This is a genomic window from Paenarthrobacter sp. NPDC090520, assembly GCF_044769205.1.
Taxonomy (GTDB): Bacteria; Actinomycetota; Actinomycetes; order Actinomycetales; family Micrococcaceae; genus Arthrobacter.
Genome location: NZ_JBIVXM010000011.1, coordinates 57,253 through 159,533, shown reverse-complemented (window position 1 = coordinate 159,533; position 102,281 = coordinate 57,253). Strand labels below are relative to the sequence as shown.

The following is a 102,281-nucleotide window of genomic DNA, read 5'->3' as shown; positions in this document are numbered from 1 at the left end:
GAACAACCTCAGAAACCAAACGATTCGAGAACTTCACCACGGCAATCGACACCCTTCAATAATCAGGTGTTGCGATCACCGCATGATTCGAAGCGCTCAAAACAACTGTGGAGTCTCATGACTTAATGGACACTTGTGTCTCATGACTTCGTGGACAGTGTGTCTCAGGACCTCGTAGACACTTCTGGCGGGTTTGCTCTGTTTCATGAGCAAACCCGCCCCGAAGTTGACCGTTCGTCAAGCAGTGGCCATGTGGCCGGCAGATGCCCCTCGGGGTGAGGTCAGCAGGTTCTGCAAGAAGCATGGCGTCTCGCGGTCTTGGTTCTATAAGGTCCGGGCTCAAGCCCAAAGCGCTGGCCCGGTCCAGGCTTTGACGACGAAGCGGCCAGTTCCGTTGACGAGTCCCGCGGCGACGGCTCCGGCGATGGTCGAACTCCTCCTGGCCACCCGGAAGTCGCTGGAATCCGGAGGCTATGACCATGGCCCGTTGTCGGTGATTTCGGCGCTTTCCCGCAAAGGCTTCGTCCCGCACTCAAGAGCGACGGTGGCCAGGATCTTCACCCGCGCCGGTCTCGTCATCCCCGAGCCGCGGAAAAAGCCACACAGCGCTCAGAAACGGTTCGTCTACCCGCAGCCGAACGCATGCTGGCAGATCGACGCAACCGAGTGGCCGCTGGCCAACGGGAAGAAAGTGGCGATCTTTCAACTCATCGATGACCACTCCCGTCTGGCCCTGGCATCCTTGGTCGCGTCCGGGGAAACGAGCGAGGCCGCCATCGCCGTGGTGTCTCTGGCTATCGAACGCCACGGCGTGCCGGAAAAGTTCCTCTCCGACAACGGCGCGGCGCTGAACCCGACCCGCCGCGGACGCACCGGCGCGCTCGTGGAGTACCTCAAGTCCCAAGGCGTCGAACCCATTACCGGTAAACCCGGCAAACCGACCACCCAAGGCAAGAACGAACGCTTCCACTTCACCCTGCACCGCTACCTGCGTAAACAGCCACCACCGGCGACCATGGCCATCCTTCAAACCCAGATCGACACCTTCGACCAGTACTACAACACCGAACGAGAACACCAAGCACTGCCCGGAAAACAGACCCCTCAGGAAGCATGGCTCGCGACCCCGAAAACACCGGCCCCTGCCCGGCCAGACCCAGAGGCGAACAAGCCCGAGCCACCACACAGCAAACAACGCCGGGTCAGGAAGGATGGCCGCGTCAGCGTACTCGGGACAGCATTCAACATGGGCAATGACCTCGCAGGGACCGCCGTGCACATCATCCACGACAACGCCACAATCACGTTCTTCGATGCCCACGGCACCGAAATCATCACGCACCCGGTCCCCGTCCACGGCACCCGCTACATCGGCAACGGCAAACCCTCCGGAGTCGCCGCCGATCCGCGGGGCGCGCGCAGCAAAAGAACAAAATACCCGCCCCGCAAACGCCCGGAGAGCACAACTACAAAAGAAGTGTCCACAGAGTCATGAGACACCAACTGTCCACGAAGTCATGAGACATGAAGTGTCTACGAAGTCCTGAGACATCACAAGCGCTCAAAACAACAACAAGTGCCAGTTAGTTGGGGGCCACCCGCGCGGCCGAGCCCATGCGCTGCTTCGCCGTGTTGCTGCCGGGGCCCACGGGAACGTGCGAGGTTGCCTTGGCCAAGCCGAACAAGGGCATGCCGTTGTACACCACCTCAATCCCGGATGCGGGCACTTGGTACGTCTCGTGCCACACCCCGATGTCCCCGCTGCCCGCGATCTCCTTCATGAACTTCCGCCACGGACCCAGATGCGGCGATTCCCTGTCCGCGGCGAACTTCCGCAAGTGTTCGGGGCTCTCCCAGTAGCTGAGCAGGATGGTGGTCCGGCCAAACCATTGCTCGCTCCCCAGCAGGCCGGCCTCGGGATTCCGGGCCAAGTGCTGCATCATCACGGGCATCGCGGATGCCACCTTTGCAACGCGGCCCGTCTTCCACCAGCGGTTGGCCCGCATTCCAATGAGGAAAACCGTGATGGTGTCGCGGCCGATGTCAGCGGTGAAACGTCCAGGGAAGATCTCCTGTGCCATGTCAGTCCTTCGGTCATTGTTCCTGGTTCCTGGTTTCATAACGGCGTTACGAAACAATGTTATGAAACACTTGGAAGCATGGCAAGACCCATCGTTCACGACCACGCCGTTCGCCAACGGCTACTGGAAGTCACCGCGGAGCTCGTGGACCGCGAAGGCCCCGCCCGGGTGACACTGAGGGACGTCGCGGCAGCCGCGAACACGTCCACGACAGCGATCTACTCCCTCTTCGGCGGGAAAGCGCAACTGTTGACGGCCGCCGTCGACGACGGCTTCCGTTCCTTCGGCGAGTCCCAGCGCGACGCCTCGAAGGACGGCCTCCTTGGCCTTGGCCGCGCCTACCGCACCTGGGCCCTCGCGCATCCGGCCTTATACCGGCTCATGTTCAGCGGCGCCCTGGCCGCTTACATTGACTGCAGCCCGACGCCGGAAGTCGCCTCCGCGTCCATGGCCCCCCTGGTGGAGGCGGTTACCTCCGCGCAGCAAGCGGGCAGGCTTAAAGAGGACCACCCCCAAACGGTGGCGATGGCCATTTGGGGGCAGGTCCATGGGCTGGTGAGCCTGGAACTGGCGCAGATGAACGAACCTGGTACGGACTGGGCGGCCATCTACGAGGCAGCGCTGGAAGGAGTTGCCCGGGCCTGGGCAGCTTAGGACCTCCTAGGCGTACACGCTCTCCAGGAATGCTCCCCAGGCCTTCGCCGTGAGCTCGGAGTCCCCGGAGCCACTGAAATCATGGACCGTCATGCCTACGGGAGCCCCAAAGGCGTTGCGGCCGAAGAAGCGGTACAGGGTGTCATCCGTGCGCAGGCCAAGGAAGTTGTCATTGGCAAAGTCCACCTCGCCCCTCAACTGCCCCACCCCTTCAAGGTCCACGTCGAACGTCGAACCCGCGGCCAATCCCTCCACACCGAGCGCGTTCTTCAACCGCCGGAATCCATCCGCAGCCTGCGAGGAGCCCGGGGCCTGGATGTCGGTAAAGACCACCGGCCGGCCGTCGAAGTGCTCGAGGTACTGGCCCAAGGTGTGCAGGTAGAACTCAGTGTGCTTGCTGGCGCCGTCGTACTGTTCATCCCAGTTGTCGGCGAAGATCCCGCTGTGGACGTAGTGCAGCTTGGCGCGGCCACCGTCCACCGGTTCCAGGACGTGCTCCAGCTGGTTGAACCAGCCGTCAGGCCCATCCATTCGGGTCACGAGGTGTCCCGGGAACTCATCGACGGTCCGGACGGCCGGCCACTGGTCGGTGGGGAACATCCATGCCGGGGTGTCTACCGTAACGGCCTGCCACACCCGCTCGGGAGTTCCGGGAAGCTCGGTATCGGCCACGATTTCGAATTCACGGTTATTTGCCATTGTCCTGGTCCTTTTCTGTGGGAATGTCACTGCCTGCTGGGACTTCAACTGAGGGGTTCTTGAGTGCGGGGTGAAGCACGACGACGAGGCGGTGCTTGCGCCCGCCGCCCGCCGCGGCGGACGGACCGCCGTCGTGGTATTTGTCCACGAGCTGCGTCACCGCAACGCCGAGTTCTTCCGCAAAGGCGGCGCGGTCGGCTGCCGAGCGGAAGGTGATCTCGCCGTCGATCGCGAAACTGGCCAACTTTTTCTTCGCCGCCGCGGCGCCGGAGATCAGCTTCCCCATCTCCTGTACGGTTCGCGAGGCGAGCGAGAGGAGCCAAAAGGCCGAGAACCTGTCCGCAAAGCGCCGCGGATCCGGCGCCACGGAGGCCAGGGCCACCGGCGATATGAGGTAGGAAGCCGCAGTCGCCCGGAGAACGCGCTCCGTGACGTTGCCCTTGCGCCGCTCCTCCACCAACTCCACCAGGCCGTGCTGCTCAAGGGCCTTGAGGTGGTAATTGACCTTCTGGCGCGGCATACCCACCTTGGCGGCGAGCTGCGTGGCCGACGCCGGCTGGGCCAGCTCCTGCAGGATGCGCGTGCGGATCGGGTCCAGCGAAACCTCCGCCGCGGCCGGGTCCTCGATCACTTCGATATCCAACATGCTTCAAGTATGCTTACGGACAACTTTTTTTGTCAAGAATTTTTTTATGTTCGGTAGCCGGAATGTTATGAGGCCCATCCTGCATCCCCACCGCTTCCCCGGCATCGGTATAACGCGCAAAGCGGGCCCCGCAACGGAAGCAACGTAGAATTGTCCGGTGATGCAATCCCCCCTCCCCGTGCGCGACGGCGTCAATGCCACGCGCCTCCGCCTCCCGGACGAGGGACCGTGGGACACAGCGATGGACTACATGATGCATCGCTGGGGACACATCGATCCACAGGGAATCGAGGACCGCTTCGACGCCGGCGAAATAGTTGGCGAAGGCGGCGTGCCGCTCACGCGGACCACCAAGCTGGAGGACCACACCTTCATTTGGTACTACCGCACCCTTCCTCCCGAGACCCGACTGCCCGTGGAAATCACCATCCTCCACCAGGACGAACACATTCTGGTGGTGGACAAACCCCACTTCCTCCCCACGACCCCGGGCGGCACCTACATCCAGGAATCGGCCCTGGTCCGGCTGCGCAACCTCCTGAACCTGCCGGACCTCATTCCCATGCACCGCCTTGACCGCATGACCGCCGGAATCCTCCTGCTCTCCACCAACCCGGAAACGCGCGGTAAGTACCAGGTGCTCTTCGAAAAGCGCCAGGTTCAGAAGGAATACGAGTGCGTGTCCGCGGCGACGCCGGCGCCGGGCTATCCCGCCGTCGAATTTCCCGCCCTGGTCCGGAACCGCATGACCAAGTCCCGCAGCTACCTCCTCGCGGAGGTAGTGGACGGCGAACCGAACGCCGAGACGCGCATCGAACAGACCAGGACGTTCGACGGCGGTGCTGGGCCGCGTGCGCTGTACCGGCTGGAACCCCACACCGGGAAAACCCACCAGCTCCGTGTGCACATGGCCTCACTCGGCCTGGGAATCGTCAACGACGCCTTCTACCCGGACCTCCTGGACAAAGCGCCCGACGATTACTCCAAACCGCTCCAACTCCTGGCCCGCGGCATCCGCTTTGTGGACCCCATCAGCAGGAAACCCGTGGAATACCGGAGCCAGCTCACGCTCAGCGACGCCCACGGCTAGCCGAGCCGGGTCAACGGCCGAACACGGCGCGGAAGACCGCCGTCGTATCCTCCGAAAACAGCACGAACTCCACCAGGTCCAAAGGGCTGCCCTTGGCGGCACCTCCGGTACCCGACACCGAAAAGGCCGAGACGGCGTCGTGCGCCACCTCGGCAACTTCGCGGGCATCCCAACCGTAGATTCCGGCGCTGATCGCGGGAAACGCGACGCTCCGCGCGCCAAGTTCCCCTGCCACCGCCAGGCTTTCGCGGAAGCACGAGGCCAACATTTCGGGGTCGGTTTGTCCGGCATGCCGGTTCGGCCCTACCGTGTGGATCACCCAGCGCGCGGGGAGCCGGAAACCCGGCGTCCCGACGGCGGCACCCACCGGAAGCCCGTCCGGCAGTCGGGTGCGGCGCAACTCCCGGCACGCGTCCAGGAGTTCAGGCCCGGCGGCCCTGTGGATGGCTCCGTCCACCCCTCCCCCACCGAGCAGTGAAGAGTTGGCGGCATTGACGATTGCGTCGACGCCGCGCGTGGTCACGTCCCCGTGCATGATCTCGATCCGCATTCCGCCAGTCTTCCGCCGCCCGGGCGAAGCGGCAAGAGCCAGCGGGTGGGGTGGCAAGTGCGGTATTTTGTGCCAATGGACTTCACTTCCCCGGACACGTGGGGATCAGCCATTTACTTGTGGGTGGTCCCTTTCGTGCTGGGTGATGCCGTTTTTCCGCCGATCCCCTCGGAGATGGTGGTCATCACCGGTGGCGCGTTGGCCGCCGAGGGCCACGTCAATTTCTGGCTGATCCTGCTGCTGGCCGCCTTCGCCTCCTGGTTGGGCGACATGGCCGTGTACCTGCTGTTCAAGCGGCGCGTCAGCCATGTGCTGGATCGGTGGTCGTGGGGCCGCAAGGTGCACCTGGCCATCCACGAAACCATCGCCAAGGCCGGGCGTTCCTCCGCCTATGGCGCAATCATCGGCGCACGATTCGTTCCCGGTGGCAGGCTGGCCACGTCCGCAGCATCAGGCATTGCCAATGTTTCGGTCCGCGGCTTCAGCCTGTGCGCAGGACTCGGCGGCGTGCTGTGGGCCTTGTGGCAGGTGGGCCTCGGATACTTCACCGGGTCCACCACCAAGCTGCCGTTTTGGGCCAGTTCGCTGATCGGTGTGGGCGTGGGCCTGGTGATCGGCGTGGTGGTGGGCGTGATCGTCACCCGGCGCCGCGGTGACCGCTCCCCCGTCGATGAACCGTTCGACGGGGACGCACCGCAAGCTGACCAGCAGTCCTAGATAGGCGACCAGCGCCCGCGGCTCCGGCGGAGCACGTAGAGGCTGCCGGTCAGGGCCACGCGTTCGACGGCGTCACGCATCATGGCAGCCGACGTCCGGGCCTCATGGTTCTCACCTGTGTAGTCCCGCGCATCCACCATGAACCGCAGGCTGATCTGTGGGACGCCACCAACAATATCCAACTGGTTCGACTCCACGTGGTGCCTGGTACCCAGGGCTTCCACGGCGGCAGCCATCACGGACTCCGGAGCATTGCCCGGCTTGAGGCCCGTGATTTTCAGCTTGGTTTGGAACGATGGCATCCCACTAGCCTAGCCGTGGCTTAGCCGGTGTTGCGCAAGCCGGCGGCCACACCATTGACGGTGATGAGCATGGCCCGCTGGAGCCGTTCGTCGATCTCCGCTCCGGAGACGGACTCTTCACGGACGCGGCGAAGAAGTTCCACCTGCAGGTAGCTGATGGGATCCAGGTACTGGTCGCGGATTTCGAGCGAACGCTTGAGCGTTGGCTGGGCATCGAGGAGCTCAAGTTCTCCCGTGAGCCGCTCGACCTCAGCCACCGTGAGCTCGTATTCGTCGCGGATCATATGGAACAGGCGGTGCAGCTCGCTCGGAACCAGCGAGGAAACGTAGTGCCCGGCAATCTCCATGTCCGTCTTGGCCAGCGTCATCTCCACGTTGGAGATCACGGAACGGAAGAAGTGCCAACGGTCCATCATCTCCGTGAGCTGTTCCGTGTTGCCGGCCTCGCGGGCAGCCTTCAAGCCGGAGCCGACGCCGAACCACCCCGGGACGATCTGGCGGGACTGGGTCCAGCCAAAGACCCACGGGATAGCACGCAGGCCGCCCAGTCCCGCACCCGAATCCGGGCGCTTGGACGGGCGCGAACCGATGTTCAGGGAACCGAGCTGCTCCACGGGAGTGGACGCCAGGAAGTAGGCCGGAAGATCCTCATCGTCGATCAAAGCCCGGTAACGGGCGAAGGCGGCGTCGGAGATGGTCTCCATGACGTTCGCGTACCGCTCACGCTCGTCCTCAGAGGTGCGCGGAGTCCGGTGCAAGGCCGAACCCTGCATCACGGCCGCCAGCGAGAGCTCCAGGTTTTCGCGGGCAAGTTCAGGCAGCGAGTACTTGTCCGAGATGACCTCGCCCTGCTCCGTGAACTTGATTTCGCCTTCGAGCACACCGTTGGGCTGGGCCATGATGGCATCGTAGGTAGGTCCGCCACCGCGGCCCACGGAACCGCCGCGGCCATGGAAAAGGCGCACGCGGACACCGTGCTTCGCAGCAACGTCGCGCAGCTTCCGCTGGGTCTTATGGATCTCCCACTGGCTGGTCATCACGCCGGATTCCTTGTTGGAATCGGAGTAGCCGAGCATGATTTCCTGGATGTCCCCACGCAAGCGGACAAGTTCACGGTAGGACGGATCGGACAGCAACTGGTCCACGATCTCGGCCGAGGCGCGGAGCTCTTCGACGGTTTCCAAGAGCGGCGCGAAACCGATCCGGGCGTGCGGCTTGGCACCGAAGAGGTCGATCAATCCGGCTTCGCGGGCCAGGACGGCCGCGGCAAGAACATCGTCAGCGCCGCGCGTCATGGAGATGATGTACGTTTCCACCACGTCCGGACCGTACGTGTTCAAGGCCTGGCGAATGCTGCGGAAGACGTCGTACGTGCCATCAGCGGTGCCGTCGAGCTTGATGGGGTGGCCCGAGAGTGGACGGCGGGATGCCAGCTCGGCGCCCAGGAACTCGAAGCGTTCCTCACGGGTGAGCGATGCGTAGGGCTTTTCGGTGCCCAGCCTGTCAACGAGCTGGCCCACGGCGTCGTGGTGGTAATCCGCGTGCTCACGGATGTCCAAGGTGGCAAGGTGCAGGCCGAAAGCCGCGAGGGCTCGCCTGACGCGTGCCAGCGCACCATCGGCCACCAGGCCGGCAGCGTGGTTACGCAAGGACGATTCGAGCAAGCCGAATTCGGCAAGAAGCTCCGGGGTGGTGGCGTAATCGCGGCCCGGTTCGTGGTGGGTGGACGCCGAAATACGACGACCCGTGTTGATGAGCTTGGCCTTGATGCACGTGAGCTTAAGCCGGTAGGGCTCCTGCCCATTGAGCTCCAGGACCCGCTTGTCCAGGCCCGGAAGCTTCTTCAGGTCCACCTCGATGGAGTCCAGGAGTTCCTGGTCCGCCCCGAACAGCGCCGTGGAGTTGGACAGGACGGAAATCAGCTCATCGATCAGGGCAATGCCAATGCGCACTGCGTTCTGGTTTTGCAGCTGCAGGATTTCCCGGGTCACGGCGGCGGTGACGTTCGGGTTTCCATCGCGGTCGCCACCGATCCAGGATCCAAAACGAAGCGGGGCCGCGGCGGACGGAAGCTTCACGCCATGTTCGCCCAGGAGTTCGGCAAGGTCGGTCAGCATTTCCGGCATGGCGTCCGTGAGGATGCTGTTCAGGTAGTAGATGGCGTTGCGGGCCTCGTCCACCGGGGTGGGCCGCACCTGCCGCAGCTCATCGGTCTGCCACATCTGGTCGATGATTTCGGACAACTGCCGGTCCTGGCGGCGGCGGGCGGACGTGCCCTCCAGCGTCGGCTGGGCCAGGACGTCGGAGAGCTTGCGGATCTTGTCCAGCACCGAACGGCGCGAGGCCTCGGTGGGGTGGGCCGTGAAGATCGGACGGACGTCCAGCTCGTTGACCACGTCCTGGAGCACCTCCGGGCCGGCCTGTCCCGCGATTTCGGAGACGGCCTTGGCGAGCCAGCCGTCCTTCTCCTGGCGGGTACGGAGACCGCGCACGCGGTGCACCTGCTCGGCAGCATTGCTCAGGTGGAAGTAGAACGCGAAGGCACGGACCAGGTCGGTCGCCTGCTCGAGTGGCAGGGAGGCGAGAAGCTCGCGGACCTGGGCTACGACGTCGTGCGCGCTCCACGGACCCGTAGCATCGGCGCCGCCGCGCGCGGCCTCTTTGGATTCCTTGGTGAGAAGCCGGACCTGCTCCACAAGCTGCAGCAAATCCGGTCCGTGCTGCCGTACCAGGGACTCACCCAGCAGGGTGGAAACCCGGCGTACGTCGGCGCGGAGTTCCGCAGCGAGATCGGTGTCTTGAGGGGCAGTGTGAACCATAGATACTTACCTTCGGGATGTGGTTTGGCTCGTACACTGCGCTGGATACTGTGAGCCCTATTACTTATGTTTCCCAAGGGATATTACCCGCAGCGGCTTGGGCTGCGGGAATGTGTCTCAGATTCTGGCATGGTCCGGGCTACACGTCCGGGCTACTCCGCCCAAGCCTCCTTCAAGGCCTCCCAGTGGGCTCCTTCCATGAGGCTTGCGGGCGTCACGGACACGGATTGCGCCCCGCCCCGGGCGGCATCCTTGAGCGCGTTCCGGAACGTGTCGGCCGAAATAATGCCGTCGTTGGCCCACATGCCCAGCGACAGCGACATCCGGGAACCGGCCCTGCGGTTCATGGCGCGCACCAATTCCTCCGTGCTGGGCGCACGCTCATCATTGAGCCCCACGTACTGCCACACATGGAGGCGGTCCACCTGCTTGAGGAGAAGATCGTAGTCATGCCCGCTCTCGGCCCGGTCCCCGGACGCGGACTTCGTGGGACTCCGCACGTCCGTTTCGGCCTTAACGCCGAAGGGCTCGACGGCGGCACTCACTTTCCGGGCGATGTCCGCCATCGCTTCGCTGCGCCACGTCCTGATGTGGGCATCCGCAGTGTCTATGGAGCCGTTGCCCAGCCGGGGCCAGTCCGCTTGGCCGGTGGTGGCTTTGTAGTCCTGCAGGTCATCGGGCCCAAACGTGAAATCGTCGAACATCAACTCCGTCAGGTCCACTGCTGTGGGGTGGTACTTCCGGGCAACCTCGGCGGCCAAGGCAACGAGCCGGGCACCCGCCGCACCGGTCCGCAGGGCAGCAACGCCGGCAAAACTTGTGGACGCCCGGCCATGCACATCGCGGCCTGCCAGTGACGGGTCTTCTTGGAGCGCCCGGCCCAGGAGGACATCGATGGTCAGCACAATGTCCCGTTTTTCTCCGTCAGCCGAAGTCCCCACGGCTTTGATGGCCTCGGCAACGTAATCACGTCCGGTGGCCGACACCTCGCCTGAGAAGGATCCCGGCCGTCCGGCCCACGGAAAGGCTGTCCAGTCCGTGCGACCCACGGAAAGCGAGACCGCCGTGGCATTCACGGAGTCCAGCCGTTTGGCAAGCTCGGGAAGATGCTGTGGATCCTTGGTGACGATGTCCTCGAAGCCAAGGTTGACCATCCGATCGCTGGGTCGGGAACCACCCCCTCCCGGTGACGCCACCATGATCACTGTGGACGCAGTTGCTGTGGCAACCATGATTGCGAAGGACAAGATGACCTGTTTCATGCGAGGGACTCCCTTAAGGATTCACTGTCCAGTGCAGTCACCGAAACCACACCAGTGCGTTGGAGCTTGTTCCACCGGGCCGGGCTGCCGCGCAGCTCCTTGACGATCGCGCTGGCCAAGGCAAGTCCTACGAAAACCGAGTAGAAGGGCCAGAGCGGTACCGTCCAGAGGAACCGGAGATCCCGCCAGGAACCGTTGAGGCCGATGGAAAAGACGATCAAAACGAAGGACACGAACAGGCCCAACCAGCCCAGGATGGCAAGCACTTCCCACGGAATGGGTCCCCTGCCTGCCGCGTAGAGAACTGGCAGGATTCCCAGGATCAACAATTGCAGGATGGGTATCAACACCATGGTGAAAGCGTTGAAAACCAGGAACAGCCCGAACGTCCCGTAGGTTGTTTTGCCCAGCATCCCAAAGTGCAAGCGAAGCGTTTGGAGCAGACCCCGGGACCAACGGACTCTTTGCCGCCACAGCCCTCCCATGGTGGAAGGCGACTCGGCGTAGACCAGCGCCTTGGGCTGGAAGTTCACCCGGTAGCCGGCTTTGTAGACCCGCCAGGTGAGTTCAAGGTCTTCGCCCAGGGTGTCCTCGTGGAAACCGCCCACGCTGCGAACCAGGTCCGCCCTGAACGCACCGATGTTCCCGGAGACAATCGGAAGGCAGTGCATCAGGGAGAGGGCTCGGCGCACCAGCCCGGTGCCGACGTGGCTGAGCACGGCGAGCATCATGGTTTGCACCCTGTTGAGGTTCACGGGCCGGTCATCGCCGCAGACCGCGCCCACCTTCGGATGGTCGAATCCCGCCAGCATGTGGAGCATCGTGTCCGGAGCGAAGATGCCGTCCGCATCAACGAACATCAGGATGTCGCCCTGCGCCGCCTTGATGCCCGTGTTCAGTGCAGCTCCCTTGCCGGCATTCGCGCGCGATATGAACCTGACGCGGTGGTACGCCTCGGCGAGCGCGGCCATGATCTCTGCAGTGGAGTCGGTGGAGCCGTCGTCCACCAGGATGACTTCCAACCGGGAGTAGCGGCTGCTGAGGATCGATTCTACGCAGTTGGTGATGACCACGGCCTCGTTGTAGCCCGGGACGATCACCGAAACCATCGGCTGGGTGCTGAGGACGGAATACTTGTGTTTCACCGGCCGGGGCCGGTGAACGCGGTTGAAGTAGAGCGCCAGCGGAACGTAGATAATCTTGACGGCACCGAACCCAAGGATGATCAGTCCGCCAACCTGAACAAAGGCCAGTGCGAGATCGAGGATGGTCACGCGTTCCTTCCCGACAACTGCTCCTGTGCATGCACTCGAAGCACATTGTCCAGGAGTTCGGGAGCGTGGGCGCTGTTGGCACCGAAGCGGGCGTTGACCTCAAGGACCACCGGGGTACCGTCCGGCATTCGCCTGATGTCGATATCAACGGGACCCTGCAAGCCCAGGGCTTCGACTGCAGACACTGCCAGTGCCGCAACGTCCCGGTCCGCGGAGGCTTCGCTGCGCCGGACCGAAACCGCGTTGCCCACGCGCCCTTCCTTGAGCGCGGTTTTCTCCAGGACCACCACGACGTCTGTCCCGGTGCCCGTCCGATGGAGAACTGGTGCGTATTCCGTCCCAGGAGCAAACCGCTGCACAATGCAGGTGTCGTCCGCCATGGCCCAGGCGTGGGCCGCCCGGGCTCCCCCGTCCATCAACCGCTCCAGGAGCTGTACCCCTCGGCCACCGCGCGAAACCCTCGGCTTGACGACGAGGGGGCCGCCCAGGACATCCATGGCGTGGTGGACAGAATCGAAACTGCTGGGGAGCCCGAAGGGTGGAACGTCAACGCCCGCAGTATGGAGGCACGTCATGGTATGGAATTTGTCGTTCGCGGTTCGGACGGGTGCAGCATCGGCCACCACCACCCGGACACCCGGTGCCAGATCGTCCTTTGCCTCTGAGACCAGCACCAGCTCGTCGCTGACGGTCGGAACAACGACGTGGATGCCGTGTTGGGCGATCAGCCCCCGCAGCTCCCACAGGTAGCCCGGCGCACCAGACCGGGAAACCCTCGCCACCATATCCGCGGAGCGGGTGTCCACCGACTGCATGTCCACGCCGAGGACCCAATGTCCACGGTCCATGAGTTGGCGGGCCAACGAACTGCCCGCGGGACCTCCCACGCCTGTCACCAGGAAACGGACCATCAGAACTCCCCTACGGCTGAGCCAAGCAGACGGACGGGTTCGAACCCTTCCGCGTACGTGGTTTTCACTTGCGACCCGCGGAAGGCGGCCAGGCTGCGCACCCTTTCGGCGCTCATGTAGGGCTTGCCGCGCTGGTCCTTGTGCATGGAAACTGCGTGGATTTTCACGTCCACGTACCCCGCAATGTCCACAAACACACTGGGGTTGAACTGCCGGGTTGCCGACGGGCTTTCGAAGCACAGGATTGACGAGTGGCGCCGCGCGGCGCGCATGGTGGCATTGTGCACGGCCTGGTGGTCCTGGTGGTAGTCGTGACCCGAGTGCGTCATGACCACATCCGGTTGGAACTCCTTGATGAATGCCTCGATCGCATGGACCATCTCCTGGCCGTGCTGGGACAGGTTCGTGTCCCTGAAGTCGTGTACCTGGACTTTGGAGACGCCCATGAACTCGGAACCGGAGGATGCCTCAGACAGGCGCGCTGCACTGTCGCCTCCCCTGCTGCCGGTGCTCATCACCATGGCCCGGACTTCGTGTCCTGCGTCCGCCAACTTGGCGAGCGTGGCGCCGCAGGCCAACTCCAGATCGTCGGGATGGGCTCCGATGGCCAGCACCCGCCTGGGTTGGGCGGCCATGGCGTGATCAATCCGTAGTGTTGGTGCCACCAGGAAGCCGACCACCAAGGCAGCACCGCACAACAGCACCACCACTGCGCACCAGCCCAAATGCTCGGGACTCAGAACACAGCCCAACAGGGCTGCCATCAGCAGCGCTCCCAATGCCGCCGTGATCCACCGCAGCCGATGCGGGGACCTGAACCTGCGAACAAACCAATTCCGGCCGACCGGGACCAAGGCCAAAACCACAGCAAGCGCGCCAAGCGAGCCTGCCACGGCAAACACCGTTGCCTTCATACTTCCCCTAAATAACGTGGATGATGCGTACCAACCCGCGTCCGGGTCTTGCCATGAATGAGTGAATGCAAGGGCCAGTTCATGATGTGGATCGGTTTGTGATCCACGCATCAAAAATTGGTCAGTAGTTATGGACGAAATGCCGTTCCTGGATACCAGTCCCATCGAGGCCGTAGCTCAGCGATTCCGCGCTTCGATGCCGTGATTCGACCGTCAGGTGAAAGTGCAGGTTCCGGCGCTTGGCCGATTCGGTGGAACACACGGCCTTGGACTCGTTCTCCAAGGAGCACTGCCAACCGTCCGGAGCCTCGAGCGACCCGCCAACGATCCTCGCGCCATCCGGCGCCGAGAACACTGCAGTCCCCCGGCCCAGCGGTGCCGTGCCAGAGACAGTGAACTCGATGGTGAAAGGCGTGGTGAAGGGGTTTCCATCCTTTGTGGTCCCCACGGAAGAGGTGACCATTGCCGGCTGGGCGTCACGCTTGGGTGGTGGGTCTGGAGTCCGCGTGGGAGAGGGCGTCACTTCAGGGGCAGATGGCACGGGAGGTTCGACGGCGGGTGCGGTGCTTTGGGGCTCAGGCTCAGCAACCGGTGGCGGCGCTTCCTCTGTAGCCGGAACAACCGGCACGGACGGAATGTCACTTGGACTGGGCGACGGAGCAGGGGTCTCCGGCGGTGGGACTACGGTGGCCTGGCTGGGAACGGCAGCGGTCTGGACGGTCCGTTGTTCGGGAGGAGTCCCTTGGGAAAAGTAGTCAATGACTCCGGCCGCCCCCAACACGAGTCCCGCTGCCGCGGCGGTCATGATGGTTGCGGCCACCGGCTGGGCCAGGAGGGGCGCGACGGCTGCCACCTTGGCGGGAGCCGCGAGGCTTCCAATGATGCCGAGCCCGGAACCGCTGGCTGCCCACGCAGCCACGGGAATCCCCGTGACCAAGGGCAGGAGTACAGCTTTCATGCTCCCCTCCACGTCCCGGAGTTCTGCCACCACGGCCGTGCAACTCGCGCACCCCTCCAGGTGGGTACGGACCTTCCGCGCCGATGGCCCGGAAAGGCCACCCCGGATGAAGCTGCCGAGCTTGGCAACATACTCGGCGCATTCCCGGGTGGGGCCTTCCGACACATGGCATTGCAGGTACTGGCGGCGCAGGCCTTCCCTTGCCCGCAAGGCCAACGCCGAAACGGCGTTGGCCGACAGACCCAGCAAGGGTGCGGCTGCGGCCGGTTTCATGCGTTCAACGTCGAGGTACCACAGCACTGCCTGCCAACGCTCCGGCAGCATGCGGAATGCCTTGGCAACCGTATGGGATTCAAAGGCCTTGACGACGGCGTCGGGCTCGCCCACTGCATGATCCAGGGTGGAGTCGTCGCCGCTTGGGAGCGTCCTGCCCGCCTTGCGGTTCCGATGGTGGGACAGACGGGTGACAGTGGACAGCAGATAGGCGCGGAAGAACGTATCCGGGCCTTTTCCGGCAACGAGGTTCTGCAGCACGGACTGGAAGGCTTCCGCCACGATGTCCTCGGCGTCGCTGGGGTTGTCCACGTTGCGCCGGGCCACGGTAGAGGCGATGGAAATGTGCCGCTCATACAGGCCGTCGAAGGCTGCCGTGTCCCCACCCCGAACCAACGCAATAAGCTGCCCGTCGCTGGCCTCCTCCGGGTGCTGCGTCCTCCGCGCCATTTACGGCGTCCCCACATGCGAATAAATCTTGCCCATACATACGCAGTGAATGGCAGGACAAACTCATGACGCTCGTTTCTACAATCTTTTTAGGAATTAGAGTTGCCCGGCACGTCGTCATGAATGGCGGCATGGCCGCACTCTTCCGGTATGACCTCGTCCCGGACAAAATCGATCGCCGACTGTACGTTCTCGCGGCACCTCCTCTTACGCAGATGGCAGACCACCAGCTACCAGCAGGGATGGCGGTTCAAATCCGACTGGCTGCTGCCCGAAGTCCGTACGGTGGTCACGTCGCTGACAACCCGCTCCACGGTGCCGGCGCCCACGGCAAAGTCGCTGGGCGCTGCCCGGGCGAGGAACGGCGTGGGCATCAGCGAAACCATCACGGACTTCCGCGCCCTGTTCGACGCGGCAGACCAGAACCTCGACGTGGACGCACTCCAGTCACTGGCCGAGGGTTGGGTGGAAGGCGCCGAGGCGCTCCCGCCGATCTCCTGCACGGACGTCTACACCGGCCTCGCCACGCAGGCCCATTTCCAACGCCATCTCCTGGAGCTGGACAACGCAGGTCCCGAGTACTCCCGGCATCATGCGTTGGCCGTCATCGCACTCCCCGAGCCTCCGGACAGCCGAAGCCACGGGTGGACGTTGCTGGTCCAACTGGGCGCCCTGGTGCAGCGCCAGCTCAGCGGGACAGGCGCCATGGCAACCTACCGGAGTTCCGCGATCCACGTGGTGTTCCAGGTGTGCGAAGCCAACCTCGAACGGCTGGCCGCCTGCAAGGCGGCCATGGAAGCCCTGGGAGCCGGTTCCTTGAGTCCTTCGCGGATGCGCCTCTACCCGCTTTCGGAGGATGCCGGAACCTCCGAGCGGTGGCCTGAACTGCATTGACGGGAATCCGTGCAAGGGCGTCACGAAAGCAGGCACCGCGTCACTGATCTTTCGACGGCCCACGGTTTACCAACGAAGGATCCATTTCCCTATGAACAATCAGTTACGTCTCAAGGCGGCTTCCGCGGCCACCGCGCTACTCGCCCTACTGCTTTTGGTGGCGGGCGTGGTCTGGTCCGCCGCCCCCGCCCACGCCGCCGTGATTTCGGATGCCCGCATCACTTTGAGCACGCAGTCCGTGGTGACAAGCCAGTGGGACCAGATGGATATCTCCTGCGAGTGGAGCGTGCCGGACCACTCCAAGCCCGGCGACACCTTCGAACTCCAGCTGCCTCCCCAATTGCGCTGGTTTGGCAGTGCGTCGTTCGATCTGGACAACCCCGACGGCGAGACTGTCGCCAAGGCTGAGGCCAACGATTCCGGACTTGTGGTCTTCACCCTCACCGACTTTGTGAAGTCCCACCCGTTCGGTATCGGCGGCACCTGCTCCTTCACTACCCAGTACTCCGAGGTTCCCGGCGCAGACAGCCACAGCCAGCTTGATTTCGTCATTGGCGATACTGTGCTCCGCGTACCAGTGGACATCACGCCATGCACCAGCAATTGCGCACCAGTCCCCCTCACTCCCGGCAAAGCCATGTGGTGGGCGGATGCCAACCAGACGCGCCTCGAATCGATCATCTACATGCCGCCCATGAAGTCGGACACGAACGACGTAGTAGTGACTGATACGCCTGCCGAAGGCATGGAGATCGATTGCGATGAGATCACGCCCCGCGTCGGCACCGTTCTGAACGCCAACGGCAACATCATCGATCCCATGGATACAGACAAATACCCGGCAGTAGTCGACTGCACGTCCGGGAAGGTAACGGCCACCTGGACGGGATTGCCCAAGGGCGAGCGCGTGGAACTCTTTGTGGTCACCGCAGTGACCGACCCCGGCCTCGACTCCTACGCCAACACCGGAACAGTGACCATCTCCGGCGTTACCACTGACATCGGCGCCGAGACCAAGCGGACTGACGCCAACGGAAACGGCAACGCCACCTCCGGGCCAACGGCAACTCCCACCCCCACACGCACGGTGACACCCAGCCCCACCGTCACACCGACCGTCACGCCCACAGTGACACCCACACCGACTGTGACACCCACAGTGACTCCCACACCCAGCGCCACGGCCACGCCAACCGTGATGCCCACGTCCACGGCCAGCACCACGTCGTCCGCCCCGGTTGTGGTGGTACCGACGGAGACCACTCCCGCAGCAGGTGGCAGTGAAGGCCAGCTCGCCACCACGGGGGCCAACGGTCCGGTGTACATCTTCGTGGCCGCTGCATTCCTCGCTGTGGGTTCGCTGCTGGCTTTCGTTGCAACCAGGTCCGCAGCACGTCGGCGCTCCCACTAGGAACACCGGCTACACGAACTGCGATGCGATGTGCCGTCCCCCTGGCACATCGCATCGCTCTTAAGACGGGCTCGCGCTGGCATGTGTTGGGGGCCAGCGTGAGCCGCTCCACCGCGGGAATGCCTGTCCTTCCCGCATGGTTGACGGGAAGGAACAGCCGCCACAAGCGGAGCCTCGAGAACCAAGGAGAACCATGAGTCCCATCGCTACGGATGCCCAACTTGCCCGCTGGGAGAGGTTCCGCAGCGGACGGAATTCGGCCTTGGCATCGGACCACGGCTGGCTGACCTTGACCTCGTTCCAGTGGCTTGAGGAAGAACCGGCTGCCGTGGAGCTTGCCCCCGGGCTGTGGTCAACGGACGGAAGCAGCGCCGTCCTCACAGCAACCGTGGACGACAGGCTGAGCTTCGTAGCCACTGGCGAACCTGCAGTGGGTACGTTCACCGAAGCCCTCCAGGACGAAGAATCGCTCATGTGGGTGCAGTACGGCGGCCCGGAGGGACACCAAGTGGTGGTGGAACTGGCCGTCCGTGCGGACAAATATGCAATCCGTACCAGGGACAACGGCTCGCCCGTTTACACCGGCTTCACCAGCGTGCCAACGTTCGCCTACGATCCGCAGTGGGTGATCACAGGCACGTTCGAGGCGTATGACCATCCCGTGGACGTGCCCATCGGCACCGCCAACCCTTTGGTGGACGGGCTGCACCGCTCGGTGGGCGAGGTGGTGTTCCATGCTCCGGGTATTTCCCACGAGATCAGGCTCCACGCGGAAGAGGAGAAACTGGGTGCCCTCAACGTGACCTTCCATGATGAGACCAATGGCGAGACTACCGACGAATGGCGGAAGGTGTTCATCCCCAAGCCACGCCCTGACGGATCGGTAGTCATCGACTTCAACCGGGCCATCAATTACCCCAGCGCGTTCACTCCTTACGGGACGTGCCCCATGCCGGTGCGCGGAAACTCGATCGATGTCCGGGTAGAGGCCGGCGAGAAACTCCCTGAAGACCTGTAGCTAGGCGATGGCGGAAACCCCCGTGACAGCCCTGCCCACGATGAGTGAGTTGATCTCGTAGGAACCCTCGTAGGTATAGATCGCCTCGGCGTCGGCGAAGACTTTGGCTATCCCGTAGTCGGTCACGATTCCGTTTCCGCCCAGGATGGACCGGCCCAGGGCCACTGTTTCGCGCATCCGTGCGCTGCAGTAGGCCTTGGCCAGTGCCACTTGGGCCATATCGGCACCACCGTGCCGCATCCCGGCAGCGTCGGTGAAGATGTCCTCCTGCAATTGGGCAATCCGGACCATCATCCCCATGCTGGCCACCGCGTTGCCCAGCATGTCCACCAAGTGCTGCTGGATCAGCTGGAACTTGGCCAGCGGCCTGCCGAATTGGAGGCGTTCCACGGCGTATTGCCGCGCAATATCAAAAGCAGCCAACTGTTGGCCTACCGCTTGCCAGGCCACCATGATCCGTGAGCCGCGCAGGAGGTGGTTGGTGTCCGCAAAGCTGTTGATCCCGGCGAAACGATCGGCCTCGGCCACGTGGACATCGTCGAAAAGAATGTCGGCGTTCTGCACGGTCCGCAACGCCACCTTGTTTTCGATGCGGCTGCGGGTGATCCCCGGCAGGGAGGCATCGACAATGAACCCCCGTACCGCTCCGTCGGCCTGGTCCTTGGCCCACACCAGCATGTAGTCGCAGAACGTCCCGTTCCCGATCCAGCGCTTGGCACCGTTGATCACCCAGTAGTCGCCGCCGTCGGACTGGTCCCTGGCGACGCGCCGCGCCGTTGTTTCCATACCGCCGGCGACGTCTGAGCCGTGGTTCGGCTCGGTGAGTGCGAAGGCTCCGGTGGTGCGGAGGTTGGAGGCGTCATCAAGGTAGCGGTCCTGCTGGGCGTCGCTGCCGAAATCGTAGAGCGATTCGACGAAGAGGTCGTGGTGGACCATGAAGAAAGTGGCGATGGAGGTGTCCACGCGCGTCATTTCGGCGATGACCAAGCCCGCGAACAGGTGCGTGTAGCCGCGCTGGGCGGGTGCGCTGAGCCGGAGTGCTGCCAGCTTGGGCAGGATGTGCTCGGGAAACTCCGCTTTGTCCCACCATTGGCCGGCATACGGGGCGATCTCGGTGGCCAGGAATGCCCTGAGTTCCTTCAGTTTGCGTTGCTCCTGGACGCTGAGGAGCGACTCGAAGTCGAAGAAATCTGCCGCGGGCAAGTCCGTCAAAGTGGCCGTCACTTGAGCCCCATCCGGATGGCACCGTCGAGGCGGATGGTCTCTCCATTGAGCATGGCGTTTTCCACGATATGCGCGGCCAGGTTGGCATACTCTTCGGGCCGGCCCAGGCGCGCGGGGTGCGGTACTTGCTGTCCCAGTGACTCCTGGGCGGCCGGGGGCAGGCCCGCCATCATGGGCGTTTCAAAGATCCCGGGGGCGATGGTGTCCACCCGGATCAGGGAGCGGGCAAATTCGCGGGCGAGCGGAAGCGTCATCGCTGCAACTGCACCTTTGGAGGCGGCATAGGCCGGTTGCCCGATCTGGCCTTCGAATGCTGCCACGGACGCCGTGTTGATGATGACTCCACGTTCCGGCCCGCCGAGTTCCGTGCTGACGGGCTCGTTCTGCACCATCGAAGCGGCGGCGAGCCGGACCACGTTGAAGGTGCCCACCAGGTTGATCTGGATGACCCTGTTGAAGGTTTCAAGGGGCAGCACACCGTCCCGCCCCAGGACCTTGCCCGGCGTCGCGATGCCTGCGCAGTTCACGACGATCCGCAGGACTCCCAGCGCGGCGGCAGCATCGACGGCCGCTTGGACCTGGGCCTCGTCGGTGACGTCCGCCGGGGCGAAAACAGCCTGTTGCCCTGTTGCGCTTTCGTTGAGTCCGGCCGCATAGGCCTCGCCGGCGGACTGAGGCAAATCCACCAACACCACCGACGCCCCGGCATCGAACAGCCGCTTGGCGGTAGCGGCACCCAGCCCTGACGCTCCCCCGGTGACCAGTGCAACTGTGCCCTTGATGTCCATCCATCCTCCTTGATGCAGACGCGATGCAGTCCTTCGACGACCAAAATCCGTTAATGCATGTTAACTGGAATTGTGACCCAGCGCACGTTGGATAGGCCCAAGGCCCGCCGGGACCCTAACGCCAGGCCGGGGCTCCGCCGATAGGCTGGGACCATGCCGAGCAACGCCGAGCCACCTGCCCTTCCGAGCCAGTGGGCGAATCGCGCCGACCACGCTGCCCACTCGGTAACCCGCACTTTCGGCAGGCGCTTGTTCCTCCTCCCGGGCACACACATTGGCGCCATCAAGGTCCCGTGGCAGGCAAGCAGTCTCTTCGGCCCGTGGCACTACTGGTGGCAAGCGCATTACGTGGACTGCCTGGTGGATACCGGCCGCCGGGAACTCGCCACCGGAGCAAAGTTCGACGGCGGTTCTCGCCCCAGCGCCGGACGGCTCGCGTCACGGCTGGTCACTTCCGTCCGGATCAGGAACCGCTTCAGGTTCGTCAACCACTTCTACGACGACATGGCCTGGCTGGCCCTTTCGACGCTCAGGCTGGACCAGTTGGCGGAGGAAACCCGCAAGCCCGGACGCCGCCGCAACGCCTACGTGCGCAGGTCCCTCACCCTGCAATTCAACTCCGCCGCCACGGAAGACCTTGGCGGGGGCACCTTCTGGAGCACGGGGAGGGACTTCAAGAACACCCCCGCCACGGCTCCCATCGCCTTGTATTTCGCCCGTACCGGGCACCGGGATAAGGCCCAGGTCCTGGTGGATTGGCTCAACACCAAGCTGCTCAACCCGGACAACGGCCTCTACATGGATGGGCTGCGGATCCGGAATGGCGGAACCGTGCTGGAAAACGCCATCTACACCTACAACCAGGGCCCGGTCCTGGGAGCACTGCTGGAACTCGGCGGCGACGCGAACATCAACAGGGCAGCGGAACTCGTCGAGGCAACAGCGCGTGGGCTGACCGTGGACGGCACCTCCATCATCCGCGGCCAAGGGACCGGCGATGGCGGCCTGTTCACGGGCATCCTGGTCCGCTACCTGGCTGCGGCCGCCCGCGACAGGCAACTCCCTGAAGGGGCCCGCGCCACGGCAAAGGAGATGGTGCTGGCTACCGCTGAGGCTTTGTGGGCCGGCCGCCACGAGCCCAGTGCCCAAGAGTCAGGGGCCGCAGCCACCGCCGGGGATGACAACGCAGCCCGAACTCAACCAGTGTTCTCCCCCGACCCCCTGCGCCCGGCGGGCGAGACGTATCCGCCGGGTACCGCCGTCGAACTTTCCACCCAATTGCAGGCGTGGATGGCGTTCGAGGCAGCAGCCACCCTGCACCCAACTGAGTAGCATTTGTGCGCGTTTTGAGCCGTCAAAACGCGCACAAATGCGACCTAGTTGGGCGGGGAGGCGGGACTTTTCTTCTGCGGGTACGGGGCTTCGTGCCGGGCCAGCATTTCCACGAAGCCCGCGATCTTCCTTGCCCGGGTTTCGGCGCGCTTGACCGAGTTGGTCCGGTGGATCAGCGCGAAGCGGTTCTGCGATGTCAGGACCTCGAACATCGCCTGGGCCTCCGGAACGGCGGCAATGGCCGCGGCCAGATCCTCCGGCACTTCAATGGTGGCCGGCCCGGCATAAGCTGCCTCCCAGCGTCCATCGGCTTTGGCGGCGTCGACGGCGGCCCATCCGGAGGCGGTCATCCTCCCGGCCTCGTCCAAACGGGCAATGTGCCCCACGTTCCGGGCGGACCAGATGCTCTTGGCGCCGCGCGGGGTCATACGCTGGAAGTAGCTCTCGGCGTCGCGTTTTTTCACCTGCCCGTCAATCCACCCGAAGCAGAGGGCCTCGTCCAGGGCGGCGTCGTAATCGAGTTCGGTGACGTTGCCGCCCTTCTTGTGGAGGACCAGCCACACGCCGCGGCTCTCTGCCGCGTGATCGGACAACCATTCGCGCCATTGGTCCGCGTCTTTGACGATCAGTTCTGCAAGTTCGATGGGCATGGCCCCATTCTGCTGTGAATCCGTGCTTTCGGCATAGGCTTGGGAGCGGAAGCCGCGAATTGCCGGGAACCAGCCCAGGAGGATCCATGCTGCGAGCACGCCCCATCCACTTCACCTCCCGGCCGGAACCGTGGGCCGAACTGCTTGAGGCTCTTGGCCTGGTGGTCACCAAAGCGGACAAGGACTGGTGGGAGTTCGACGCCGGATCGGGCCGCCTCGCGTTGCACAGGGTGGCGCACGAATCCACCCAGCCGGACGATGGCACCACCATGTTCGGCGTTGAGGTGGGCGTGCTGGACGAGTTCGCCCGGCGGACCAGGGACGACGGAACCATCGCGGACGTCACCGAGGCAGCCCACGGGGAAACCGTCCAAGTAACGGCACGGGATGGCTTCACCTTCCTTGCCGACCCGGCCCAACGCGCCGCGGACGGAACCTGGTCAACCTCGGACGAAGCCGACCCGGCACTCGCCGTGGTGGCCACGTGGGTGAGTCCCGACGTCGTGGGTTCCGCCCAGGAGCTGCGCAACATTGGCGCGCGGCCGCGCTCCTCGACCGACGAGTCGGCTACCTTCACTACCAAGAACGGCGGCATCCTGCGGGTGGTGCACGGCGCGGAGCCCGCGTCCGGCGACCTGGCCTTCGAGTACGACGGCGGCCTGGAACCGCTGCTGGACAGGCTCCACGGGGCGGGCATCGACTCAAGGATCGAGGACGATGTGCTGTACGTCGCCAACCCGGACGCGGCTGCCGGCTCCGCGCCGGCGTCGATCGTGGTGACGGGTACCTAGTCCTCCAACGCCCCGTCGCAAAGCCGCCGGACCACCTCGGTGAGCATGGTCAGCCCCGCAACGATGTCCTGGTCCGTGGTGTACTCGTGCTCGTTGTGCGAGATCCCGTCCACGCTGGGCACGAACAGCATCACGGTGGGAACCAGGTCCTTCATGTTGGTGGAGTCGTGACCGGCGAGGGTCATGACTTCCTTGTTGGACAGCCCCAAGTCTGCTGCAACTTTGGCGGCAAGTTCCACGCCCTCGGGCTGGTACGGCGTCACGGCCCAGGAGTGCGAGTGGTGCTGCTCCACGGAGACGTTGGCCGCCTGTTCGATCTCCGCGATGCGTTGGTGCAGCAACGCATCGGCCTCGGCCAGCACGGCTTCGTCGGCGCTGCGCAGGTCAAGGAGCAGGTTCACGCGGGACGGAACCACCACGGGCGAGTTCGGGTAGACGTTGAGCTGGCCGACGGAGGTGTGCAGGACGCCAGGGAAACGGTCGGCGAGTTCACGGGCAGCAACCACCAGCATCGAAGCCCCGAGCAGGGCGTCTTTACGGTCCGCGATCACGGTGGATCCGGTGTGCGCCTGCTCGCCGTGGACCACGAATTCGTACTTGTTGGCGGCCCAGTTGGAGCTCACCAAGCCGATGGTGATGCCCTCGCGTTCCATGCTGCGGCCCTGCTCGATGTGGATCTCGGCGCAGTAGGCAGCCTCCGGCCCTTCATACGAGCCGCGGCAGCCGATCGCATCCAGCGCGTCCCGCACGGTGACCCCTGCGGCATCCTTGGTGTTAAGGGCGTCCTCGAGTTCCAGTTTTCCGGTGTAGACGGAGGAGCCCATCATGGACGGCTTGAAGCGGCTGCCTTCCTCGTTGAACCAATTGACGACGGCGAGGTTGAAAGTGGGTGCCTCGGCGCCGGCTTCCCAGCGGCTCACCAATCGGAACGCAGCGTGGGCGGCAGCGAGGACGCCGTACGCACCGTCGTAACGTCCCGCCGTCGGCTGTGAATCCATGTGCGAGCCGACTACCACGAACGGCGCACCGGGCACGGCTTCGTAGAGGCCCCACTGGTTGCCTGCGTGGTCGAACTTCACGGTGAAGCCGTGCTCCTCGAGGAGGCCGGTGAGCCAGCGGCGCTGTTCGCCGTCGGGGACGGTGGCGGCCTGGCGGTCCACGCCGCCGTTCTCAGTGGCTCCGAAGACGCTCATGGTCCGGAAGTCCTGCACGAAAGCGGTGTCCTGGGCGGTGAAGCTGGCTGTGGTTGTCATGGTCTCCCCTAAAGGCTGTGGTGCGACTGGCCGGCTGGAACGAGCGACGCCGGCGCAGTGTGGAAGTCGGTTGATTGGTAGGTGAAACGGCCTCCGACGGCGGTGGCCAGGACGCGCAGTTGGCTGATGTCGGGTGCGTCCAAAGGAGAGGCCGAGAGGACTGTGAAGTCCGCGAGCTTGCCGGGTGTGAGGGTCCCTTTCACGTCCAGCGATCCCGTGGCCTCGGCGGCTCCGCTCGTGTAGGCCGCCAGGGCCTGCAACGGCGTGAGCCGCTCGGCCGGATTGCCGAAGACCGCGCCGGATTCCGTGCGACGGTCCACGAACGCCTGCATCCCGCGCAGGACGTTCCCATCGGCGACCGGCCTGTCGGAGCTGCCTGCGAGCGTGACTCCGGCTTCGAGGAAGCTCGCTGCCCGGTACGCCCACGGAAGGCGCTCCAGCCCGAGCGAAGCAGTCATGCCATCTCCGCCGTCGCGGAAGAAGCTGGCCTGTGGCGTGACGGCGATGCCCGCTTCGGCGAGCCTGTCCAGCTGCTCCGGCCGGGTCATGGAGGCATGCTCGATCCTGTTGGGCACACACCGTGGGCCGTAGGTGGCCTGGCAATCCGAGAGGATATCCAGGGCCAGGTCGATGGCGCGGTCTCCGATGGCGTGGGCGGCGATGGACCATCCAGCGGCGTAGGCGGATTCGATGCGTTCCCGGAGTTGCGCCGGGTCGGCTTGGAAGTAACCCACATTGCCGCGGTTGTCCTTGTGCCCGTGGCTGCAGAACTCGTGGCTCACGGCAGCCGTCTCACCCAGAAGCGAGCCGTCCAGAAACACCTTCGCCGGCCCGAGTGACAGGAAGCCGCTGCCGAATCCGGTGGAAATCCCCAGGTCCAGTCCGGCGGGAGCCGCACCGGGACTGTCCGAGGTATGTCCATCAAGGGTATGCAGCACATCCAGTACCGGCATCACCTGCGCCCGGGCGTGCAGGCGGCCGTTCCCAGCAGCCCGTTGGTAGGCGGCGAGTTCGGCCGGGCTGTGCCCGATCCAGCCTCCGCCCACCCCGGCTTCGGTGAAACTCGTGATTCCCTCCGAGGCGTAGTACGCCGTAGCCCGCTCCAGCGCCGCCTCGATGTCATCCAGGGAGTAAGGCAGGATCAGTTGCTGGATGAGTTCCTGCGCCGTTTCCTGGACGAGTCCCGTGGGACGTCCCGCCGCGTCGCGGACAATGGCACCGCCGTCGGGGTCGGGGAACGACGGCGAGTGGGCACCTGCCAGCCGCAGCGCGGCCGTGTTGACCACGGCCATGTGCCCGGAGTTGTGGCGCATGAACAGCGGCCGCTCCCCCGTGATGCGATCAAGCTCTTCGATGTCCGGGAAGAGACCGCCGTGCTGGGTCTGGCTGAAGCCGGTAGCGAAGAGCCAGCCCTCGCCTTTGGTTCCACCGCCATCCGTGACTGCGTCCCGCAGCAGCGAATACAGTTCCTCCAGGCCCCGGGCACCGGACACGTCCAGTTCCCCGAGTCCCAGGCCGAACCACGTGGTGTGGCAGTGGGCGTCGATGAAGCCCGGAGTTACCGTCGCGCCGCCGAGGTCCAAAACCTGGGTGGCTTCCACACCGGACAGGTCCTCGTCGAGGCCCACGATGCGGCCCTGCCAGATGCCCAGCGAACTGGCGGTGGGCCGGTCCGGGTCCATGGTGATGATGTCTGCGTTGCGCAGGAGGAGATCGAGTTTCATGGCGTTTTCTAGCGGTGGGACGTGGTGACGGACTTGATGCGCGTGTAGTCCTCGAGCCCGAACACGGACAGGTCCTTGCCGGTACCGGAGTGCTTGAAGCCACCGTGCGGCGCTTCGGCCGGGATGACCTGGTGGCAGTTGATCCAGACAGCACCGAAGTCGAGCTCATTGGAAACGCGCGTCACCACACCGTGGTTCTCGGACCAGACACTGGAGGCCAGGGCGTACTTGGTGCCGTTGGCGAGCTCCAGGGCTTCCTCTTCCGTGGCGAAGGGCTGGACGGTCAGGACGGGACCGAAGATCTCGTCGCACACCACCTCATCGGTCTGGAACACGCCGTCGATCACCGTGGGTTCGAAGAAGTACCCGGTTCCGGTGCGTTTGCCACCGGCCAGGACCTGCGCGTTCGCGGGAAGGCGGGACATGAAGCCCTCCACGCGTTCCAACTGGGCGGCGCTGTTGAGCGGGCCAAGGTCCTCGCCAACACGAAGAGCCGAGGCAGCATCGGCCAAAGCCGCGGCGAACTCCGCATGGATGTCCTGGTGGACCAGCACGCGGGTCACGGCCGTGCAGTCCTGGCCCGCGTTGAAGAAGGCGGCCAGGGCGATCTCGCGTGCGGTCCGCTGGATATCGACGTCGGCAAACACCACCGCGGGTGCCTTGCCGCCGAGCTCCAAATGGACGTCCTTGAGGGTCTTGGACGCTGCGGACATCACCTGGGCACCGGCCCGCGTGGATCCGGTGATGGACACCATTTCCGGAATCTCGTGGTCCACCATGGCAGCCCCGGCTTCGCGGCCGCCGCACACCACGTTGACCACACCGGCCGGGTACACCTGTTGGGCCAGTTCAGCCAGCACCACAGTGGACCACGGGGTGGTGTCGGCAGGCTTGAGGACCAGGGCGTTGCCCGCTGCCAAGGCCGGGCCGATCTTCCAGATGGCCATCATGAACGGGTAGTTCCACGGAGTAATCTGGGCGACCACGCCGATCGGCTCCCGCCGGATGGTCGAAGAGAATCCTTCGACGTACTCGGTCTGTGCCGTGCCCGAAACCACCCGGCAGGCTCCAGCAAAGAAGCGGAGTTGGTCGGCACCGCGGAGAATTTCGAGCTCGCGGGTGAGGGTCGCCGGCTTGCCCGTGCAGGCAACTTCGGCTTCGAGCAACCGGTCAACGTTGGCCTCGATCAGGTCCGCCAGCTGCAACAGCAGCGACTGGCGCGTGCCCGGCGTCGTGCGCTTGTAGCTCTTGAAAGCCGCGGCAGCGGCCTGGAACGCGGCGTCGACCGTGGCGGCGTCGCTGTCCGGAGCGGTACCGATCTGCTCGCCCGTGGTGGGGTCGAAGAACGGGAGAGTTTCCGGCGCGGAGACGGACTCGCCGTTGATGATGTTCTGGAGCTGAATCACGAAAAAGGTCCTGACTCTTAGTTTGACGTCTTGGGCGAACGCGTTGTGGGGTCCTGCGGCAAGTGCAGCAGCGCCGGAAGGCCGGAGTCGACGGCGCGGCGGAACGCGGCTGCGAAGTCTTCCGTGCGGTCCACCCGCTCGCCGTAACCGCCGTAGGAACGGGCCAGCGCGGCGAAGTCCGGGTTGGTCATGTGTGTTCCGGACGGACGGTCCGGGTAGTGCGCTTCCTGGTGCTCACGGATGGTGGCAAAGATGCCGTTGTCCACTACCAGCACGATGAACTGCGCGCCGTAGCCCATGGCTGTGGCGATTTCCTGGCCGTTCATCATGAAGCAGCCATCTCCTGCCACGGAGATAACCTGGCGTCCCGGGTACGCAAGCGACGCTGCCACTGCGGCCGGGATGCCCATGCCCATGGCGCCGTTGCGCGGCGCGGCCAACGAGTTGGCGGTGTTGTGGTCCAGGTAGCGTGCGGGCCACAGGGCGTGGTTCCCGGCACCGAAGGTAAGGACGGCGTCGTCGTCCATCTCTTTCTTGAGGACCTCCATGGCGACGCCCAAGTCGACGCCGATTCCGCCGTCGGGCGTTGGCGTGGAGAACCTCAGTTGTTCGGCGCGGGCGCTGGCGAACCAGCCGTCCTGTGGTTCCACGGCAGCGTCAACGGCGGCGAGGGCACCCGCAAACGCCGTCACGTCCGCGATCACGTGCTGGTCCACCCGGCCGAAGTGGCCCAACAGGTTCGCGTCTGCGTTGACCACAATGGTCTCGGCGCTGAGCCCCCGCTGGTAGCCGTCGGAGAGGACGTCGCCGCGGACGCAGCCTACAAAGACCAGCAGATCGGCGTCGTCCAGGCGCTGGGCGTTCGCGTCGCTGCGACCGTATCCGAGGAAGCCTGCGTAAGCGTCGCTCAGGTGGGGAACGGCGTCGTAGGCACGGAAGTCCGCCACCACCGGGATGTTGTGGCGGCTCGCCCAGGCGGCCAGTTGCTCGCCGGACTCCTGCGTCCAACCTTCGCCGCCGACGACGATGAGCGGCTTGCGTGACTGCTCCAGCTTCTGCTTCAACGCGGCAAGGTCCGCGACGGTCGGCTCCGGGCGGGCGACCGTGCGGGGTTCCACCGGGGCGTCCTCGACGACGTGCACCAGGACGTCCTCCGGAAGGCCGATGACCACGGGTCCAGGACGCCCGCTGAGGGCTGTGAAGATGGCGTCGTCCACCACGCGTGCTGCGGAAGCGGCGTCGTCGAGCGTGACCACCTTCTTGGCGGTGCTGCCGAACCAGGCGTTGATGTCGAACTCCTGGAACGACTCCCGCCCACGGTCTGCGACCGGGATCAGGCCGACGAACAGGATCAGCGGCGTGGCATCCTGGTGGGCCGTGTGGATGGCGATGAACGCGTTTGCTGCGCCCGGACCGCGGGTCACCATGGCCACACCTGGAAGTTCCGTCAGGCGGCCTTCGGCGAGGGCCATGAACCCGGCGCCGCCTTCCTGGCGGGCCACGACGTTCTGGATGGGCGAGCCGTGCAGTCCGTCAAGCACGTCAAGGAAGCTCTCCCCGGGAACGGTGTAAACCCGCTTGATGCCTGCCCGTTCGAGTTGGCCAACAATCAGGTGGCCCGCAGTGGTGGTGCTCAATGCTTCATTCCTTCTTCTTCGATGGAAAGGCGTGGGAGGAACAATCCGGAGAGGGCGGTCAGTGCGGAAACAACCAGCAGGATGATGGCGCCCGGCCAGAAGGAGTTGTTGGTGGCCACCAGGGCCGTGGCGATCAGCGGCACGAAGCCGGAGATGACGCCTGCCGTGTTGGACGTAATGGCGACGCCGGTGTAGCGCACCTTCGTGGCGAAGAGGGCAGTCAGAGCAGTACCGGAGACTGCGTAGGGAATGGAAAGAACCGCGACGCCGATCATCATGCCCAGGACAACCAGGACGGGGTTGCGGCTGTCGATGGCCAGGAACACCGGGACTGCGATGAGGGCTGAGGCAACGCCACCCCAGAGGATGACCTTGCTGGCGCCGAATTTCTCGCCCAGGCGGCCGGCCCAGATGAGCGCGCCGATTTCGAGGGCAGCGGCAAGCAGGGTGCCCAGGAGCAACAACTCGGAGGGCAGCTTGAGGACCTTGGTGCCGTAGAAGACCACAAAGCTGGTGATGAGGTAGAAGCCGCCGATGCCCAGGAGCGCCGAGCACATGCCCACCAGGATCTGCCGCCAACTGTTCTTCAGGACGCCGCGGATGGGCGCATGCTCGGTTTCGCCGGATTCCATGAGGGCTTCGAATTCGGGCGACTCGCTGAGCTTGCTGCGGATCCACAGGGATACGGCCAGCAGCGGGATGGCGGCGATGAAGGGAATACGCCAGCCCCAGGCATCGAAGTTGGTCTGGCCCACCAGGAAGAGCATGCCGAAGAAACCGCCCGAGGACAGGATGGTGCCGATCGGCGAACCCACCTGCGGAAGCGCCGCATAGCGGGCACGCTTCTCCACTGGAGCGTTCTCGACGGCGATGATCACCGCGCCGCTCCACTCACCGCCGACGGCGAGGCCCTGGACGATGCGCAGCGCCACGAGGAGGATGGGGGCGGCCAGGCCGATGGTCATGTAGTTCGGAAGCAGGCCGATAAGTCCGGTGACAATGCCGATCCCGACGATGGTGACCATGAGGATCTTCTTGCGGCCAACCTTGTCGCCCAGGGCGCCAAAGATGAAGCCGCCGATGGGGCGGGCCACGAAGCCAACAGCCAACGTTGCGAAAGAGCCCATTGCTGCGACGAACGGGTCCTGCGAGACGAAGAACTGGGCGTTGAACACCAGGGCCGCAGCCGTGGTGAACAGGAAGAAGTCGTACCATTCCAACGCCGTGCCCACCAGGGCAGCGAGGGCCACCTTCTTGGTGACGCTTTCATCGACGACGCGTGCTGCCGTAGGGCTGACGCCCGTGGCTCCGCTGACGGTGCTTGCCATTGTTGCTCCAAAAGTGCGAAAACGGGACCGGGCGTTGGGGGCCCGGAAGGTGGTGTGGATGCTTGTGAGGGGGTTCACTCCACAGTGACTTATTCCATAGTGCCAGTAGTTTTTCCCAAAATAACTAGCGATACATCACGCAAAAGGGTCGCTAGGATGTGTGAATGCACAATGTTGAAACGTCGGGGCATACCCAGCGCTGGACGGAACTGGTGGATCAGCTGGACGGGCGGCTGGATGAACTGGCCCGCGCGTTTACCGCCAGGGTCCGGGAAATCCCCGAATACGGCGAAAGCCAGGTGACTATCCAGGAGATCACCGAGACTGCCCGCGGAACGTTCCGGCGCCTCATCCGTGGGCTCAAGAACGGCACAACGGACAGCAGCGACGGACTGCTGGACTTCGCCTCCGACCTCGGCTCCAAGCGCGCCCGCGCAGGAATCCCGCCCGAATCACTGACGTCCGCAGTGCGCCTGGACTTCAGCATCCTGTGGGCCGAACTGCTGGAGATTGCCAAGCCGGAGGACGCGATCCTGTTGGCCACCAGGGTGGACCAGGTGTGGCGGGTGGTGGACGAGTTCGCCACCCGGACCCACACGAGCTACCTCACCGAACGCGTGCGCATGGCCCAGGAAGAATCGAGTATCCAGCGTGAGTTCATCGCACGGCTCTTCAACCAGAGCACGCCGTCCCTGGAGACCTCCGCGCAAGTAGCTTCGGCCCTCGGCATCAACCCGGAATCCCGGTTTGCCCTGGTGGCTGCGAGCGGCGATCCCGGGGCACGGCTCCGGGCTGCCGCGTCGCAGTTCGGATCGAACCAGCACTCCCGGCAGCGATTGTTCCTGCACGAGTCGGGCGGAAATACCTACGTGTTCTGGACCCTGCCGCCGCTCCGGTCAAGGGGTCCGGTAAACCGCGGCGAGCTTCACGGACCCGACGCCGAAAGACATCAGCTGCCGCCCGGCGTCGTGGACGTCCCGTGCGGTTACGTCCCGGAGATCCTCGGGTTGCGGGCCCTGCCAGCAGCGGCCCGGACGGCAGAAAGCCTGGCCGCGCTGCTCCGGCCACGCGATGCAGGTCCGCTGTCCGCTGGCTCAGCATGGGCTCGGCTGGCGCAACAGAACCTGCAGGACGCCGGACTGGACCTTGCCGCCGAACTCGAGGACGCCCTGGCCGAATGCAAGGGCGGCGAGCGCGAGCGCCTGTTGGAGACCGTTCGAAACTACCTGACCACAGGGAACGTTACCCTGACCTCGGAGCAGTTGTTCTGCCACCGGAACACCATCCTGAACCGGCTCAACCGCTTCCAGGAATTGACCGGAATCGACCTCGCGGTGCCGGTGAGCGCAGCACGGCTGGTGGTGGCCTGGGCATAGTGCCGCGTGTTGATTCCAGAGGGGCCCGATGTGTGTTTTCACATTTCCGGCGCATTTTTGCTGGGATTTATGCCATTGAAGCTGTGATCGGCAACACAGAATAGTTGTAGCTACCTTGCACCGGACACTCGTCCCCGCACCCCATCCGGAGATTCTGATGGCCCAAACGGTAGATACCGACTCCGCATCCACAGCCAGGCTGGACTTGGCCAAGATGCGCAAGATTGCCCTCGCCAGCGTTATTGGCACCACCGTCGAGTGGTACGACCTTTTCGTTTTCGGAACAGCGTCAGCGCTGGTCTTCAACAAGATCTTCTTCCCCAGCTTCGACCCCATCGTGGGCACCATGCTCGCCTTCGGTACCTTCGCTTCGGCCTACATCGCCCGCATGGTGGGTGCCATCATCTTTGGCCACTTCGGTGACCGGCTTGGCCGCAAGTCGATGCTGCTCGTTTCGCTCCTGACCATGGGCGCTGCGACGTTCGCCATTGGCCTGCTGCCTGACTACCAGAGCATCGGCATCATGGCCCCGCTGCTGCTCCTCCTCCTTCGCGTCATCCAGGGCCTGGCCCTCGGTGGCGAATGGGGTGGCGCGGTGCTCATGACCGTTGAGCACGCTCCCCCGGCCCGCCGAGGTTTCTTCGGGTCCCTGGTCCAGGTTGGCGTTCCCGCAGGCACGTTGATCGCCAACGTTGCCTTCCTGATTGTGGCCTCAAGCATCAGCACGGACGCCCTGCACTCGTGGGGTTGGCGCATCCCGTTCCTGGCCTCCGTCCTTTTGGTGGCCGTCGGGATCTACATCCGCTTGAACATCGAGGAAACCCCGTCTTTCCAGGCCGTCAAGACCGCCGGGGCCAAGGCCAAGATGCCGTTTGCCTCCCTCATGGCCAAGTACTGGAAGCAGGTTGTCCTGGGCGGCGTCGCCACGCTTTCGACCGGCAGTACCTTCACGCTCCTGGTGGCATCGGGAGTCTCGTACGGCAAGAAGGAACTGGGCCACTCCGAAAGCCTCATGCTCTGGGTTGTCCTGGCCGCCTGTGCCCTGTGCTTCGTCCTGATTCCCTTCTTCGGCAAGCTCTCGGACAAGTACGGCCGCAAGCCCATCATCTACGCCGGAGTCGCTGCCGAAGCCGCCCTCGCGTTCCCGATGTTCTGGCTCATGGACACCAAATCGGTGGCGCTGCTGTTCGTGGCCTACCTTGCGATGATGACGGCATTCGCGGCCAACTATGGCCCCATCGCCACCTTCCTGGCAGAGCTGTTCGGCTCCAAGGTCCGCTACTCCGGCCTCTCAGTGGCGTACATGCTCTCCGGGCTCCTGGGCAGCGCCGCCACGCCGTTCATCACCACATGGCTCCTTGGCCTGACCGGCCAGAGCTCTTCGATCGCCTGGTACATCATGGCGGCGGCCATTCTTTCCCTGGCAGCGCTCTTCGTCCTCACCGAGACCCGGCACGGCAACATCGACTCCGTCGAGGAAGCGCCGGCCGAGGCTGCAGCGGAAGCCGTGGCAACCAAATGACCGCAACCACCATCGAGCGCCTGGCCGGCATCCCCGGCCAGGCGCCCGCCGTCGGGCCTTTCTCCCCGGCGGTCATTGCCAACGGATTCGTCTTTACTTCGGGCCAGATCCCGGCGATCACAGGCCTGGACGATCAACCCGGCACGTTCGAGGGGCAGGTCCGCCAGACCATCGAAAACCTCGCCGGCGTCCTGGAAGCCGCCGGGTCCAGCCTGCAGCACGTGGTCAAGGTGAACACCTACCTGACCAGCGAAGAGCAGCTTGAGGAGTACAACCGCGTTTATGTGGAGTACTTTGGCGACGCCAAGCCTGCCCGGACCACGGTGTGTGTGAGCCTCTGGGGCGTGTCCCTCGAGATCGAGTGTGTCGCCGTGGTGGCAGCATGATCACCACACTGCTCCAGGACCTGCAGAAAGTCAGCTATCCCACCATCGGCCACTTCCTTGAGGACGGCTTCGTGGATCCGGCCATCCAGTCCCTGCTGGAGAACGTGAAGGTCGCTGGACCAGCCGTCACCGTCCGGATCGCGGACCACGATGCCATCGCCATGAACCGCGCCCTTCTGGCCCTGCGGCCCGGAGATGTGCTCGTAGTGGACATGCTCGGCGACCACCGCCATGCGCCCGTCGGTGCCGTCACGGCAGCCGCCGCGATCGCCCAGGGTGCCGCCGCCGTCGTGGTGGATGGCATGGCGACGGACGTCCTGGAACTGCGGGAGGCCGGGCTGCCCGTCTTTGCCCGCGGCACCACGTGCCTCACCACCAAACGGCTCCACGGTACGGGCTCGGCGGTGAACGTCCCGGTGCGCTGTGGCGGAGTGGAGGTCAACCCCGGTGATGTGGTGCTTGGGGATGACAACGGGGTGATCGTGCTTTCACCCGAAGCGGCCCGGGGAGTCCTGGATAAGGCGTTGGCATCGGACGAGGCCGAGCCGGACATCCTTGCGCGCCTTGCCTCCGGCCACCCCCTCGAGTCAATCCTTGCGTTGTAATACCGCCGAGAGCGTAACGCCACAGCGCCGGGCAAGGCCTCAACGGAACTTCGGCTGGTGATGGGGTAGAACTTAACCATGAGCGTACGTACACCCGACCCGTATCCAGGCTGGCTTTCCGATGAGGATCTCTTCGAAGCCCGCGGCCGCCTCCCCATGGTCTACGTGGAGGCTGTCCCCGTCCGCTTGGATCCGCTCGGGTACGTCAACGAAGTGGGCACCCTCCTGCAGGGCGACGCCGACGGCAACATGGTGCGCTACCTCGTCTCCGGCCGGGTCCTCTACCGCGAAACCATCCGTGCAGCCCTCCTGCGGCACATGGAAAAGGACCTCGGCCCCCTGGCTTTCCCACAGCTGCCCATCAGCCCGGTGCCGTTCACGGTTGCCGAGTACTTCCCCGCGCCCTCCCAGACCGGATTCACCGACGACCGCCAGCACGCGGTGTCGCTCGTGTTCATCATCCCGGTCACCGGCGAATGCGAACCACGCCAGGACGCGCTGGAACTCACCTGGATGACCCCGCAGGAAGTCCTCAGCGACGGCGTCCAGCAGGAATTCGAAGGCGGCCGCGGGAACCTGGTCCGCCAGGCTTTGGCGTTCTCCGGCATCGTCGCCTAGCGGGTCCTCAGGTTATTGGCGGTCCGCTTTTGTAGACTGGACGGCGGACCGCACGAGAACCAAAGGACTTCCGATGACTCACAGCCCAGCCTCACAGCAATACCGCGAAAAGCAGGCTGGGGACCTGCAAACCGGGGATTTCGTGTACCTTCCCGGGGACGGTCCGGCCGAGGAAATCGCCTCCGTTGAGGTCCAGAACGACGATTACGGCGTTGCCGCGCTGCTGCTGGTCACCACGTACGACGCCGGTACGGTGCGGATCGCTGTCGGGTCCAGTGTTCCTGTGGGAGACGGAGTTCCGCGCGGCTTGGGTGGCGACGCCAGTACGGGCAGCGAGCCGGACTCCAGCACCACAGCGAAAGAGGACGCCGAGCCTCCCGCCGAACCCGCCGTCGTCGTACCTCCCCGCCCGGCGGACCCTCCCGCCTTCACCGGCCCCACCGCCGAAGACCTCGCCCTGATTCCCGAACCGGATGGAACGCCGGAGGCCGTCGTGCGCGCCGCGGTGGCCGACCACAAGGGCAAGAACGGCGTGCAGGTGCTGGCCGAGCGGCTGGCCAAGGGCATCAACACCAAGTCCGGCAGCTGCCTCCGCGACCTGAGCGATCTCGCCTTCGACCTCTGCATCGTGCTGCGCGACCCCGACCATTCCCTTGAAGTCGCGGACCTGCTGAACGTGCTTCCGTTCGACGGGAACCTGGACCGCTGGGCATCGATCGAACGGGCCCTCGCGTTGTCCAGCTTCATTTGCCGCGAAGCCGGCCAGTCGGAGCGGGCCGCCGTCTACGAGAAACTGCTCCGCGCCCCCGAGTCCCAGGAAGAGGACCCGTTCAAGGCACTCGTCAACGCCCGGGTCCGCCAGCGTTCCCTGAACGAGCCCAACCTCTACGACAAGGAAATTTTCCGTGCCATGGACAACGGGAACCGCGACGCCGAGCGTGAGTGGCGGTTCCTGCGGCTCGAAGCGTTGATGTTCCTCCGGGCACATGGCGGCTCCAAGACCATCGCCGAAGACGAACTCGGGCGACGGATCGCGAACGAACTCGAAGCGGTGCGCGCCTAGTCCTCTACCTGCGGAAGTGCAAGGCCTGTTATGGGCACCCAAACGGCGGTAAATTCAGGGCCATGACGAACAATCTGAGCGTTGTGATTAATGCTGACGCGCAGCAAGTTTGGACGATGCTGCGCGAACCGTCGCTGGTGGCCCAATGGCACGGCTGGGAAACCGACGAGCTGACCGACGAAATCAAACAAATCTACTTTGATCCGAGCGTCGTGGAAGGACCGGACCACACCAGCCTGACCGTTCGCGGCGGCGATGAATTCGAGCTCCATCCCGTCTCCGGCGGCACCGAAGTCAAGGTCACGCGCGCCGCGCTGGACCACGACTCCGAGTGGGCCGAATGGGACGAGGACATCACCCAAGGCTGGCTCACTTTCCTGAACCAGCTCCGCTTCACCCTGGAACGCCACCCGCACGGCAAGCGCCGGACGCACTTTGTCTCGGTCTCCGGTGGCGGGTCGGCCATTGAGAAATTGGGGTTGGGCGATCTTCCGCCGGTCGGCGACGAATACTCACTCACACTAACCACCGGCGAGTCGATTTCCGGGAAGGTCTGGTTCAAGAGCCGCCACCAGGTTGGCGTCACCGTGCACGGCTACGCCGGACACGGCGATGGGCTGCTGATCGTCGCCGAACAACTCGCGATTCCGGAGAAAAGGCCCGACGGCGGCGCCATGGTGATTGCCTCCACTTACGATTTGGGGGCCCACACTTTGGCGGACATCCGGTCCTCGTGGGACAAGTGGAAGGACTCAGGCTCCGGGTCCTGATGGTTGCTGCCGGGCCCACCCGGGTCTGCCGGGTAAGTTACCCGCGGTAAAGCTGGCACACTTGGTAACGTGCCAGCTTCCGCATCTTCGCCCTCATCCGTTCCCTCTGCCGTCTCCGATCCTGCGTCCGGTTTCTCCTTCTCGGTGGGCCAGCGACTGACTGAAACGTCGTCGCCGTCGGACGCTTTGGTGGACGCCAACGGCGGCGAATTCCTTGGCAGGACCGGAACCATCAGCACGCCGCACGGAACCATCCAGACGCCCGCGTTCATCGCCGTCGGAACCAAAGCCACCGTCAAAGCCGTGCTGCCCGAGTCGATCGCGGACCTCGGCGCGCAAGCGGTCTTGGCGAACGCGTATCACCTGTACCTGCAGCCCGGACCGGAAATCCTCGACGCCGCGGGAGGCCTCGGCGCGTTCATGAACTGGTCCGGGCCTACTTTCACCGACTCCGGTGGATTCCAGGTGATGAGCCTCGGCTCGGGGTTCAAGAAGGTCATCGACATGAAAAATGTGGATACTTCCGGCCCGGATGACGCCGTGGCACCAGGCAAGGAACGCCTGGCGCACATCGACGACGACGGCGTCTGGTTCAAGTCCCACCTCAACGGAGACAAGCACAGGTTCTCCCCCGAGATTTCCATGCAGGTGCAGCACCAGATCGGCGCGGACATCATGTTTGCCTTCGACGAGCTCACCACGCTGCAGAACTCGCGGGCGTACCAGGAAGAGTCGTTGGAACGCACGCGCTTGTGGGCTCTGCGTTGCCTGGACGAGCATTTCTCCTTGACCGCTTCCCGGACGGGCAAGCCCTACCAGGCGTTGTTCGGCGTGATCCAGGGTGCGCAGTACGAGGACCTGCGACGCAAGGCCTGCCGCGACCTCGGCGCCATGCCCTTCGACGGCTACGGAATTGGCGGGGCGCTGGAGAAGGAGAACCTGGGGACGATCGTGCGCTGGTGCAACGAGGAGCTCCCCGAAGACAAGCCGCGGCACCTGCTGGGGATCTCCGAGCCGGACGACATTTTCACGGCCATTGAGAACGGTGCCGACACCTTCGACTGCGTCTCCCCCACCCGTGTTGCCCGGAACTCCGCCTTCTACACCCCGTATGGCCGGTTCAACCTGTCCGGGGCGAAGTACAAGAAGGACTTCGGGCCGCTGCAGGAAGGCTGCGACTGCTACGCGTGCGCCAACTACTCGCGCGCCTACATCCACCACTTGTTCAAGGCCAAGGAAATGGTTTCGGCGACGCTCATCTCCATCCACAACGAGCGCTTCGTGGTGAAGATGGTGGACGATGCGCGTCTCGCCATCGAGTCCGGGGATTTCTTCGAGTTCAAGGCCGAGACGTTGGGGCAGTACTACTCGTAGCCTTTGGTGGGCGCCGGGTTCGCCGGAAACGTGCTTGGAGGCTGGGAAACCTCCAGCGGCTGGGCACCGTTCCAGCGAACCCGGCGTGGGCTTACGCTGCGACTACTCCGTAGCTCGGCTCGCGCTTCTTGATCCAACCCACCACCAACACCGTAATGGGCACGAAGATGAACTCGACGGCGGTCTTGTAGACGAAGCCCACCAGGACGTAGTTGACGAACGAGCCTGCATCCGAGATGCCGATCACCGAGGCAGCGATGCTGCAGAAGATCAGCGTGTCCACGAATTCGCCCACCACAGAGGAACCCATGAGCCGGGCCCAGAGGGTCTTTTCTCCGGTGCGTTCCTTCATCTTCACGAGGATCCAGGAGTTGATGGTCTGGCCGGCGAGGAAGGCGAGCAGCGAAGCCAGGACGATCTGCGGAACCGGGCCAAGTGCGCCCTCGATGGCTGCTTGCTTGGCGGTTCCGTACTCGTCGTCGAAGCCGGGAAGGATGATGATCACCCAGTAGCAGAGGGACGCGAACACACTCAGCGCAAAGGACGTGATGATGGCTTTGCGGGCAACCTTGAACCCGTAGACCTCACTCATCACGTCGCCCAGGATGTAGGCCAGCGGGAACAGGAAGAACCCGCCGTCGGTGATGATCGGGCCGAGCACCACACCCTTGGAGGCGCCGATGTTGGACAGGATCAGCACCACGGCCATGACCGCCAGCATGATGCCGAAGTAAGGGGATCCGATAGAGGCAAAGCGGGGAGCTGGTTTGCTCAACGTGCTGGAGCCTGAGGGCGAGGGCATGGGTCATCCGTTCGTAGTGGTTCGCGCAGGCGCTCGTTTCGAGGCCGCCCCGCTGTATTAGCACTGTGTTTGGTGGGGCATCCGGCCCGTCACCAGCTACATTCTCCCACCTCCCCAACCCTCTCTCACCAAACCACCCCAACCGCCCAACCCTCTCTCACCAAACCACCCCTCCTCCCCAACCCTCTCTCACCAAACCACCCCAACCACCCAACCCTCTCTCACCCCACCACCGTTCCCGCCCAACCCTCTCTCACCTCCTTTTTGAACACGTTCAGAAGTCGTGGCATACTCATTCTTGAACACGTTCAAAACCTGCTCGGAGGAACCATGGCCGCCAAAAGCGAGCAAACCAGACAACTCGTAGCCGACGTCGCACTGAAGATGTTCCGCGAAATCGGCTTCGAGAAGACCACTATGCGAGCCATCGCCCAGGAAGCCGGCGTCTCGGTGGGCAACGCCTACTACTACTTCTCCTCCAAAGATGAACTGGTTCAGGAGTTGTACCTCCAAGTCCAGAACGAGCACGCTGTCGCAGCGGCGAAAGCCCTCGAAGGCGTCCATGATTTGGCCGGGCGCCTCAAAGCAGTCCTCCACAGCGGCATCGACGTCATGACGCCGTACCACCAGTTCGGTTCCGACTTCATTGCGACGGCGATCCGGCCGACGTCGCCCGTCAATCCGTTCGGCGAGGCGTCCACCGCCGCCCGGGACGCTTCGCTCGCGATCTTCCGCTCCGCCGTCGACGGTTCTTCACCCGCCGTCGCGAAGAAGCTGCGCGCCGACCTCCCGGAACTGCTGTGGCTCGCCCACATGGGGATCGCATTGTTCTGGGTGTACGACCGGTCCGAGAACCAACGCCGCACGCGCAAACTGATTGACGGCGCGGCGCCGCTGGTGGCTCGCGGGCTGTCGCTGGCGAAAATTCCGGGTGTCAGCAAGGTGTTCGACGACGTCCTCGGCTTGGTCCGCAACGTCAGGGAAGACTCATGACACGGACGGTGGTGATCGCTGGGGCTTCGGGGTTCATCGGCAGGTACTTTCGGCGGCGGTTCGTCGAGGAGGGATGGCAGGCGCGGACCATTGGTCGCGATGCTTCGGCTGACGCGCAATGGAACGACGACGGAGGCATGGCCAGGGTGCTGAACGGCGCCGAAGTGCTGGTGAACCTCGCCGGACGGACCGTGAATTGCCGTTACAACGAACGGAACCGCCGGGAAATCCTGGAATCCAGGGTGCTGACGACGCGGTCAATGGGGGTCGCGTTGTCCCGCTGCGACGAACCGCTGCGGACGTGGATCAACGCAAGCACCGGAACCATCTACCGGCATGCGGAGGACCGGCCGCAAACGGAAGAGGCGGGGGAACTCGGCAGCGGATTCTCGGTTTCCGTAGCCCGTGCGTGGGAGGACGAACTGGCCGCGGCTGTCGTGCCGGCCACCCGGAAGGTGCCGCTTCGGATCGCCATTGTCTTGGGTGGGACCGGTGGCGTGATGGGACCCTTCCGGAACCTGGCTCGCGTGGGCTTGGGCGGACATATGGGTCCGGGCACACAAAAGTTCAGTTGGATCCATGTGGAGGACTTGTTCCGGGCGGTGTTGTTCATCCACGACCGGCCCGAGCTTACTGGTCCCGTCAACGCAGCGTCGCCCTACCCTGTGGAGAACCGCGAACTGATGTCGTTGGTTCGACGAAGCCTCGGTGTGCCGTTCGGGCTTCCGACGCCGAAGTGGTTGTTGGAGCTGGGCGCGGTGATGATCCGCACGGAGACGGAGCTCGTCTTGAAGAGCCGCTGGGTGGAGCCACGCAGGTTGCTTGACGCAGGGTTTGCCTTTGGACACCCGTCCTTGGCGGGCGCCCTCAACGAGATCGCGGCGGCAAAGTCATGAACGACTGGGACGACGACGAGATAGCTTTGGCCGAGCCGCGGCCAACACAGTACGACTCTCGGGAGCGCGTAATTTTGACCGGCAAGGGGCTCGCGGTCGGTGTCCTGGTTGCCTATGTGGTCTTCAGCTTACTGCTGACCACGCAGGCTCCGGGTTGGGCATTGATCTTCTTTATCTACGCGGCCATCCCCTCAGCATTCATCGGCAGCGGGGTAGGAGCCGTCCTGGGATGGGCGCTTCGTCGCGTGGGCAACCAGTGGTTTCACGTTGCAGCGTTCTTCGCTGCCGGCGCTTTGATCTGTGTACCCTTCGGCGGCTTCTCAAGCTGGGGCGCAACCCTATTCAGCCTATCCATTGCTTTGGCGGCGGGTATGGGCCGGTTATCGGTGTGGAAGCTGGTCAAACTCAACCCCCAACCCTCTCTCACCTAACCGCCCTTTCCACCCAACCCTCTCTCACCGAATGACCCCTTCTCCTAAGCCCTCTCTCACCGTGCTTCATCGACGCGCATCCGCCTGCTCACGGGATTGCCAACGTAACGCGGCACTGCCTGCATGTACTCGGCGTAAGTAGGACCGAACTCCTCGAGGAGCACCTTTTCCTCCCACAAAGCCCCGAGGTGTTCCACGAGGATCCCAGCAGGTAACGTCGCAAGGGCCCAGGAGGAACCTCGGAAAATCGCCACGCCCGCATGGATCAGCCACCATCCCAGGTACATGGGATGCCGGCTCGCCGCGTAAGGACCACTGGTCACCAACTCCTCGGGACGTCCTAAAACGAAGTTGCCCTTTGTGTGGCGACGGCGTTCTGCAACGGCCCACGCGGTAACTCCCACTCCTGCGGCAACCACGATCACCCCGGCAATCCTGCGCATGCCCCGCATGGGTGCGACGCGTGTCGGATAAAGCCGACCGAGCACGACATCCAACACCAACCCGACCACCTGTCCAGGTGGCAAAGGGACGCTGGCTGCCTCCCGTTTCAGGACGAGTGCTGCCCTCCGAGCGATGGTCATGGCATGAACCATATTCCTGGCTTTCCAGGAATGCCATGGCGAGTGCCCGAAGCGAGAGAGCGACCGCCCACACCAGCCAATCGGTGAGAGAGCGTCCGCCCCAAAGGGCGATTCCGTGAGAGAGCGTCGGGGGGACCACAGCCTTAAGGGCGTCGGGCGCCCAAGCTGCGTGCCGCCGTCGTGCGTCGCCAAACGCGACCCTGAAACCTAAGGAAGTGTTAGGAAATCACCTCCTGCGTTGGCTGTGCCGTGCATCACCCATAGTTTGGAATACGTCCTCTTCACCCCCAAGAGGGCCTTTCTTAGTCGACGAAGAGCCATGCGCAAGGACGCCATGAGCACGAGCTTCATGGACAGAACGAACTCATGAAAGACACGGCTGCCGCGTGCGCAGCCGGCCAGGAAGGTTCATTGATGAGCACCCAACAAGCTGCGCCCCTCAGCGAGGCGGCCCAAACCCGCAAGGCCGTGGGCAACATCCTCAAGGGCTCCGCGGGCAATCTCGTGGAGTGGTTCGACGTGTACGTCTACACGGCGTTTGCGGCGTATTTCCAGTCGCACTTTTTCAATTCCTCGGACGATCTCCAGGCGGGCCTCGAAGCGATGGCGGTCTTCTCGACGTCGTTCCTTATGCGACCCATCGGCAGCTGGTTCTTCGGCCGCTACGCAGATCGTAAGGGCCGCAAGGCCGCGCTGACGCTGAGCGTGACCATGATGTCCGCGGGCTCTTTTGCCATCGCCATCCTGCCGACACAGGACGTGATCGGCCTGTGGGCAATGATTCTGCTGGTCTTTGTCCGCGTGGTCCAAGGCTTCTCCGTGGGCGGTGAGTACGGGACAAGCGCCACGTACATGTCGGAGGCTGCAACGGCGAAACGGCGTGGCTTCTTCTCGAGCTTCCAGTACGTGACGCTGGTGGGCGGACAGATGCTGGCCCTCCTGGTGCTCGTGATCCTGCAGAACACCATGACCAAGGAAGCCCTGACTGAGTGGGGTTGGCGAATTCCATTCGCCGTAGGTGGTGTCGCTGCGCTCGTGGTGCTCTGGCTTCGCCGGTCCATGGAAGAAACGATTTCCGCAGATCAGCTCCGCGCAGCCCATGTCAAGGTTGCGGGCGAGGCACAGCCGGGAACCATGAAGCTCCTGTTCACCAAGCACTGGAAGCCGCTGCTGATCTGCATTGGCATCACGCTCGGCGGCACGGTGGCGTTCTACACGTACACCAACTTCATCCTGAAGTTCATGAACGATACGTCCGGCATCCCCAAGACCGACACCTCCGTCATCAACTTCTGGGCGCTGTTCATCTTCATGCTCCTGCAGCCGGTCTACGGCATGATTTCGGACAAGATCGGCCGCAAGCCGCTGCTCGTGTGGTTCGGCGTGACGGGCGTGCTCTTCACGTGGCCACTGCTCTCCATGCTTGCCGGCACCAAGGATCCGTTGATGGCCTTCCTGCTCATGATGGGCGGACTGTTGATGGTCGGCGGTTACACCTCGATCAACGCCCTGGTGAAGGCCGAGCTCTTCCCGGCGTCCACCCGCGCACTTGGCGTTGGGCTGGGTTACGCGATCGCCAACTCCCTGTTCGGCGGCACGGTTCCGCTGATCGGCGCTGCGCTGCAGAAGGCCGGCCAGGAGAATCTCTTCTTCACCTACGTCACTGCCGCAATCTTCATCTCCCTGCTGGTGTACGTCTTCGCGCTGAGGAACAAGAAGGCGACGCACCTGGACACGGAACAGGGCCACGCGTGGGATGGTCGCGGGGACAAGAAGGACCTCGTGGACGCCTAAAGCCCCCCCGTTGTGAGGCCCGCTCTGCGCCCTTTGTTTGTTGGGAAGGGCGCAGAGCGGGCCTGGCAACGTTAAGTGGCGCGGGTGGGTGATAGAGGGTTTCGATAAAGACGCCAAAGGGTGATAGAGGGTTTCGATAAAGACGCCAAAAGGTGAGAGAGCGTTGCCCAAAAGACGCTTAAAGGTGAGAGAGCGTTGGGGATGTACGACGGCGGCTGCCGGGGTTGGGTGCCTTGCGTGCCCGTCGGAGGGGCGGGCGTGCCCGTCGGAGGGGCGGACGCTCCGGGAAAGGAGTAACCTCCAAGACGGACCAATCGCCGCAACAAGGAGAACACCCACCGTGCACGTGCTCATTGTCGAGGACGACGACGCCATGGCCTCGGCCCTCGGTGCCGCGGTTGCTTCGGCAGGACACAAGCCCACCCGGGTATCCCGCGGCGAGGACGCGCTGCTCGATCATCGCAACCACGAGGTGATCCTCCTGGACCTGGGCCTCCCGGACCTGGACGGCTTGGACGTCCTGCGCAAGCTCCGCCAGGTCACCCACGCCCCCATCCTCATCCTCACGGCGAGGGACGATGAGCGGAGCGTGGTCCTGGGCCTGCGGTCCGGAGCCGACGATTACCTGGTCAAGCCCGTGAAGCTCGTCGAACTGCTCGCGAGGATCGAAGCGGTCACACGGCGCACCAACCGTTCCGGCCCCAGCGCTCCACAGCAGATCGTGGTTGGGCCCCTCGCCGTAGACCTCGACCGCAGGGTAGCCGCCGTCGAGAACCGCGAACTGTCGCTGACCGCCACGGAATTCGACCTCCTCGCCCTGCTGGCAAAAAACGCAGGATCCGTGGTCACGCGCGAGCAGATCCTCGACGCCCTCTGGGGTGACGCATTCCTTGCGCACTCCCGCTCGCTCGACGTCCATCTGACCGGGCTCAGGGCCAAGCTCAAAATCCCGGGCTTCATCATCAACGTCCGAGGCGTGGGCTATCGCGTGGAGCAGGAATGAAAGTCCGCGTCCTGGGCATCCTGAGTGTGATCGCCGTGCTCATTGTGGTGACAGTGTCCAGCGTGATCCTGAGCTCGGCCGGCCGCGAACTCACACAAGAGGTCCAGATCAACCGCGTGGCCGCCCTGAACCGCTTCGCCCAGCTGGCCAACGACGCCTCCGCTGACAATGACACCACCCAACTCCAGCGCGAAATGGACCGGTACTCCGAGCTCTACGGTGAAGGAATCCTGATCCGGCTGCAGGAACGAACGCTGCGGTCCGGGAACCTCGATGAGGACCGGCCGGACGTGAAAGAGGCCATCAGCCGGGCCAGCCTCAACCTCAGCGACACCACAGTCAGCACGGTCCGTCCCTTCGAGACCGGAACGGAAACCATTTCGCGGTCCTTCGGCACGGCCAGCCAGGTTCTCGGCGAAACCGTCCTGGAAGTCGACCCCAGCGCTGCCAGGGCGAAACTACGGGAGCGGTGGTTCGTCGTCGGGCTTGCGGCGCTGGCGATGTTCGCAGTGCTGCTGATGGCGGCGGCGCGGGTCACCGGCTGGGTGCTGCGGCCGGTGCACAGGCTCAGCAAGGCGGTCCACGAACTCGAAGAAACGGGGAAAACCAGCCAACTCCCCGAGGCCGGTCCGCCGGAACTGCGCGAGCTCAGCCGCTCGTTCACTGCAATGGCCAACACGGTCAGCGCGAGCATGGCCTCGCAGCGCCAACTGATCGCCGATACTTCCCACCAACTGCGCAACCCGGTGGGTGCCCTGCGGTTGCGGATCGACCTGCTGCAACTCGAACTGCATAACACACCCGGGGAGGCCGCCGCGGCGGGAGTCGTTGCGGAATTGGACCGCGTGGAACATATGCTCGACGGCGTGCTGAAGCTGGCTGCGGCGGAACACCGCGCCGCCGCTGGGGCTGCTGGAACAGCGCAGGAGCCGGAGCACCGACGGCAAAGCGTGATTGACCCCATACCCGTGCTCCAAGGCGAAGTGGAACGTGCCGAACCCGCGGCGAAACGGGCAGGCTGCACCGTCACCCTGGCACAGCCGGGTGAGCCACTGGCCATCCGTTGCGACCCGGAAGAGCTGGGCCAAATGGTGGGCGAACTCCTGGCCAACGCCATCAAGTACGCTCCCGGCGGCCGCATCGCCGTCTCGGCCCGGCCCACCCAAGGAGGCGTCGCCGTCGTCATTTCCGACGACGGTCCAGGCCTCAGCGCCGAACAGCGCGACGCTTCCACAAAGCGGTTCTGGCGGGCGCCGCAGCACAGCAACATTCCCGGGAACGGCTTGGGCATGACCATTGTGGAACGCCTGGCCGAGGCCAACGACGGCATGCTGTTCCTGGATGCCCGGGAGCCGCGAGGACTGGCCGCGCGGCTGGAATTCACAGGCGGACCCGATGCGTGAACTGATGCCGCGGCGGGCCGTGCTGCGGGCCGGGCTGATAATCGGCGCTGGCGGGCTCTTGTTGCCCGCGGCCGCCTGCACTCCGGAGCCGAAGCCTCAGCAGCTGACCGTTGCCGGCGGCGAGTCGGGGGGCTTCTACCTCGAGTTCGCCACCCTGTTGGCCGGGCTGCTGCAACGCGAGGGCATCGCCGGGACCGCGACACCCGTGGTCACCGGAGGAAGCCTGGACAACGTCAGGCGGGTGCTGTCCGGAGAGGCGACACTCGCCGTCGCCTTGGCTGATACCGCGGTGGTCGAAGCTGCTGCCCACGAGCGGGGCGACGGCTTGGTGGCTCTCGGAAAGGTGTACGAAAACTACGTCCACTGCATCGTCCGGGAAGACAGCGGAATCCGATCATTTTCCGAGCTGGGCGGCAGGACCGCAGCCGTAGGTGAGGTTGGCTCGGGGACCACCCTCACCGCCGCAAGGATCATTGCCGCTGCCGGGCTGGGGTCGGAACAGGCTCCGGACAGCGCCCTGAAGCAAGTAAACCTTGGCCTGAACCAAGCCCTCGCGGCGCTGCAGGACGGTTCAATCGACGTGATGATCCAATCCGGGGGCGTACCCACGGCACCGGTCGTGGCTGCCGCCAAGGAAACCGAACTGCGGCTGCTGGACCTCTCCGGCATCATCCCGGCCACCAGGGCGCAGTCCGGCTTCTTCTACGACCGCGTACTGATCCCCGCCAACAGCTACGGCCAGGCCCCCGCGGTCTGGACCGTAGGGGTGGCCAACCTCCTGCTTTGCCGGCGCGACCTGCCTGATGCACTGGCGACGGGCACGGTCGAACTGCTCGTGGAGCATGCCCGGGACCTGGTACCCGCCTCCAGTGCCGGTGTCCAGTTCCTCAGCCCGGAGACGCTCATCAACACGGCCGGCGTTCCCCTGCACCCTGCTGCGGCGGCTGCGTACCAGGCGCTGCACGGCTAATTGCATGGCTGGCGGGTCTGCGAGCGAACGGGGCACCGCCAGGAAACTGGCAAAATGGAAACCATGACTTCAGCCGTTTCCCCTGCCATTGCACTGACCATCGCCGGCTCGGAAGCGACCGGCGGCGCCGGTGCGCAAGCCGACCTCAAGACCTTCCAGGAACTGGGAGTCTTCGGCATCGTCAACCTCACCTGCATCGTTTCGTTCGATCCCAAGGACCAGTGGAACCACCGCTTTGTGCCGGTGGACCAGCAGGTCATCGCGGACCAACTGGAAGCCACGACGGCGGCCTATGGCGCCGCTTCCGGCGCACCTTCGGTTCTGGACACCGTGAAGATCGGGATGCTCGGGAGCCCCGCGACGATCAGCACGGTTGAGAAGGCGCTGTCCGACGGCTCCTTTGCCAACGTCGTGCTGGACCCGGTTCTGATCTGCAAGGGCCAAGAGCCGGGCCACGCACTGGATACCGACCAGGCGCTGAAATCCCAGATCCTTCCCCTCGCCACGTTCGTCACGCCGAACCACTTCGAAGCCGAGTCCCTGTCCGGGCTCGCCATCACGGACGAAGAATCCCTCAAGGCCGCCGCCATCCGCATCCACGAGCTCAGCGGCGCAGCAGTCCTGGCCAAGGGCGGGGTGCGGCTGGAAGGTGCTGACGCCGTCGACGTTTTCTACGACGGCGAGACCCTGGAAGTCCTCCGTGCGCCAAAGGTAGGCGAGGTTGCCGTGTCCGGTGCCGGTTGCTCGCTTGCTGCAGCCGTGACTGCCGAACTGGCCAAGGGTGCGTCGCCGCTGGAGGCAGCACGCACGGCCAAGGCGTTCGTCACTGCGGGTATCCGGAACCGCGTAGCGTCGGGGGCGCCGTTCGATGCGCTGTGGCAGGGTGGGGCGCGCTGAGCTAGCGCGAAACCTTGCCCATCAACGAAGCAATGGGGCGCAGGAACAGCGGCCGGGCCAGGAACCACGCCGCGGCCGTAAACACGATCGACGCTGCGAAGATACCGAAGCCCCACCAGCTGACGTCGTTGTTCGAGGCGTACATGTGGTTCAGGTTGTTCAGCGCGCCCGTTGCCAGGACCAGCGTCACGTGGACGATCACGAACGCCACGAAGTAGATCATCACGGGGAAGTGGATCTTGCGGGCGAGCTCGATCGGGTAGACCTTGTTGACCGCAGCCTTCTTGGGCCACGCACCTGACATGCGCAGACCGGTGATGATGGCCAGCGGGGAGGCAATGAAGACCGTGATGAAGTAGGTCAGCAGCTGCAACGAGTTGTAGTTGTTCCAGCCGTTTTCCACAGGCCAGTTCAGCGACGCGTACTGCAGTCCTGCCGAGACGGCGTTCGGGAACACGTCCCAGCTGGTGGGCACGATGCGCAGCCATTGGCCGGTCGCGAAGAGCAGCACGATGAAGATGATGCCGTTGAGCACCCACAACGCATCCAGCGTCAGGTGGAACCACAGGTCCAGGCTGATCTTGGACGGCGGGTTCTTGGTCTTGATGAAGCCTTTGTTGTTACGGGTCCAGTACGCCGGTGGACGAGTGGTGGTCCGCACCTGCCACCCTGAGCGGATGATCAGGACCAGGAAGAACATGTTGAGGAAATGCTGCCAGCCGAGCCACGCCGGGAAGCCGGTGGGGGTGCCCTCGGGGATGGCGGAGTGTCCAGGGTAGTCCACCAGGAACTGCTTGACGGGATCCAGGGTGCGCAGCCAGATGGCGACGAGCACCAGGATCAGTGCGACGACCAGAGCCCCTGCGGTAACGACGACGGGTTTGAACCACCTGTTCGACGTGATCCCGGACGACTTGCTTGAAACGGACATTTGGCCGCGTTCCTCTCTGGCTTGTTGGCGTGCGACCAGTTGGCGCTCTCTCATAGCGATTCAACCAGTTGCTGCCCGACGGTGAAAACGGCACCCGGGTTTTGGGGCGTTCGGCGTCAAAAATCGCAGCATTTGGTGACATACTGCAATACATATTTCTAGAACAGACTTCCAGAATTATTTCCTGTAGCTTGGGGCTGGGTCAAGGATTCTGTGGCATTGCCGGGAGGTTCCAGTGGGCCACGTTCCAGAATTCAGCCCAACGACACACCGACGCTGCACCAAGGGGACCGATGGTTCGTAAAACGTCCGACGCCGCCGTCCATTCCGGTTCCTGGCAATGGTCGCGCACTGCCGGAACGCGGCGGAACCTCCTTGATGCCGCTGCTGCGGTCTTCTCCGAGCAGGGCTTCACTGACGCCGGCATCTCGGACATTGTTGCGCGCTCCGGCTCCAGCGTTGGCAGCCTGTATCACCACTTCGGCGGCAAGACTGAGCTCTTCCTGGCTTTGTGGGACGACTACCGGAATGAACACGAGCGGCTCGTCGCTGCTGCAGTGGCCAAGGCCCGGAGGTCCGGCGAAAGCGACCCCCTCGCGCTGTTCAACGTCGGCAGCCGCAGTTATTTCGACTACACCTGGGAACACCGGGCGTTGGAACGCGTCTTCATCGAGGGCGACACTCCCCCGGGCTTCGAGGTCCTTCGACGCGAACGCGGCCGCGAATGGGTGCGGCAAAACTCGGTCCTCCTCGGAACCAGCGAGGACACCTTGGGACGGCTTACCGTCGCGGTGATCACGGACATCATCACCGTTGCGGGCCAGGAGGTCGCCTTGAGTGCCACCAAACGGGAAGCGGACGACGTCGTCAACGCTGCGGCGATCCTGGTAGCGCGGCTGGCTGGTTAGTAGGCCTGCACCAAGGTCGCGGGAAACCGCCGAAGGCCCCCGGAAACTTTCAGCGTCACCGCGCGGTTGCCGCGAACTCGCCCGTGCCCCAGTCTCCGAGCTGCCCTCACCGTGGATCCGCAACCCACCCTGTGAACAACGGCAACCCCGTCTCCGAGTGAACGATCTGATAGTGGAACGGGTGATCCAGGATGATTTCGCGCTCGGAAGCCGTGCCAGCAGAATCCGTTGCGTTGATCTGGGTGACCGCAGCCGCCACCGTCCCCTTTTCGGCGACCTTGATGTTTGCAGCCTGGGCCGCTTGGGTGAGCCTCATCCCGCCCTGGATGGCGTCGAAATCGCTCTCCGTCGCCAGCATCTCCTTGAGCCCCAGGGATGCAAACACCCTCCGCAGGTCGAAGGTGGTCTTGTGGTCCCACTTCGGGAGCGCGATGGTGACCACGTCCGATGGAGCCTCAGCCAACGATTTCTCAACACCGGCAAGCACCTCCGCCGAAACCGCAGCCGGAGAATCCGAACCCGGCGTACCGGCGTCGGGCAGTACCAGGCGCATCACGAAACCTTCAGCGTACGGCAGGTCCACGGCCTTCCAGCCAGCAGCCTCTGCGTACTTCATGCTGACCGTTTCACCCATGGTGGGCACGTTCACCACCTCGCCGCCGGCCTTGGTGAAGGGCCGGTCATAGGTGTCGTTCGCGCTGAACGGGGTTTGCCACGCGGCCGCGAAGTACAGCGCATTGACCAGGCTGAACGTGTTCTTGGGGTCATATCCGGCGGGAGCCTCCTTGATCCGCCCGCCGGTGTTGTCGCTGACCCAGCGGTCAATTGCAGGCTTCGTCGCAGCCTCGTCCTGAAACGACACCGGGTACACGCCCGTTCCGTAGTGCCGTCCGAGGGTCGCCAGGAAATCCTGCCCGGTGGGAGTCGAGCGCTCCACGAACAGCCCGTTCGCAGCGTGCATCACAGGCTTCCGCGGAGGGTTGCCCTCGTCAACCGAGCCGGGATCGCCGTCGTACTTTTCCAGCGAGGTGAGCAGCGCGTTCATGGCCTCGTCGCGGCCCTCGGCAGGCAGGCCGAGAACCGCGTCCATCTCCGCCGCCGTCGCCCCCGAGGTCCCCGCCCGCAGCATGCCCAGCGCGATGAGCAAGCTGGCCGGCGAGACCACCACATTGCCGTTCGTTGCGTCGCCTCCATCGGTCAGGAGCGCGTCCCCGAGCTTCCGCGCGGAAACGTTCAGGGCCTCCAGTTGCGCGTCGTAGTCCCCCGCTTGCACCGAAAGCCGGCTCACGCCGTCGGCCTTCAACAGCACGACGGCGGGTGGCTGGGGCGCGCAGGCAGCCAGGGCTACCAGCGCGCCCACCAAAGATACTGAAGCAAACCTCAGCAAGGTCCGGGCCATGACACTTCCCCCCTGTGAAACGGTGATGGCTTCATGGTGCCCCGGAAGCAGTCCAAATTCACGCGAAGTGAGAGAGCGATGCCCGAATGTTGCCGGAAGGTGATAGAGGGATCGCGAAAAGAGGCCGGAAGGTGATAGAGCGTTGGATTCCTGGGGTGGGCTCAGCGCCCCGAGTGGGCCTCGAGGAAGGAGTACACCTCGGTCTCGTCCACACCGGGGAACGCACCCGGCGGCATGGCCGCCAGCAGGTGCGAGTGGGCGCGGGCCGAGGGCCAGGCATTGCCGGCCCACTCGTTCGCCAGGGCCGCCGGCGGCCGCTTGCAGCAGTTCGGATCCGGGCAGGTGGAGGTTGCGCGGGCAGTCGTCTCGCGTCCCCGGAACCATTTCACGTGCTGGTACGGCACCCCGATGCTGAGCGAGAACTCGCCCGCTGCGGATCGCTCCGTGCGGGCCGTGCACCAGTACGTACCGGAGGGAGTATCCGTGTACTGGCTGTAGGCGCTGAACTTGTCCGGGACGTCGAACACGGCCCGGGAGGTCCACGCTTTGCACGACGGTTGCCCCTCGATGGCGCCGGTGTGGTCCTGGGGGAAGGCGACGCCGTCGTTCTCGTAGGCCTTGTAGATGATGCCGGACTGATGGGTCTTCTGGAAGTGAGTGGTAATGCCCAGATGCTGCGTCGCGAGGTTGGTGAAGCGGTGGGCGGCTGTTTCATAGGACACGGCAAACGCATCCCGGATGTCTTCCACGGCGATTTCCTTGGCCGTCTTGGCTTTCTGAAGGAAGTCCACGGTTGCCTGCTCGGGCAACAGGAGCGCGGCCGCGAAGTAGTTGGTGGCCACCCGCTGCGCCAGGAAATCACCGTAGTTACGTGGCGTTCCGTGACCCAGGACGTAGTGCCCCAGAGCCTGCAGCAGCACCGAACGGGGGTCGTGGTCCTGCCGCTGGTTCTGCGTGAGGTAAATTCTGCGGTTCTTCAAATCCGTCACAGACCGGGTGGAGTGCGGCAAATCGCCCACGTGGTGCAGCGAGAAACCGAGGTTCTCGGCGATGTCCGCGATGACGTGCTGGCTCAGCGGACCCGACGTGTAGCCCACCCCTTTGAGGACCTTCTGCGCCTCAGCCTCGTACTCGGGGAAATAGTTACCGCGCTCGCGCATCATGGCACGCAACTCGCCGTTCGCGCGGCGGGCTTCTTCCGGCGTCGCGACTTGCTCGTTAAGTTTGCGTTCGAGCTCCTGCAGCAGCCCCACTTGCGACTCCAGTACGTCGAGTGGAAGCCGCGAGCTGATGCGGATTTTGGGCAGGTTCAGCGACTCGTAGAGCGGCCCGCGCTGGTACCGTTCCAGCTCGATTTCGAGCGCCGCGCGACGACTCGGCGGCTCTGCTCCGAGCAGCTGGTCGATACTCACGTTGAGCGAGGCCGCGAGCTGTTGGAGCAGGCCCAGTTTGGGTTCGCGTTTGCCGTTTTCGATCAGGCTTAGCTGGCTGGGTGCGGTCCCGACGGCGGCGCTCAAGTCATCGAGCGTCAGGCCGGCTTGCTTGCGCAAATGGCGCACGCGGCGGCCAAGGCTGATCACGTCCAGTTCGGGGTTTACGGGGGACGACGACGGCGGCGCGACGTCGCGGCTCCAACTCACAGGCGACATTTCTTGAGAATACGCGAAGAACTGCATTTCTTTCCATGGTTTTCCTCTAGAAAGCCTCTTGAAACTGCAGAAAAGTAGTTCTCACGAAAAAGAAATACAGACCCCGGTAGCCGGCCGACGTTGCAACGACGCAGCCGAGGCCGGCCCGGGAACCACCAAGGAGACATGCAATGACCGCATCGTTTGAACCAGAGTTGACCGCAGAAGAGCAGGCCGCAGCGCTGGAACTTGAATGGTCCGCCAACCCGCGCTGGGAGGGCGTCACCCGCGATTACTCGGCTGCCGACGTCGTTCGCCTCCGTGGTCGCGTCTCCGAAGAGCACACCCTGGCCCGCAGTGGTTCGGAGAAGCTCTGGAAGCAGCTCACCGAGGAAGCACCCACCGGCGGCTACACCAACGCCCTCGGTGCACTGACCGGCAACCAGGCCGTGCAGCAGGTCAAGGCTGGCCTCCGTGCCATCTACCTCTCCGGTTGGCAGGTTGCCGCCGACGCCAACCTGTCGGGCCACACCTACCCGGACCAGTCGCTGTACCCGGCCAACTCGGTCCCGCAGGTTGTCCGCCGCATCAACAACGCGTTGCTCCGCGCCGACCAGATCGAGTACGCCGAGGGCATCAAGTCCGTTGAGGACTGGCTGGTTCCGATTGTTGCCGACGCCGAAGCCGGTTTCGGTGGCCCGCTGAACGCCTACGAACTCATGAAATCCATGATCACCGCCGGCGCCTCGGGCGTGCACTGGGAAGACCAGCTCGCCTCGGAGAAGAAGTGCGGCCACCTCGGCGGCAAGGTCCTGATCCCCACCCAGCAGCACATCCGGACCCTCAACGCAGCCCGTCTGGCAGCCGACGTCGCCGGTACCCCCACCGTCGTCATTGCCCGCACCGACGCCGAAGCCGCAACGCTGATCACCTCGGACGTTGACGAGCGCGACCAGGAATTCATCACCGGCGAACGCACTGCTGAAGGCTTCTACAAGGTCCGCAACGGCATTGAACCCTGCATCGCCCGCGCCAAGGCCTACGCCCCCTACTCGGACCTGATCTGGATGGAAACGGGCACCCCGGACCTGGAACTGGCCCGCAAGTTCGCCGAATCGGTCAAGGCCGAGTTCCCGGACCAGATGCTTTCGTACAACTGCTCGCCGTCGTTCAACTGGCGCAAGCACCTGGACGACGCCACCATCGCCAAGTTCCAGCGCGAACTCGGTGCCATGGGCTTCACATTCCAGTTCATCACCCTGGCCGGCTTCCACGCCCTGAACTACTCGATGTTCGACCTCGCCCACGGCTACGCCCGCGAAGGCATGAGCGCCTACGTCGAACTCCAGGAGAAGGAATTCGCCTCCGAGTCCCGCGGCTACACCGCCACCAAGCACCAACGCGAAGTCGGCACCGGCTACTTCGACGACATCGCCACAGCGCTCAACCCGAACGCTTCCACCCTCGCACTGGTCGGATCGACCGAAGAGGGCCAGTTCCACTAACCACCACCCGCCCAAAGGTGAGCTGTTCGCTTCGCTCACCAAAGGCACGACGGCGGCACTCGCCCCAGTGGCGGAGCGTTCGGAACTGTCGGGTCGGGTGATCCGGAAGCGTGCGTAAAAGGGGCCCTGTCCCGGACGCCGGCCGAGCCCCGCGAGGCCACGCGGCCGGGATGGGGAATAGCACGCGGAGGATTTCCCATTCCGGCCCCAACCCACCCAGGCAAGTGCCGCCGTCGAACATTTTCTTAGGAGTCTCGAAATGAACAGCTTCACCGACAACTTCACTATTAATGGCATCACGTTGACCGCGCAGCCCCTTTCGCGGCAGAACGAGGTCCTCACTCCCGACGCCCTTGAGTTCGTCGGCAAGCTGCACCGGGCCGTTGCCGATCGCCGGCAGGAGCTGATGCAGGCGCGGCATACTCGGCGCAACGCGATCTCGAGTGGTCAGGACCCGCGGTTCCTGCCGCAGACCGAGGGCATCCGCAACGATCCGTCGTGGCGGGTGGCTCCCCCGGCTCCGGGCCTGGAGGACCGTCGCGTGGAGATCACGGGACCGGTGGACAAGAAGATGACCATCAACGCCCTGAACTCCGGCGCGAAGGTGTGGCTCGCGGACATGGAGGATTCCTCCACTCCGACGTGGCGTAACGTCATCCAAGGCCAGCTGAACCTCACCGATGCCCTGGAGCGCCGGATCGACTTCACCTCCCCCGAGGGCAAGGAGTACAAGCTCAGGCCCGCCGAGGAACTGCCCACCATCGTGGTCCGTCCCCGCGGCTGGCACCTGCCGGAGAAGCACCTGCTGATCGACGGCAAGCCGATCGCCGGCGGCATCGTGGACTTCGGGCTCTACTTCTTCCACAACGCCCGGCGCCTGCTGGCCCAGGGCAAGGGTCCCTACTTCTACCTGCCCAAGATCGAGAACCACCTCGAAGCACGCCTCTGGAACGACATCTTCATCCTGGCCCAGGACCTGCTCGGCATCCCGCAGGGCACCATCCGCGCCACGGTGCTGATCGAAACCATCACGGCCGCCTTCGAAATGGAAGAGATCCTCTACGAACTGCGCGACCACGCGTCCGGATTGAACGCCGGCCGCTGGGACTACATCTTCTCCCTGATCAAGAACTTCCGCATCCGTGGCCCACGCTTCGTCCTCCCGGACCGCGGCCAGGTGACCATGACCCAGCCGTTCATGCGGGCTTACACCGAACAGCTGGTCCGGGCCTGCCACCGCCGCGGGGCCATGGCCATCGGAGGCATGGCAGCAGCAGTGCCCAACCGCAAGGACGAGGCAGCCAACACGGCATCCTTCGAGAAGGTCCGCGCCGACAAGACCCGCGAAGCCAACGACGGTTTCGACGGTTCCTGGGTGGCCCACCCGGACCTGGTGCCCGTGGCCCGCGAAGTCTTCGACGCAGTACTGGGCGACAAGCCGAACCAGCTCACCAAAACCCGCGAGGACGTCACCCCGGACGACCGCGCCCTGATCGACCTTTCCACCACCGAGGGAACCATCACAGAGTCCGGCATCCGCCTGAACATCGAGGTAGGCATCCGCTACATCGAGTCCTGGCTCCGGGGCAACGGGGCCGTGGCCATCCACAATCTCATGGAAGACGCCGCCACCGCGGAGATCTCCCGCTCCCAGCTCTGGCAGTGGATCCACGCCCACGCCATCACCGAGCACGGCGACATCATCTCCCGTGAATGGGTCCAGGACATGCTGGACGAGGAATTCGCCCGGCTGGAACGCTTCGACGGAGACCGCTTCGCAGACGCCCGCAGCATCTTCGAAGAAGTCACCCTCACCGAAGAATTCCCCACCTTCCTGACCATCCCGGCCTACGCCCGCTTCCTCACCGAAGCCAAGGAAGAAGCCACGCAAGAAGAATTGGTCGCCGCCTAGCGAACGGCCATACCGAAGCCCCGACGCTGGGCTGCCTGCACTCTTCGCAACAAGTGACCCCGATGGTCGGGGAGGCAGCCCAGCACCGGGGCTTTTCCGCACCCAAGTAAGTCGCAGTTAAGCGCGTTTAGAGCCGTCTAAACGCGCTTAACTGCGACCCAGTTGGGTACGCACGACGGCGGGGCTCGCCTTGTGTGGGCGGCTCACCTTGCGGGCGGCTCACCTTGCGGGCGGCTCAGGATTGGCGGGAGACCCAGCGCACGGACAGCGTGGTGCAGATACAGAACGTGAGCACCGAGCCCAGGATCACCAGCAAGGGAACGGTCCAGCCGCCGGACACGCTGTGGACGTAGCCAACAATCGTCGGAGCCAAGGCAGCAAAGCAGTAGCCCACCCCCTGGACGACGGCGGACATCTTTCCCGCCGCTGCCTGGGAATGGGCGAACTTGATGACGGCGATGAAGATGACCGTGATGCCGCCGCCCTGGGCAATCCCACCCAGCGAGGACCACAGCCACCACAGGCCGGGCGCGAACAACAAGCCAACGGGAACGGTCAACCACAGCACGCTCAAGGTGACCGCCACCGTCGTCGTACTCGAGAAGCGGGCCAGCAGTGGCACGCCCAAGCCGCCGACAATCGCGAAGATCTGGAACAGCGACGATCCCGCACCTGCTTCGGCGGTGCCCATGGCGAGCTCGTCGGAAAGGAAGCTCGGCAGCCAGGCTGTGACGCCGTAGTAGGAGAACGCCTGGCCCGCAAAGCCCAGCGTGAGCCCGGCAACGAGCCAGCCAACTCCGCGCGTCGGACCGGAAGCAGACGCAGCCACGGGCGGTACCGGCGAAGGAACCAGGGCCCGTCGCACGCCAACGGTAGGCAGCCAGAAAACGATCGCCGCCAAGGCCAGCAACGCACTCGCCGCGAGGGAGAGCCGCCAGCCTACGAGGTCGGCGAGCGGCGCAGTCACCACGGATGTCAGGAACGAGCCGATATTTAACGCAGCCGTGTACACGCCCATCGCGGTGGCTTGCCGGCGCGGAGCGAAGTCTCTGCGGATGATCAACGGCACCGCAATGTTGCCGATCGTGATGGCCACGCCGATGAGCACCGTGCCCACCATGACAGGAACGCCGCCACCGCTGGAACGGATCACCACGCCTGCCAGGACGCCCAGCAGGGTGAGCATGATGGCGAATTCCGCCCCGAAGCGGCGCCCGGCCATGGACGCGAGCGGCGACGCCAGGGAGAAACAGAGCACCGGAATGCCGGTCAGCAGGCCGAGCTCAACGGGAGAGAACCCGAGATCCTGCCGCAGGGAATCCACCACGGGAGCAACGGCGACGAACGGCCCACGCATGTTGAGGGCAATGAGGCCTATGCAAGCGAGGATCAGCCAACCGCGCGGGACTTTGGCAAGGAACTGACTCACGGAACGGGCCGAACGGTGACGGGCCGGGACATGACAGGAAGCGTTTTCATCACTTTCATTGCTATCACGCTTGCAGCCACCAAGGCGCCGGAAGTCGTTCCTAACCGGTGGCTTGGAGCGTGGCTTCGATCACGGCGGGCGACAGCACGTGCTGGGTGACCATTTGGCTTGCGCCGAGGATGGCCGCCCGGTCGCCTGCCATGGAGATGCCGATCCGCAAGTGCGTGGTGGCCAATGGCAGCGAGCGGCGGTAAACCACCTCGCGGATACCGGCCACCAGGTGCTCGCCGGCCTCCCCCACGCTGCCGCCAATGACGATCATGGAGGGGTTAAGCAGGTTGACCACGGTGGCCAGGACATCGCCGACGTCCCTGCCGGCCTGGCGGAGCGCCTGGATCGCCTGCAGGTTTCCCTCCGCCACGAGTCGCAGCACATCAGCGCCGGAAACGGCTTCCAGCCCTTGGGCCGCCAACTGTCGTGCGACGGCGGGACCTGAGGCAAGCGCTTCGAGGCACCCGTGGTTGCCACACCGGCAGAGGACATCGTCGCCCCGCGGCACGCGGACGTGGCCGAGGTCGCCGGCCGTACCGTTGGCGCCGCGCTGCAGGTCACCGCTGCTGATGATGCCCGCGCCGATGCCGGTGGCCACTTTGATGAACAGGAAGTTCTCGTGCTCGGGCCAATAGGCGGTGCGTTCGCCGAGCGCCATGATGTTCACGTCGTTGTCTACCAACACCGGAACGGGCAGTGAGCGCTGAACGTAAGGAACGACGTCGAAGCCGTCCCAACCGGGCATGATCGGCGGCTTGACCGGGCGTCCGGTGTCGTGTTCCACGGGACCTGGCAGGCCGATGCCCATGCCTGCGAGGTCGCCGACGTCGCGTCCGGCTTCGGTCAGCAGTTCCTTGCCCGCCGCGATGACCCTGCCGAGGACAACTTCCGGCCCGTCGGCGACTTCCTGCTTGAGGCGCCGTTCGGCGAGGACTTTTCCGCCGAGGTCCGTGACGGCGACGATCACGTGGGTGGCTCCGACGTCGACTGCGAGCACTACGCGCGCGGCCGGGTTGAAGGCAAAGCGCGACGGCGGCCTGCCGCCGCTGGAGCTTGCCTCACCGGCGGGTCCAACGAGTCCGGAGCTGATGAGCGCGTCAATGCGCGAGGCGACGGTGGAACGTGCGAGGCCCGTAGTCAGCGCGAGTTCGGCGCGGGTCCTGGCCTGTCCGTCGCGGAGTAGTTGGAAGAGATCTCCAGCACGCGAAAGACTGCCGGCGTCCTGCGCCGAGGCGTCTTTACCAGCGTCATTTCCGGGTGCTGAGGTCATGGAAACAGTGAAGCACGGATGGTTATGCGTGTCACGCACCAAAAGATTGTCGGGAATATTTCAACTTTTGCTTGACGCTCGGCAAAAGTCCCCATAGGTTGTGAGCAGCACCACATCACAACTAACGATGTCCGGTATCGCCGGCGTCGATCTACCGTTCTGATTCTGCTTACGAAGAGGTAACTGAACTTGTCCAGCCACACAGACGCTGCCCGAACACTCGGAGTCGGCATCCTCGGCGCCGGCCCCGTCACCCAGGCAATCCACCTGCCCTCCCTCGCCCGCCTCGGCGATCTCCTGACCGTCCGCCACATCATGGACGTGGACCCCGCAGTTGCGGAATCCGTTGCCGCCCGGGTGGGCGCTACCCACAGCACCAGCATCGACGCCCTCCTGGGCGACCCCGCAGTAGACATCGTTGCCATCTGCAGCCCGCACCAGTTCCACGCGGAGCAGGTCATCGCGGCATGCCGTGCCGGCAAGAAGGCCGTGCTGTGCGAGAAGCCGTTCGCCTGGAACGCCGAGGAGGCAGCGCAGATCTCGGCCGTCAGCGAAGAAACCGGCGTGCCGATCATCGTCGGCGCCATGCACACCTTCGATCCCGGCTGGTTGGCCGCGGAAGCCAACTGGGGTGACCTTCCCGAAACTGCGCATACCATCCGCTCCTCGATCGTTCTCCCGCCGAATGCCCGCTTCGAGGACTTCGCCACGGAGATCATCACCCGTCCTGCCGGTGGAACCCCGGACTACAAGGACGTCGAGGTCATCAAGGGCATGCTCCGGGGCGGCATCATGGGCCTGGCCATCCACGACCTCCCGCTGGTCCGCCGCTTCACCCCCGACTTCGCCGAGGTCGAGGTCCTCCAAGCACGGCATGTCCGCCCGTTCGGTTACGTCATCTCCCTGCGCACACCAACCCGGACCATCGAGTTGCGCGCAGCCATGAACAACACCTGGAAGCCGGAGTGGAGCTTTGAGGCTTTCTCCGACGAGGAGGCTGTCCGCATCGATTTCACCCCGTCCTACGTGCAGGCAGGGTCCGCAGTGACCACGTTCAGTCGCCGCGACGAGACAACAGTCCACGGCCCGTTCGACCACAACGGCTACGAAGGCGAATGGCGCGAACTGGCAGCCATCGCTACGGGAACCAAGCAACCGCCGTCGGCCCAAACCTTGATCGATGACCTCACGTTCGCCTTGGACATCGCCGAAGCCACGGTTGCCGCCGTGGACGCGGACCACCGTGCCCAGCAGGCCGTCCGCGAAGGAGCCCACGCATGAGCAAGCACTACTCGGTCCATACCACTCCGGAGGCACAGGAAGCCGGGGCAGTGGCCTTGGCCGTAGCCTCCCTGCCGGAAACGTTTGCCCCCGCCTCCACCACGGCCGATGTCCACGTCATCAACGGCCGCCCCGGCTGGACGGACCAGGCTATCGAAGCAATCGACGCCGGCGCCCGCGGCATCATCATCGTCAATCCGGTGACCGAAAGCGTCGAAGATCTCCAGGACGCAGCGGAAGCCAACGGCACCGCGATCGTCCTGGACCAGCGCTGGGCCTCCAGCCCCGCCGCGGCCGGAGCCGAGGATGCCGTCCGCACCATGGCCGGCCGCGCCGCCGTCCTTGACAGCGTCGCCACCGCCCCGGCGGGCAGTGACGCAGGTGGGCTGCTCGCGGACCATCTTGCCGCCGTCGTGCGTTTGACCGGGCCGCTGGAGAACCTCCGGCTCGTCAACCGGGGGACGCACGGTTACACCGTGTCCGCGCAGCTCGCCAACGGGGCGCCCGCGGCGCTGCAAGGCATCGTCTCCAGCGCCCGTCCCGCAGGCGTCCACCTCAGCCTGTTGACCGACGACGGCGGCGCCAGCGTTGCGCTTCCGGAACCGTTGGCAGCGTGGCCGGCAACGGTCAAAGTCACCGGACCGCAGGGCGAACTGCTCCTGCCGACGCTTTACGAATCCGCCCACCGCGCCACGTGGCGCCGGCTCAAGGACCACCTCGACACCGGCACTGCTCCCACCGATCTGCATCGCTTCGCGGCGCTGACGGAATCCTTGTCCACCCTCTCCTAGTTCGCAACCCTTTTCACAAGAAGCAGTACCAGTCATTCACAGCATTTGCCCTTCTCAACGTTGAGCTGGCCCGGCCACCAGGAAAGTGGACCGGTCCCGAAAGGAATCATCATGAATGTTCAGCCCGCAGCCAACAAAGCCTTTTCCCGCCGCGGTTTCCTCGGCCTGACGGCGGCAGCCGCGTCGGTTCCGCTCCTGGCCGCCTGTGGTGGCGGCTCGGCCTCGCAGGGCGGAGGCGGTGCCGGCGGCAGCATCAAGTTCTGGGACATGCCGTGGGCCACGCCGGCTTACAACGACGCCGCCAAGAAGATTGCCGAAGGTTTCTCCGGGGCCAACAGCAAGGCCACGTACCAGATCATCCAGTGGAACAACTTCTACCAGACGTTCTCCTCGGCCATCGCTTCCAAGACCGGCCCGGCCGTTTCCACCGGTGGTGGCTTCCAGGCGTTCCAGTTCGAGGAGCAGGGACAGATCGCCTACGCGGACAAGGTCATCGACAAGCTGAAGTCCAACGGCATGTTCGACGACTTCCTGCCCGGTGTGGTGGAACCCTTCAAGACGTCCAAGGGCTACGTCGCCGTCCCGTGGCAGCTGGACATCCGTCCGCTCTGGTACCGCAAGTCACTCTTCGACAAGGCCGGCGTCGCGGTCCCGACTGACTGGGCTTCCCTGCTCGAGGCGGGCAAGAAGATGAAGTCTCTCGGCGCCGTCGGCTTCGCCACCGGTTCCGGTGCGGGCAACAACATCGGCAACCACTTGATGATCATGATGATGATCAACAACGGCGGCGGCGTGTTCACCAAGGACGGCCAGCTGGACGTCATGAATGACCGCAACGTTGAAGCCATCGAGTTCATGCTCGAACTCGTTTCCAACGGCGTCATCGACCCAGCAGCCGTCAGCTACACCTCGGACAACCTGAATGCCCAGTGGAAAGACGGCAAGGCGGCCTACGGCATGCTGACCCTCGGTGTTCCCGAGCGCGTGGGCGATACCTCCGGCGACCTCGTCGTAGCAAGCCCCATCGCCGGCCCGCACGGGGACAAGGCCGCGCTGATCTTCCCGAACAACATCATGATGTACACCAACACCCCGTCCCAGGAGGCCTCGGAAGAGTTCGTGGTCTACTACCTGGGCAAGCTCAAGGAACTGTGGCAGCAGAAGCTCATGAACGCCCTGCCCGTGTTCAAGTCCATCACCGAACTCCCCGAATTCACGGCCGACGCCAACAACGTCAAGATCGTCAAGGAATACGTCCCGATCGCCAAGACTTTCGCTTCGCAGGGCACCACGCTCAGCGCCGACCTCGCAGCCCTGGACGGCGGCCAGGCACTGAACCAGTTCACCCAGACCGTCCTCACCGGCAAGACCGACGCCAAGTCCGCGCTGACGGCCTTTGAAACGGGCCTCAAGTCCGTCCTGAAGAAGTAGGCGCCCGCACCATGTCCTCCACTACAGCGCAGTCCGGCCTGGCCCGGGCCCGCAAGGGGCTTGCCCCCGGCGGGCCCGGGGGCGGGTCCCTGAACCTGAACCGGAAGAGCAAGCTCTCCGCACAGGCCTCCAGGACGTTCTTCTGGCTCCTGCTCCCCTCGGTGATCCTGCTGGTCCTGATCCACGGCTACCCGCTGTTCCAGGCAGGCGTCCAGGCCACCCACGACGGCAACCTGATCCAGACCGGCGACTTCGTCGGAATCCAGAACTTCCAGCAGGTCCTGTCCTCCCCGGCGTTCTGGAAGGCCGCCCAGTTCACGCTCCTGTTCACCATTGTTGGAGTGTTCGGGTCCTGGGCCGTGGGCCTTGGCCTGGCATTGCTGCTCCGCACCAAGATCCCCGCCGGCGGCACCTTCAAAGTGCTGCTGCTCCTGCCCTGGGTGGTCCCGATCGTGGTGTCCTCCACCGCCTGGAACTGGCTGGTTGCCACCCCGGACAGCCTGATCCCCTCGATTTTCCGTGGCCTCGGCCTGGGCACCCCGCTGTTCCTGGCCGACCCCACCCTCGCAGCGGTCACGGTGATGATCTTCAAGGTCTGGGTTTCCTTCCCCTTCATGATGATGATGACTTCAGCGGCCCTGGCCTCGGTGGATGACACCGTCTACGAAGCAGCGAGCATGGACGGCGCCTCCCGCTTCCAGCAATTCACCCAGATCACCCTCCCGCTGATCGCCCGCTCCACTTACATTTCCTGGATCTTGATGACGATCTTCTGCGTCAACGATTTCCCCACCATCTACCTGCTCACCGGCGGCGGCCCTGTTGACGCCACCACCTCCCTGGTGGTCCTGGCCTACCGCACCGTCTTCCAGGACTTCGCCACCGGCCCCGGCGTCGCTATCGCCTTCCTCATGACCATCACCCTGGTAGTCGTCTCGGTCATCCTGTACCGCCAGATCCGAAAGTCGAGCGTCGAATAATGAGCGCAGTACTCCACGCCCACCCCGAGTCCGGCCCCGCCCTGGGCATCGCGGAACCAGGCAAAGCCCGCCGCGTCCTGTCCGAAGCCGGCATGCGCGGACGCTGGTGGCGGTTTGCCCTGATCCTGGTCATCACCGCGATCGTCCTGGTGCCGATCATGGTCACCATCATCCTGGCCCTCACCCCGGCCCCGAACAGCACCGCCACCGGCCTCACCCTCGAGAACATCACCGGGGTCTTCTCCAAGACCCTCGCCGGGATCTGGCTCCAAAACAGCCTCATCACCACCCTGGCCACCGTCGTGGTCTCCGTCGCCGTCGCTGCACCGGCTGGGTACGTGCTCTCCCGCGGCCGCTCCAAGGCAGTCTCCGGCTACTCGCTGCTGCTGTTCGTCATGCAGTCCCTGCCCATCATCACCTCGGTGGTGCCGCTGTTCATCCTCTTCGCCGCTATGGGCCTGGTGGACAACCTCATGGGCCTGACCATCATCTACGTCGGCTCCACCATGACCGTGGCCACCTGGATGATGGCCGCCTACTTCGACTCCATCCCGATCAGCCTCGAAGAAGCCTCCTGGATCGACGGGTGCTCCGTTTTCGGTTCCTTCACCAAAGTGGTGTTGCGCAACTCGCTCCCGGGCATCCTGTCCACGGCGATCTTCGCCTTCCTGCTGGCCTGGAACGACTACCTGGTAGCGATCGTGTTCCTGCGCTCCAACGAAATCTTCACCCTCCCCATGGGTGTCCAGTCCTTCTTCCAGCAAAACCTCACCGACTGGTCCGGAGTCATGGCCCTCGCCGTGATCATGATGCTCCCGCCGATCATCGTCTTTGCCGCCCTGAACAAATACTTCAGCGTCGGCGGAATCGGCGGATCCCTCGCCGGACGCTAGGTCCCTCCCGCTCACTGCACCCGAAGCGTAACGTCAAGAAAAACCCACTCCCTGTAAAGGAATCCCATGTCTTACTCACTCCAGCTGTACACCCTCCGCAACGCGATCGCCGAGGACCTGCCTGGAACCATCAAGAAGGTCGCCGAGATCGGTTTCACGCAGGTTGAGCCGTACAACTTCGTGGCCACGGCTTCCGAGCTCGGCACGGCGTTGAAGGAGAACGGACTCACGGCCCCTTCCGGCCACGCGCCGCTGCTGTCCCAGGACCAGGATGAGATCTTCGCTGCAGCCAAGGAACTGGGCATCAGCACGGTGATCGATCCCTATCTCCCGGCCGAGCACTGGCAGAACGTCGAGGACATCCAGGCCACCGCGGCCAAGCTCAATGCAGCCGCGAAGAAGGGCGCCGAATACGGCATCCGGGTGGGCTACCACAACCACGCCTGGGAGCTCGAGTCCACCATCGAGGGCACCACGGCGCTGGAGTACTTCGAATCCCTCCTGGACCCGGAACTGGTCCTGGAAGTGGACACCTACTGGGCAGCCGTGGGCGGTCAGGATCCCGTGGAATTGCTGGCCCGCCTGGGTGACCGCGTGAAGTTCATCCACATCAAGGACGGCCCGGCCACCACGGACATCAAGGCCCAGCAACCCGCCGGCCAAGGCACCATCCCGGTCCTGGACGTCATCGCCGCAGCCAAGTCCTTGGAAGTGGGAGTCGTGGAATTCGATGACTACTCCGGCGACATTTTCCAGGGCATCACCGAATCCCTGAACTACCTCAACACGGCAAAGGAAGGTGCCCAGGCATGAGCTTCGCACCGTCCACTCGCAAGGGCCCCGTTGGCGTCGCCGTCATCGGCGCGGGCAACATCTCCAAGCAATACCTGGACAACCTCACCACGTTCCCGGACCTGAAAGTCCACGTGATCGCGGACCTCTTCGTCGAGGCCGCCGAGGCCCGGGCCAAGGAATACGGGATTGCCGAGTTCGGTGCCCCCGAGCTGGCACTGAACCATCCCGACGTCGAAATCATCGTGAACCTGACCATCCCGGCCGCGCATGTTGAGGTGGCCACGGCCGCAGTGAACGCGGGCAAGCACGTCTGGACCGAGAAGCCGTTCTCGCTGGACCGCGAATCCGGGCTCGGCCTGCTCAAGGCCGCCGACGCCGCGGGCATCCGCCTGGGCACCGCCCCGGATACGTTCCTGGGCGCCGGCCTGCAGACCGCCCGCCGGATCATCGAACGCGGGGACATCGGCACCCCACTGACGGGCATGACCACCTTCCAGACCCCCGGCCCGGAATCCTGGCACCCGAACCCGTCGTTCCTGTTCGCCCAGGGCGCGGGCCCGCTGTTCGACATGGGCCCGTACTACCTCACGGCCCTGATCCAGACCTTCGGCTCGGTCCGGAAGGTGGCCGCCGTCGGCTCCGCCGCGAAGAAGACCCGAATCGTTGGTTCCGGTCCCAAGGCAGGCGAGGAATTCGCCGTCGAGGTCCCAACCCATGTCTCCGCGATGGCGCAGTTCGAAGGCGGGCAGTCCAGCCACAGCGTGTTCTCCTTCGAGTCCCCGCGCCTGCGGATGGGCTTCGTGGAAATCACCGGCTCCGAAGCGACCCTGTCGCTGCCTGACCCGAACTACTTCGACGGCGACCTCAAGCTCTGGCGTCCCGGCGCGGACGAACCGGAGATCATCCCCGCAACCGGTCCGGCCCAGGGCCGCGGCCTCGGTGTGCTGGACATGGCCCGTGCCCTGCGTTCCGGTTCAGCGCACCGCGCCACGGGCGATCTGGCCTACCACGTGCTGGACACCATGGTCTCGATCTCCGAGTCCGTCGAGTCCGGCTCGTTCGTGGACGTCACCAGCAACGCACCCGCTTCGGCAGCCGTCCCTGAGGACTGGGCACCGGAAACCGCTACCCTCTAAATCCGCAGCAACCAGCGAGGAACAAGAACATGACCACCCCCGCCCACTCGTCCCTGCCTTCCGACCGTCCACTCGGCGTGGCCGCCATCGGCTACGCCTTCATGGGGAAGGCCCACTCGAACGCGTGGCGGAATGTGGCCAGTTTCTTCGATGTCCCGGCCTTCGAGCAGAAAGTGCTCGTGGGCCGGGACGCCACCCAGGTCGCGGAAGCCGCAGCAAAGTACGGCTGGACCGAATCCGCCACCGATTGGCGCGACGTGATCCACCGGGACGACATCGACATCATCGATATCTGCGCCCCCGGTTGGATGCACGCCGAAATCGCCATCGCCGCCCTCGAAGCAGGCAAACACGTCCTGGTCGAAAAACCCCTCGCCAACACCCTGGCCGAAGCCGAACTCATGACGGCCGCCGCAGCCAAGGCCCGCGCCCGCGGCGTGCAGTCCATGATCGGGTTCAACTACCGCCGCGTCCCCGCCCTCGCCCTCGCCAAGGAACTCATCGCCGAAGGCCGACTCGGCACCATCCGCCACATCCGCGCCGCCTACCTCCAGGACTGGCTCTCCGACGCCGGGTCCCCCATGACCTGGCGCCTCCGCAAGGAAACCGCCGGCTCCGGAGCCCTGGGCGACATCGCCTCCCACGCCATCGACCAGATCCTCTACCTCCTCGGCGACGCCGTCACCGAAGTCACCGGCCGCCTGCACACCTTCGTGGACCAGCGCCCCGGCCCCGACGGCCCCGAAGACGTCACGGTCGACGACGCCGCCTGGGCCACACTCACCCTCACCTCCGGAGCCATCGCCTCCGTGGAAGTCTCCCGCGTCGCCACCGGACAAAAGAACTCCCTGAAACTGGAAATCTACGGCGACAAAGGCACCATCCTCTTCGACCTCGAATCGTTGAATGAACTCGGCTTCCTGGACGCCACCCTTCCCGTCCGGGAGCAGGGCTTCCGGAGGATCCTCGTCAACGAACCCGAACACCCCTACCTCGAAGCCTGGTGGCCGCAGGGTCACGTCATTGGCTGGGAACACACCTTCACCCACCAGGTCCGCGACTTCCTGCTGGCCATCCGCGACGGAAGCCAGCCGTCGCCGTCGTTCGAAGACGGGCTCCAAATCCAGCGCGTCCTGGCCGCCGTCGAAGAGTCCGCCGCCGCCAAAAGCTCACTGATCCAGCTGTCCAACACCACCGAAGGAGCCTGACCATGCCCCGCCCGTACACCCTGTTCACCGGCCAGTGGGCCGACCTCCCCCTCGAGGAAGTCGCCAAGCTTGCCTCGGGCTGGGGCTACGACGGCCTGGAAATCGCCGTCTCCGGAGACCACCTCGACGCCTGGCGCTGGGACGAACCCGGCTACGTCGACTCCAAACTCGAACTCCTGGACAAGTACAACCTCAAAGTCTGGGCCATCTCCAACCACCTCAAAGGCCAAGCCGTCTGCGATGCCCCCATCGACTTCCGCCACGAAGCCATCGTCGGCTCCAAAGTCTGGGGCGACGGGGAACCCGAAGGCGTCCGGCAACGCGCCGCCGAGGAAATGAAACACACCGCCCGCCTCGCCAAGGCTTTGGGCGTGGACACTGTGGTCGGGTTCACCGGCTCCTCCATCTGGCAATACGTGGCCATGTTCCCGCCCGTCCCCGAAAAAGTCATCGACGCCGGCTACCAGGACTTCGCCGACCGCTGGAACCCCATCCTGGACGTCTTCGACGAAAACGGCATCCGCTTCGCCCACGAAGTCCACCCGTCCGAAATCGCCTACGACTACTGGACCACCGTCCGCACCCTCGAAGCGATCGGCCACCGTGAAGCGTTCGGCCTGAACTGGGACCCCTCCCACATGATGTGGCAAGGCATCGACCCCGTCTCCTTCATCTGGGACTTCAAAGACCGGATCTACCACGTGGACTGCAAAGACACCAAGGTCCGCCAAACCGGCCGGAACACCGTCCTCGGCTCCCACCTGGCCTGGGGCGACCCCCGCCGCGGCTGGGACTTCGTCTCCGCCGGCCGCGGCGACGTCCCCTGGGAAGCCTCCTTCCGCGCCCTCACCGCGATCGGCTACAACGGCCCCATCAGCATCGAATGGGAAGACGCCGGCATGGACCGCCTCCACGGCGCCCCCGAAGCCCTCAAAGCCCTCAAAAACTTCGACTTCCCCGCCTCCCAAACCTCCTTCGACGCCGCCTTCAGCCAGGACTAGGCCCGTGGCGGAAACGGTAAAGAACGACGACGGCGACGGTTTCGACCCGCTGTTCGACGGCACCTCCTTGGCCGGTTGGTACTCCGTACCTCGCGTGTACGGTACGGAGTACCCCGGCGGGCCCCTCCTCCTGGAGCGTTTCGAAGCCCTGGGCCTGACCCCGCCGGTAGAGCCGGAGAAGCACCCCGCCCACTGGTTCGTGCAGGACGGCGTGCTGATCGGCGAACAGGACTCCCCCGGCAGCGGCTACGGTGGCTACCTGGTCAGCGAGCAGGCCTTCGGCGATTTCGAACTGGTGCTGGAAATGCGCCCGGACTGGCCTGCCGACACCGGGGTGATGCTTCGCCGCCGTCCGGATTCCTGGGAAGGCTTCCAGGTGCTGGTGGACCACCGGCCCTCCGGCGGCATCGGCGGTTTCTTCGGCAACGGGCTGGCAAGTTTCTCGGCGGTACCTTTCGCCGTGGACGTCGCCCTCGATGAGGACGGCCGCCCCACGCGACTGATTGCCGATGACCCAGCGACGTCGGTGGAGCCAGTCACGGAAGAGAAGCGTGCCCGCCTGAGCTACGCGGCCGACGTCGAGGATTTCCTCAACGCCTGGCGCTGGGACGACTGGAACGAGCTGCGCATCCGCTGCGTGGGTGCCCTGCCGGTCATCACTACCTGGGTCAATGGCGTGAAGATCGCCGAGCTGGACACGGCCACGCTCGATTCACCCAATTACAACGCGGCCGACGTCCTCGAAACACTCGGCAACCGGGGCCACATTGCGCTGGAAGTGCACGACAACGACTCGATGTTCGGCGAAGCCCGCTGGGGCAAGGGCGCGCAATGCCGCTGGCGGAACATCCGGATCAAGGAACTCGCCGGCGACGGCGGGAAGGACACTGAGTGAACCGCACCCTCCAACCCGGCCAGCGGAGCGAAGTCTGGATCGCCTCGGTCACCGGCGAAGCCGAACTCCTCTACAGCACGGACAGCATCCTCCTCGAAGCACCCAACTGGACCCTCGACGGGCAGTCCTTGATCCTCAACGGCGACGGGAAACTGTGGCGCCTGGACGTGGCCAGCCGCGAACTCACCCACATCCCCCTCACCGGCGTACCCGACCTGAACAACGATCACGTCCTGGATCCGGACGGGAAGAACATCTTCCTCTCCGCCAACGACGGCCACATCTACCGGGCACCGCTCACCGGCGGCCACGCCACCCGGATCACCGGGGACGACGGCTCCTGGCACTTCCTCCACGGAGTCAGCCCGGACGGCAAGGAGCTCGCGTACGTGGGGATCGCGGACGGGGATTTCACGCAGCCGGGCCGCCTCATGACCATAGCGTCCGACGGCGGTGCTGCCGCCGGCGTCGATGTTGGAGACGGCCACTGCGACGGCCCGGAGTACTCGCCGGACGGAAAGTGGCTTTACCTCAACACGGAATCCTTCAGCACGGACAAAGGCCATGCCCAGCTCGCCCGGATCCGCGTGGACGGGACAGGGTTCGAACAACTCCTGGAAACAAACACGGTGGACTGGTTCCCGCACCTTTCCCCGGATGCCCAGCACGCCTCCTACATCCGGTTCCCCAGCGGAACCCAAGGCCACCCAGCGGACTTGCCCGTCGCCGTCGTGCTCGTCTCAACAGGCGACTGGCACACTCCGCTGCACACCTGGCCGCTGTTTGGTGGCCAAGGTACGCTCAACGTCAACGGCTGGTCGCCGGACTCCTCACGGTTCGCGTTCGTCGCGTACCCGCTCACTGACCCATCAAAGGACTAAGCACGTGACCCACAACCATGGCACCTCCGACGGCACCATCCGTTGGGGCATCCTCGGCACCGGCTTCATCGCCGGACTGCAAACCGCGGACCTGCGCGAGAACGGCTTCACGGTCCAGGCCGTGGGCTCCCGCTCCCTGGACTCCTCCAAGGCGTTCGCCGAACAGCACGGCATTCCCACCGCGCACGGCAGCTACGAGGACCTCGCCGCGGACCCCGAGGTGGACGTCATCTACATCGCCACCCCGCACCCTATGCACCACGCCAACGCGCTGCTGGCGTTGAACGCCGGGAAGCATGTCCTCGTGGAGAAATCGTTCACCATGAACGCCCGGGAGGCCCGAGAGATCACCGACCTGGCTGCGTCCAAGGGATTGGTGGCGCTGGAGGCCATGTGGACCCGGTTCCTGCCCCACATGATCCGGATCCGCGAGATCATCGCCGCCGGCACCATCGGCGAGGTCCGCAAGGTGGTGGCCAGCCACAACCAGAGCCTTCCCACCGATCCCGCGCACCGGCTCAACGATCCCGTGCTCGGCGGCGGTGCTCTGCTGGACCTGGGCATCTACCCGGTCTCCTTCGCGATCGACATCCTCGGGACGCCGTCGCGGGTCACCGCGACCGCATCGATGACGGCCACCGGCGTCGACCGCCAGACCGCGGCGATCTTCGATTACGACGGCGGTGCGCAGGCCTTGGTGGACTGCGAACTGGACGCTGCGTGCGCCAACCGCGCCATGGTGATCGGGACAGAGGGGTGGATCGACATCGAGCACACCTGGTACAACCCGGTACCGTTCACGGTCCATGCCGTGGATGGCTCCGTGGTGGAGCGCTTCGATGAGCCCGTGACCAGCCGCGGCATGCAGTACCAGGCCGCCGAGCTGGAGCGGCTCGTGGCCGCTGGGGAAACGGCGGGCACCATCCTCCCACCCGCGGAAACGGTGGCGATCATGGCCGCGATGGACGAGATCCGCCGGCAGATCGGGCTGAGCTACGAGGCGGACAAGTCATGAGCGAAACACCCCGGCTCGCGGAACTCCGGGCCCAGGAAGAGGAACTGGTCTTCGCAAGCTTCGACCACCACGATGCCTGGCGGCTCGGCTCCCTCATCGCCAACCACGCCATCTCGTCCGGTTTCGGTGTGGCCATTGATATCCGCCGGCACAATATCGTGCTGTTCCGCTGCGTCCTGCCCGGAGCCACGTCCGACCAGGAAGAATGGATCCGACGGAAGTCGGCCTCAGTGCTGCGGTTTGAGCACAGCACTGCGCTCTTGTCCGAACAGTTTTCCGCCGCTGGCCACAGCCCGCTCGGCGGGGGTTGGCTTTCGCACGACGACTACACCCTGGCTGGCGGCTCCTTCCCCATCCGGGTAAAGGGTGCCGGGGTCATCGGCGCGATCACTGTGTCCGGACTGGCCTCCGATGAAGACCACCAGCTGGTGGTGGATGGCATCCGGAACTACCTGAAGACAGTAGGGACGTGAATTTCTAGGCCATCAACCACACGGCGCCCAAGCCCAGGGCGGCGATCAACGCCCACGCGCACAAGGCCATGACCAGGGACCGTGGTCCGGCGTGCAGGAGTTCCCGCACCCGGACCGCGGAGCCCAACCCAAAGAGGGCGGCCCCGAGTGCGATCTCCTGCAGCAGGCCCCCGACATCCAGCACCACTGGCGAAGCCCAGCCAAAGGTGCGGAGGGCGATCATGGCCAGGAACCCCAGCACGAAGAGCGGCACGATCGGCGGGAACTTACCTGGGGTGCCCGGGGTGCCTGCAGCACTCCGCACCCGCCGGCGGCGCTCCCACACGCCAGCCGTCGCGACGATGGGTGCCAGCAAAACCACCCGCGTGAGCTTGATGACCACCGCAGCGCTCAAGGCAACCGCACCGGCGGTCTGGGCCGCAGCCACCACCTGTCCCACGTCGTGTACTGACGCTCCCACCCAGCGGCCGAAGGTCACGACGTCCAAACCCAGCGGGTGCATCAGCAGGGGCAGGGTGCCAATGGCCAACGTGCCGCACAGGGTTACCAGGGCCACCGGCAGCACGGTGTCCTCATGCTTGGTTCCCCGCACGGCAGCCATGGCACCGATCGCCGAGGCTCCGCAAATGGAGAACCCTGTGGCGATCAGCAGCGGGACATCGCCGGGAAGCTTGAAGAGCCTGCCCAGTACGTAGGTCCCGGCAAAGGCGAGCAACACCACGGCGACGATGAGCCCAAAAGCCTGCCAGCCCAGCGAAGCGATATCTCCCAGGCTCAGTTTCAGCCCCAGCAGGACGATGCCCGCACGCATCAAGTGCTTGCCGGCGAAGCGCAGCCCCGCTCGCCAGGGGCCTTCTACCCAGCCGGAAACGCCGGGCACATTGGCGGCCACAATCCCCAGGACCACGGCGATGGTCATGGCCGGCAGGGACGGCAGCAGGGCATGGAGTCCGAAGGCTACGCCCACGGCAACAACGCAGGCCGCAAGTCCAGGAGCAAGAGCCCGGATAGCTGCCGCGGCGTGTGCCTTCGGCGTCTCCGAAACGGGTGCCGTACGCGGCCTGATGGTGCTCATGGTTCCACGATCCCCCCGAAACCGCAGCCCACGATAGCCCTCACTTCGGCCTGAACCCATGCTTAATTGACATGAGCTGAACCCTAGGCATATCTTCCAAGCATGAGCAGTCGCCCCGATCTGACCGCGCTGGAAATCCTCGTCCTGGTCGCCGAGACAGGCTCGCTCGGCGCTGCGGCCCGCCGGGTGGGCATGGCCCAGCCCAATGCCAGCCGCGCCCTCGCCCGGCTGGAACGGCAACTTGGGCTCACCCTGGTGATCCGTACCCCCGCGGGTTCCCGGGTCACGAACGAGGGCGAGGTGGTGACGGCTTGGGCGCGCGAGGCCCTCGGCGCCATGGACCGGATGATCCTGGGCGCACGGTCCCTGGCTGAGGAGCAAGCTGCCCATTTGACCGTGGCGGCCAGCCTCACCATTGCCGAGTACCTGGCCCCGCGCTGGTTGGCACGCTTCCGGAGGGCACACACGGACCTGCACGTCAGCCTGGCCGTGGGCAACTCCGGGGAGGTCCTGGAACAGGTAGCCGCCCGGCAGGTTCCCCTGGGCTTCGTGGAAACGCCCGCACTGCCGCGCACTGTTGCTTCAACCACCGTGGCCCGCGATGAGCTGGTTGTGGTGGTGGGGACTACCCACCCCTGGGCGCGCAGGCGTACACCGGTGGACCCCCAAGAACTGACCGCCGCCGACCTGGTGCTCCGGGAGGTAGGGTCGGGAACCCGCGACACTTTGGTCAGGGCCCTGGAACGATCAGGGACGCCGTTGCCCGAGGCACGCCTGGAGCTCGCCAGCACCGTGGCTGTCAAAGCAGCAGCGGCCGAGGGCGCGGCCGTGGCCGTGCTGAGCGAGCTCGCCGTCACGGCCGAACTCGCCACCGGGCAACTCGTCGCCGTCCCTGTTCAAGGACTGGATCTCACGCGTTCCCTGCGGGCCGTCTGGCTCCCCGAACGCAGGCCCGACGGCAGCGCCGCGGAATTGATCCGCATCGCCAAGGCAAGCAACTGAATTACAGCAGTCACCGCGCCTTGAGCACGTACCGCCTTTCCGGACGTCCGACGCCGTACTTCAGCTTCACGTCCAAAGCGCCGGCATCGTGGAGGTACTCCAGGTAACGCCGTGCGCTGACCCGCGAGGTCCCCAGCTGCTCGGCCACCTCGGCTGCTGAAAGGTCTCCCGACGCCGCCTTCAACGTCTCCTCAACCCGCTCCAACGTTTCCACGCTGCACCCCTTGGGCAGGCTCCGCTCCGAGGCACCGAGGCCGAAGACCCTGTTGACGTCGGACTGCTCCGCTTCCACCTTGGAGCCATCCAGGCCGTGGTACGCGTTCAGGTAATGCTCAAGCCGTTCCTGGAGATCTGCTTGGGAAAAGGGCTTGATGAGGTAGTGCACAATCCCGCCGCGCAGGGCCTTGCGCACGGTCTCCACCTCCCGCGCGGCACTGATCACCAGCACGTCCAGGTCCGGGGCCACCTCACGCAATTGGTGCATGAGGTCCAGGCCATTGATGTCCGGGAGGTGGATGTCCAGCAGCACCAGGTCCGGTTGGAGCCGCTCCGTTTCCAGCACGGCCTGCGCGCCGGTGTGCGCCACTCCGAGCACCACGAAGCCCGGCGTCCGCTGGATGAAGCCGGCATGCACCTTGGCCACCATGAAGTCGTCATCGACAATCAGGACCTTGATCACGGGCGGACTGCCTCCTTCCTGAATCGGGCGGCGAACACGGCACCGCCCTCGTTCGAGACCGACAGGTCTCCCCCGCCACGCCGGCAAATGACCCGGGACAAGGCCAGACCGAAACCACGCGCCTCACCCGGATCCGGATCCTTGGTAGAGAAGCCCTGCTGGAAGATTTCATCCACGGCATCATCCGGCACACCGGGACCATTGTCCCGCACGGTCACCGTTACCCCGTCCTCCATGTCCACCACCAGCACAGTGACCGATGCTCCGGGAAGGCCCGTCACGGCGTCGAACGCGTTGTCCACCAGGTTCCCCACAACGGTGGCGAGGTCGCGGGAGAGTTCCTCCGGTACGCGCGGCAGTGCGGATTCCGGCGCGAGCTGGAGTTCAACCCCGCGCTCAGCCGCAAGGCTGGTTTTGGCGATCAGCAAAGCGGCGAGCGCGGGGTCCTGGATGCGGCTGGTGACTTCGTCGTTGAGGCGCGTGCGGTCCACCGTGGCTCCGTTGACGAACTGGATGACCGAGTCGTATTCCTCCAGCTGGAGCAGGCCGGAGATCACGTGGAGCTGGTTGGCGAACTCGTGGGCCTGGGCTCGCAGGGTGTTGGTCACGGTGCGGGTTGCCCCCAGTTCGCGTTCCAGCGAAGACATCTCCGCACGGTCCCGCAAAGTGGTCACGGAGCCGATGTCCCGTCCACCAGACGTCAGCGCCACCCTGTTCATGACCACCAAGCGGTCCCCCACCAACACCAACTGGTCCGGACCCGCCTGCTCCCGCGCCAAGACCACTTTCAACGCAGGATCGACGGACAGGGAGCCGAGGCGCTTTCCGACGCAATCGTCCGGCAGGCCCAGGAGTTGCCGGGCGCTCTGGTTGGCCACGGTGATCCGTTCGTGGGGATCCAAAGCCACCACGCCTTCCTTCAGGCCCTGCAGCATGGCTTCGCGGTTCTCCACCAGGCCGGTGATCTCGTGCGGTTCCATGCCCAGGGTTTGCCGTTTCACCCGGCGGGACATCAGGAGGGAACCGGCAACACCCAGGACGCTGGCCACACCCAGGTAGGTGAGCAGGTTCGGTGCGGCGTCTCCCAGCCTTTCCAGTGTTGAGGGGTAGTTGCGGCTGATGGAGGCGATGCCGATCATCTTGCCGGCATCGTCCAGGACAGGGACGTGGGCCGAGAGGACCGGAGTGTTCCCGCCTGCCACCACGCCGGTCCAGGCCCGCCCCTCCATCACCCGGCTCTCACCGAGCGGGAGGGCCTTGCCAACCAGCCCCGGGTCGGACGCGGTGACCACCGTGCCGTCCAGCTTGGCCAAAGCCACCTGGGCTGAGCCGGAGACCGTACGGACCGATTCCGCTACTGCCGGAAGCGACGAGCCGGCGCGGGGTTCCGCCGTCGGAAGCAGTTCGCGCACGGTGGGATTGTTCCCCAGGGCCTCGGCAGCAGAGAGCGCCCGGCGTCCCTCCGTACGTTCAAAGTTTGCCGCGGACTCGGCAAGGGAGATGGCGGCGACAGCTACCAGCACGGCAAGGACAATCAGCAACTGCAGCACAAGGTATTGTCCCGCCAGGGACATGCCTCTTCTTCGAGACGGTCGAGTCAAGGTGTGGTCCTTTGGATGATGTCCACGTTGCCGGACGCTGCTGGGGCCCCGATGCGTTCACTGGCTGTCCGCCATGGAGTACCGGAACTATACCCCAGTGCTGGCCGGAAGCGTGCCGGAGCGTGAACGCAATGAACTTAAAGATCACTGCGAACACAAGAGTGATCCCCGTCACGGACGGTCCTAGCATCGACGGCAGGGCAGGAACCCGACGACGGACCCTGCACAGGAATTCGACGAAGAATTTTCACACTGAGATGAGGAACACCATGCGCCAGATCCGCGCATTGCGCATTGCCGCCGTAGCAGCCGGCATCGCCCTGATGGCCACCGGTTGTGGCGCCACCAGCAAGAACTCCACCGGCACGGAAAGCTCCGGGGCCGCCAAGCCCATCAGTGGGCTCCAGATCATGGTCCCCAACACCCCTGGTGGCGGTTACGACACCACGGCCCGCGCTGCGGCCAAGGTCCTGGATGACGAAAAGATCACCAGCAACACCGAAGTCTTCAACCTGGCCGGAGCCGGCGGCACAGTGGGCCTGGCCCGCGTGGTCAACGAGAAGGGCAACGGCGATCTGGCCATGCTCATGGGCCTGGGCGTTGTGGGCGCCAGCTACACGAACAAGTCCGAGTCGAAACTGACCCAGACCACTCCCCTGGCCCGGCTGATCGAAGAGCCCGGCGCGATCATGGTCAGCAAGGACTCCCCGTACAAGACCATCGATGACCTGGTGAAGGCATGGAAGGCCAACCCGGCGTCCATCTCCGTCGGCGGCGGGTCCTCCCCGGGCGGCCCGGACCACCTCCTGCCCATGCAACTGGCCGGCGCTGTTGGCATTGACGCCACCAAGGTCAACTTCGTTTCCTACGACGGCGGCGGCGACCTCCTCCCGGCGATCCTCGGCAACAAGCTCGGCTTTGCCGCTTCGGGCGCCGGCGAGTACTTGGAACAGATCAAGTCCGGCGAAGTCCGGGTCCTGGCCACCAGCGGCGAAAAGCGGTTGGACGGCGTGGACGCTCCTACGCTGAAGGAATCCAACATCGACCTGGTCTTCACCAACTGGCGCGGGATCGTGGCCCCTCCGGGCATCAGCGAGGACGACAAGAAGTCGATGATCGCCGCGCTGGAAAAGATGCATGAGTCCGCCGGCTGGAAGGAAGCCCTGAAGACCCACAGTTGGACCGATGCGTTCATCACCGGTGACGAATTCCAGAGCTTCCTGACTGACCAGGACAAGCGCGTTGCCGATGTCCTGACCAAGCTTGGCTTGGCGTGAGCACTGCAGTAAAAGCCCTCAAAGGCCGCGCCGAGCTGGGGGTCTCCCTCCTGCTCGGCGCGGCCGGGGTCCTGGTCTTCCTGGATGCCAATGGCCTGGTCACCCCGTACTCGAAGTCGGACCCGGTTGGACCCAAGACTGTGCCGTTCATCGTGGCCGGACTCCTGGTGGTTTGTGCCGTGCTGTTGGCCATCAACGTCCTCCGTGGCGGAAAGGGTGAAGCCGAGGGCGGCGAAGACGTGGACCTCGCCCACCCCGCCGACTGGAAGACCGTCCTCCCCCTCGCCGGAGCGTTCATCCTCAATATCCTGCTGATCGACTGGGCCGGCTGGGTCATCTCCGGAACTGTCCTTTTCTGGGGCAGCGTCCTGGCCCTGGGCAGCCGAAAGTATGTCCGGGACGGCCTGATCGCACTGGCCCTTTCCTTGCTGACCTTCTATGGCTTCTACCTCGGTCTTGGCATCGCACTGCCCGCCGGGCTTCTGGAAGGAATCCTCTGATGGACGTCCTGTCCTCCCTGATGGACGGTTTTGCCACCGCCCTGACCCCTATGAACCTGCTCTACGCCATGATCGGCGTGCTCCTGGGCACTGCCGTTGGCGTCCTGCCCGGCCTTGGCCCGGCCATGACCGTGGCCTTGCTGCTCCCTGTCACGTACGCCTTGGAACCCACCAGCGCCTTCATCATGTTCGCTGGCATCTACTACGGCGGCATGTACGGCGGCTCCACTACCTCGATCCTCCTGAACACCCCCGGAGAATCGTCCTCGGTGGTCACGGCCATCGAAGGCAACAAAATGGCCAAGGCCGGGCGCGCAGCCCAGGCATTGGCCACCGCGGCCATCGGATCGTTCGTTGCCGGAACCATCGGCACCGCGTTGTTGGCCGTCTTTGCGCCGATCGTGGTGAAATTCGCCGTCAGCCTCGGGGCGCCAAGCTACTTCGCCATCATGATCCTCGCCCTGCTGGCGGTCACGGCTGTCCTGGGCTCCTCGCGGCTCCGCGGCTTCGCCTCCCTGGCACTTGGCCTGGCGATCGGCCTGGTGGGCATGGATTCCGTGACAGGCCAGCGCCGCCTGACGTTCGGCCAGCCGCTGCTTGCCGACGGCCTGGACATTGTTGTTGTTGCGGTGGCGATCTTCGCCGTGGGCGAAGCCCTCTGGGTTGCTGCCCACCTTCGCCGCAGCCCGCTCCACATCATCCCCGTGGGCCGCCCGTGGATGGGCCGGAAGGACTGGGCCCGTTCCTGGAAGCCGTGGCTTCGCGGCACCGCCTTTGGTTTCCCCTTCGGAGCCCTGCCTGCTGGTGGTGCGGAGATTCCCACGTTCCTCTCCTACGTCACGGAAAAGCGGCTGAGCAAGCACAAGGAAGAGTTCGGCAAGGGGGCCATCGAAGGCGTGGCCGGGCCGGAAGCTGCCAACAACGCAGCAGCGGCAGGCACCCTGACCCCCATGCTCGCGCTGGGCCTGCCCACCAACGCAACAGCCGCCGTCATGCTGGCTGCCTTCACTACCTACGGCATCCAGCCGGGACCACAGCTCTTCTCCAGCCAGGGACCACTGGTCTGGGCCCTCATTGCCAGCCTGTTCATCGGCAACCTGTTGCTGTTGCTGATCAACCTTCCGCTGGCTCCCCTTTGGGCGAAGCTCCTGCAACTCCCCCGGCCCTACCTCTACGCGGGCATCCTGTTCTTCGCCACCCTTGGCGCGTACTCGGTGAACCTGCAGGCCTTCGACCTGGTGATCCTGCTGGTCCTCGGTGCACTCGGCTTCATGATGCGCCGCTTCGGGCTCCCCGTCCTGCCGCTGATCCTGGGTGTCATCCTCGGCCCGCGCATTGAAGGCCAGCTCCGCAAGACCCTGCAGCTGAGCGCCGGCGACCCTGCCGGACTCTTCAGCGAGCCGATCGCGATCGTGGTCTACGTCATCGTGGCGATCGTGCTGGTGTGGCCCTTTGCCTACAAGCTCATCAAACCCAAGCGGCCAGCCAAGGACCCGCTGCTCCCCGCCAACTCCGGCGCTGCCGACTACAGCGACTAACCACCAGAAACAGGAGAACCCATGACCATCGTGGTGGGATACGTCCCCACACCCGAGGGCGAAGCAGCCCTGACGCAGGCCATCGCCGAAGCCAAGAACCGCAAGGACACGCTGCTCGTCATCAATTCCTCCAAGGGCGATGCACTGGTGGACAACCGCTACGCCCAGGAGCCGGACATCCAGACCGTGGAGGACCGCCTGGCGCAGGAGGGCATCCAGCACACCATCAAACAACCGGTCCGTGGCCACGATGCCGCGGCTGAGGTCCTGGACGCTGCCGACGAACACGACGCGGAACTCATTGTGATCGGCCTCCGCCGGCGCAGCCCCGTGGGCAAGCTCATCATGGGCAGCGTCTCGCAGCGGATCCTCCTCGAGGCCGACTGCCCGGTGTTGGCGGTGAAGGCGGACTAGGAGTCCATCCAGAAAATGCCCCTAAGATGCGTTCTTAGGGGCATTTTCCGTACACACTTTCCCAGGGGGACCGCATGACCGAAACCATCCGCACAGCGCGCACGGACGACGCCGGCAAACTCGCCGAACTGGCCGCCGTCACCTTTCCGCTGGCCTGCCCTCCCGGAGCATCGCCGGCAGACATCCAGGCCCACCTTGAGCGCACGCTCAGCGAGGCCAACTTCACGGAGTACCTCGCCGATGCGAACATCACCATCCTGGTGCTCGACGACGGTGGGCAGCTGAACGGGTACACCATGCTGATCGCCAAACCGGCAAGCGACCCGGACGTCGCTTCGGTCCTCTCGGCGCTGCCCGCCACTGAGCTCAGCAAGTGCTACGTGCACCCCGACCATCACGGCCAGGGTGCAGCGTCCCGCCTGATCAGGGCCTCCTTGGCCGATGCCGCGGACAAGGGTGCCGCCGGTGTGTGGCTGGGCGTCAACAGCGAGAATGCCAAGGCCATCCGCTTCTACGAGAAGTCCGGTTTCCAGCGGGTGGGCACCAAGTCCTTCAAGCTCGGCGACTCCGTGGAGCACGACTTCGTGATGGAGCACCGGCTCTAGTCAGGCGGAGGGAGCCGCCTGAAAGGCCCTCGAACGGAACTCTTCGATCACCCGCGAGTACAACGCCACGTGCTCCTCAGCCATCCGGGTGGCACTGAAATACTCGTCCACAGCTCGACGGCAGGCTGCCCTTGACAAGGAAACCGCGGCCTCCACGTAGTCGGCCAGCTCTCCCACGCCGGCGAGATAACCGGTTTCACCGTGCCTCACGATCTCGGGAGCTGCACCCATCCTGGTAGCCAACACAGGGGTACCCGTGGCGAGTGCCTCGATCATCACCAGGCCGAACGGCTCGGGCCACTGGAGGGGGTTGATCAGGGCTACGGCTCCACCCATGAGTTCATACTTTTCCGGGTCGGAGAGCTCGCCGAGGAACTCTTCGTCCGGGCCAAGGAAAGGCCGTACCACTTCCTGGTAGAACCGGACTTCGTCCTTGGCATGCATCTTGGCGGCGATCCGGAGCGGGACACCTGCCTCCCGTGCAATGCGCACCGCCTCCATGAGGCCTTTGTCCGGGCACATGCGTCCAACGAAGCAGGCGTAGCCACCGCTTCCGTCGCCCACCGACACTGTAGAGAGGTCCAGTCCGTGGTGGATGACGGAGGCAACGTCGAGGTCGGGAACCATGGACCGTTGGTCGTGGGAGATCGCGATGATGGCAGTGTCCCCGGCCATCGCGCGGTAGAGCCCTGCCGATTGCCCCGTGAGCTGGCCGTGGATGGTGGTCACCACGGGGGTGTCGGCCGGGCGGTGCGCATAGAGGGGACCCGCCAAGGTGTGGTCGTGGATGATGTCCATGCCCTGCATCCCTTGGTAGGCCTGCACCACGTGGCTTAGCTCGCTCAGCGTGCACCCAAGTGCCTCCGGGGCACTGGGGCCGAAGCCATTCAGCTGGGGCACAGGACACGTGCTGTCCGAAGCCGCCGCAAGGAGGACCTCATGCCCGGCATCCACGAGGGCCCGTGCCAAGGCATCAACAACCCGTTCGGTGCCGCCGTATCTCTCAGGCGGGACGGTGAACCAAGGTCCAACAATGAGTCCGATGCGCATGCTGGGGCCTCCGCGCAAAAACCCCCAAACCAGGAGCTGACTGCACAACCCTCAATAAGGCTATAAGCCCCGTGAGGAATCTAACAGGGCTTTTCCGGAATGCTCCCCCGTTCCTTCCGGTTGACGAAACCATGAAGATTGAGATCTGGTCCGACGTCGCCTGCCCCTGGTGCTACATCGGCAAGCGCCGCTTTGAAACTGCCCTGGCACAGTTCCCGCACCGTGAAGCAGTGGACGTTGAATGGAAGAGCTACCAGCTGGACCCTTCCGTGCCTGAGCACTACGACGGCACGGAACTGGATTACCTGAGCAAGCGCAAGGGCATGGCACCGGAACAGGTCAAGCAGATGTTCGCCCACGTCACGGAGACCGCCAAGGGCGAAGGCCTCGACTACCACTTCGACAAGGTGGTGGTCGCCAACAGCTTTACAGCGCACCGCCTCATCCACCTCGCCGCCACCCATGGCCGCCAGGATGCTGCCAAGGAGCGCCTGCTCAGCGACCACTTTGAGCACGGCAAGGACATTGGCAACCAGGACTATCTCAGCGAACTCGGCGCTTCCCTGGGCCTTCCGGAAAGCGAAATCGCGGAGCTCTTCACCACGGACAAGTTCACCGAAGAGGTCAACCAGGACATCAACGAGGCCCGCGCCATCGGTTTTACGGGCGTCCCGTTCTTCGTCATTGACCGCAAGTACGGCATCTCGGGCGCCCAGCCGGCCGAGCTCTTCAGCCAGGCCCTCAACCAGGCCTGGCAGGAAGCCAATCCGCTCATCCAGGTGGGCGCCACGGACGCCGAGGCCTGCGGCCCCGACGGCTGCAGCATCTAGCCAGCCACCCGCCGTCGTACCTTAACCCAAGTAGGTCGCAGTTAAGCGCGTTTTGAGCCGTCAAAACGCGCTTAACTGCGACCCAGTTGGGTGCCACGCGGCTGGGTGCGGCGCTAGGCTTTCGCCACGTCAAGCTCGACGACGGCCCAGGACAACGCGGGCAGCGTCAGGCGCAGTTCCGAGCCGCTGGCCTTGACGTTCTCCAGCGGCACCAATCCGACCCGGTCCGGCTGGGACTGGCTGTTGATGGTGAAGCGGTCGCCGCCGTCGGGCATTTCCAGGACCTCGGCGCGCAGCACTTGGCGGGCGTCGAAACCGCGCAGGGCGACCTCGACGTCGGCCGCTTCTTCCAGCCCACGGTTGGCAAAGAACAAGGCCACCCTTCCGGTTTCCTCGTTCCAGGTGGCGCTGACGTCCACCAGGTCCGTGTCACCGAAGCGGTTGTTCGAGTACTTGTCCGAGTCCACGGACAAGCGCAGGATCTGTCCCTTGGCCAATTCGGCCATGCGCGCGAACGGATGGAAGATGGTCTGCTTCCATGCCGGACCGTTTTCCTCCGACAGGATCGGCGCGATCACGTTGACCAGCTGCGCCTGGTTGGCAATGTGCACGCGGTCGCCATGGCGCAGCAGCGAGTTGAGCAGCGTGCCCACCACCACGGCGTCCGTCACGTTGTACTTGTCCTCAATGACGCGGGGATGCTCGCGCCACGGTCCCTTGACGATGTTACTCAGCTGGTCCTCGGTATCGCGGCCACGCTGGTACCAGACGTTCCACTCGTCGAAGGACAGGTTGATGTGCTTCTTGTGCTTGCCCTTCGCCCGCACCGCATCCGCGGTGGCTATGACCGACTCGATGAAGTAATCGGTGTCGACGGCGGAAGCCAGGAAACTGCCCACGTCGCCTTCTTCTTCGAAGTAGTAGGCGTGGAGGGAAACGTAGTCCACTTCGTCATAGGTGTGCGTGAGGACCGTCTGCTCCCAGTCACCGAACGTGAGCATCCTGGAATTCGAGCTGCCACACGCCACGAGTTCAATGGACGGATCCACGTACCGCATGGCCTTGGCGGCTTCCTGGGCCAGGCGGCCGTATTCATCGGCGGTCTTGTGGCCGATCTGCCACGGCCCGTCCATCTCGTTCCCGAGGCACCAGAGTTTGATGTCGAACGGGTCCTTGTGGCCGTTCTTCGCCCTGAGGTCGGACCAGTAGCTGCCTCCGGGGTGGTTCGAATATTCCACGATGGCACGGGCTTCCTCGACGCCCTTGGTGCCAAGGTTGATGGCCTCCATGATCTCCGTGCCGGCCTGCCTGGACCAGTCCACGAACTCGTGCAGGCCGAACGCGTTGGTTTCCACCGTGTGCCACGCGCCGTCGAGGCGGCGGGGCCGGTTCTCCCGCGGTCCGATGCCGTCTTCCCAGTTGTAGCCGGACACGAAGTTGCCGCCCGGGTAGCGGATCACGGTAGCCCCGAGTTCCTTGACGAGCTTCAGGACGTCCTGGCGGAAGCCATGCTCGTCAGCTTCAGGGTGGCCGGGCTCGTAGATGCCGGTGTAGACACAGCGGCCCATGTGCTCCACGAAGGAGCCAAAGAGGCGGCGGGGTACTTCTCCCACCGTGAAATCGCGGTCGAGGGTAATGCGGGCGCGGGACATGGTTCTCCTTAAGTCTGGGTGATTGCTGGAAAAGGTGCCGGGTCAGGTTCCGGCGAGTCCCGTCGTCGCCACGCCTTTGATGATCTGGCGCTGGAAGAACAGGAAGACGAGGATCAGCGGCAGGGCCGCGAGCAAAGCGGATGCCATGTTCTGCGCGTACTGGATGCCGTAGGCGCTCTTGATGGTCTGCAGTCCCACGGGCAGGGTCAGCAATGAATCGTCGTTGGTGGCGATGAACGGCCACAGGAAGTTGTTCCACGCGCCGATGAACACGAAGATCGCGACGGCGGCCAGGATGGGCCGGGACAAGGGCAGGATGATCTGCGTGAAGATCCGCAGGCGGCTGGCACCGTCCATCACCGCTGCTTCCTCGAGTTCGCGGGGAATCTGGTCGAAGAATTTCTTGAGTACGAACACCATGGCAGGGTGGATGACCTGCGGCAGGATGATGGCCCATGAGGTGTCGATCATGTTCAGTGCGAGCATTTGGTAGAACAGCGGGATGATCAGCACCGGTGGCGGGACAATGATCGAGGCAATGATCACGGTCATGAGGACCTTCTTGCCCTTGAAGTCGATCCTGGACAGGGCATACGCCACCAGTGCCGAGATCACCAGCGTGATTGCCGTGATGGCCACCGACGTGTAGAGCGAGTTCCAGGTCCAGAGCGGGATGTTGCCGTCCTGGAACACCTTGACGAACGCGTCCACCGTAAAGCCCGACGGCGGCACCCAGGTCACCTTTGGAGCGGCGGCGTCCGTCTCGGTCTTGAAGGCGGTGGCGGTGGCCCAGGCGAACGGAATCAGCCACAAGACGGCGATCACGGCCGCGACGACGATCGCCGCGATCTTGCCGATGGTCGGCTTCTTGCGGGGTTGGCGGAGCTGCTGCGCGGCCGCTTGCGATGCCGCGGGCCGGGTAAGGGTTGTGGTTGCCATGGTTATGCGCTCCTGCGGCGGGTGATGACGAACTGCATGACGGAGACCAACACGATCAGTCCGAAGAAGATGTAGGAGATGGCTGCGGAGTAGCCCAGCCGGTAACCGGTGAACCCGGATTCGAAGATGTACTGCACCACGGGACGGGTTGATCCGCCGGGACCACCGGCCGTCATTTGGTACACCTGGTCGAAGATCTTCAATGAGGCCAGGATTTGCAGGAGCACGATCATCACCGTGGTTGGCGTGAGTTGCGGCAGGGTGATGGAGAAGAACTGCCGCCAGGCCCCCGCGCCGTCAAGCGATGCCGCCTCATAGTGCTGGGCAGGAATGTTCTGCATGGCTGCCAGGTATAGGAGGAAGTTGAAGCCCACGGTCCACCAGAGCGTGGCGATGACTATGGCCCACATGGCCACGTTGGGATCGTTGAGCCAGGCCACTTTGGGCAGGCCGATCTTCGCTAGGAAGTCATTGATCAGGCCCAACTGCGGGTTGTACATCCAGGTGAAGAACAAGCTCACCACCGTGGAGGCCAACAGGTACGGCGCAAAGTAAGAGAGCCGCCAGAGCCACTGTGCCGGCAGCCCGATGTTGAGCAGGGCCGCCATCACCAAGGCCACCAGGACCAAGGGAACGGTGCTGATCACGGTGAAGTAGACGGTATTGCCCAGGGACCGCCACATGTCTGCGTCGGCCAGGGCTTCGGCGTAGTTGGCGAAACCGATGAGGCTGTCATTGGCCCCGGTGAGGGATTTACCGGTGAAGCTCATGTACAGCCCGTAAATCAGCGGCCACACAAGGAACACCAGGAAGAACACCAGGAACGGGGTGGCAAAACCCCAGCCGCTGAGGTTATCGCGGGAGCGTCGCAGGGACGAGGCAGCACCTGCGGCAGGAATGGTGGGGGTCCCGGGGTTTCGCCGGGACAAGGTAGGGGAACTCATCTAAGGACTCCTTTGTCGCTCGGGGCTTGGCCCGTTACACCGGGTTGGGTCGGGAAAGAAGGGTGTTGGTGCGGCGTTCAAAGGCATCCCATCCAACGGCTGCCTTGTCCCTGCCGAGGAGCACGTTCTGGACGTTCTCCGCGAAATACGTCTGCCAGTCGGAGCCTGAGCCGCTGAACCAGGCCTCAGGATCGTAGGCAATGATGTCGGCCGCGTTGGCGTAGTGGATCTGGGGCGTCAGCTCGCGGTAGGCCTGGGATTGGACCACTGGCTGGTATGCGGGAATGTGGCCGGCCTCGGCCCAGGACAGCGAGCCTTTCAGGACGTCGCTGACGAACTTGTAGACGTCCCGCCGTTTCTCCTCATTGACCCTGAGTTGCCGGGGAAGGACGAAGGAGTGCGAATCCGCGTACGACGCAGGTGTGCCGTAGAGCGTGGGGATGGTGGCGGCATCCACGGGGATGCCGGCCTTCTTCATGGTGGGCAGTTCCCACACACCGCTGAACAGCATTCCGGAACCGCCCCGGGCAAACTCGGCTATGCCCGTGCTGATGTCACCGCTCTTGGCCGCGATGGTGTCGTCGAACAGCGATGCCATGAACTCCAAGGACTCGATCGCGGCGTCCCTGTCCACCTTCATGGGCTGGCCCGGGGTCAGTTCCATGTCCGCTCCGTGCTGCTTGTAGAGCGTGTAGAAGAGGCGCCACATCTGGGAACCACTGCCGAGGTAGCCGAAGGACAGGCCATGGGCTCCGGTGACTTTCTGCATCTCCACCGCCATGGCCTTGAAGTCCTGCGGCGACGTGACGTCCTGGAGTTGGCCGTCGCTTGCCATGACCCCGGCTTTGTCCGCCACGTCCCTGTTGTAGAACATGATGAACGGGTGAGAGTCCAGGGCTATGGAGAAAACCTTGCCGCCCTGCTGGCTCTTCTCCCAGATCCGCGGCGCGAAGTGCTCGCCCGTGATGCCGTTCTCGGCCAGGAGATCCAGGTCCCACGGATCGATCAAGCCGCCGGGAGCGTAGCCGGGCACCCTGCTTGCGTGCATGATGGCGACCTCTGGCGGACGTCCTCCCGCCGAAGCCATGGCGAGCTTGGTGTAGTACGGCGGTCCCCAGGCAAGGACGGTGGGGTGCACCGTGAATCCGGGATTGGTTTGGTTGGCACTGTTGATCATGGCCTGCATCTTGATCCCGTCACCTCCGGACAGGAGGTGCCAGAAGTCGATGTCCTGCACCGTCGTTGCCTGGGCCGCGCCGCCGCAACCGGTGAGGCTGCCGGCAAGGGCGAGGCCTCCCAAGGCCGCCGACCCGGCGATGAGTTGCCTCCGGGATAACTGTCTCCCGGTCAAAGATTCGAACTGCTTCACCCGTCACTCCTTTGGATGGGTCCGCTGAAAGGGCACTGCTTCATTGCAAAAAGTCCGGTTCCGGCGCTTCACGGTTGCGGGTTAGTGGTGGCCCGGCGAGTGATGCAGGTCTCACATTACATCGATGTAATAGACAGGGCAAGACAAAATTGTTAGCGCAAACAATTTGTTTCCCCTGACAGGTCAACCCCCACCTGAACCGTGGCGGCCGAGTGGTCAACCGCCGGTGCTGGCCCGCTCCACGATCGAATAAGGCACCTGGACCACCCGCTGCTCCTGATGCCTGCTGGCCATCCGTTCCGTCAACAGCCGGATGGCCTCGGAGGCGATGGTGCGCTTGTCGAAAGACACCGTCGTCAACGGCGGGACGGCAAAGCGACCGTCCGCAACGTCGTCGAATCCGGCAACGGCGATGTCGTCCGGCACACGGATTCCGAGCTTCCACAGGGCGTTGAGCGCGCCCAGCGCCATGGAGTCCGTAAAGCAGAACAGGGCTTCCGGCACGGGATGGGACTCCAGGTACTCCGTGAGCGCCCGCGCAGCCGACTCGGAAGTCCACTTTTCGCAGCGGATCAGGAGCTCGTCATCAGCGTCGATGCCGAGTGATTCCAACGCCGCTTCATAACCGGCCGCCCGGTGGATCGCAGTAGCCGAATGCCGTCCGCGGTTGATGCCCAAGGCCGCAATCCGCCGTCGTCCATTCTTCGCCAGCGCCAAAGTCATGTCCCGGGCCGCGGCAAAGCTGTCCACATACACGCGGTCGGCCAAGTGCTGGGTTACCTCACCCAAAAGGACCACGGGAGGAAGGGATATCCCAACCTTCACAGCACTTTCCTGCAACACCACTGGGTTCAGAATGAGCCCGTCAATCAGGTTTGTTCTGGCGCGCGTCATGAGTTCCTGCTCACGATGCGGGTCCGAACCGGTTTCTTCGATTTGGACACTCCAACCCTGCTCATGCGCGACTTCCACCAGATGGTGCGCCATCTCGGCAGAGAAGGGAGTAGCCAGGTCCGGCAGGGCCAGCCCGATGACCCCGGACCGGCCGTTACGGAGACCCCGCGCGGACAAGTTGGGAACGTAGTCCAGCTCCTGCATGGCCTGCTCCACCCGGAGCCGCGTCGATTCGCTCACCGGCACGATCCCGTTCATGACGTTTGAGACGGTTTTCGGCGACACCCCCGCGCGGCGCGCCACGTCCTTGACCGTTGCCCGCAACAGTCCCCCTTGTGAATTTTGTCCGGTTGGATCGATGCTACGCGAGTTTGCGCCCCACCCCGCTGCGGCGGCAGGGTGTCCGCGTCCACCAGGCCAGTCCCCTGTCGTCCAGGATCCGGCGCGCGAAGGTTGTTTATCCAGATAGCGGGTAATATTATCGCGTATGTGAATACTCAAGCCTCAGCGCTTTCACCCCTGTTTCGCTCGAATGCGCAGGGCGAGATCCTGGCCAGGATCTTCCTGAATCCCGAGCGCAGTTTCACGGTTGCTGAACTTGCCCGCGCTGCCGGCACCCCCTACGCCAGCGCTCATCGCGAAGTGGCCCGCATCGTGAAGATGGGCTTGGCGAAATCGGAAAAACGCGGACAGTCCCTGGATATCCGAGTTTCAACAGACTCGCCTTTGTATCGCCCGCTGGCCGAAATACTCCGATTTACCTATGGTCCTCCCGCCATCCTGCCTAGGTTCCTTGCCCAGGTCCAAGGCATTGATGAAGCCTACATTTATGGTTCATGGGCCGCCCGCAGAGAGGGCGAACAGGGCAGCGCGCCGAATGACCTGGACGTCTTGTTGGTCGGTAACCCGTCCCGCGCTGAAGCCTATGACATAGCCCAGCGCGCGGGTTCTGCGCTGGGCAGGGAAGTTAACGTGCGTATTCTGAGTCCGGCCACATGGGCGGCCGCGAATGACCCCTTCACCAAGACCCTGAAGAAGCGTCCGCTTGTGAAACTCGAGTTGAAGGAGAATGCTGAATGATTGACCGATGGGACCGCGGCCGCGCTGAAGTCGACCAATTAATTGAGCAATCGAGGCTCACCGAGGTTACGCCGAACCCGGAGTTGGCCGATCACTATATCAGCCAGGCACACACCCACCTCAAAGCCGCGGAGACCCTACGTGAGCAGGATCCTGCCGGTGCATTCACACTTGCTTATGATGCCGCTCGTCTGTCACTGGCCTCGATCCTCGTCGTTCAAGGATTACGGCCACGAGGAGAGGGTGCTCATGCCGTCCTCTTGGAAGTGGCGATATTTCAGTTGGAACCGCCGCGGCAAAAGGAAATCCGCGAGTTTGATTGGATGCGCCGCCTGCGGAACGACACCCAATACCCCGACGTAGATCGTCCAACAGCCGGTGTCGATGACGTGGACCAAGCCATCCCCGCCGCCCGCGCGATTGTTGAGCGAGCTGAACGACTGGTAGGCATCATGCCGCCCTACCGGGGGTGACCCGGAGTTTTTCTTTTAAGCAGTGGCGAGCCCTGCGCATCCGTGATGGTGCCAAAGAAGGAACGCATGATTCGAAGCTGCCCAACTTGCTGACAGATCCCTGTAAAGTGTCTATATGCCAAGGATCACGGCCGCCACGAATGCTGCCCAACGCGCCGAGACCCAACGACGGATACTGACCGCCTTCGGAGAGCTGCTCTTCACCCATGGGCTCCCCGGGCTCACCATGACGGACGTGGCCCGACACGCCGGCGTAGGCCGCACGGCCGTCTACAACTACTACGCGGACATGGAGCAACTGCTGATCGCGTACGCCCTGGACGAGACCGAGCGCTTCATCGTGGACCTTCGCGAGTCGCTCGCGGCCTTGGAGAATCCCGTGGACCGCCTGGCGCTCTACGTCCGCGCGCAAGTGGAGGACCTGAGCCGCCGGCACCTCCCACCAGGTCCAGCAATGGCCGCAGTCCTCTCCCCCGGCTCCTTCTCCAAACTCGCGGACCATGTGGGCGAGTTGAACATCCTGCTTGAGGACATCCTCAATGATGGCGTGAAGCAGGGCTACCTGCCGGACATCGATGTTGCCCAATTGGCGCGACTCATCCATGGCACGCTCTCCGCCAGCGCCGCACGCCGCAACCGGACGCCCGACGGCGACAGTCAGGTCCCGGCCCCGCTCGCCGACGTCGAAACCGCCACGGCGCAGACGGTGCGGTTCATCCAATTGGGTGCGGGCGCGCGTTTCGACGACGCCGGACGGCCAGTGCGCAACGGCGCGGCTGACACGCTGGCCAGTTAGCTCCCTACTGTCCTGCGGGATTGGTGGGGATGATGGGCCACTTGGTCCCGTCCACTACGCGCTGGTCCTCGCGCGGACAACTGAGCTTCCCGGGTGTCTGGTCCACGAGCTGCGCATCAACCAGGCCTTGGTACCCCGGCGTGAGGACGACGTCCACCGACTCGTCCTCGCGGTTGTCCTGGTAGTAGTCCGTCCCTGCAAGGTTCCGCTGGATGTTGAAGGCTGCCGCTTGCCCCTTGACACCGGAAATCACCACGCCCACGCCCGAGTAGGCGGTGTCGCTGTTATCCACGGAGGCCACCTTGTAGCCGCGCGACGTGAACTGGTCAGCGACGGTGCGGGCCAATCCACCACGGGAGGTGGCGTTGAAGACGTTGAGGTTCACGGTTTCGTTCGGGATGTAATCGAACGTGGTGCTGGGACACAGGCTGCTGGGGGCTTTGCTGGCTACGGCCGTAGGGACTTTGATGACGCCATTCATGACGGCCCAGGCACCGACTGCTCCGGCGGCAATGACGCCAATCAACAGGACCAGGACAATTCCGTGGAAGAGTCGTCTCCCGAACCTGGAGCGGGGAACCTCGGCGTCTTCAGCGAACGTGGCACGGAGCTCGGCCCCCGTGACCACGTGGTGGCCATGGAGCCGGGTGGCGTCCGCGGGCCGCTTAGCCATCGATCACCAACACGCGTGCGTGGATGGCGGTGCGCTGGTGGAGCGCAGTCCTGACTGCCCGGTGCAGGCCATCCTCCAGGTACATGACGCCCTGGTACTGGACCACGTGCGGGAACAAGTCACCGAAAAACGTCGAATCCTCGGCCAACAATGCCTCCAAATCCAAAGTGCGCTTGGTGGTCACCAATTCGTCCAGCCGGACGGGTCGCGGCGGGAGGGCCGCCCAGTCACGCGGCGCAGAGTATCCATGGTCAGGGTACGGGCGTCCCTCGCCCACAGCTTTGAAGATCACCCTGCAAGCCTATGGAAGTTGCCGCCCTAACGGAACTTGTGACCCGCAGCACACGCAGGTTGTAGCCAAATGGTGACTATCCTTTCGCGCTGCGTCACAGCTGTGGAGGAGCCGCCGCGGACTGACAGAATAGGGGCATGACTCAACCGCTCCACGGCACTGACCGGACCGCTGCCCAGAAAGCCCCGGCCCTCGCGCTGCTGCTCGACGTCGATGGTCCCATTGCCAGCCCTGTGACGCGGGACGTCAAGCCGGACATCATTGCAGACCTCGTGGCGCTGGCTTCCGCGGGAATTCCCGTCATCTTCAATACCGGCCGCTCTGACGCCTTCATCGCCGAGCAGGTCATGGAACCGATGATCGCCGCCGGGATGCCTGCCGGAACCGTCATCCACGCGATCTGCGAAAAGGGCGCGGTCTGGTTCAGCTACACCGCCGCCGGACCGGGCCCCATCCATGTGGACCATGAGCTCGCCGTGCCCAAGGCCTACGGGGACGATATCCGCCGGCTGGTGGCCGAGGATTACTCTGCGCACATGTTCTTCGACGAGACCAAGCGGGCCATGGTTTCCGTGGAACAGCATCTGGACGTTGCCAGCGCCGATTACCTCGAAGAACAGAAGCTCTTTGACGCCGATGCCCTGGATATCCTGAACCGGCACGGCCTCAACGCAGCGCTCCTGGACCACCATGCACCGGAATCGGACGACACTGCCGACTACCGGCTGGACCCCACCATCATTTCCACGGACATCGAATCCGTGCGCCTCGGCAAGGACCTGGGCGCCAGCCGCGCCGTCGAACTTCTTGCAGCCCAGGGCATCACACCGCTGGCTTGGCGGACGGTGGGCGATTCCCGCACGGACTACGCCATGGCAGACTGGCTCCACCACAACGACCACGAGGTCAAGCACGTGGACGTCCGTCCCGCGGACGGCGTGCCCGTCAAGCCCTACACCATCCTCACCGCAGCCGACCTGGAGCTGGCGGACGACGTCATCCACGACGACGCCGGCGGCGCCTTCCTGCGCAGCTGGCGCGAAGCACTGGACATCTAGAAGCCGGCCCCCTCACGCACCACGAACAGTACGGAGAAGCAGCCATCACTGAAGCACAGGTCGATCCGGTTTACCACGGCAGCCCCACCGTCGAAGAGGACGCGATCGTCGAGGCGTCCTCGCCTGCCGTCGTCGCGCACCTCAAACACAGGTCCGACGTCGTCCGTCACCGCGGGCGGTACGCACTGGTCAATGCGGACCTCACACCGCAACAGGCCATGGTGTCCGACCTCCTGGCCGTCCGGGCGGCGCTGGACGCTGCCGGCGTCGACTTCATCCTGGTGCGCGGCAACGACGAACGGCCTGTCATCGCCGTGGATTGGGAGTCCCGCAAGGCCGTGCGGGACGCACTGGTGGAAGCATTCAGGAACGAACCCTTCTACTCGATGACCGTAGACGCCAAGACGAAGGCCTCGGTGCTGGTGGCCGACGGCGAGTTGTCCGCCAACCGCAAGTCACGGATCTTCCGGCTGTACCGGCCCCGTGTGGAGACCGAAGGCGGCCTCTGGTACGGCCCCGCGCTCGGTGTCCAGTTGGAGCTGTGGCGCTTCGACGGCGACCGGCTGGAACTGCCGGTGGAGAACTCACTGACCCGCCGGACCCTGCTGCGCCAGGACGCCGTCCGCGGCTCGGTGCAACGCCACGGACTGGAATGGCCCACCATCGAGAACATGTTCGCGGACCACGCGAGCGATATCGACTTCGACGTGGACATCGTCTTCTCCTGGGTTGACGGCACGGACCCCGCCTACATCGCGGCGCGGCGGGCCCAGCAGGCGGACGCCGTCCTGGGCGAGGGCGACGACCATGAGGCCCGCTACCGCCAGATCAACGAACTCAAGTATGCGCTGCGTTCGGTGCACATGTTTGCGCCATGGATCCGCCGGATCTTCATCGCCACGGACTCCCCCGCCCCGGCCTGGCTGGCGGACCATCCCAAGGTGACGATTGTCCGCAGCGAGGAGTTTTTCGCCGACCCCTCGGTGCTGCCCACGCACAATTCACAGGCCGTCGAGTGCCAACTCCACCACATCGATGGGCTCTCGGAGCATTTCCTCTACTCCAACGACGACATGTTCTTCGGCCGTCCCGTGGGCCCGGACATGTTCTTCACCCCCGGAGGCATCACCAAGTTCATCGAAGCCGACACCAGGATCGGACTGGGTGAGAACGACGCCGAACGCAGCGGCTTTGAAAATGCGGCCCGCGTCAACCGCAAGCTGCTCTGGAAGCGCTTCGGCAGGATCACCACCCGGCACTTGGAACACACCGCCGCCCCGATCCGCCGCAGCGTGGTGGCACGCATGGAGCAGGAGTTCCCGGAGGAGTTCACCAAGACTGCGGCCAGCCGTTTCCGGGCCGCGGACAACATCTCGGTGACCAACTCGTTCTACCACTACTACGCGCTCCTGACGGGCCGTGCAGTCACCCAGACCAACGCCAAGGTCAAGTACGTTGATACCACCCTGTGGTCCGGGTTGCACTACCTGCCCAAGCTCCTGGCGAAGCGGAACATGGACCTCTTCTGCCTCAACGATGGCAGCTTCCCCGAGGTCCACGCCGACGAACGGGCCGGGCTGGTCACCGACTTCCTGGAGAAGTACTTCCCGGTCAAGGCACCTTGGGAGAAGTAGCACTGCGCGGAGCCGCAGCCACCCGGGGCTGCCGCGGCCGGCTGGTCCGCGGGTGCTTCGGGATGGTGATCCCGGCTGCGGCAAGCCGCCGCTGAACCTCCTCGGCATCCACGGGCTCGCCCACGGTCACGCCGCCGGACATCGGCACCACGGAGTGCACAATCGTGTGCTCGTACACGTGCACCATGTTGTAGGCCTGCGCACCGTCGCGCCCGCGTTGGCCGCCGGCCGTGACGCCCAGGTCCTGCGTGTAGCACGTGGCGGAAGCGACCGAGACAGGGATGCCGGCGAAGCTCGCCGTGGTGGAGAAATGCAGGTGCCCGCCCAGGATGGATCGAACATCCGTATTGCGGACGACGGCGGCCAGCGCGGCTTGGCCACGCAGCTCAACCAGGACTGCCAGGTCCTGGACGCACGGCACGGGCGGGTGATGAAGCGCCAGGATGGTGCCGTCCGGCGCAGGGGTGGAGAGTTCGTCCGCGAGCCATACCAACTGTTCCTCGGACAGTTCGCCGTGGTGGAAACCGGGAACCGTGGTGTCCAGGGTGATGATCCGCAGGCCGTTGACGAAGTAGCTGCGGTCCATTGGCTCCTGGGGCCTGCTGATTTCAGAGGCGTCCAAGAAAGCAGACCGGAAATTGGCGCGGTCGTCATGGTTGCCCATGGCCCAGATGGCCTTGGCTCCGAGGGCATCGCACACGGGCTCGATCATCTCGCGCAGCCGCCGGTACGCTTCGAGTTCGCCCCGGTCGGCAAGGTCTCCGGTGAAGATGATGGCTTCCGGCTTCAGCTTGGAAGCGATGATCTGATCGCAGATCTCCTGCAGCCTGGCAGCGCTGTCCACCGATCCGTAGAGTGTGCCGGGTCCACCCACCAGGTGGAGATCGCTCAAGTGCAACAGCACATGACCTGGTTTCGGGTACTCGGCCTCGATGAGCTCCATAGCTGCCTTAGCGTTAGGTGGGAGACGGCGCCTCCCGTGTAACCCCAGTAGGACCAATCCAACCAGACGGGAAGCCAACACTTGGCTAATATCCGGCGGAATGTTGGAAAATTACTTTCCTCCTTTTCTGGAATTCCAGGCTTATGCCAATGCCTTTTCCACTGCTTCTACAAGGTCTTCGGAGTCGGGCTCAACGGCGGATGGGAACCGTGCGATCATTTCTCCCTGGCGGTTGATGACGAACTTTTCGAAGTTCCATTTCACCTTGACCGGTTGGCCGTCCTGGTCCCGGGTCAACTCCGAGAACAGGGGATGCTGCTCCTTGCCCAGGACGTTGGCCTTGGCGGTCAGGGGGAAGGAGACGCCAAAATTGCGCTCACAGAACTCGGCGATTTCCTGGTCCGAACCCGGCTCCTGGCCCGCGAATTGGTTGCACGGAACACCGAGGATCTCCAAGCCGTCCTCGCGGTACTTCCCGTAGAGCTCCTCCAGGCCGGCGTACTGGCGCGTGTAGCCACACTTGGAAGCGACGTTGACCACCAGCACCGCCTTGCCCTCGAACCGGCCGAAATCAGCTTCGGTGCCATCGTTGAAGGTGAGGGGGATGCTGTAGAGGGTGCTCATGGATCGCTTCCTGACGACGTCGGCTGGCGGGGTTGCCGCCATCGAGCTTACGGGAGCTTCGTAAGGGCCACGAAACGCGGGGTGACCGCGTTTCGCCGTGCTACGGGGTGGGAAGAATGAGGCTGGACAACGGCACCGTGGTGCCGTCCGGCTTCCGGACCAGGTCCGGAGCAATCAGGACGTATCCAGGCGGCAGGACCACCGTTGGCAGGGTCGCGGCGAGCGTCGTGACCGGGGCGGGGGCAGGAGCGGCCGGTGTCACCGGCGCCGCCGGCTGGGTCACGGCCGGAGCGGGGACGACGACGGCGAGAGCCGGCGCGGGTGCCACGGTCACCGGAGCGACGACGGCGGGAGCCGGAGCAGGAGGCACCACCACAGCGGGAGCCGGAGCGGGTGCCACTGCGGCGGGTGCCGGGGCTGTTGACTTGGCCGGAGTGGCCGTGGTCGCAGCAGGCGTGGTCGCGGGAGCCACCGGCGTCGTCGCGGAGGGCGTAGGCGTCGCGGTCGCCGTCGGACTTGGCGTCGCAGTCGCCGTCGGACTTGGCGTGGCGGTTGCCGTCGGCGTGGGCGTCGCGGTCGCCGTCGGACTTGGCGTGGCGGTTGCCGTCGGCGTAGGCGTCGCAGTCGCCGTCGGGCTCGGCGTAGCCGTCGCGGAAGGCGAAGGCGTCCCGGTGGATCCACCGGGGGTGCTGCCCGGAGTGCTGGGCACGGTCACCGGCGGAGCAACATCTTCCTCGTGTTCACCGCCAATAACCGCTCGGTTGGTGCCGTCCGAAACGGGGACGGCCCACTGCGGCGCGCTGGAACCCGTACCAACTCCGGGCTGGTAGTTGACAAAAGTGATCGGCTGCAGCGGATCCACCTGCTTGGTGGGCAGGAGTTGCCATTGGTTGGGGTTGGTGTGGAGGCCGTTGACGATCGTTTCGAAGTGGAGGTGGCAGCCAGTGGACCAACCGGTGGTTCCGACCTCGGCGATGACCTGGCCAACCCGGACGCTTTGGCCTTGGGTCACTCCAATGGCCTGAAGGTGGTTGTACGTGGTCACCAGACCGTTGCCGTGCTCGATCTCAACGCGGTTGCCACCGCCCCAGATGTGCCAGCCCACGGCCTTGACCACACCGGAATCGGCAGCGTAGACGCGGGTTCCGCAGGCCGCGGCGTAGTCCTGTCCCCAGTGGAACTCACCGGGCAGGCCGGTCAGCGGGCTGTAGCGGTAGCCGTAGGGCGAGCTGGGGTTGAGCACCTCGAGGGGTGCGTACAAGTATCCGGCAGGCGGACGGGGCAGCCCGGCGGATGCGACGTTCAGGGCGCCTGACCCGTCGGCACCTACAGCGTGGACCAGTGCCCGGTCGAAGTACACCATGGGCGTGCCGGCCGTTTGCTGCGGAGGTTCGGGCAGGTTGTCCATCACCAGGGTCTGGGCCTCGGGCGGCGTCAGGCTGCCCAAGGAATTCGGTCCCACCACGCCCTGGGCCGAGGCTCCATTCAGGGACGTTGAGGACGCGGACGTCAGCGGTTGGAATCCGAAAGCGAAGAACGCCGCCACTGCGAGGGTTGCGGCGAAGAAGACGCGGCGAAAACCCTCGGTGCGCACCAGGACTGCTACCCGGTCTGATTCATGATGCTTGCCCACAAAAACACTCCCCAAAAGCCAGCGGCACCAAACCCCAGCCTGGCGTGCAAGCACCATTGTTGCCGTTCTCAGGGCGAAAATAAAGTCTTCCAGGTTGCCCGCTGGTGAAAGGTTGGCTCAGTTTTTCCTCAAGACGCCTTGAGCATTCGGGAGGGTCGGCTCACGCCAGGTTTTCCTTGAGCAGGGCCCGGTGCTCAAGAGCAGCCGAAGCATGCAGTGCCCGGCCTGCCTCGGTTAGTTCGAGGAAGAGGGATCGGCGGTCATCGGCGCACGTTTGGCGTGAAACCAAGCCGGCTTTTTCCAGCCTGTCCACCACTTTGGACACGGCACTCTGGGTCATGGGGGTGCGCTCCCCCAATTGCTTCATGCGGCACGCGGCGTCCGCGCATTCGGCCACGAGGTCAAGGATCTCGAATTCGTTCAGGCCGATGTCGAACTTTGCTTCCAGGGCACGGTCCAGGGCTCCCGCCGTGCGGAAGTAGGAGTCCTGGATGGTGCGCCACTGCTCTACCAGTTGGCGGTCACGCGTGGTTGCCATGGTCCGATTCTAGTTCATGACGCCATTTGAATCCACGTCATAAGATGACGCGTCATATTCCTTGTCATTCAATGACGCGTCATCTACATTGAATGACATGACATCACCCACCACCCTTCAAAAACCTGCCGATGCCCTGGTTTCAGCCGTTCGCTGGACGCGCGCCCAATGGTTGCTGCTGATGGTCGTCTGCACCGTCCTTGCCCTCGATGGCCTGGACGTTTCCATGGTTGGCGTTGCCTTGCCCTCCATCGGCCACGAGCTCAACCTCGGTACCGATTCCCTGCAGTGGATCGTCTCCGCCTACGTTCTTGGCTACGGAAGCCTGCTCCTCCTGGGTGGGCGGCTCGCGGACCTGCTGGGCCGCCGTCGTATTTTCCTCATCGCCCTGACAGTCTTCGCGGCCGCGTCGCTGCTGGGCGGCTTGGTTGACGACCCCGCCATCCTTATCGCCACCCGTTTCGTGAAGGGCCTCGCAGCAGCCTTCACGGCACCCACCGGCTTCTCCATCATCACCACCAACTTTGCCGAGGGCCGCGCCCGCAACAAGGCGCTTTCCATCTTCACCACGTTCGGTGCCAGCGGCTTCTCCCTGGGCTTGGTGGTTGGGGGCCTCATGACCAGCCTGAGCTGGCGCTGGACCTTCCTGGTCTCAGTACCGATCGCGGTGATCGTGGTGCTGCTGGGCATCAAGTTCATTCCGAAGGACAAGCCGTCTGCCGAGAACAGCGGGCACGACATCTGGGGCGCCGTGACGCTGGCCCTGGGCATGCTCGGCCTGGTGTACACCTTGGTGTCCGCGCCCGAGCAGGGCTGGGGATCTGTGGCAACAATCGCCGGATTCGCAGTATCTGCCGCCGTGCTGGCAGCCTTCGCGGTCATCGAGAACAAGGTAAAGCACCCGTTGATCCGCTTCGGCATTCTCAAGGAAGGCTGGGTGGCCCGGGCCAACCTCAGCGCCGTCGGGCTCTTCGGGTCCTACCTGAGCTTCCAGTTCATCGTCACCATGTTCCTGCAGTCGGTGCTCGGCTGGACTCCCTTGGGCATGGCCCTGGCACTCCTTCCCGCAGGCCTGCTCGTGGCCACGAGTGCGCCCTTCGCGGACCGGCTGATCGAAAAGTTCGGCGCCAAGCAACTCATCCTCACCGGACTCACAGCCCTTGGCCTGGGCTACGTCCTGTTCCTCCGCGTTGGCACCACACCCAACTACGCGCTGGATATCCTGCCCTCGGTGGTCCTGCTGGGCATCGGATTCGCCTTGGCCTTCCCGTCCATCAACGTGCTGGCCACGGAAGGCATCCGCGATTCCGAGCAAGGACTCGCCGCCGGCCTGATCCAAACCAGCACCCAGGTAGGTGCAGCACTCGTCCTCGCCGTCACCACGGCTTTGGTGAGCGGGCACGGGCACGCCGAAGGCACCGTCAGCGCCCAGGCAATGCTTGACCAGTACCGTCCAGGCCTCATCCTGAGTGCCGCCGTCGCCATTGCCGCCCTGCTGGTGGCAGCCGCACCTGCCAAGGGCCGCGCCCGCGTGTAGTTTGTAAGGCATGAGGAATCTTTTCCTCGACTACCGGCACGAGCTCCAGCGCACGTTCACGGGAACCTCCGGAACGCCGCCGGAGTGGGTGCCGCGCCTTGCCGAAGGGAACGACGCCGGATATCACCTTCCGGGGTCGGCGGTCTGGGCTGTCCACGGCTCAATGTCCACCATCGTTGCCGGAATCCGGGTGCTCCTGATGCAGGCTTTGCATCCGGGAGCACTCGCCGGCGTGTACGAGCACTCCGGCTTCAAGGAAGATCCCCTGGGCCGCCTCGCCACCACCATCCGCTGGATCTTCACGGTGACCTACGGGTCCACGGAAGCGGCGGAGGAGGCGAGCGGCCGGGTCCGGAAGATCCACAAACACGTCAGGGGGACGTATGTGGATGGGAACGGGGTCCAGCGAGAGTACCAGGCCAACGATCCCGAACTCCTCCGGTGGGTCCATGTGACCTACGCGGAGTCCTTCCTCACGGCGCACCGCATCTTCGGGCGGCCAATTCCGGGCGGACCCGACGCGTACGTCCGTCAGTGGGCCTCGGCGGGCCGGCTCATGGGCGTCGAGTATCCGCCCCTCACCGAGGCCTCCGTCCGCCGCGAAATCGACGAGTGGCGCGCCTCCGGGGTCCTCCGCTCAGACGAACGGCTGGCCGAGACCGTGGCTTTCATCCGGCACCCGCCACTGAGCCCCCTGCTGCGGCCGGGGTACCGCATTCTCTTCGCGGCCGCCGTCGAAAGCCTCGAACCGGAGTACCGGGAGATGCTTGGACTCAAGACGGCCCGGATCGGCCCGGTCCCGCTGCCCGCGATCCCGGCCGCCAAAGTGGCCCTCGCCATGGTGCGCCTGGCCCTGGGCCGGCGCGGCCCCAGCGAACTCGCGGCCCGCAGCCGGCTGGAGCGGCTTGGATGGCCGAACTAAGCGTCTCGGGCCCCTCACCCGTGTACCGCCACCACCCACTTTCATCTCGAAAAGCCCATCAGGGACCACCCGGCCCGGCGTTTCGCGCCTAGGTCCCGTCAATGTTGGTCGTGAAGGTACGCCCACCGCTGCCAACCGGGAAGAGCAAAGCCGGGCAGGAGGGGAATCACCCCGCCTGCCCGGCTTCGTGGCCTCCGGGCTTAGATCAGTTCGTCCGAGAGGTGGTTCGGCGTGCCGAAGCGGTGGGCTGTGATGGACACAGCCTGTTCGCGGAGGAACGGCAGCATCTCGATCCGGCCGGCCTGGGTCACCGCACCGTGGTAGACAGCGATGTCCGGACGGCCACCGGTCGCCGCGCTCAGTGCGGTGAAGTCGCCGCCGATCAGGCGGATGCGGCCGCCGTCGAACCTTGCCGCGCGGGTCAGCCACGCGGCGTCGTCCTCAACCCGCACGCTGACGCCCAGGTTCGCGAACACGGTCACCACGGCGTCGGGAAGTACGACGGCGGAGCTCACCTTCAGTGCCGATCCCGCCACTGCGCCGGCCGCCACAACCCGGAGCAGCTCCACGAGCCGCTCGCCTTCGGAAAGGCGGATGATGACAGGGAGGGGACGGTAGCGGAAGACGTTGCGTTCGGCGGTCAGGCCGGAGACGTCCTTGCGGGTGCCAAACTCGGAATCCCAGGCAGCGGCGTCGCTGAAGAGTGCCTGCTGGAGGGTCTGGAGTTCCTCGGCAGTAACATCAGCCGACGTGGCAGCGGTCAGGATCTGCGAGGCTGCGCCCCGGAGCGTGGTGCCCCGCTTGGCCGTCGCCTCGGCAGGGAGCCATGACCCCAGGCCGATCAGGTAGTTCGGGCCACCGGCTTTGGTTCCGGCGCCGACCGCGGACTTCTTCCAGCCGCCGAACGGCTGGCGCTGCACGATCGCACCGGTAATGCCGCGGTTGACGTAGAGGTTGCCGGCCTGGATGGTGTCCAGCCAGATGCCCATTTCGGCGGAGTCCAGGGAGTGCAGCCCGGCGGTGAGGCCGTATTCGATCTCATTCTGGATAGCGATGGCTTCTTCGAGGGTTTCAGCGGTCATGACGCCCAGGACCGGGCCGAAGAACTCGGTCAGGTGGAAGTAGGAGCCGCGCTTGACGCCCGAGCGGATGCCCGGGGACCACAGCCGGCCGGAGTCGTCCAGGCGTTCGGGCTTGATGGCCCAGGTTTCGCCCTCGCCCAAGGTGGTGAGGGCGTTCAGGAGCTTGCCGTTGGCAGGCTCGATGATCGGTCCCATCTGCGTGGTGGCGGTCTCCGGGTAGCCAACGGTCAGGGAACGGGCGGCGTCGATGAGCTGGTTGTGGAACCGCTTG

General features: G+C 64.5%; 98 protein-coding genes (1 of these 98 running past the window's edge). 55 read left to right on the top strand and 43 right to left on the bottom strand.

Going from position 1 to position 102,281, the window contains the following annotated elements; translation table 11 throughout:
- Nucleotides 1-544 precede the first annotated feature (544 nt).
- Complete coding sequence (locus tag ACIQTZ_RS15065; RefSeq protein ID WP_402981978.1) at nt 545-1,495, top strand: DDE-type integrase/transposase/recombinase; 951 nt, start codon at nt 545-547, stop codon at nt 1,493-1,495.
- Nucleotides 1,496-1,583: 88 nt separating this feature from the next.
- On the opposite strand, the gene ACIQTZ_RS15060 is transcribed toward ACIQTZ_RS15065, so the two are convergent.
- Nucleotides 1,584-2,081: a DUF4188 domain-containing protein gene (locus ACIQTZ_RS15060; RefSeq protein WP_402981976.1), complete on the bottom strand. Its 498-nt coding sequence runs from the start codon at nt 2,079-2,081 to the stop codon at nt 1,584-1,586.
- Nucleotides 2,082-2,159: 78 nt separating this feature from the next.
- On the opposite strand from ACIQTZ_RS15060, the gene ACIQTZ_RS15055 reads away from it, so the two are divergent.
- Nucleotides 2,160-2,735, top strand: coding sequence for a TetR-like C-terminal domain-containing protein (locus ACIQTZ_RS15055; protein WP_402981974.1), 576 nt, complete (start codon nt 2,160-2,162; stop codon nt 2,733-2,735).
- A gap of 6 nt (nt 2,736-2,741) precedes the next feature.
- On the opposite strand, the gene ACIQTZ_RS15050 is transcribed toward ACIQTZ_RS15055, so the two are convergent.
- Nucleotides 2,742-3,434, bottom strand: coding sequence for an SRPBCC domain-containing protein (locus ACIQTZ_RS15050; protein ID WP_402981972.1), 693 nt, complete (start codon nt 3,432-3,434; stop codon nt 2,742-2,744).
- Entirely contained in the window at nt 3,424-4,080 is a 657-nt protein-coding gene (locus ACIQTZ_RS15045; protein WP_402981970.1) for an ArsR/SmtB family transcription factor, read from the bottom strand. Before ACIQTZ_RS15045 ends, ACIQTZ_RS15050 begins: the two co-directional genes overlap by 11 nt.
- Before the next feature lie 160 nt (nt 4,081-4,240).
- Between ACIQTZ_RS15045 and ACIQTZ_RS15040 the strand changes: the two genes are divergently transcribed.
- A complete protein-coding gene (locus ACIQTZ_RS15040; RefSeq protein ID WP_402981987.1) occupies nt 4,241-5,170 on the top strand; it encodes a pseudouridine synthase in 930 nt (309 codons plus the stop codon).
- Between the two features lie 10 nt (nt 5,171-5,180).
- Here ACIQTZ_RS15040 and ACIQTZ_RS15035 read toward each other — a convergent pair whose 3' ends face one another.
- On the bottom strand, nt 5,181-5,720 hold the full coding sequence (locus ACIQTZ_RS15035) for an O-acetyl-ADP-ribose deacetylase (protein ID WP_400336052.1): 540 nt from the start codon (nt 5,718-5,720) through the stop codon (nt 5,181-5,183).
- A gap of 75 nt (nt 5,721-5,795) precedes the next feature.
- On the opposite strand from ACIQTZ_RS15035, the gene ACIQTZ_RS15030 reads away from it, so the two are divergent.
- On the top strand, nt 5,796-6,437 hold the full coding sequence (locus ACIQTZ_RS15030) for a DedA family protein (protein WP_402981968.1): 642 nt from the start codon (nt 5,796-5,798) through the stop codon (nt 6,435-6,437).
- Here ACIQTZ_RS15030 and ACIQTZ_RS15025 read toward each other — a convergent pair.
- From ACIQTZ_RS15025 to ACIQTZ_RS14995, 7 genes are all read right to left on the bottom strand, one after another.
- Entirely contained in the window at nt 6,434-6,739 is a 306-nt protein-coding gene (locus ACIQTZ_RS15025) for a hypothetical protein (protein WP_397323785.1), read from the bottom strand. The genes ACIQTZ_RS15030 and ACIQTZ_RS15025 overlap by 4 nt on opposite strands.
- 20 nt (nt 6,740-6,759) lie before the next feature.
- Entirely contained in the window at nt 6,760-9,558 is a 2,799-nt protein-coding gene (gene ppc, locus ACIQTZ_RS15020) for a phosphoenolpyruvate carboxylase (protein WP_402981966.1), read from the bottom strand.
- 152 nt (nt 9,559-9,710) lie between these two features.
- The gene (locus tag ACIQTZ_RS15015) at nt 9,711-10,820 is read right to left on the bottom strand and encodes a hypothetical protein (protein WP_402981964.1); all 1,110 of its coding nucleotides are present in this window, start codon (nt 10,818-10,820) and stop codon (nt 9,711-9,713) included.
- Nucleotides 10,817-12,094 carry a glycosyltransferase gene (locus ACIQTZ_RS15010; protein WP_402981962.1) on the bottom strand — a complete coding sequence of 426 codons (1,278 nt, stop codon included), beginning with the start codon at nt 12,092-12,094 and terminating at the stop codon, nt 10,817-10,819. The genes ACIQTZ_RS15015 and ACIQTZ_RS15010 overlap by 4 nt, the downstream gene beginning before the upstream one ends.
- On the bottom strand, nt 12,091-13,005 hold the full coding sequence (locus tag ACIQTZ_RS15005; RefSeq protein WP_402981960.1) for an ATP-grasp domain-containing protein: 915 nt from the start codon (nt 13,003-13,005) through the stop codon (nt 12,091-12,093). Before ACIQTZ_RS15005 ends, ACIQTZ_RS15010 begins: the two co-directional genes overlap by 4 nt.
- The gene (locus ACIQTZ_RS15000; protein WP_402981958.1) at nt 13,005-13,919 is read right to left on the bottom strand and encodes a PIG-L deacetylase family protein; all 915 of its coding nucleotides are present in this window, start codon (nt 13,917-13,919) and stop codon (nt 13,005-13,007) included. Before ACIQTZ_RS15000 ends, ACIQTZ_RS15005 begins: the two co-directional genes overlap by 1 nt.
- A 121-nt stretch (nt 13,920-14,040) precedes the next feature.
- Nucleotides 14,041-15,600 (bottom strand): zf-HC2 domain-containing protein, encoded by a 1,560-nt coding sequence (locus ACIQTZ_RS14995; protein ID WP_402981956.1) that lies wholly within the window; start codon nt 15,598-15,600, stop codon nt 14,041-14,043.
- 150 nt (nt 15,601-15,750) lie between these two features.
- Here ACIQTZ_RS14995 and ACIQTZ_RS14990 point away from each other — a divergent pair, with 150 nt between their 5' ends.
- The 3 genes from ACIQTZ_RS14990 to ACIQTZ_RS14980 all read left to right on the top strand — a co-directional run bounded on the left by ACIQTZ_RS14990 (nt 15,751) and on the right by ACIQTZ_RS14980 (nt 18,923).
- Entirely contained in the window at nt 15,751-16,494 is a 744-nt protein-coding gene (locus tag ACIQTZ_RS14990) for a hypothetical protein (RefSeq protein WP_400336067.1), read from the top strand.
- A 91-nt stretch (nt 16,495-16,585) separates the two neighbouring features.
- A complete protein-coding gene (locus tag ACIQTZ_RS14985; RefSeq protein WP_402981954.1) occupies nt 16,586-17,905 on the top strand; it encodes an Ig-like domain-containing protein in 1,320 nt (439 codons plus the stop codon).
- 193 nt (nt 17,906-18,098) lie between these two features.
- Nucleotides 18,099-18,923 carry a DUF1684 domain-containing protein gene (locus tag ACIQTZ_RS14980; protein ID WP_402981952.1) on the top strand — a complete coding sequence of 275 codons (825 nt, stop codon included), beginning with the start codon at nt 18,099-18,101 and terminating at the stop codon, nt 18,921-18,923.
- Here the strand turns inward: ACIQTZ_RS14980 and ACIQTZ_RS14975 are convergent, their stop codons facing one another.
- Complete coding sequence (locus tag ACIQTZ_RS14975) at nt 18,924-20,147, bottom strand: acyl-CoA dehydrogenase family protein (RefSeq protein ID WP_402951543.1); 1,224 nt, start codon at nt 20,145-20,147, stop codon at nt 18,924-18,926.
- Nucleotides 20,144-20,935, bottom strand: a complete 792-nt coding sequence (locus ACIQTZ_RS14970) for an SDR family NAD(P)-dependent oxidoreductase (protein WP_400336076.1) — start codon at nt 20,933-20,935, stop codon at nt 20,144-20,146. Before ACIQTZ_RS14970 ends, ACIQTZ_RS14975 begins: the two co-directional genes overlap by 4 nt.
- A 153-nt stretch (nt 20,936-21,088) precedes the next feature.
- On the opposite strand from ACIQTZ_RS14970, the gene ACIQTZ_RS14965 reads away from it, so the two are divergent.
- The gene (locus ACIQTZ_RS14965; protein WP_402981950.1) at nt 21,089-22,267 is read left to right on the top strand and encodes a glycoside hydrolase family 76 protein; all 1,179 of its coding nucleotides are present in this window, start codon (nt 21,089-21,091) and stop codon (nt 22,265-22,267) included.
- A gap of 44 nt (nt 22,268-22,311) precedes the next feature.
- Here the strand turns inward: ACIQTZ_RS14965 and ACIQTZ_RS14960 are convergent, their stop codons facing one another.
- Nucleotides 22,312-22,917 (bottom strand): YdeI family protein, encoded by a 606-nt coding sequence (locus ACIQTZ_RS14960; protein WP_400336093.1) that lies wholly within the window; start codon nt 22,915-22,917, stop codon nt 22,312-22,314.
- An 86-nt stretch (nt 22,918-23,003) separates the two neighbouring features.
- On the opposite strand from ACIQTZ_RS14960, the gene ACIQTZ_RS14955 reads away from it, so the two are divergent.
- The gene (locus tag ACIQTZ_RS14955) at nt 23,004-23,708 is read left to right on the top strand and encodes a hypothetical protein (protein ID WP_402981948.1); all 705 of its coding nucleotides are present in this window, start codon (nt 23,004-23,006) and stop codon (nt 23,706-23,708) included.
- Here the strand turns inward: ACIQTZ_RS14955 and ACIQTZ_RS14950 are convergent.
- Genes ACIQTZ_RS14950 through ACIQTZ_RS14930 form a run of 5 tightly spaced genes read right to left on the bottom strand, consistent with a single transcriptional unit; the run spans nt 23,705 to nt 31,056 of the window.
- Complete coding sequence (locus ACIQTZ_RS14950; RefSeq protein WP_402981946.1) at nt 23,705-24,961, bottom strand: M20 family metallo-hydrolase; 1,257 nt, start codon at nt 24,959-24,961, stop codon at nt 23,705-23,707. The two genes, ACIQTZ_RS14955 and ACIQTZ_RS14950, sit on opposite strands and share 4 nt — an antisense overlap.
- Nucleotides 24,962-24,969: 8 nt before the next feature.
- Complete coding sequence (locus tag ACIQTZ_RS14945; protein WP_402981944.1) at nt 24,970-26,685, bottom strand: amidohydrolase; 1,716 nt, start codon at nt 26,683-26,685, stop codon at nt 24,970-24,972.
- Between the two features lie 8 nt (nt 26,686-26,693).
- Nucleotides 26,694-28,091 (bottom strand): gamma-aminobutyraldehyde dehydrogenase, encoded by a 1,398-nt coding sequence (locus ACIQTZ_RS14940; RefSeq protein WP_402946469.1) that lies wholly within the window; start codon nt 28,089-28,091, stop codon nt 26,694-26,696.
- 17 nt (nt 28,092-28,108) lie between these two features.
- Entirely contained in the window at nt 28,109-29,728 is a 1,620-nt protein-coding gene (locus ACIQTZ_RS14935; protein WP_402981942.1) for a thiamine pyrophosphate-dependent enzyme, read from the bottom strand.
- Entirely contained in the window at nt 29,725-31,056 is a 1,332-nt protein-coding gene (locus tag ACIQTZ_RS14930; RefSeq protein WP_400336104.1) for an MFS transporter, read from the bottom strand. The genes ACIQTZ_RS14935 and ACIQTZ_RS14930 overlap by 4 nt, the downstream gene beginning before the upstream one ends.
- Before the next feature lie 164 nt (nt 31,057-31,220).
- On the opposite strand from ACIQTZ_RS14930, the gene ACIQTZ_RS14925 reads away from it, so the two are divergent.
- From ACIQTZ_RS14925 to tgt, 8 genes are all read left to right on the top strand, one after another.
- Nucleotides 31,221-32,432: a PucR family transcriptional regulator gene (locus ACIQTZ_RS14925; RefSeq protein WP_402981940.1), complete on the top strand. Its 1,212-nt coding sequence runs from the start codon at nt 31,221-31,223 to the stop codon at nt 32,430-32,432.
- A gap of 157 nt (nt 32,433-32,589) precedes the next feature.
- Nucleotides 32,590-33,954, top strand: coding sequence for an MFS transporter (locus ACIQTZ_RS14920; protein ID WP_402981938.1), 1,365 nt, complete (start codon nt 32,590-32,592; stop codon nt 33,952-33,954).
- A complete protein-coding gene (locus ACIQTZ_RS14915; protein ID WP_400336110.1) occupies nt 33,951-34,340 on the top strand; it encodes a RidA family protein in 390 nt (129 codons plus the stop codon). Before ACIQTZ_RS14920 ends, ACIQTZ_RS14915 begins: the two co-directional genes overlap by 4 nt.
- Nucleotides 34,337-34,945 carry an RraA family protein gene (locus tag ACIQTZ_RS14910; RefSeq protein WP_402981936.1) on the top strand — a complete coding sequence of 203 codons (609 nt, stop codon included), beginning with the start codon at nt 34,337-34,339 and terminating at the stop codon, nt 34,943-34,945. Before ACIQTZ_RS14915 ends, ACIQTZ_RS14910 begins: the two co-directional genes overlap by 4 nt.
- A 78-nt stretch (nt 34,946-35,023) precedes the next feature.
- Nucleotides 35,024-35,563 carry an NUDIX hydrolase family protein gene (locus ACIQTZ_RS14905; RefSeq protein WP_400270579.1) on the top strand — a complete coding sequence of 180 codons (540 nt, stop codon included), beginning with the start codon at nt 35,024-35,026 and terminating at the stop codon, nt 35,561-35,563.
- 73 nt (nt 35,564-35,636) lie between these two features.
- Nucleotides 35,637-36,626 (top strand): DUF6707 family protein, encoded by a 990-nt coding sequence (locus ACIQTZ_RS14900; RefSeq protein WP_402981934.1) that lies wholly within the window; start codon nt 35,637-35,639, stop codon nt 36,624-36,626.
- 62 nt (nt 36,627-36,688) lie between these two features.
- The gene (locus ACIQTZ_RS14895; protein ID WP_402981932.1) at nt 36,689-37,396 is read left to right on the top strand and encodes an SRPBCC domain-containing protein; all 708 of its coding nucleotides are present in this window, start codon (nt 36,689-36,691) and stop codon (nt 37,394-37,396) included.
- 69 nt (nt 37,397-37,465) lie between these two features.
- Entirely contained in the window at nt 37,466-38,770 is a 1,305-nt protein-coding gene (tgt, locus tag ACIQTZ_RS14890) for a tRNA guanosine(34) transglycosylase Tgt (RefSeq protein ID WP_402981930.1), read from the top strand.
- A 91-nt stretch (nt 38,771-38,861) separates the two neighbouring features.
- Here tgt and ACIQTZ_RS14885 read toward each other — a convergent pair whose 3' ends face one another.
- Entirely contained in the window at nt 38,862-39,572 is a 711-nt protein-coding gene (locus tag ACIQTZ_RS14885; protein ID WP_400336120.1) for a queuosine precursor transporter, read from the bottom strand.
- 330 nt (nt 39,573-39,902) lie between these two features.
- Here ACIQTZ_RS14885 and ACIQTZ_RS14880 point away from each other — a divergent pair, with 330 nt between their 5' ends.
- The 3 genes from ACIQTZ_RS14880 to ACIQTZ_RS14870 are packed head-to-tail and all read left to right on the top strand — an operon-like array spanning nt 39,903 to nt 41,892.
- Nucleotides 39,903-40,565 carry a TetR/AcrR family transcriptional regulator gene (locus ACIQTZ_RS14880; protein ID WP_402981928.1) on the top strand — a complete coding sequence of 221 codons (663 nt, stop codon included), beginning with the start codon at nt 39,903-39,905 and terminating at the stop codon, nt 40,563-40,565.
- The gene (locus tag ACIQTZ_RS14875; RefSeq protein WP_402981926.1) at nt 40,562-41,461 is read left to right on the top strand and encodes a TIGR01777 family oxidoreductase; all 900 of its coding nucleotides are present in this window, start codon (nt 40,562-40,564) and stop codon (nt 41,459-41,461) included. The genes ACIQTZ_RS14880 and ACIQTZ_RS14875 overlap by 4 nt, the downstream gene beginning before the upstream one ends.
- Nucleotides 41,458-41,892, top strand: a complete 435-nt coding sequence (locus ACIQTZ_RS14870; RefSeq protein ID WP_402981924.1) for a hypothetical protein — start codon at nt 41,458-41,460, stop codon at nt 41,890-41,892. The genes ACIQTZ_RS14875 and ACIQTZ_RS14870 overlap by 4 nt, the downstream gene beginning before the upstream one ends.
- 56 nt (nt 41,893-41,948) lie before the next feature.
- Here ACIQTZ_RS14870 and ACIQTZ_RS14865 read toward each other — a convergent pair whose 3' ends face one another.
- Nucleotides 41,949-42,476, bottom strand: coding sequence for a methyltransferase family protein (locus ACIQTZ_RS14865; protein ID WP_402981922.1), 528 nt, complete (start codon nt 42,474-42,476; stop codon nt 41,949-41,951).
- A gap of 414 nt (nt 42,477-42,890) precedes the next feature.
- Between ACIQTZ_RS14865 and ACIQTZ_RS14860 the strand changes: the two genes are divergently transcribed.
- The 5 genes from ACIQTZ_RS14860 to ACIQTZ_RS14840 all read left to right on the top strand — a co-directional run bounded on the left by ACIQTZ_RS14860 (nt 42,891) and on the right by ACIQTZ_RS14840 (nt 48,543).
- Nucleotides 42,891-44,270: an MFS transporter gene (locus ACIQTZ_RS14860; RefSeq protein ID WP_402981920.1), complete on the top strand. Its 1,380-nt coding sequence runs from the start codon at nt 42,891-42,893 to the stop codon at nt 44,268-44,270.
- A 340-nt stretch (nt 44,271-44,610) separates the two neighbouring features.
- Nucleotides 44,611-45,273, top strand: coding sequence for a response regulator transcription factor (locus ACIQTZ_RS14855; RefSeq protein ID WP_402981918.1), 663 nt, complete (start codon nt 44,611-44,613; stop codon nt 45,271-45,273).
- Complete coding sequence (locus ACIQTZ_RS14850) at nt 45,270-46,676, top strand: ATP-binding protein (RefSeq protein WP_402981916.1); 1,407 nt, start codon at nt 45,270-45,272, stop codon at nt 46,674-46,676. The genes ACIQTZ_RS14855 and ACIQTZ_RS14850 overlap by 4 nt, the downstream gene beginning before the upstream one ends.
- The gene (locus ACIQTZ_RS14845; protein WP_402981914.1) at nt 46,669-47,646 is read left to right on the top strand and encodes a TAXI family TRAP transporter solute-binding subunit; all 978 of its coding nucleotides are present in this window, start codon (nt 46,669-46,671) and stop codon (nt 47,644-47,646) included. The genes ACIQTZ_RS14850 and ACIQTZ_RS14845 overlap by 8 nt, the downstream gene beginning before the upstream one ends.
- A gap of 54 nt (nt 47,647-47,700) precedes the next feature.
- Entirely contained in the window at nt 47,701-48,543 is an 843-nt protein-coding gene (locus tag ACIQTZ_RS14840) for a hydroxymethylpyrimidine/phosphomethylpyrimidine kinase (RefSeq protein WP_402981912.1), read from the top strand.
- Between the two features lies 1 nt (nt 48,544).
- Here ACIQTZ_RS14840 and ACIQTZ_RS14835 read toward each other — a convergent pair whose 3' ends face one another.
- Nucleotides 48,545-49,474 carry a cytochrome b/b6 domain-containing protein gene (locus tag ACIQTZ_RS14835; RefSeq protein WP_402981910.1) on the bottom strand — a complete coding sequence of 310 codons (930 nt, stop codon included), beginning with the start codon at nt 49,472-49,474 and terminating at the stop codon, nt 48,545-48,547.
- A gap of 293 nt (nt 49,475-49,767) precedes the next feature.
- Between ACIQTZ_RS14835 and ACIQTZ_RS14830 the strand changes: the two genes are divergently transcribed.
- Nucleotides 49,768-50,382 (top strand): TetR/AcrR family transcriptional regulator, encoded by a 615-nt coding sequence (locus ACIQTZ_RS14830; protein ID WP_402981908.1) that lies wholly within the window; start codon nt 49,768-49,770, stop codon nt 50,380-50,382.
- A 106-nt stretch (nt 50,383-50,488) separates the two neighbouring features.
- Here the strand turns inward: ACIQTZ_RS14830 and ACIQTZ_RS14825 are convergent, their stop codons facing one another.
- Nucleotides 50,489-51,781: a serpin family protein gene (locus ACIQTZ_RS14825; protein ID WP_402981906.1), complete on the bottom strand. Its 1,293-nt coding sequence runs from the start codon at nt 51,779-51,781 to the stop codon at nt 50,489-50,491.
- A 161-nt stretch (nt 51,782-51,942) separates the two neighbouring features.
- Nucleotides 51,943-53,457: a helix-turn-helix domain-containing protein gene (locus ACIQTZ_RS14820; RefSeq protein WP_402981904.1), complete on the bottom strand. Its 1,515-nt coding sequence runs from the start codon at nt 53,455-53,457 to the stop codon at nt 51,943-51,945.
- A gap of 143 nt (nt 53,458-53,600) precedes the next feature.
- On the opposite strand from ACIQTZ_RS14820, the gene aceA reads away from it, so the two are divergent.
- Together aceA and aceB are read left to right on the top strand one after the other, a co-directional pair.
- On the top strand, nt 53,601-54,914 hold the full coding sequence (aceA, locus tag ACIQTZ_RS14815) for an isocitrate lyase (protein WP_402981902.1): 1,314 nt from the start codon (nt 53,601-53,603) through the stop codon (nt 54,912-54,914).
- A 259-nt stretch (nt 54,915-55,173) separates the two neighbouring features.
- Nucleotides 55,174-56,826: a malate synthase A gene (aceB, locus tag ACIQTZ_RS14810; RefSeq protein WP_402981900.1), complete on the top strand. Its 1,653-nt coding sequence runs from the start codon at nt 55,174-55,176 to the stop codon at nt 56,824-56,826.
- Between the two features lie 235 nt (nt 56,827-57,061).
- Here aceB and ACIQTZ_RS14805 read toward each other — a convergent pair whose 3' ends face one another.
- Both ACIQTZ_RS14805 and ACIQTZ_RS14800 read right to left on the bottom strand, forming a co-directional pair.
- Entirely contained in the window at nt 57,062-58,255 is a 1,194-nt protein-coding gene (locus ACIQTZ_RS14805; protein ID WP_402981899.1) for a CynX/NimT family MFS transporter, read from the bottom strand.
- A gap of 100 nt (nt 58,256-58,355) precedes the next feature.
- The gene (locus ACIQTZ_RS14800; protein WP_402946420.1) at nt 58,356-59,576 is read right to left on the bottom strand and encodes an ROK family transcriptional regulator; all 1,221 of its coding nucleotides are present in this window, start codon (nt 59,574-59,576) and stop codon (nt 58,356-58,358) included.
- A gap of 189 nt (nt 59,577-59,765) precedes the next feature.
- Here ACIQTZ_RS14800 and ACIQTZ_RS14795 point away from each other — a divergent pair, with 189 nt between their 5' ends.
- The 13 genes from ACIQTZ_RS14795 (at nt 59,766) to ACIQTZ_RS14735 (ending at nt 72,356) form a co-directional block, all read left to right on the top strand.
- Nucleotides 59,766-60,857, top strand: a complete 1,092-nt coding sequence (locus ACIQTZ_RS14795) for a Gfo/Idh/MocA family protein (RefSeq protein WP_402981898.1) — start codon at nt 59,766-59,768, stop codon at nt 60,855-60,857.
- Nucleotides 60,854-61,648: a hypothetical protein gene (locus ACIQTZ_RS14790; protein WP_402981896.1), complete on the top strand. Its 795-nt coding sequence runs from the start codon at nt 60,854-60,856 to the stop codon at nt 61,646-61,648. Before ACIQTZ_RS14795 ends, ACIQTZ_RS14790 begins: the two co-directional genes overlap by 4 nt.
- 111 nt (nt 61,649-61,759) lie before the next feature.
- Complete coding sequence (locus tag ACIQTZ_RS14785; RefSeq protein WP_397323715.1) at nt 61,760-63,079, top strand: ABC transporter substrate-binding protein; 1,320 nt, start codon at nt 61,760-61,762, stop codon at nt 63,077-63,079.
- A gap of 11 nt (nt 63,080-63,090) precedes the next feature.
- On the top strand, nt 63,091-64,059 hold the full coding sequence (locus ACIQTZ_RS14780) for a carbohydrate ABC transporter permease (RefSeq protein WP_400336165.1): 969 nt from the start codon (nt 63,091-63,093) through the stop codon (nt 64,057-64,059).
- The gene (locus ACIQTZ_RS14775; protein WP_397323712.1) at nt 64,059-64,952 is read left to right on the top strand and encodes a carbohydrate ABC transporter permease; all 894 of its coding nucleotides are present in this window, start codon (nt 64,059-64,061) and stop codon (nt 64,950-64,952) included. Before ACIQTZ_RS14780 ends, ACIQTZ_RS14775 begins: the two co-directional genes overlap by 1 nt.
- A gap of 66 nt (nt 64,953-65,018) precedes the next feature.
- Nucleotides 65,019-65,765, top strand: a complete 747-nt coding sequence (locus ACIQTZ_RS14770) for a sugar phosphate isomerase/epimerase family protein (protein ID WP_402981894.1) — start codon at nt 65,019-65,021, stop codon at nt 65,763-65,765.
- Nucleotides 65,762-66,883, top strand: coding sequence for a Gfo/Idh/MocA family protein (locus tag ACIQTZ_RS14765; RefSeq protein ID WP_402981892.1), 1,122 nt, complete (start codon nt 65,762-65,764; stop codon nt 66,881-66,883). Before ACIQTZ_RS14770 ends, ACIQTZ_RS14765 begins: the two co-directional genes overlap by 4 nt.
- Before the next feature lie 29 nt (nt 66,884-66,912).
- Nucleotides 66,913-68,091 carry a Gfo/Idh/MocA family protein gene (locus tag ACIQTZ_RS14760; RefSeq protein ID WP_402981890.1) on the top strand — a complete coding sequence of 393 codons (1,179 nt, stop codon included), beginning with the start codon at nt 66,913-66,915 and terminating at the stop codon, nt 68,089-68,091.
- Between the two features lie 2 nt (nt 68,092-68,093).
- Nucleotides 68,094-69,092 (top strand): sugar phosphate isomerase/epimerase family protein, encoded by a 999-nt coding sequence (locus ACIQTZ_RS14755; protein ID WP_402981888.1) that lies wholly within the window; start codon nt 68,094-68,096, stop codon nt 69,090-69,092.
- Nucleotides 69,093-69,096: 4 nt separating this feature from the next.
- Nucleotides 69,097-69,987 (top strand): DUF1080 domain-containing protein, encoded by an 891-nt coding sequence (locus tag ACIQTZ_RS14750; protein ID WP_402981886.1) that lies wholly within the window; start codon nt 69,097-69,099, stop codon nt 69,985-69,987.
- Nucleotides 69,984-70,868 (top strand): TolB family protein, encoded by an 885-nt coding sequence (locus ACIQTZ_RS14745; protein WP_402981884.1) that lies wholly within the window; start codon nt 69,984-69,986, stop codon nt 70,866-70,868. The genes ACIQTZ_RS14750 and ACIQTZ_RS14745 overlap by 4 nt, the downstream gene beginning before the upstream one ends.
- 4 nt (nt 70,869-70,872) lie before the next feature.
- On the top strand, nt 70,873-71,883 hold the full coding sequence (locus ACIQTZ_RS14740) for a Gfo/Idh/MocA family protein (protein WP_402981882.1): 1,011 nt from the start codon (nt 70,873-70,875) through the stop codon (nt 71,881-71,883).
- Nucleotides 71,880-72,356 (top strand): heme-degrading domain-containing protein, encoded by a 477-nt coding sequence (locus tag ACIQTZ_RS14735; protein ID WP_400336180.1) that lies wholly within the window; start codon nt 71,880-71,882, stop codon nt 72,354-72,356. Before ACIQTZ_RS14740 ends, ACIQTZ_RS14735 begins: the two co-directional genes overlap by 4 nt.
- A 4-nt stretch (nt 72,357-72,360) precedes the next feature.
- On the opposite strand, the gene ACIQTZ_RS14730 is transcribed toward ACIQTZ_RS14735, so the two are convergent.
- On the bottom strand, nt 72,361-73,431 hold the full coding sequence (locus tag ACIQTZ_RS14730; protein WP_402981880.1) for a YeiH family protein: 1,071 nt from the start codon (nt 73,429-73,431) through the stop codon (nt 72,361-72,363).
- A gap of 102 nt (nt 73,432-73,533) precedes the next feature.
- Between ACIQTZ_RS14730 and ACIQTZ_RS14725 the strand changes: the two genes are divergently transcribed.
- The gene (locus tag ACIQTZ_RS14725) at nt 73,534-74,433 is read left to right on the top strand and encodes a LysR substrate-binding domain-containing protein (RefSeq protein ID WP_400336182.1); all 900 of its coding nucleotides are present in this window, start codon (nt 73,534-73,536) and stop codon (nt 74,431-74,433) included.
- 10 nt (nt 74,434-74,443) lie between these two features.
- On the opposite strand, the gene ACIQTZ_RS14720 is transcribed toward ACIQTZ_RS14725, so the two are convergent.
- Together ACIQTZ_RS14720 and ACIQTZ_RS14715 are read right to left on the bottom strand one after the other, a co-directional pair.
- Entirely contained in the window at nt 74,444-75,112 is a 669-nt protein-coding gene (locus ACIQTZ_RS14720; protein WP_400336183.1) for a response regulator, read from the bottom strand.
- Entirely contained in the window at nt 75,109-76,686 is a 1,578-nt protein-coding gene (locus tag ACIQTZ_RS14715) for an ATP-binding protein (RefSeq protein ID WP_402981878.1), read from the bottom strand. Before ACIQTZ_RS14715 ends, ACIQTZ_RS14720 begins: the two co-directional genes overlap by 4 nt.
- 296 nt (nt 76,687-76,982) lie before the next feature.
- Between ACIQTZ_RS14715 and ACIQTZ_RS14710 the strand changes: the two genes are divergently transcribed.
- From ACIQTZ_RS14710 to ACIQTZ_RS14690, 5 genes are all read left to right on the top strand, one after another.
- Entirely contained in the window at nt 76,983-77,990 is a 1,008-nt protein-coding gene (locus tag ACIQTZ_RS14710; RefSeq protein WP_402981876.1) for a Bug family tripartite tricarboxylate transporter substrate binding protein, read from the top strand.
- Nucleotides 77,987-78,490, top strand: a complete 504-nt coding sequence (locus tag ACIQTZ_RS14705) for a tripartite tricarboxylate transporter TctB family protein (protein ID WP_397323694.1) — start codon at nt 77,987-77,989, stop codon at nt 78,488-78,490. The genes ACIQTZ_RS14710 and ACIQTZ_RS14705 overlap by 4 nt, the downstream gene beginning before the upstream one ends.
- Nucleotides 78,490-80,028 (top strand): tripartite tricarboxylate transporter permease, encoded by a 1,539-nt coding sequence (locus ACIQTZ_RS14700; protein ID WP_402946392.1) that lies wholly within the window; start codon nt 78,490-78,492, stop codon nt 80,026-80,028. The genes ACIQTZ_RS14705 and ACIQTZ_RS14700 overlap by 1 nt, the downstream gene beginning before the upstream one ends.
- Nucleotides 80,029-80,049: 21 nt before the next feature.
- Complete coding sequence (locus tag ACIQTZ_RS14695; protein WP_397323692.1) at nt 80,050-80,442, top strand: universal stress protein; 393 nt, start codon at nt 80,050-80,052, stop codon at nt 80,440-80,442.
- Nucleotides 80,443-80,516: 74 nt separating this feature from the next.
- A complete protein-coding gene (locus ACIQTZ_RS14690; RefSeq protein ID WP_400336190.1) occupies nt 80,517-81,047 on the top strand; it encodes a GNAT family N-acetyltransferase in 531 nt (176 codons plus the stop codon).
- On the opposite strand, the gene ACIQTZ_RS14685 is transcribed toward ACIQTZ_RS14690, so the two are convergent.
- Complete coding sequence (locus ACIQTZ_RS14685) at nt 81,048-82,097, bottom strand: glycosyltransferase family 4 protein (RefSeq protein WP_402981874.1); 1,050 nt, start codon at nt 82,095-82,097, stop codon at nt 81,048-81,050.
- Nucleotides 82,098-82,228: 131 nt separating this feature from the next.
- Between ACIQTZ_RS14685 and ACIQTZ_RS14680 the strand changes: the two genes are divergently transcribed.
- Nucleotides 82,229-82,927 (top strand): DsbA family oxidoreductase, encoded by a 699-nt coding sequence (locus ACIQTZ_RS14680; RefSeq protein WP_402981986.1) that lies wholly within the window; start codon nt 82,229-82,231, stop codon nt 82,925-82,927.
- 113 nt (nt 82,928-83,040) lie between these two features.
- Here ACIQTZ_RS14680 and ACIQTZ_RS14675 read toward each other — a convergent pair whose 3' ends face one another.
- From ACIQTZ_RS14675 to ACIQTZ_RS14655, 5 genes are all read right to left on the bottom strand, one after another.
- Entirely contained in the window at nt 83,041-84,579 is a 1,539-nt protein-coding gene (locus ACIQTZ_RS14675) for an alpha-N-arabinofuranosidase (RefSeq protein WP_402981872.1), read from the bottom strand.
- 42 nt (nt 84,580-84,621) lie between these two features.
- Nucleotides 84,622-85,518 carry a carbohydrate ABC transporter permease gene (locus tag ACIQTZ_RS14670; RefSeq protein WP_402981870.1) on the bottom strand — a complete coding sequence of 299 codons (897 nt, stop codon included), beginning with the start codon at nt 85,516-85,518 and terminating at the stop codon, nt 84,622-84,624.
- 2 nt (nt 85,519-85,520) lie between these two features.
- The gene (locus ACIQTZ_RS14665) at nt 85,521-86,462 is read right to left on the bottom strand and encodes a carbohydrate ABC transporter permease (RefSeq protein WP_400336196.1); all 942 of its coding nucleotides are present in this window, start codon (nt 86,460-86,462) and stop codon (nt 85,521-85,523) included.
- A gap of 34 nt (nt 86,463-86,496) precedes the next feature.
- Nucleotides 86,497-87,831: an extracellular solute-binding protein gene (locus ACIQTZ_RS14660; protein WP_402981868.1), complete on the bottom strand. Its 1,335-nt coding sequence runs from the start codon at nt 87,829-87,831 to the stop codon at nt 86,497-86,499.
- Between the two features lie 216 nt (nt 87,832-88,047).
- A complete protein-coding gene (locus tag ACIQTZ_RS14655) occupies nt 88,048-89,049 on the bottom strand; it encodes a LacI family DNA-binding transcriptional regulator (RefSeq protein WP_402946381.1) in 1,002 nt (333 codons plus the stop codon).
- A 165-nt stretch (nt 89,050-89,214) separates the two neighbouring features.
- Here ACIQTZ_RS14655 and ACIQTZ_RS14650 point away from each other — a divergent pair, with 165 nt between their 5' ends.
- From ACIQTZ_RS14650 to ACIQTZ_RS14640, 3 genes are all read left to right on the top strand, one after another.
- On the top strand, nt 89,215-89,805 hold the full coding sequence (locus ACIQTZ_RS14650; protein WP_402946379.1) for a hypothetical protein: 591 nt from the start codon (nt 89,215-89,217) through the stop codon (nt 89,803-89,805).
- Complete coding sequence (locus ACIQTZ_RS14645; RefSeq protein ID WP_402946377.1) at nt 89,802-90,278, top strand: HEPN domain-containing protein; 477 nt, start codon at nt 89,802-89,804, stop codon at nt 90,276-90,278. Before ACIQTZ_RS14650 ends, ACIQTZ_RS14645 begins: the two co-directional genes overlap by 4 nt.
- Nucleotides 90,279-90,393: 115 nt before the next feature.
- Entirely contained in the window at nt 90,394-91,074 is a 681-nt protein-coding gene (locus tag ACIQTZ_RS14640) for a TetR/AcrR family transcriptional regulator (protein ID WP_402981866.1), read from the top strand.
- Between the two features lie 4 nt (nt 91,075-91,078).
- Here ACIQTZ_RS14640 and ACIQTZ_RS14635 read toward each other — a convergent pair whose 3' ends face one another.
- Complete coding sequence (locus ACIQTZ_RS14635) at nt 91,079-91,747, bottom strand: LytR C-terminal domain-containing protein (RefSeq protein WP_400336204.1); 669 nt, start codon at nt 91,745-91,747, stop codon at nt 91,079-91,081.
- Nucleotides 91,740-92,039, bottom strand: a complete 300-nt coding sequence (locus ACIQTZ_RS14630; protein WP_021471645.1) for a type II toxin-antitoxin system VapB family antitoxin — start codon at nt 92,037-92,039, stop codon at nt 91,740-91,742. Before ACIQTZ_RS14630 ends, ACIQTZ_RS14635 begins: the two co-directional genes overlap by 8 nt.
- Before the next feature lie 137 nt (nt 92,040-92,176).
- Here ACIQTZ_RS14630 and ACIQTZ_RS14625 point away from each other — a divergent pair, with 137 nt between their 5' ends.
- A complete protein-coding gene (locus ACIQTZ_RS14625; protein ID WP_400336205.1) occupies nt 92,177-93,097 on the top strand; it encodes a hypothetical protein in 921 nt (306 codons plus the stop codon).
- On the opposite strand, the gene ACIQTZ_RS14620 is transcribed toward ACIQTZ_RS14625, so the two are convergent.
- Nucleotides 93,094-93,309, bottom strand: coding sequence for a hypothetical protein (locus tag ACIQTZ_RS14620; RefSeq protein WP_402946491.1), 216 nt, complete (start codon nt 93,307-93,309; stop codon nt 93,094-93,096). The genes ACIQTZ_RS14625 and ACIQTZ_RS14620 overlap by 4 nt on opposite strands.
- Here ACIQTZ_RS14620 and ACIQTZ_RS14615 point away from each other — a divergent pair.
- The gene (locus ACIQTZ_RS14615) at nt 93,202-94,731 is read left to right on the top strand and encodes a stealth conserved region 3 domain-containing protein (protein WP_402981984.1); all 1,530 of its coding nucleotides are present in this window, start codon (nt 93,202-93,204) and stop codon (nt 94,729-94,731) included. The genes ACIQTZ_RS14620 and ACIQTZ_RS14615 overlap by 108 nt on opposite strands.
- Here ACIQTZ_RS14615 and ACIQTZ_RS14610 read toward each other — a convergent pair.
- From ACIQTZ_RS14610 to ACIQTZ_RS14595, 4 genes are all read right to left on the bottom strand, one after another.
- Nucleotides 94,709-95,674 (bottom strand): phosphodiesterase, encoded by a 966-nt coding sequence (locus tag ACIQTZ_RS14610; protein ID WP_402981864.1) that lies wholly within the window; start codon nt 95,672-95,674, stop codon nt 94,709-94,711. The genes ACIQTZ_RS14615 and ACIQTZ_RS14610 overlap by 23 nt on opposite strands.
- Before the next feature lie 141 nt (nt 95,675-95,815).
- A complete protein-coding gene (locus ACIQTZ_RS14605) occupies nt 95,816-96,298 on the bottom strand; it encodes a glutathione peroxidase (protein WP_402946370.1) in 483 nt (160 codons plus the stop codon).
- Nucleotides 96,299-96,398: 100 nt separating this feature from the next.
- Nucleotides 96,399-97,931, bottom strand: coding sequence for a M23 family metallopeptidase (locus ACIQTZ_RS14600; RefSeq protein WP_402981862.1), 1,533 nt, complete (start codon nt 97,929-97,931; stop codon nt 96,399-96,401).
- Nucleotides 97,932-98,091: 160 nt separating this feature from the next.
- Nucleotides 98,092-98,469 (bottom strand): MarR family winged helix-turn-helix transcriptional regulator, encoded by a 378-nt coding sequence (locus ACIQTZ_RS14595; RefSeq protein ID WP_402981860.1) that lies wholly within the window; start codon nt 98,467-98,469, stop codon nt 98,092-98,094.
- Between the two features lie 97 nt (nt 98,470-98,566).
- Here ACIQTZ_RS14595 and ACIQTZ_RS14590 point away from each other — a divergent pair, with 97 nt between their 5' ends.
- Together ACIQTZ_RS14590 and ACIQTZ_RS14585 are read left to right on the top strand one after the other, a co-directional pair.
- Nucleotides 98,567-100,006 carry an MFS transporter gene (locus ACIQTZ_RS14590; RefSeq protein WP_402981858.1) on the top strand — a complete coding sequence of 480 codons (1,440 nt, stop codon included), beginning with the start codon at nt 98,567-98,569 and terminating at the stop codon, nt 100,004-100,006.
- A gap of 10 nt (nt 100,007-100,016) precedes the next feature.
- Nucleotides 100,017-100,928, top strand: a complete 912-nt coding sequence (locus ACIQTZ_RS14585) for an oxygenase MpaB family protein (protein ID WP_402946364.1) — start codon at nt 100,017-100,019, stop codon at nt 100,926-100,928.
- Nucleotides 100,929-101,128: 200 nt separating this feature from the next.
- Here the strand turns inward: ACIQTZ_RS14585 and ACIQTZ_RS14580 are convergent, their stop codons facing one another.
- Nucleotides 101,129-102,281: the end of a proline dehydrogenase family protein gene (locus tag ACIQTZ_RS14580; RefSeq protein ID WP_402981856.1), read on the bottom strand. 2,309 nt of this gene lie beyond the right edge of the window; the window shows 1,153 of its 3,462 coding nt (coding positions 2,310-3,462); its start codon lies beyond the right edge, outside the window; the stop codon is at nt 101,129-101,131.

Excerpts from the sequence above, each read along its gene's own strand:
- ACIQTZ_RS15060 (WP_402981976.1), bottom strand. The coding sequence starts at position 2,081 with ATGGCACAGGAGATCTTCCCTGGACGTTTCACCGCTGACATCGGCCGC.
- ACIQTZ_RS15055 (WP_402981974.1), top strand. The coding sequence starts at position 2,160 with ATGGCAAGACCCATCGTTCACGACCACGCCGTTCGCCAACGGCTACTG.
- ACIQTZ_RS15050 (WP_402981972.1), bottom strand. The coding sequence starts at position 3,434 with ATGGCAAATAACCGTGAATTCGAAATCGTGGCCGATACCGAGCTTCCC.
- ACIQTZ_RS15045 (WP_402981970.1), bottom strand. The coding sequence starts at position 4,080 with ATGTTGGATATCGAAGTGATCGAGGACCCGGCCGCGGCGGAGGTTTCG.
- ACIQTZ_RS15040 (WP_402981987.1), top strand. The coding sequence starts at position 4,241 with ATGCAATCCCCCCTCCCCGTGCGCGACGGCGTCAATGCCACGCGCCTC.
- ACIQTZ_RS15035 (WP_400336052.1), bottom strand. The coding sequence starts at position 5,720 with ATGCGGATCGAGATCATGCACGGGGACGTGACCACGCGCGGCGTCGAC.
- ACIQTZ_RS15030 (WP_402981968.1), top strand. The coding sequence starts at position 5,796 with ATGGACTTCACTTCCCCGGACACGTGGGGATCAGCCATTTACTTGTGG.
- ACIQTZ_RS15025 (WP_397323785.1), bottom strand. The coding sequence starts at position 6,739 with ATGCCATCGTTCCAAACCAAGCTGAAAATCACGGGCCTCAAGCCGGGC.
- ppc (WP_402981966.1), bottom strand. The coding sequence starts at position 9,558 with ATGGTTCACACTGCCCCTCAAGACACCGATCTCGCTGCGGAACTCCGC.
- ACIQTZ_RS15015 (WP_402981964.1), bottom strand. The coding sequence starts at position 10,820 with ATGAAACAGGTCATCTTGTCCTTCGCAATCATGGTTGCCACAGCAACT.
- ACIQTZ_RS15005 (WP_402981960.1), bottom strand. The coding sequence starts at position 13,005 with ATGGTCCGTTTCCTGGTGACAGGCGTGGGAGGTCCCGCGGGCAGTTCG.
- ACIQTZ_RS15000 (WP_402981958.1), bottom strand. The coding sequence starts at position 13,919 with ATGAAGGCAACGGTGTTTGCCGTGGCAGGCTCGCTTGGCGCGCTTGCT.
- ACIQTZ_RS14995 (WP_402981956.1), bottom strand. The coding sequence starts at position 15,600 with ATGGCGCGGAGGACGCAGCACCCGGAGGAGGCCAGCGACGGGCAGCTT.
- ACIQTZ_RS14990 (WP_400336067.1), top strand. The coding sequence starts at position 15,751 with ATGACCTCGTCCCGGACAAAATCGATCGCCGACTGTACGTTCTCGCGG.
- ACIQTZ_RS14985 (WP_402981954.1), top strand. The coding sequence starts at position 16,586 with ATGAACAATCAGTTACGTCTCAAGGCGGCTTCCGCGGCCACCGCGCTA.
- ACIQTZ_RS14980 (WP_402981952.1), top strand. The coding sequence starts at position 18,099 with ATGAGTCCCATCGCTACGGATGCCCAACTTGCCCGCTGGGAGAGGTTC.
- ACIQTZ_RS14970 (WP_400336076.1), bottom strand. The coding sequence starts at position 20,935 with ATGGACATCAAGGGCACAGTTGCACTGGTCACCGGGGGAGCGTCAGGG.
- ACIQTZ_RS14965 (WP_402981950.1), top strand. The coding sequence starts at position 21,089 with ATGCCGAGCAACGCCGAGCCACCTGCCCTTCCGAGCCAGTGGGCGAAT.
- ACIQTZ_RS14960 (WP_400336093.1), bottom strand. The coding sequence starts at position 22,917 with ATGCCCATCGAACTTGCAGAACTGATCGTCAAAGACGCGGACCAATGG.
- ACIQTZ_RS14955 (WP_402981948.1), top strand. The coding sequence starts at position 23,004 with ATGCTGCGAGCACGCCCCATCCACTTCACCTCCCGGCCGGAACCGTGG.
- ACIQTZ_RS14950 (WP_402981946.1), bottom strand. The coding sequence starts at position 24,961 with ATGACAACCACAGCCAGCTTCACCGCCCAGGACACCGCTTTCGTGCAG.
- ACIQTZ_RS14945 (WP_402981944.1), bottom strand. The coding sequence starts at position 26,685 with ATGAAACTCGATCTCCTCCTGCGCAACGCAGACATCATCACCATGGAC.
- ACIQTZ_RS14930 (WP_400336104.1), bottom strand. The coding sequence starts at position 31,056 with ATGGCAAGCACCGTCAGCGGAGCCACGGGCGTCAGCCCTACGGCAGCA.
- ACIQTZ_RS14925 (WP_402981940.1), top strand. The coding sequence starts at position 31,221 with ATGCACAATGTTGAAACGTCGGGGCATACCCAGCGCTGGACGGAACTG.
- ACIQTZ_RS14920 (WP_402981938.1), top strand. The coding sequence starts at position 32,590 with ATGGCCCAAACGGTAGATACCGACTCCGCATCCACAGCCAGGCTGGAC.
- ACIQTZ_RS14915 (WP_400336110.1), top strand. The coding sequence starts at position 33,951 with ATGACCGCAACCACCATCGAGCGCCTGGCCGGCATCCCCGGCCAGGCG.
- ACIQTZ_RS14910 (WP_402981936.1), top strand. The coding sequence starts at position 34,337 with ATGATCACCACACTGCTCCAGGACCTGCAGAAAGTCAGCTATCCCACC.
- ACIQTZ_RS14905 (WP_400270579.1), top strand. The coding sequence starts at position 35,024 with ATGAGCGTACGTACACCCGACCCGTATCCAGGCTGGCTTTCCGATGAG.
- ACIQTZ_RS14900 (WP_402981934.1), top strand. The coding sequence starts at position 35,637 with ATGACTCACAGCCCAGCCTCACAGCAATACCGCGAAAAGCAGGCTGGG.
- ACIQTZ_RS14895 (WP_402981932.1), top strand. The coding sequence starts at position 36,689 with ATGACGAACAATCTGAGCGTTGTGATTAATGCTGACGCGCAGCAAGTT.
- ACIQTZ_RS14885 (WP_400336120.1), bottom strand. The coding sequence starts at position 39,572 with ATGCCCTCGCCCTCAGGCTCCAGCACGTTGAGCAAACCAGCTCCCCGC.
- ACIQTZ_RS14880 (WP_402981928.1), top strand. The coding sequence starts at position 39,903 with ATGGCCGCCAAAAGCGAGCAAACCAGACAACTCGTAGCCGACGTCGCA.
- ACIQTZ_RS14875 (WP_402981926.1), top strand. The coding sequence starts at position 40,562 with ATGACACGGACGGTGGTGATCGCTGGGGCTTCGGGGTTCATCGGCAGG.
- ACIQTZ_RS14870 (WP_402981924.1), top strand. The coding sequence starts at position 41,458 with ATGAACGACTGGGACGACGACGAGATAGCTTTGGCCGAGCCGCGGCCA.
- ACIQTZ_RS14865 (WP_402981922.1), bottom strand. The coding sequence starts at position 42,476 with ATGACCATCGCTCGGAGGGCAGCACTCGTCCTGAAACGGGAGGCAGCC.
- ACIQTZ_RS14860 (WP_402981920.1), top strand. The coding sequence starts at position 42,891 with ATGAGCACCCAACAAGCTGCGCCCCTCAGCGAGGCGGCCCAAACCCGC.
- ACIQTZ_RS14850 (WP_402981916.1), top strand. The coding sequence starts at position 45,270 with ATGAAAGTCCGCGTCCTGGGCATCCTGAGTGTGATCGCCGTGCTCATT.
- ACIQTZ_RS14845 (WP_402981914.1), top strand. The coding sequence starts at position 46,669 with ATGCGTGAACTGATGCCGCGGCGGGCCGTGCTGCGGGCCGGGCTGATA.
- ACIQTZ_RS14840 (WP_402981912.1), top strand. The coding sequence starts at position 47,701 with ATGGAAACCATGACTTCAGCCGTTTCCCCTGCCATTGCACTGACCATC.
- ACIQTZ_RS14835 (WP_402981910.1), bottom strand. The coding sequence starts at position 49,474 with ATGTCCGTTTCAAGCAAGTCGTCCGGGATCACGTCGAACAGGTGGTTC.
- ACIQTZ_RS14830 (WP_402981908.1), top strand. The coding sequence starts at position 49,768 with ATGGTTCGTAAAACGTCCGACGCCGCCGTCCATTCCGGTTCCTGGCAA.
- ACIQTZ_RS14825 (WP_402981906.1), bottom strand. The coding sequence starts at position 51,781 with ATGGCCCGGACCTTGCTGAGGTTTGCTTCAGTATCTTTGGTGGGCGCG.
- ACIQTZ_RS14820 (WP_402981904.1), bottom strand. The coding sequence starts at position 53,457 with ATGCAGTTCTTCGCGTATTCTCAAGAAATGTCGCCTGTGAGTTGGAGC.
- aceA (WP_402981902.1), top strand. The coding sequence starts at position 53,601 with ATGACCGCATCGTTTGAACCAGAGTTGACCGCAGAAGAGCAGGCCGCA.
- aceB (WP_402981900.1), top strand. The coding sequence starts at position 55,174 with ATGAACAGCTTCACCGACAACTTCACTATTAATGGCATCACGTTGACC.
- ACIQTZ_RS14800 (WP_402946420.1), bottom strand. The coding sequence starts at position 59,576 with ATGACCTCAGCACCCGGAAATGACGCTGGTAAAGACGCCTCGGCGCAG.
- ACIQTZ_RS14790 (WP_402981896.1), top strand. The coding sequence starts at position 60,854 with ATGAGCAAGCACTACTCGGTCCATACCACTCCGGAGGCACAGGAAGCC.
- ACIQTZ_RS14785 (WP_397323715.1), top strand. The coding sequence starts at position 61,760 with ATGAATGTTCAGCCCGCAGCCAACAAAGCCTTTTCCCGCCGCGGTTTC.
- ACIQTZ_RS14780 (WP_400336165.1), top strand. The coding sequence starts at position 63,091 with ATGTCCTCCACTACAGCGCAGTCCGGCCTGGCCCGGGCCCGCAAGGGG.
- ACIQTZ_RS14775 (WP_397323712.1), top strand. The coding sequence starts at position 64,059 with ATGAGCGCAGTACTCCACGCCCACCCCGAGTCCGGCCCCGCCCTGGGC.
- ACIQTZ_RS14770 (WP_402981894.1), top strand. The coding sequence starts at position 65,019 with ATGTCTTACTCACTCCAGCTGTACACCCTCCGCAACGCGATCGCCGAG.
- ACIQTZ_RS14765 (WP_402981892.1), top strand. The coding sequence starts at position 65,762 with ATGAGCTTCGCACCGTCCACTCGCAAGGGCCCCGTTGGCGTCGCCGTC.
- ACIQTZ_RS14760 (WP_402981890.1), top strand. The coding sequence starts at position 66,913 with ATGACCACCCCCGCCCACTCGTCCCTGCCTTCCGACCGTCCACTCGGC.
- ACIQTZ_RS14755 (WP_402981888.1), top strand. The coding sequence starts at position 68,094 with ATGCCCCGCCCGTACACCCTGTTCACCGGCCAGTGGGCCGACCTCCCC.
- ACIQTZ_RS14735 (WP_400336180.1), top strand. The coding sequence starts at position 71,880 with ATGAGCGAAACACCCCGGCTCGCGGAACTCCGGGCCCAGGAAGAGGAA.
- ACIQTZ_RS14730 (WP_402981880.1), bottom strand. The coding sequence starts at position 73,431 with ATGAGCACCATCAGGCCGCGTACGGCACCCGTTTCGGAGACGCCGAAG.
- ACIQTZ_RS14725 (WP_400336182.1), top strand. The coding sequence starts at position 73,534 with ATGAGCAGTCGCCCCGATCTGACCGCGCTGGAAATCCTCGTCCTGGTC.
- ACIQTZ_RS14715 (WP_402981878.1), bottom strand. The coding sequence starts at position 76,686 with ATGTCCCTGGCGGGACAATACCTTGTGCTGCAGTTGCTGATTGTCCTT.
- ACIQTZ_RS14710 (WP_402981876.1), top strand. The coding sequence starts at position 76,983 with ATGCGCCAGATCCGCGCATTGCGCATTGCCGCCGTAGCAGCCGGCATC.
- ACIQTZ_RS14700 (WP_402946392.1), top strand. The coding sequence starts at position 78,490 with ATGGACGTCCTGTCCTCCCTGATGGACGGTTTTGCCACCGCCCTGACC.
- ACIQTZ_RS14695 (WP_397323692.1), top strand. The coding sequence starts at position 80,050 with ATGACCATCGTGGTGGGATACGTCCCCACACCCGAGGGCGAAGCAGCC.
- ACIQTZ_RS14690 (WP_400336190.1), top strand. The coding sequence starts at position 80,517 with ATGACCGAAACCATCCGCACAGCGCGCACGGACGACGCCGGCAAACTC.
- ACIQTZ_RS14685 (WP_402981874.1), bottom strand. The coding sequence starts at position 82,097 with ATGCGCATCGGACTCATTGTTGGACCTTGGTTCACCGTCCCGCCTGAG.
- ACIQTZ_RS14680 (WP_402981986.1), top strand. The coding sequence starts at position 82,229 with ATGAAGATTGAGATCTGGTCCGACGTCGCCTGCCCCTGGTGCTACATC.
- ACIQTZ_RS14675 (WP_402981872.1), bottom strand. The coding sequence starts at position 84,579 with ATGTCCCGCGCCCGCATTACCCTCGACCGCGATTTCACGGTGGGAGAA.
- ACIQTZ_RS14670 (WP_402981870.1), bottom strand. The coding sequence starts at position 85,518 with ATGGCAACCACAACCCTTACCCGGCCCGCGGCATCGCAAGCGGCCGCG.
- ACIQTZ_RS14665 (WP_400336196.1), bottom strand. The coding sequence starts at position 86,462 with ATGAGTTCCCCTACCTTGTCCCGGCGAAACCCCGGGACCCCCACCATT.
- ACIQTZ_RS14645 (WP_402946377.1), top strand. The coding sequence starts at position 89,802 with ATGATTGACCGATGGGACCGCGGCCGCGCTGAAGTCGACCAATTAATT.
- ACIQTZ_RS14640 (WP_402981866.1), top strand. The coding sequence starts at position 90,394 with ATGCCAAGGATCACGGCCGCCACGAATGCTGCCCAACGCGCCGAGACC.
- ACIQTZ_RS14635 (WP_400336204.1), bottom strand. The coding sequence starts at position 91,747 with ATGGCTAAGCGGCCCGCGGACGCCACCCGGCTCCATGGCCACCACGTG.
- ACIQTZ_RS14625 (WP_400336205.1), top strand. The coding sequence starts at position 92,177 with ATGACTCAACCGCTCCACGGCACTGACCGGACCGCTGCCCAGAAAGCC.
- ACIQTZ_RS14610 (WP_402981864.1), bottom strand. The coding sequence starts at position 95,674 with ATGGAGCTCATCGAGGCCGAGTACCCGAAACCAGGTCATGTGCTGTTG.
- ACIQTZ_RS14605 (WP_402946370.1), bottom strand. The coding sequence starts at position 96,298 with ATGAGCACCCTCTACAGCATCCCCCTCACCTTCAACGATGGCACCGAA.
- ACIQTZ_RS14595 (WP_402981860.1), bottom strand. The coding sequence starts at position 98,469 with ATGGCAACCACGCGTGACCGCCAACTGGTAGAGCAGTGGCGCACCATC.
- ACIQTZ_RS14590 (WP_402981858.1), top strand. The coding sequence starts at position 98,567 with ATGACATCACCCACCACCCTTCAAAAACCTGCCGATGCCCTGGTTTCA.
- ACIQTZ_RS14585 (WP_402946364.1), top strand. The coding sequence starts at position 100,017 with ATGAGGAATCTTTTCCTCGACTACCGGCACGAGCTCCAGCGCACGTTC.